This window comes from Phenylobacterium sp. J367 (assembly GCF_024699985.1).
Taxonomy (GTDB): Bacteria; Pseudomonadota; Alphaproteobacteria; order Caulobacterales; family Caulobacteraceae; genus Phenylobacterium.
The window spans coordinates 4,074,686-4,183,887 of the sequence record NZ_JAJONA010000001.1 but is presented as its reverse complement, the minus strand read 5'-3'; the positions used below and the strand labels follow the sequence as shown (position 1 = coordinate 4,183,887).

Annotated in this window: 101 protein-coding genes and 23 pseudogenes (2 of these 124 running past the window's edge); 71 read left to right on the top strand and 53 right to left on the bottom strand. The window is 70.5% G+C overall.

The genetic code is table 11. The annotated features are described in order from the left end of the window. A pseudogene (locus LRS04_RS22290) lies at window positions 1–701 on the bottom strand (class I SAM-dependent methyltransferase) (its annotated part extends 199 nt beyond the left edge of the window); the annotation flags it as partial. 150 nt (window positions 702–851) lie between these two features. Between LRS04_RS22290 and LRS04_RS28435 the strand changes: the two are divergent. From LRS04_RS28435 to LRS04_RS22265, 6 genes and pseudogenes are all read left to right on the top strand, one after another. Further along, window positions 852–1,145 carry a TetR/AcrR family transcriptional regulator gene (locus tag LRS04_RS28435; RefSeq protein ID WP_374576746.1) on the top strand — a complete coding sequence of 98 codons (294 nt, stop codon included), beginning with the start codon at window positions 852–854 and terminating at the stop codon, window positions 1,143–1,145. After that, window positions 1,028–1,486, top strand: a complete 459-nt coding sequence (locus LRS04_RS22285; RefSeq protein ID WP_257818258.1) for a TetR-like C-terminal domain-containing protein — start codon at window positions 1,028–1,030, stop codon at window positions 1,484–1,486. The genes LRS04_RS28435 and LRS04_RS22285 overlap by 118 nt, the downstream gene beginning before the upstream one ends. A 75-nt stretch (window positions 1,487–1,561) precedes the next feature. Continuing rightward, window positions 1,562–2,293 carry an ABC transporter substrate-binding protein gene (locus LRS04_RS22280; RefSeq protein ID WP_308238413.1) on the top strand — a complete coding sequence of 244 codons (732 nt, stop codon included), beginning with the start codon at window positions 1,562–1,564 and terminating at the stop codon, window positions 2,291–2,293. Next, window positions 2,290–3,277, top strand: a pseudogene (locus tag LRS04_RS22275) (FecCD family ABC transporter permease). The gene LRS04_RS22280 and the pseudogene LRS04_RS22275 overlap by 4 nt, the downstream one beginning before the upstream one ends. Next, window positions 3,274–4,035: an ABC transporter ATP-binding protein gene (locus tag LRS04_RS22270; protein ID WP_257818257.1), complete on the top strand. Its 762-nt coding sequence runs from the start codon at window positions 3,274–3,276 to the stop codon at window positions 4,033–4,035. Before LRS04_RS22275 ends, LRS04_RS22270 begins: the two are co-directional and overlap by 4 nt. Continuing rightward, a complete protein-coding gene (locus LRS04_RS22265) occupies window positions 4,032–4,400 on the top strand; it encodes a hypothetical protein (protein WP_257818256.1) in 369 nt (122 codons plus the stop codon). The genes LRS04_RS22270 and LRS04_RS22265 overlap by 4 nt, the downstream gene beginning before the upstream one ends. Before the next feature lie 4 nt (window positions 4,401–4,404). On the opposite strand, the gene LRS04_RS22260 is transcribed toward LRS04_RS22265, so the two are convergent. Then, window positions 4,405–5,613 (bottom strand): lytic transglycosylase domain-containing protein, encoded by a 1,209-nt coding sequence (locus LRS04_RS22260; RefSeq protein WP_257818255.1) that lies wholly within the window; start codon window positions 5,611–5,613, stop codon window positions 4,405–4,407. Between LRS04_RS22260 and LRS04_RS22255 the strand changes: the two genes are divergently transcribed. The 4 genes from LRS04_RS22255 to LRS04_RS22240 are packed head-to-tail and all read left to right on the top strand — an operon-like array spanning window position 5,606 to window position 8,716. Beyond that, a complete protein-coding gene (locus tag LRS04_RS22255; RefSeq protein WP_257818254.1) occupies window positions 5,606–6,676 on the top strand; it encodes a hypothetical protein in 1,071 nt (356 codons plus the stop codon). The genes LRS04_RS22260 and LRS04_RS22255 overlap by 8 nt on opposite strands. After that, on the top strand, window positions 6,634–7,518 hold the full coding sequence (dapA, locus tag LRS04_RS22250) for a 4-hydroxy-tetrahydrodipicolinate synthase (protein ID WP_257818252.1): 885 nt from the start codon (window positions 6,634–6,636) through the stop codon (window positions 7,516–7,518). The genes LRS04_RS22255 and dapA overlap by 43 nt, the downstream gene beginning before the upstream one ends. After that, window positions 7,518–7,994 (top strand): SsrA-binding protein SmpB, encoded by a 477-nt coding sequence (smpB, locus tag LRS04_RS22245; RefSeq protein ID WP_257818251.1) that lies wholly within the window; start codon window positions 7,518–7,520, stop codon window positions 7,992–7,994. The genes dapA and smpB overlap by 1 nt, the downstream gene beginning before the upstream one ends. 2 nt (window positions 7,995–7,996) lie before the next feature. After that, window positions 7,997–8,716, top strand: coding sequence for a GNAT family N-acetyltransferase (locus LRS04_RS22240; RefSeq protein WP_257818250.1), 720 nt, complete (start codon window positions 7,997–7,999; stop codon window positions 8,714–8,716). A gap of 21 nt (window positions 8,717–8,737) precedes the next feature. Here LRS04_RS22240 and LRS04_RS22235 read toward each other — a convergent pair whose 3' ends face one another. Both LRS04_RS22235 and LRS04_RS22230 read right to left on the bottom strand, forming a co-directional pair. Continuing rightward, entirely contained in the window at window positions 8,738–9,154 is a 417-nt protein-coding gene (locus tag LRS04_RS22235; RefSeq protein ID WP_257818249.1) for a GFA family protein, read from the bottom strand. Next, window positions 9,151–9,843, bottom strand: coding sequence for a GNAT family N-acetyltransferase (locus LRS04_RS22230; protein ID WP_257818248.1), 693 nt, complete (start codon window positions 9,841–9,843; stop codon window positions 9,151–9,153). Before LRS04_RS22230 ends, LRS04_RS22235 begins: the two co-directional genes overlap by 4 nt. Window positions 9,844–9,986: 143 nt before the next feature. Between LRS04_RS22230 and LRS04_RS22225 the strand changes: the two genes are divergently transcribed. Then, complete coding sequence (locus LRS04_RS22225; RefSeq protein ID WP_257818247.1) at window positions 9,987–10,778, top strand: SDR family oxidoreductase; 792 nt, start codon at window positions 9,987–9,989, stop codon at window positions 10,776–10,778. A gap of 144 nt (window positions 10,779–10,922) precedes the next feature. Here LRS04_RS22225 and LRS04_RS22220 read toward each other — a convergent pair whose 3' ends face one another. The 4 genes and pseudogenes from LRS04_RS22220 to LRS04_RS22205 all read right to left on the bottom strand — a co-directional run bounded on the left by LRS04_RS22220 (window position 10,923) and on the right by LRS04_RS22205 (window position 14,286). Continuing rightward, window positions 10,923–12,305: a M20/M25/M40 family metallo-hydrolase gene (locus tag LRS04_RS22220; protein ID WP_257818246.1), complete on the bottom strand. Its 1,383-nt coding sequence runs from the start codon at window positions 12,303–12,305 to the stop codon at window positions 10,923–10,925. 67 nt (window positions 12,306–12,372) lie between these two features. After that, entirely contained in the window at window positions 12,373–12,783 is a 411-nt protein-coding gene (locus LRS04_RS22215) for a GFA family protein (protein ID WP_257818245.1), read from the bottom strand. Between the two features lie 245 nt (window positions 12,784–13,028). Beyond that, window positions 13,029–13,623: pseudogene (locus LRS04_RS22210) on the bottom strand (uracil-DNA glycosylase). A gap of 48 nt (window positions 13,624–13,671) precedes the next feature. After that, window positions 13,672–14,286: an NYN domain-containing protein gene (locus LRS04_RS22205; RefSeq protein ID WP_257818244.1), complete on the bottom strand. Its 615-nt coding sequence runs from the start codon at window positions 14,284–14,286 to the stop codon at window positions 13,672–13,674. A 16-nt stretch (window positions 14,287–14,302) separates the two neighbouring features. Here LRS04_RS22205 and folK point away from each other — a divergent pair, with 16 nt between their 5' ends. The 9 genes and pseudogenes from folK to LRS04_RS22160 all read left to right on the top strand — a co-directional run bounded on the left by folK (window position 14,303) and on the right by LRS04_RS22160 (window position 21,441). Then, window positions 14,303–14,806 carry a 2-amino-4-hydroxy-6-hydroxymethyldihydropteridine diphosphokinase gene (folK, locus tag LRS04_RS22200; protein WP_257818243.1) on the top strand — a complete coding sequence of 168 codons (504 nt, stop codon included), beginning with the start codon at window positions 14,303–14,305 and terminating at the stop codon, window positions 14,804–14,806. Between the two features lie 78 nt (window positions 14,807–14,884). Beyond that, complete coding sequence (locus LRS04_RS22195) at window positions 14,885–15,310, top strand: YciI family protein (protein WP_257818242.1); 426 nt, start codon at window positions 14,885–14,887, stop codon at window positions 15,308–15,310. Between the two features lie 624 nt (window positions 15,311–15,934). Next, window positions 15,935–16,270, top strand: a pseudogene (locus LRS04_RS22190) (GreA/GreB family elongation factor); the annotation flags it as partial. A 195-nt stretch (window positions 16,271–16,465) separates the two neighbouring features. After that, window positions 16,466–16,825: a DNA-directed RNA polymerase subunit omega gene (gene rpoZ, locus LRS04_RS22185; RefSeq protein WP_257819223.1), complete on the top strand. Its 360-nt coding sequence runs from the start codon at window positions 16,466–16,468 to the stop codon at window positions 16,823–16,825. Continuing rightward, window positions 16,822–19,107: pseudogene (locus tag LRS04_RS22180) on the top strand (bifunctional (p)ppGpp synthetase/guanosine-3',5'-bis(diphosphate) 3'-pyrophosphohydrolase). The gene rpoZ and the pseudogene LRS04_RS22180 overlap by 4 nt, the downstream one beginning before the upstream one ends. Window positions 19,108–19,277: 170 nt before the next feature. Beyond that, window positions 19,278–19,862 carry an orotate phosphoribosyltransferase gene (pyrE, locus tag LRS04_RS22175; RefSeq protein ID WP_257818241.1) on the top strand — a complete coding sequence of 195 codons (585 nt, stop codon included), beginning with the start codon at window positions 19,278–19,280 and terminating at the stop codon, window positions 19,860–19,862. Continuing rightward, the gene (locus LRS04_RS22170) at window positions 19,859–20,629 is read left to right on the top strand and encodes a pyridoxine 5'-phosphate synthase (RefSeq protein WP_257818240.1); all 771 of its coding nucleotides are present in this window, start codon (window positions 19,859–19,861) and stop codon (window positions 20,627–20,629) included. The genes pyrE and LRS04_RS22170 overlap by 4 nt, the downstream gene beginning before the upstream one ends. Then, window positions 20,626–21,022 (top strand): annotated as a pseudogene (gene acpS, locus LRS04_RS22165) (holo-ACP synthase). The gene LRS04_RS22170 and the pseudogene acpS overlap by 4 nt, the downstream one beginning before the upstream one ends. Before the next feature lie 65 nt (window positions 21,023–21,087). Further along, window positions 21,088–21,441 carry a hypothetical protein gene (locus tag LRS04_RS22160; protein ID WP_257818239.1) on the top strand — a complete coding sequence of 118 codons (354 nt, stop codon included), beginning with the start codon at window positions 21,088–21,090 and terminating at the stop codon, window positions 21,439–21,441. Here the strand turns inward: LRS04_RS22160 and LRS04_RS22155 are convergent. After that, window positions 21,383–22,288, bottom strand: coding sequence for an EamA family transporter (locus tag LRS04_RS22155; RefSeq protein ID WP_257818238.1), 906 nt, complete (start codon window positions 22,286–22,288; stop codon window positions 21,383–21,385). The two genes, LRS04_RS22160 and LRS04_RS22155, sit on opposite strands and share 59 nt — an antisense overlap. A gap of 151 nt (window positions 22,289–22,439) precedes the next feature. Between LRS04_RS22155 and lepB (LRS04_RS22150) the strand changes: the two genes are divergently transcribed. The 5 genes and pseudogenes from lepB (LRS04_RS22150) to recO all read left to right on the top strand — a co-directional run bounded on the left by lepB (LRS04_RS22150) (window position 22,440) and on the right by recO (window position 26,654). Then, window positions 22,440–23,183, top strand: coding sequence for a signal peptidase I (gene lepB, locus LRS04_RS22150; RefSeq protein WP_257818237.1), 744 nt, complete (start codon window positions 22,440–22,442; stop codon window positions 23,181–23,183). Between the two features lie 219 nt (window positions 23,184–23,402). Beyond that, a complete protein-coding gene (lepB, locus tag LRS04_RS22145; protein ID WP_257818236.1) occupies window positions 23,403–24,176 on the top strand; it encodes a signal peptidase I in 774 nt (257 codons plus the stop codon). Continuing rightward, window positions 24,177–24,890 (top strand): annotated as a pseudogene (gene rnc, locus LRS04_RS22140) (ribonuclease III). Next, a complete protein-coding gene (era, locus tag LRS04_RS22135; RefSeq protein ID WP_257818235.1) occupies window positions 24,887–25,819 on the top strand; it encodes a GTPase Era in 933 nt (310 codons plus the stop codon). Before rnc ends, era begins: the two are co-directional and overlap by 4 nt. A 105-nt stretch (window positions 25,820–25,924) precedes the next feature. Next, a pseudogene (gene recO, locus LRS04_RS22130) lies at window positions 25,925–26,654 on the top strand (DNA repair protein RecO). Here the strand turns inward: recO and LRS04_RS22125 are convergent. The 4 genes and pseudogenes from LRS04_RS22125 to LRS04_RS22110 form a co-directional block, all read right to left on the bottom strand. Further along, window positions 26,651–27,151, bottom strand: a complete 501-nt coding sequence (locus LRS04_RS22125) for a hypothetical protein (protein ID WP_257818234.1) — start codon at window positions 27,149–27,151, stop codon at window positions 26,651–26,653. The pseudogene recO and the gene LRS04_RS22125 sit on opposite strands and share 4 nt — an antisense overlap. Further along, window positions 27,151–27,402 carry an energy transducer TonB gene (locus LRS04_RS22120; protein WP_257818233.1) on the bottom strand — a complete coding sequence of 84 codons (252 nt, stop codon included), beginning with the start codon at window positions 27,400–27,402 and terminating at the stop codon, window positions 27,151–27,153. Before LRS04_RS22120 ends, LRS04_RS22125 begins: the two co-directional genes overlap by 1 nt. A gap of 175 nt (window positions 27,403–27,577) precedes the next feature. Continuing rightward, window positions 27,578–28,307, bottom strand: a pseudogene (locus LRS04_RS22115) (M56 family metallopeptidase). Window positions 28,308–28,323: 16 nt separating this feature from the next. Further along, window positions 28,324–28,692: a BlaI/MecI/CopY family transcriptional regulator gene (locus tag LRS04_RS22110; protein WP_257818231.1), complete on the bottom strand. Its 369-nt coding sequence runs from the start codon at window positions 28,690–28,692 to the stop codon at window positions 28,324–28,326. 250 nt (window positions 28,693–28,942) lie between these two features. Here LRS04_RS22110 and LRS04_RS22105 point away from each other — a divergent pair, with 250 nt between their 5' ends. Both LRS04_RS22105 and parC read left to right on the top strand, forming a co-directional pair. Then, window positions 28,943–29,377 (top strand): hypothetical protein, encoded by a 435-nt coding sequence (locus LRS04_RS22105; protein ID WP_257818230.1) that lies wholly within the window; start codon window positions 28,943–28,945, stop codon window positions 29,375–29,377. Between the two features lie 81 nt (window positions 29,378–29,458). Then, the gene (gene parC / locus LRS04_RS22100; RefSeq protein ID WP_257818229.1) at window positions 29,459–31,732 is read left to right on the top strand and encodes a DNA topoisomerase IV subunit A; all 2,274 of its coding nucleotides are present in this window, start codon (window positions 29,459–29,461) and stop codon (window positions 31,730–31,732) included. A gap of 950 nt (window positions 31,733–32,682) precedes the next feature. Here the strand turns inward: parC and LRS04_RS22095 are convergent. Together LRS04_RS22095 and LRS04_RS28430 are read right to left on the bottom strand one after the other, a co-directional pair. Continuing rightward, window positions 32,683–33,276: an ATP-binding protein gene (locus LRS04_RS22095; RefSeq protein ID WP_257818228.1), complete on the bottom strand. Its 594-nt coding sequence runs from the start codon at window positions 33,274–33,276 to the stop codon at window positions 32,683–32,685. Between the two features lie 173 nt (window positions 33,277–33,449). Continuing rightward, window positions 33,450–33,590: pseudogene (locus tag LRS04_RS28430) on the bottom strand (hypothetical protein); the annotation flags it as partial. On the opposite strand from LRS04_RS28430, the gene LRS04_RS22090 reads away from it, so the two are divergent. Together LRS04_RS22090 and LRS04_RS22085 are read left to right on the top strand one after the other, a co-directional pair. After that, window positions 33,538–35,070, top strand: coding sequence for a metallophosphoesterase (locus LRS04_RS22090; RefSeq protein WP_257818227.1), 1,533 nt, complete (start codon window positions 33,538–33,540; stop codon window positions 35,068–35,070). The pseudogene LRS04_RS28430 and the gene LRS04_RS22090 sit on opposite strands and share 53 nt — an antisense overlap. A 330-nt stretch (window positions 35,071–35,400) precedes the next feature. Beyond that, on the top strand, window positions 35,401–36,048 hold the full coding sequence (locus tag LRS04_RS22085; RefSeq protein WP_257818226.1) for a hypothetical protein: 648 nt from the start codon (window positions 35,401–35,403) through the stop codon (window positions 36,046–36,048). A gap of 384 nt (window positions 36,049–36,432) precedes the next feature. Here the strand turns inward: LRS04_RS22085 and LRS04_RS22080 are convergent, their stop codons facing one another. The 3 genes and pseudogenes from LRS04_RS22080 to LRS04_RS28420 all read right to left on the bottom strand — a co-directional run. Continuing rightward, the gene (locus tag LRS04_RS22080) at window positions 36,433–37,080 is read right to left on the bottom strand and encodes a DUF4168 domain-containing protein (RefSeq protein ID WP_257818225.1); all 648 of its coding nucleotides are present in this window, start codon (window positions 37,078–37,080) and stop codon (window positions 36,433–36,435) included. 257 nt (window positions 37,081–37,337) lie between these two features. Continuing rightward, complete coding sequence (locus tag LRS04_RS28425) at window positions 37,338–37,898, bottom strand: DUF808 family protein (protein ID WP_374576727.1); 561 nt, start codon at window positions 37,896–37,898, stop codon at window positions 37,338–37,340. 79 nt (window positions 37,899–37,977) lie between these two features. After that, window positions 37,978–38,286, bottom strand: a pseudogene (locus LRS04_RS28420) (DUF808 family protein); the annotation flags it as partial. A gap of 149 nt (window positions 38,287–38,435) precedes the next feature. On the opposite strand from LRS04_RS28420, the gene LRS04_RS22070 reads away from it, so the two are divergent. The 4 genes from LRS04_RS22070 (at window position 38,436) to aspS (ending at window position 43,161) form a co-directional block, all read left to right on the top strand. Further along, window positions 38,436–39,110, top strand: coding sequence for a M48 family metalloprotease (locus LRS04_RS22070; protein ID WP_257818224.1), 675 nt, complete (start codon window positions 38,436–38,438; stop codon window positions 39,108–39,110). A gap of 89 nt (window positions 39,111–39,199) precedes the next feature. Further along, window positions 39,200–39,880 (top strand): hypothetical protein, encoded by a 681-nt coding sequence (locus tag LRS04_RS22065; RefSeq protein WP_257818223.1) that lies wholly within the window; start codon window positions 39,200–39,202, stop codon window positions 39,878–39,880. Window positions 39,881–39,952: 72 nt separating this feature from the next. Continuing rightward, window positions 39,953–41,299, top strand: a complete 1,347-nt coding sequence (locus LRS04_RS22060; protein ID WP_257818222.1) for a serine hydrolase — start codon at window positions 39,953–39,955, stop codon at window positions 41,297–41,299. Window positions 41,300–41,382: 83 nt separating this feature from the next. Then, window positions 41,383–43,161, top strand: a complete 1,779-nt coding sequence (gene aspS / locus LRS04_RS22055; protein WP_257818221.1) for an aspartate--tRNA ligase — start codon at window positions 41,383–41,385, stop codon at window positions 43,159–43,161. A 10-nt stretch (window positions 43,162–43,171) separates the two neighbouring features. On the opposite strand, the gene LRS04_RS22050 is transcribed toward aspS, so the two are convergent. Both LRS04_RS22050 and LRS04_RS22045 read right to left on the bottom strand, forming a co-directional pair. Beyond that, entirely contained in the window at window positions 43,172–44,188 is a 1,017-nt protein-coding gene (locus LRS04_RS22050; RefSeq protein WP_257818220.1) for a pentapeptide repeat-containing protein, read from the bottom strand. Window positions 44,189–44,274: 86 nt separating this feature from the next. Then, window positions 44,275–45,648: a hypothetical protein gene (locus LRS04_RS22045; RefSeq protein ID WP_257818219.1), complete on the bottom strand. Its 1,374-nt coding sequence runs from the start codon at window positions 45,646–45,648 to the stop codon at window positions 44,275–44,277. Between the two features lie 181 nt (window positions 45,649–45,829). Here LRS04_RS22045 and LRS04_RS22040 point away from each other — a divergent pair, with 181 nt between their 5' ends. The 3 genes and pseudogenes from LRS04_RS22040 to LRS04_RS22030 all read left to right on the top strand — a co-directional run. Continuing rightward, window positions 45,830–46,786: a hypothetical protein gene (locus tag LRS04_RS22040; RefSeq protein WP_257818218.1), complete on the top strand. Its 957-nt coding sequence runs from the start codon at window positions 45,830–45,832 to the stop codon at window positions 46,784–46,786. A 163-nt stretch (window positions 46,787–46,949) separates the two neighbouring features. Continuing rightward, window positions 46,950–47,345: pseudogene (locus LRS04_RS22035) on the top strand (NADH:ubiquinone oxidoreductase subunit NDUFA12); the annotation flags it as partial. A 15-nt stretch (window positions 47,346–47,360) separates the two neighbouring features. Beyond that, a pseudogene (locus tag LRS04_RS22030) lies at window positions 47,361–47,945 on the top strand (DUF2155 domain-containing protein); the annotation flags it as partial. Between the two features lie 249 nt (window positions 47,946–48,194). Here LRS04_RS22030 and aat read toward each other — a convergent pair. The 4 genes and pseudogenes from aat to accB form a co-directional block, all read right to left on the bottom strand. Then, window positions 48,195–48,812: pseudogene (gene aat, locus LRS04_RS22025) on the bottom strand (leucyl/phenylalanyl-tRNA--protein transferase); the annotation flags it as partial. After that, entirely contained in the window at window positions 48,809–49,621 is an 813-nt protein-coding gene (locus LRS04_RS22020) for an alpha/beta fold hydrolase (protein WP_257818217.1), read from the bottom strand. The gene LRS04_RS22020 and the pseudogene aat, both read right to left, overlap by 4 nt. A gap of 4 nt (window positions 49,622–49,625) precedes the next feature. Then, window positions 49,626–50,977, bottom strand: a pseudogene (accC, locus tag LRS04_RS22015) (acetyl-CoA carboxylase biotin carboxylase subunit). Window positions 50,978–50,981: 4 nt separating this feature from the next. Further along, window positions 50,982–51,476 (bottom strand): acetyl-CoA carboxylase biotin carboxyl carrier protein, encoded by a 495-nt coding sequence (gene accB, locus LRS04_RS22010; RefSeq protein ID WP_257818216.1) that lies wholly within the window; start codon window positions 51,474–51,476, stop codon window positions 50,982–50,984. Window positions 51,477–51,679: 203 nt separating this feature from the next. On the opposite strand from accB, the gene thiS reads away from it, so the two are divergent. From thiS to LRS04_RS21995, 3 genes are all read left to right on the top strand, one after another. Beyond that, a complete protein-coding gene (thiS, locus tag LRS04_RS22005) occupies window positions 51,680–51,880 on the top strand; it encodes a sulfur carrier protein ThiS (protein ID WP_257818215.1) in 201 nt (66 codons plus the stop codon). Between the two features lies 1 nt (window position 51,881). After that, on the top strand, window positions 51,882–52,673 hold the full coding sequence (locus LRS04_RS22000) for a thiazole synthase (RefSeq protein WP_257818214.1): 792 nt from the start codon (window positions 51,882–51,884) through the stop codon (window positions 52,671–52,673). 136 nt (window positions 52,674–52,809) lie between these two features. Next, window positions 52,810–53,472, top strand: a complete 663-nt coding sequence (locus LRS04_RS21995) for an SDR family NAD(P)-dependent oxidoreductase (protein ID WP_308238411.1) — start codon at window positions 52,810–52,812, stop codon at window positions 53,470–53,472. Here the strand turns inward: LRS04_RS21995 and LRS04_RS21990 are convergent. The 6 genes and pseudogenes from LRS04_RS21990 to LRS04_RS21970 all read right to left on the bottom strand — a co-directional run bounded on the left by LRS04_RS21990 (window position 53,469) and on the right by LRS04_RS21970 (window position 59,980). Beyond that, window positions 53,469–54,377: a hypothetical protein gene (locus tag LRS04_RS21990; protein ID WP_257818213.1), complete on the bottom strand. Its 909-nt coding sequence runs from the start codon at window positions 54,375–54,377 to the stop codon at window positions 53,469–53,471. The genes LRS04_RS21995 and LRS04_RS21990 overlap by 4 nt on opposite strands. 144 nt (window positions 54,378–54,521) lie before the next feature. Then, window positions 54,522–54,956, bottom strand: coding sequence for an FAD-dependent oxidoreductase (locus LRS04_RS21985; protein WP_257818211.1), 435 nt, complete (start codon window positions 54,954–54,956; stop codon window positions 54,522–54,524). Between the two features lie 124 nt (window positions 54,957–55,080). Continuing rightward, window positions 55,081–55,809 (bottom strand): DsbA family protein, encoded by a 729-nt coding sequence (locus LRS04_RS21980; RefSeq protein ID WP_257818210.1) that lies wholly within the window; start codon window positions 55,807–55,809, stop codon window positions 55,081–55,083. A gap of 32 nt (window positions 55,810–55,841) precedes the next feature. Further along, the gene (locus tag LRS04_RS21975) at window positions 55,842–56,999 is read right to left on the bottom strand and encodes a M48 family metalloprotease (protein WP_308238207.1); all 1,158 of its coding nucleotides are present in this window, start codon (window positions 56,997–56,999) and stop codon (window positions 55,842–55,844) included. A gap of 23 nt (window positions 57,000–57,022) precedes the next feature. Beyond that, window positions 57,023–57,184, bottom strand: a complete 162-nt coding sequence (locus tag LRS04_RS27205; protein ID WP_308238206.1) for a hypothetical protein — start codon at window positions 57,182–57,184, stop codon at window positions 57,023–57,025. A gap of 110 nt (window positions 57,185–57,294) precedes the next feature. Next, window positions 57,295–59,980, bottom strand: a pseudogene (locus tag LRS04_RS21970) (ribonuclease E/G). A 427-nt stretch (window positions 59,981–60,407) separates the two neighbouring features. Here LRS04_RS21970 and LRS04_RS21965 point away from each other — a divergent pair. The 3 genes and pseudogenes from LRS04_RS21965 to prfB all read left to right on the top strand — a co-directional run bounded on the left by LRS04_RS21965 (window position 60,408) and on the right by prfB (window position 65,271). After that, entirely contained in the window at window positions 60,408–61,595 is a 1,188-nt protein-coding gene (locus tag LRS04_RS21965) for an N-acetylmuramoyl-L-alanine amidase (RefSeq protein WP_374577289.1), read from the top strand. A 229-nt stretch (window positions 61,596–61,824) separates the two neighbouring features. After that, complete coding sequence (locus LRS04_RS21960) at window positions 61,825–64,131, top strand: penicillin-binding protein 1A (RefSeq protein WP_257818208.1); 2,307 nt, start codon at window positions 61,825–61,827, stop codon at window positions 64,129–64,131. Between the two features lie 31 nt (window positions 64,132–64,162). Continuing rightward, window positions 64,163–65,271 (top strand): annotated as a pseudogene (gene prfB, locus LRS04_RS21955) (peptide chain release factor 2). Between the two features lie 155 nt (window positions 65,272–65,426). Here prfB and LRS04_RS21950 read toward each other — a convergent pair. The 4 genes from LRS04_RS21950 to tyrS form a co-directional block, all read right to left on the bottom strand. After that, window positions 65,427–65,807, bottom strand: coding sequence for a polymer-forming cytoskeletal protein (locus tag LRS04_RS21950; RefSeq protein WP_257818207.1), 381 nt, complete (start codon window positions 65,805–65,807; stop codon window positions 65,427–65,429). Window positions 65,808–65,844: 37 nt separating this feature from the next. Next, window positions 65,845–66,999 (bottom strand): M23 family metallopeptidase, encoded by a 1,155-nt coding sequence (locus tag LRS04_RS21945; protein ID WP_257818206.1) that lies wholly within the window; start codon window positions 66,997–66,999, stop codon window positions 65,845–65,847. A 264-nt stretch (window positions 67,000–67,263) separates the two neighbouring features. Then, complete coding sequence (locus LRS04_RS21940) at window positions 67,264–67,725, bottom strand: peroxiredoxin (RefSeq protein WP_257818205.1); 462 nt, start codon at window positions 67,723–67,725, stop codon at window positions 67,264–67,266. Then, entirely contained in the window at window positions 67,722–69,044 is a 1,323-nt protein-coding gene (gene tyrS / locus LRS04_RS21935; protein WP_257818204.1) for a tyrosine--tRNA ligase, read from the bottom strand. The genes LRS04_RS21940 and tyrS overlap by 4 nt, the downstream gene beginning before the upstream one ends. 187 nt (window positions 69,045–69,231) lie before the next feature. Here tyrS and LRS04_RS21930 point away from each other — a divergent pair. The 4 genes and pseudogenes from LRS04_RS21930 to LRS04_RS27190 all read left to right on the top strand — a co-directional run bounded on the left by LRS04_RS21930 (window position 69,232) and on the right by LRS04_RS27190 (window position 71,660). Then, window positions 69,232–70,346 (top strand): annotated as a pseudogene (locus LRS04_RS21930) (anhydro-N-acetylmuramic acid kinase). A gap of 10 nt (window positions 70,347–70,356) precedes the next feature. Then, window positions 70,357–70,845 (top strand): annotated as a pseudogene (locus tag LRS04_RS27200) (M20/M25/M40 family metallo-hydrolase); the annotation flags it as partial. Between the two features lie 76 nt (window positions 70,846–70,921). After that, the gene (locus LRS04_RS27195) at window positions 70,922–71,401 is read left to right on the top strand and encodes a peptidase dimerization domain-containing protein (protein WP_308238205.1); all 480 of its coding nucleotides are present in this window, start codon (window positions 70,922–70,924) and stop codon (window positions 71,399–71,401) included. Then, window positions 71,382–71,660 (top strand): M20/M25/M40 family metallo-hydrolase, encoded by a 279-nt coding sequence (locus tag LRS04_RS27190; RefSeq protein ID WP_308238204.1) that lies wholly within the window; start codon window positions 71,382–71,384, stop codon window positions 71,658–71,660. The genes LRS04_RS27195 and LRS04_RS27190 overlap by 20 nt, the downstream gene beginning before the upstream one ends. Here the strand turns inward: LRS04_RS27190 and LRS04_RS21920 are convergent. The 3 genes from LRS04_RS21920 to efp all read right to left on the bottom strand — a co-directional run bounded on the left by LRS04_RS21920 (window position 71,623) and on the right by efp (window position 74,453). Beyond that, window positions 71,623–72,654, bottom strand: a complete 1,032-nt coding sequence (locus tag LRS04_RS21920) for a mechanosensitive ion channel family protein (protein WP_257818203.1) — start codon at window positions 72,652–72,654, stop codon at window positions 71,623–71,625. The genes LRS04_RS27190 and LRS04_RS21920 overlap by 38 nt on opposite strands. Window positions 72,655–72,691: 37 nt before the next feature. After that, the gene (locus LRS04_RS21915) at window positions 72,692–73,810 is read right to left on the bottom strand and encodes an NAD(P)/FAD-dependent oxidoreductase (RefSeq protein WP_374577287.1); all 1,119 of its coding nucleotides are present in this window, start codon (window positions 73,808–73,810) and stop codon (window positions 72,692–72,694) included. A 76-nt stretch (window positions 73,811–73,886) separates the two neighbouring features. Next, a complete protein-coding gene (gene efp / locus LRS04_RS21910) occupies window positions 73,887–74,453 on the bottom strand; it encodes an elongation factor P (protein ID WP_257818201.1) in 567 nt (188 codons plus the stop codon). Between the two features lie 136 nt (window positions 74,454–74,589). Here efp and epmA point away from each other — a divergent pair, with 136 nt between their 5' ends. The 8 genes from epmA to LRS04_RS21870 all read left to right on the top strand — a co-directional run bounded on the left by epmA (window position 74,590) and on the right by LRS04_RS21870 (window position 81,597). Beyond that, window positions 74,590–75,615: an EF-P lysine aminoacylase EpmA gene (gene epmA, locus LRS04_RS21905; RefSeq protein WP_257819221.1), complete on the top strand. Its 1,026-nt coding sequence runs from the start codon at window positions 74,590–74,592 to the stop codon at window positions 75,613–75,615. Between the two features lie 19 nt (window positions 75,616–75,634). After that, window positions 75,635–76,675 carry a lysine-2,3-aminomutase-like protein gene (locus tag LRS04_RS21900; RefSeq protein WP_257818200.1) on the top strand — a complete coding sequence of 347 codons (1,041 nt, stop codon included), beginning with the start codon at window positions 75,635–75,637 and terminating at the stop codon, window positions 76,673–76,675. Next, entirely contained in the window at window positions 76,675–77,433 is a 759-nt protein-coding gene (locus LRS04_RS21895) for a pseudouridine synthase (RefSeq protein ID WP_257818199.1), read from the top strand. Before LRS04_RS21900 ends, LRS04_RS21895 begins: the two co-directional genes overlap by 1 nt. Window positions 77,434–77,540: 107 nt before the next feature. Then, window positions 77,541–79,022: a DUF4153 domain-containing protein gene (locus LRS04_RS21890; RefSeq protein ID WP_257818198.1), complete on the top strand. Its 1,482-nt coding sequence runs from the start codon at window positions 77,541–77,543 to the stop codon at window positions 79,020–79,022. A 5-nt stretch (window positions 79,023–79,027) separates the two neighbouring features. Next, window positions 79,028–79,732 (top strand): response regulator transcription factor, encoded by a 705-nt coding sequence (locus LRS04_RS21885; RefSeq protein ID WP_257818196.1) that lies wholly within the window; start codon window positions 79,028–79,030, stop codon window positions 79,730–79,732. After that, window positions 79,729–80,454 (top strand): hypothetical protein, encoded by a 726-nt coding sequence (locus LRS04_RS21880; RefSeq protein ID WP_257818195.1) that lies wholly within the window; start codon window positions 79,729–79,731, stop codon window positions 80,452–80,454. Before LRS04_RS21885 ends, LRS04_RS21880 begins: the two co-directional genes overlap by 4 nt. Further along, window positions 80,451–81,299 carry a HAMP domain-containing sensor histidine kinase gene (locus LRS04_RS21875; protein WP_257818194.1) on the top strand — a complete coding sequence of 283 codons (849 nt, stop codon included), beginning with the start codon at window positions 80,451–80,453 and terminating at the stop codon, window positions 81,297–81,299. The genes LRS04_RS21880 and LRS04_RS21875 overlap by 4 nt, the downstream gene beginning before the upstream one ends. A gap of 82 nt (window positions 81,300–81,381) precedes the next feature. Further along, the gene (locus LRS04_RS21870) at window positions 81,382–81,597 is read left to right on the top strand and encodes a hypothetical protein (protein ID WP_257818193.1); all 216 of its coding nucleotides are present in this window, start codon (window positions 81,382–81,384) and stop codon (window positions 81,595–81,597) included. Here the strand turns inward: LRS04_RS21870 and LRS04_RS21865 are convergent. Then, window positions 81,594–81,971 carry a nuclear transport factor 2 family protein gene (locus tag LRS04_RS21865; RefSeq protein ID WP_257818192.1) on the bottom strand — a complete coding sequence of 126 codons (378 nt, stop codon included), beginning with the start codon at window positions 81,969–81,971 and terminating at the stop codon, window positions 81,594–81,596. The genes LRS04_RS21870 and LRS04_RS21865 overlap by 4 nt on opposite strands. A 2-nt stretch (window positions 81,972–81,973) precedes the next feature. After that, window positions 81,974–82,624, bottom strand: coding sequence for an alpha/beta hydrolase (locus LRS04_RS21860; protein ID WP_257818191.1), 651 nt, complete (start codon window positions 82,622–82,624; stop codon window positions 81,974–81,976). 158 nt (window positions 82,625–82,782) lie between these two features. Here LRS04_RS21860 and LRS04_RS21855 point away from each other — a divergent pair, with 158 nt between their 5' ends. From LRS04_RS21855 to LRS04_RS21810, 10 genes and pseudogenes are all read left to right on the top strand, one after another. Next, window positions 82,783–83,217: an Rrf2 family transcriptional regulator gene (locus tag LRS04_RS21855; protein ID WP_257818190.1), complete on the top strand. Its 435-nt coding sequence runs from the start codon at window positions 82,783–82,785 to the stop codon at window positions 83,215–83,217. Then, window positions 83,214–84,362: a cysteine desulfurase family protein gene (locus LRS04_RS21850; protein ID WP_257818189.1), complete on the top strand. Its 1,149-nt coding sequence runs from the start codon at window positions 83,214–83,216 to the stop codon at window positions 84,360–84,362. The genes LRS04_RS21855 and LRS04_RS21850 overlap by 4 nt, the downstream gene beginning before the upstream one ends. Continuing rightward, window positions 84,362–85,833, top strand: a pseudogene (gene sufB, locus LRS04_RS21845) (Fe-S cluster assembly protein SufB). The gene LRS04_RS21850 and the pseudogene sufB overlap by 1 nt, the downstream one beginning before the upstream one ends. Continuing rightward, window positions 85,830–86,243: a hypothetical protein gene (locus tag LRS04_RS21840; protein WP_257818188.1), complete on the top strand. Its 414-nt coding sequence runs from the start codon at window positions 85,830–85,832 to the stop codon at window positions 86,241–86,243. The pseudogene sufB and the gene LRS04_RS21840 overlap by 4 nt, the downstream one beginning before the upstream one ends. Beyond that, window positions 86,243–86,990: pseudogene (sufC, locus tag LRS04_RS21835) on the top strand (Fe-S cluster assembly ATPase SufC). Before LRS04_RS21840 ends, sufC begins: the two are co-directional and overlap by 1 nt. A gap of 154 nt (window positions 86,991–87,144) precedes the next feature. Next, the gene (gene sufD / locus LRS04_RS21830) at window positions 87,145–88,011 is read left to right on the top strand and encodes a Fe-S cluster assembly protein SufD (protein WP_308238203.1); all 867 of its coding nucleotides are present in this window, start codon (window positions 87,145–87,147) and stop codon (window positions 88,009–88,011) included. Between the two features lie 2 nt (window positions 88,012–88,013). Next, complete coding sequence (locus LRS04_RS21825) at window positions 88,014–89,228, top strand: aminotransferase class V-fold PLP-dependent enzyme (RefSeq protein WP_257818187.1); 1,215 nt, start codon at window positions 88,014–88,016, stop codon at window positions 89,226–89,228. A gap of 9 nt (window positions 89,229–89,237) precedes the next feature. Continuing rightward, a complete protein-coding gene (locus tag LRS04_RS21820; protein WP_257818186.1) occupies window positions 89,238–89,600 on the top strand; it encodes an SUF system Fe-S cluster assembly protein in 363 nt (120 codons plus the stop codon). Beyond that, the gene (locus tag LRS04_RS21815; RefSeq protein WP_257818185.1) at window positions 89,600–90,010 is read left to right on the top strand and encodes an iron-sulfur cluster assembly accessory protein; all 411 of its coding nucleotides are present in this window, start codon (window positions 89,600–89,602) and stop codon (window positions 90,008–90,010) included. Before LRS04_RS21820 ends, LRS04_RS21815 begins: the two co-directional genes overlap by 1 nt. A 55-nt stretch (window positions 90,011–90,065) precedes the next feature. After that, complete coding sequence (locus LRS04_RS21810; RefSeq protein WP_257818184.1) at window positions 90,066–90,341, top strand: 2TM domain-containing protein; 276 nt, start codon at window positions 90,066–90,068, stop codon at window positions 90,339–90,341. Here the strand turns inward: LRS04_RS21810 and LRS04_RS21805 are convergent. The 6 genes and pseudogenes from LRS04_RS21805 to LRS04_RS27185 form a co-directional block, all read right to left on the bottom strand. Continuing rightward, window positions 90,338–91,144, bottom strand: a complete 807-nt coding sequence (locus LRS04_RS21805; protein ID WP_257818183.1) for an enoyl-CoA hydratase-related protein — start codon at window positions 91,142–91,144, stop codon at window positions 90,338–90,340. The two genes, LRS04_RS21810 and LRS04_RS21805, sit on opposite strands and share 4 nt — an antisense overlap. 70 nt (window positions 91,145–91,214) lie before the next feature. Beyond that, window positions 91,215–92,267, bottom strand: a complete 1,053-nt coding sequence (locus tag LRS04_RS21800; protein ID WP_257818182.1) for a GGDEF domain-containing protein — start codon at window positions 92,265–92,267, stop codon at window positions 91,215–91,217. Window positions 92,268–92,399: 132 nt separating this feature from the next. Beyond that, on the bottom strand, window positions 92,400–94,124 hold the full coding sequence (locus tag LRS04_RS21795) for a DEAD/DEAH box helicase (protein WP_257818180.1): 1,725 nt from the start codon (window positions 94,122–94,124) through the stop codon (window positions 92,400–92,402). 257 nt (window positions 94,125–94,381) lie between these two features. Continuing rightward, window positions 94,382–96,439 (bottom strand): DNA topoisomerase IV subunit B, encoded by a 2,058-nt coding sequence (parE, locus tag LRS04_RS21790; protein ID WP_257818179.1) that lies wholly within the window; start codon window positions 96,437–96,439, stop codon window positions 94,382–94,384. 88 nt (window positions 96,440–96,527) lie between these two features. Next, window positions 96,528–97,820 (bottom strand): PDZ domain-containing protein, encoded by a 1,293-nt coding sequence (locus tag LRS04_RS21785; protein WP_308238202.1) that lies wholly within the window; start codon window positions 97,818–97,820, stop codon window positions 96,528–96,530. Between the two features lie 73 nt (window positions 97,821–97,893). Next, window positions 97,894–98,466: pseudogene (locus tag LRS04_RS27185) on the bottom strand (peptidase M61); the annotation flags it as partial. Window positions 98,467–98,527: 61 nt separating this feature from the next. On the opposite strand from LRS04_RS27185, the gene LRS04_RS21780 reads away from it, so the two are divergent. Beyond that, entirely contained in the window at window positions 98,528–98,905 is a 378-nt protein-coding gene (locus tag LRS04_RS21780; RefSeq protein WP_257818178.1) for a Kazal-type serine protease inhibitor family protein, read from the top strand. Window positions 98,906–99,053: 148 nt separating this feature from the next. Then, window positions 99,054–99,419: an endonuclease domain-containing protein gene (locus LRS04_RS21775; RefSeq protein WP_257818177.1), complete on the top strand. Its 366-nt coding sequence runs from the start codon at window positions 99,054–99,056 to the stop codon at window positions 99,417–99,419. Between the two features lie 82 nt (window positions 99,420–99,501). Here LRS04_RS21775 and glnA read toward each other — a convergent pair whose 3' ends face one another. Both glnA and LRS04_RS21765 read right to left on the bottom strand, forming a co-directional pair. Continuing rightward, window positions 99,502–100,911, bottom strand: a complete 1,410-nt coding sequence (gene glnA, locus LRS04_RS21770) for a type I glutamate--ammonia ligase (protein WP_257818176.1) — start codon at window positions 100,909–100,911, stop codon at window positions 99,502–99,504. Between the two features lie 41 nt (window positions 100,912–100,952). After that, the gene (locus tag LRS04_RS21765; RefSeq protein ID WP_257818175.1) at window positions 100,953–101,291 is read right to left on the bottom strand and encodes a P-II family nitrogen regulator; all 339 of its coding nucleotides are present in this window, start codon (window positions 101,289–101,291) and stop codon (window positions 100,953–100,955) included. A gap of 235 nt (window positions 101,292–101,526) precedes the next feature. Between LRS04_RS21765 and LRS04_RS21760 the strand changes: the two genes are divergently transcribed. The 5 genes and pseudogenes from LRS04_RS21760 (at window position 101,527) to LRS04_RS21750 (ending at window position 105,119) form a co-directional block, all read left to right on the top strand. After that, window positions 101,527–103,071, top strand: a complete 1,545-nt coding sequence (locus LRS04_RS21760; RefSeq protein WP_257818174.1) for an acetyl-CoA acetyltransferase — start codon at window positions 101,527–101,529, stop codon at window positions 103,069–103,071. Between the two features lie 7 nt (window positions 103,072–103,078). Beyond that, a complete protein-coding gene (locus LRS04_RS27180; RefSeq protein ID WP_308238201.1) occupies window positions 103,079–103,237 on the top strand; it encodes a histidine phosphatase family protein in 159 nt (52 codons plus the stop codon). Further along, window positions 103,231–103,278, top strand: a pseudogene (locus LRS04_RS28415) (hypothetical protein); the annotation flags it as partial. The gene LRS04_RS27180 and the pseudogene LRS04_RS28415, both read left to right, overlap by 7 nt. A gap of 202 nt (window positions 103,279–103,480) precedes the next feature. After that, entirely contained in the window at window positions 103,481–103,648 is a 168-nt protein-coding gene (locus LRS04_RS27170; protein ID WP_308238452.1) for a hypothetical protein, read from the top strand. A 4-nt stretch (window positions 103,649–103,652) separates the two neighbouring features. Further along, window positions 103,653–105,119 (top strand): NAD(P)H-hydrate dehydratase, encoded by a 1,467-nt coding sequence (locus LRS04_RS21750; RefSeq protein ID WP_257819220.1) that lies wholly within the window; start codon window positions 103,653–103,655, stop codon window positions 105,117–105,119. 62 nt (window positions 105,120–105,181) lie between these two features. On the opposite strand, the gene rplI is transcribed toward LRS04_RS21750, so the two are convergent. The 6 genes from rplI to LRS04_RS28410 form a co-directional block, all read right to left on the bottom strand. Continuing rightward, on the bottom strand, window positions 105,182–105,766 hold the full coding sequence (gene rplI, locus LRS04_RS21745; RefSeq protein WP_257818173.1) for a 50S ribosomal protein L9: 585 nt from the start codon (window positions 105,764–105,766) through the stop codon (window positions 105,182–105,184). Between the two features lie 14 nt (window positions 105,767–105,780). Then, window positions 105,781–105,975 carry a 30S ribosomal protein S18 gene (rpsR, locus tag LRS04_RS21740; protein WP_257818172.1) on the bottom strand — a complete coding sequence of 65 codons (195 nt, stop codon included), beginning with the start codon at window positions 105,973–105,975 and terminating at the stop codon, window positions 105,781–105,783. Window positions 105,976–106,081: 106 nt separating this feature from the next. Continuing rightward, window positions 106,082–106,444 carry a 30S ribosomal protein S6 gene (gene rpsF / locus LRS04_RS21735; RefSeq protein ID WP_257818171.1) on the bottom strand — a complete coding sequence of 121 codons (363 nt, stop codon included), beginning with the start codon at window positions 106,442–106,444 and terminating at the stop codon, window positions 106,082–106,084. Between the two features lie 313 nt (window positions 106,445–106,757). Further along, window positions 106,758–107,297: a peroxiredoxin gene (locus LRS04_RS21730; RefSeq protein ID WP_257818170.1), complete on the bottom strand. Its 540-nt coding sequence runs from the start codon at window positions 107,295–107,297 to the stop codon at window positions 106,758–106,760. Between the two features lie 67 nt (window positions 107,298–107,364). Beyond that, window positions 107,365–108,669, bottom strand: coding sequence for a calcium-binding protein (locus LRS04_RS21725; protein WP_257818168.1), 1,305 nt, complete (start codon window positions 108,667–108,669; stop codon window positions 107,365–107,367). A gap of 136 nt (window positions 108,670–108,805) precedes the next feature. Continuing rightward, window positions 108,806–109,202, bottom strand: partial view of a hypothetical protein gene (locus LRS04_RS28410; RefSeq protein ID WP_374577280.1) — the 3' portion only. It continues 95 nt past the right edge of the window; 397 of the gene's 492 nt are visible here — the last part of the coding sequence; its start codon lies beyond the right edge, outside the window — the gene reads right to left on this strand; its stop codon occupies window positions 108,806–108,808.

The following is a 109,202-nucleotide window of genomic DNA, read 5'->3' as shown; positions in this document are numbered from 1 at the left end:
GCAGAGCCCCGCCAGCTCGGGCAGGTCCTCGAACAGCCGCCAGACCTCGCCGGTCGGCCCGCGCCCGTACTTCGGGGGGTCGAGGATGATCCCCTCGTACTTCGAGCCCCGGCGCACCTCGCGGGCCACGTACTTGCGCGCATCCTCGGTGATCCAGCGGATCGGCCGGTCGGCGAGGCCGGAAAGCTCGGCGTTCTCGCGCGCCATGGCGACCGCCTTCTTCGACGCGTCCACATGGGTCACCTGGGCGCCGGCCGCAGCCATCACCAGGCTGGCGACGCCGGTGTAGCCGAACAGGTTCAGCACCCTGGGCTGCCCCGCCGCCCGCACGGCCCGGTCGAGAAAGTCCCAGTTCGCCGCCTGCTCGGGGAAGAAGGCCAGGTGGCGGAAGGCCGTGAACCGCCCCTTGAACCTCACCTCGCCCCAGCCGAGCGGCCAGGCCTCGGCCGGCGTGCCGCGGAAGCGCCAGCGGCCGGCGTCCTCGTCCTCGTTCGTCGGGTCGAAGACCGCGTCGGCCGTCTCCCAGGCCTTGGAGGGCAGGGACGGGGTCCACAGGCACTGCGGCTCGGGCCGCACGACCCTGTAGGGGCCGTAGCGCTCCAGCTTCCGCCCATTCCCGGATCCACCAGGGCATAGTCGGACCAGCCCCGGGTGCGCATGACACCGGGCGCCTCTGCCACGATGGGATCGCGCACGCTCATGGCCCGCGCCTTACGCGGTTCGCGCCGCTCCCGTCCAGTGCACGCTCCGGCGCACGAGACTTCCGTTACGGCGCCTCCGGGCGTCGCAGGCTTGTCACAACCGTCGATTTGGGGTCCGCTGCCTGAAATAAGAGTGCTGGGGGAAACGCTTTGTCTGCTGCAACCACGACGGCCCGCCGTTCCGCGCGCAAGGCCAAGGGCGACGGCCACCTGCGCCGCGCCGAAATCCTGGAGGCCGCCGAACGCATCTTCATCGCCGAAGGGTACGAGGGCGCGACCATCCGCAAGATCGCCGACGAGGTGGGGTCTCGTCGACCGCGCTCTACATGCACTTCCCGGACAAGGGCTGCATCCTGCTCGAGATCTGCGAGCGGACGCTGCGGATGCTCCTCGAGCGCAACTCGGAGATCGCCGCCAAGCCGCTCGACGCCGTGGTGCGCGTGAAGATGATGCTGGAGGCCTATATGCGCTGGGGTCTCGATCACCCCAACGCCTATCAGCTTGTCTATTCGCAGCCGCGTCCGGTATCCGCTCAGGCCTGGCCCGAGGACACGGTCGACCTATCCGTCCAATGCTACGAGATCTTCTCAGGGGTGGTCCGCGAGATCGCGGCGTCCGGGCGCTTGCGCACCGGCACGGCGGATTCGGCCGCCCAGGCGCTTTGGATGTCCTGCCATGGCGTGGTGGCCCTCCTGGCCTCGCGTCCCGGCTTCGACTGGTGCGATGCGGGCGAACTGATGCAGGTCACCCTGGACGGCCTGCTGCACGGCATCGTCGTCGACTGAAGGCGCTCACGTTCGCCCTGGTCCTCGCCGGGGCGACCTCGGCCCAGGCGGCCGGACCGCGGGTCCTGGCCTTCGATCAGTGCGCCGACCAGTACGTCCTGGCGCTCAGCCCCCCGCGCGGCCATCGTCGGCCTCTCCACCCGCGCCGACGACGCGGATTCCCTCCTGCGCGCCCGGGCCGCCGGCCTGCCGCGCCGCCGGGTCGACCTGGAATCCGCGATCGCCGTCCGCCCTCAGGTCGTCGTCCGCTACTGGGGCGGCGATCCGCGCCTGGTCGCGGCCCTGGAGGCCCGCGGGGTGCGTGTCGTCACCATCGACGAGGCCGCCGATTTCGCCGGCGTCCGCGCCAACATCCGCAAGGTGGCCCAGGCGTTGGCCCAGCCGGCCAGGGGCGAGGCCCTGGTGCGCGACATGGATGGGCGCCTCGCCCGCGCCCGGGGCGCCTGGGGCGGCGACAGCGTGCTCTACCTGACCCCCAGCGGCGTCACCGCCGGCCCCGGCACCCTGGTCGATGCGACGCTTGCGGCCGCCGGGCTGACCAACGCCGAGACCCGCCCGGGTTACCAGACCGTCTCCCTGGAGGGCCTGGCGCTCGATCCGCCGAAGCGCGTGGTGCTGGGCTTCTTCGACAGCTTCCAGGCCGCCGGCGACGCCTGGGGCCCGGGCCGCCACCGGGTCCTGAAGCGGGTGGCGCGCGAGCGCGCCGTCGCCAGCCTGCCGGGCGCGACGCTCTCCTGTCCCTTCTGGGGCGCGGCCGAGGCCGCCGAGATCCTGGCCGCCGCCGCGCCGTCGCGGGGGTCTCGTTGAGAGCCGCCGTCCTGAACCTCTCGCTCGTCGCCGGCCTGCTGGTCCTGCTCGCCGCCGGCGTCCTGCTGGGCGAGACCGCGCTGACCTCGGCGCAGCTCGCCCAGGCCTTCGCCGACCCTGCGTCCGGCCCGCACGAGGTCCTCTTCGCCATCCGCCTGCCGCGCACCGTCTGCGCCGCGGTGGTGGGCGCCGCCCTCGGCCTTTCCGGCGCGGTCCTGCAGGGGGCTGCTGCGCAATCCGCTGGCGGATCCGGGCGTGCTGGGCGTGGCCGGCGGGGCCGGGCTGGGCGCGGCCCTGGCCATCGCCTTCGGCCTCGCCGCCATTCCGGGCGGGGTGGAGGCGGCCGCGCTCGCCGCGGCGCTCGCCGTCGGCCTGCTGCTCACCGCCGTCGCGGCCCGGTTCCGGGAGCCGGAGACCCTGATCCTGTTCGGCGTGGCGCTCTCGGCCTTTACCGGGGCGCTCACCTCCCTGGTGTTCAACTTCGCCCCGTCCCCGGTGACGCTCGCCGAGGTGTTCGCCTGGCTGCTCGGCTCCGTGCAGAACCGCGACTGGGAGGACATCGGCCGCGCCCTGATCCCCATGGCCGCCGGCGTAGGGCTCTGCCTCTACGCCGCCCGGGGCCTCGTGATGCTGACGCTGGGCGAGGAGACCGCCGCGCTCTCCGGCCTGCCGATGCAGCGGCTCCGGACCGCCGCCGTGGCCGGCGCCTCGCTGCTCACCGGCGCCGCCGTCGCCGTCGCCGGCATCGTCGGCTTCGTGGGCCTGGCCGCTCCGCACCTGGTCCGGGCCGGCGTGGGCGCCGATCCCGGGAAGGCGCTCGCGCCCTCGGCGCTGGCCGGTGCGGTGCTGCTGGTCGCCGCCGACCTCGCCGCCCGGCTGATCCCCACCGACCTGGAGCTGAAGCTCGGCGTGGTCACCGCGCTGTTCGGCGGGCCGCTCTTCGCCCTGATCGCCTGGCGCGCGGCGCGGAGCTGGCGCGGATGACGCCCGTCCAGACCCTGACCGACGCCGTCGTCCATCGCGGACCGCAGACCGTCCTCGACCGGGCCTCGCTCGCCGTGCGGCCCGGCGAGCTGGTCGGCGTCGTGGGCGCCAATGGGGCCGGCAAGACCACCCTGCTGCGCGCCGCCCTCGGCCTCGCCCGCCTCGACGCCGGGACCGCGGAGCTCGCCGGCCGCGACGTCCGCCGCCTCTCCGACGCCGAGCGCGCCACGCTGGCCGCCTATTTGCCCCAGGAGCGCCGCGTGGGCTGGAACCTGCCCGCCTGGCGGGTCGCCAGCCTCGGCGCCTTCGCCCGTCCGCCGAGGGAGGCCCGCGACATGGCCTGGGCGGCGCTGGCCCGCGTGGGCCTTGTGGGCCTGGAGACCCGGGGCGTGCTCGACATGTCCGGCGGCGAGCGGGCCCGCGCGCTGCTCGCCCGCCTGCTGGTCACCGGCGCGCCCCTGCTGGTCGCCGATGAGCCCGCCGCCGGCCTCGATCCCGACGCCCAGCTCCTCGCTCTCGATCTCTTCCGCGAGGAGGCCGCACGCGGGGCAGGGGTGGTGCTCACCCTCCATGACCTCGGCCTCGCCGCCCGGGCCTGCGACCGCCTCGTGGTGCTGCATCAGGGACGCGTCGTCGCCGACGGCCCGCCACAAGCGGCCCTGTCTCCCGACGTCCTCGCCCGCGCCTTCGCCCTCGACGGCGCCTTGGCGCAGAGCGATCACGGCCTCATCCTCGCCGCGGGGAGGGCCAGGCCATGACCTTCGCGAAATGGGTGTTCACGCTGGGCGGCCTCTTCGGCCTCCTGATGATCACGCCGCTGTTCTTCCTGGAGGAGCGGATGGCCGCCATGGCCGGCGGCCCGCTGACCCACCCGGAGAACTACTACGGCTTCCTCTCGGTCACCTTCGCCTGGCAGCTCGTCTACCTGGTGATCGGCCGCAATCCCGCGCCCTACCGCCCGATCATGCTGCTGGGCGCGCTCGGCAAGGTGATGTTCGCCGGCCTCTGCTGGTGGCTGGTCGCCGAGGGCCGCCTCGACGCCCAGGTGGCGCTCATCTCCAGCTCCGACCTCGTGCTGGCGGCGCTGTTCGTGGCGGCGTGGTGGAGGACCCGGCCCGCGTGAGCCCTTACGGCGCGCTCGACGCCACCTGCGTGGTCGACGGCGGCGGATAGCCGTAGCCGCCGCGGCGCAGGTCGTTGGCGAGCGTCAGCGGCACGGCGCCGCCGTGGAGCTTGGCCCGGTAGACCTGCATGCCCTCCATCACCCGCATGACGTAGTTGCGGGTCTCCGAGAACGGGATGCACTCGATGAAGTCGAGCGGATCGGTGGCGCCGCCGCGCGGGTCGCCGCAGAAGGCGGTCCACTGGGTCGGCCGTCCGGGACCGGCGTTGTAGCCGGCCGTCGCCATCACGTAGGAGCCCGAGAATTGCGTCACGAGCTGGCCGAGGAAGCTCGACCCCAGGCGCATGTTGTACTCCGGCTCGTCCAGCATGGCGGGCGCGTAGGAGACGCCGTTCCGACGGGCCACGATCTGCGCCGTAGCCGGCATGAGCTGCATCATGCCCCGCGCCCCGACGTGCGAGCGGACCAGCGGGTCGAAGCCGCTCTCCTGCCGCGTCACGCCGAGCACCAGGGCCGGCTCCGGGCCGCCCGCCACCGAAGGCGGGGTGCGATAGGGATAGCCGCGTTCGGGCAGCAGCATGTTCCGCACCGCCGCCGCGCGGGCGACCTTCATGGAGGTGTCCTGGTCGCCGTAGCCGCGCACCGCGTCCACCAGCAGCGCCTGGTCCTCGACGGTGGGCAAGGTGTCGTCCAGCGACAGCGCGAAGGCCCGGAAGAGGTCGCGGTAGCCCTGATCGTAGAACAGGCGCATGGCCTGGACGGTGTCGCGGCCCTCGAAGCGGGCGCGGTGGGACGCCGAGAGCGCCGGGTCCTTGCCGAGCTGCAGCGACATGCCGAGCTTCTCGCCGGAGAGCTGGCCGTAGAAGGTCAGATAGTGCTCGGCGCCCTTGGCGTAGAAGCCCTGGGCGGCGTTCCAGTCGCCCTTGGCCTCGGCCGCGCGGCCCTGCCAGTAGAACGCCCGGCCCAGGGTGATCGGCGACGATCCGATCCGCTCGATGGCCGCGAAGTGCTTCGCCGCCCGGTCCGGGTCCTTGAGCTTCGACAGTGCGATCCAGCCGGCGAAGAACTCGGCGTCCGTGGCGTCCGAGCCGCTGGTCAGCCCGCTGTTGGCCGCCGCGGCGTAGGCGCCCTGGGCGTCCCCGTTGCGCATGGCCGTGAGGAGGAGACGTCGCCGTTCGCTCCAGATCAGGCTCGCCTGGTCGTCCGTGCTCACCGACTTGGGGGAAGTACGGCAGCTGCTGCGCGGCCAGGCTGTCCAGTCCGCCCTTCCGCAGGAAGCTCGCCCGCTCCACCGCCACGCCCGGGCTCTGGGCCAGGGCCGGGGGCAGGGCGTTGACCAACTGGGTGGCGTTCGCCGCGCCGGAGCGCAGGGCGATCCGCGCCATCGCCGCCTGCTGCTGGTCGGCGGGCAGCAGGGCGACCACGTCGCGGGTCGCCGGCCCCTGCGGGCCATAGAGCAGGATGTCCGCGCGGCGGACGTGGTCGTCGACCGTCAGAACGTCGCCGAACCGGGCCAGCATGCTGCGCTGGGCGTCGGCCTCGAAGCTCCTGTCGCGCCACCAGCGGCGGATCAACGCCGCGGCCTCGGCGCTCTTGCCTTCCGTGCGCCAGGCGGACGCCAGGGCGATCGCGCCCTCGGCGGTGGCGGGCTCGCGGCCAGCGAACCAGTCGACGATCTGGCGGGGGCTCTTGCCCGAGGTCTCGATCAGCTTCTCGGCGGCCTGGTTCCGGCGCGCTTCGCGCGGCCAGCCGGCCAGCTCGCGCCGGGCGTGGTCCGCCTCGTGGAAGGACAGCGCCTGGCTGTTGGCGTCGACCAGCGCCCAGGTGGCCGCCTTCCGGGCCAGCGAATCATGGATCTGGGCGATGGCCGCCCTGGCGCCGGCCACATCGGCCTTGCGGGCCGAATCGACCGCGCGGCGGAAGTTGGCGGCGTCGGCGTCGGAGAGCGGCCGGCGCACGGTCTGGTGGCTCGTCACCGGCCCGGGAGCCTCGGCCGGGGCCTGGGCGATCAGGTCGCCCAAGGGGTCTTCCCCCTGCGACTGGGCGCGGGCCAGCGTCCCCGCCAGCAGGATGACACTCGACAGCAGAAGCGCTTTACGGACCTTGGCGTGCAACTCTCGCCCCCTGACCGGAACGTGACATCGAGATTGCGGGTCGCGCCCGCAACCCGATATTGTCCGGCAAATTCTGAACGTCGCTTAACAAGCGCCTCATTCACGGCTTTTTGCAGACCATGCCCGACCCTTTGTTCCGGGGCGTCCTTCCGGCGCTTGTGACCCCGTTCCGCAACGGCGCGGTGGACGAGGACGCCTTCGTGGCGCTCGTGGAGCGCCAGATCGAGGGCGGGGTCCACGGCCTCGTGCCCGTCGGCACCACCGGCGAGACCGCGACGCTCAGCCATGAGGAGCACCGCCGCGTGGTGGAGCTCTGCGTCGAGACCGCCAGGGGCCGCGTGCCCGTGGTCGCCGGCGCCGGCTCCAACTCCACCGCCGAGGCCATCGAGCTCGTCCGGCACGCCAAGGCGATCGGCGCCGACGCGGCCCTGGTCGTGACGCCCTACTACAACCGGCCGAGCCAGGAGGGCCTCTACGCCCATTTCGCGGCGATCAACGACGCGGTCCAGCTTCCGGTGCTCGTCTACAACGTGCCCGGCCGCACCAGCGTCGACATCTCCAACGAGGTGCTCGCCCGCCTCTCGAAGCTCCCGAACATCGTGGGGATCAAGGACGCCACCGGCGACCTCGCCCGCGCCAGCCAGCAGCGCGTCCAGTGCGGCGAGGACTGGGTGATGCTCTCCGGCGACGACCCCACCGCGCTGGGCTACATGGCCCACGGCGGCCACGGCTGCATCTCGGTGACCGCCAATGTCGCGCCCGAGGCCTGCGCCAACTTCTTCAACGACTGCCTGTCCGGCCAGTGGCCGGGCGCCCTGCAGGCCCAGGACCGGCTGATCCGCCTGCACAAGGCGCTGTTCTCGGACGCCTCGCCGGCCCCCACCAAGTTCGCGCTGGCCCACCTCGGCCTCTGCGCCGAGGACTGCCGCCTGCCGATCGTGCCCGCTTCGGACGCCAGCAAGCGCGAGGTGCTGGAGGCGATGCGGGACGCGGGCGTGGTCTGATGGCCGACGCCAAGAAAGCCGCCCCGAAGACGATCGCCGAGAACCGCCGCGCCCGGTTCGACTACTTCCTTGAGGAGACCTTCGAGGCGGGCATCGCGCTCACCGGCTCCGAGGTGAAGAGCCTGCGCAACGGCAAGGCCAACATCGCCGAGAGCTATGCGGCGGTGGAGGGCGACCAGATCATGCTGGTGAACGCCGACATCCCGCCCTACGCCCAGGCCGGCCCGCACTTCAACCACGAGCCCCGCCGCCACCGGAAGCTGCTCCTCAAGCGCAAGCAGATCGACAAGCTGATCGGCGCCGTTCAGCGCGACGGCCGCACGATCATCCCGACGAAGCTCTACTGGAGCGACAAGGGCCTGGCGAAGCTCGAGGTGGCGCTCGCCAAGGGCAAGAAGGAGCACGACAAGCGCGAGACGGCCGCCGCCCGCGACTGGCAGCGCGACAAGGCCCGGCTCATGCGGGAAAAAGGCTGACCATGGACGTCGAGGCGATCGAACGCTCGACGGTCGCCGGCGTCGCCCCTGCCAAGGTCGTCGAGGTCGACGGCTGGCTGGCCCCGCTCGATTCGGGCGCCATCGGCCGCGCCAAGACCGCCGTCCCGCTGAGCCACGCCGCTGGCCCCGGCGCGATCAGCGAGATCGAGGCGGCCTACTGGACCGAGGGCCTGTCGCCGGCCTTCCGCATCGCCGACGTTCCCGGCCTGAAGGCGGTCCGCGACGCCCTGACCACCCGCGGCTACGTCGCCGCCAAGCCGACCATCGTGACGATCGGCGACGTGGAGCGCCTCGCCCGGCTCCGCGACCAGCCCGGCGAGATCGTCGCGCGGCCGGATGCGGCCTGGGGCGAGGTGTTCGTCGGCGAAGGCTTCGACGTCGAGGACGGCGCGAGCCGGGTCGCCGCGCTCAGCCGCGCGCCCGACGCCCTCTATGGCCAGGTCCGCCAGGACGGCCGGACGGTGGCCGTCGGCGTGGTCACCTTCGCCCACGGCTGGGCCGGCATCCACGGCATGCGCACCGACGCCCGCCGGCGCGGGCAGGGGTTGGCCAGCCAGGTGCTGGCCGCGCTCGGCCGGGCGATCCTCGAGCGCGGCGTCGAGAACGTCTATCTGCAGGTCGAGGAGCCGAACCCGGCCCGCTCGCTCTACCGAAAGGCCGGCTTCACCGACGCCTGGCGCTACCACTACTGGACCCGCTGAGCACCGCGGGACGACGCCCGGCTAGGCCCGGACCGGCGCCGGCTGGCCGTCGATGGCGGGGAGGGTCTCGTCGATGCAGGCCCAGCTCGGGGCCGACGCCCGCCAGATGATGCTCTGAGGCGCGCCCAGCTCCGGATCGTCCAGGGCGCCCACCCGCACCACCATCACGTCGGGCCGGCTCAGCGCTTCGCTGAAGAGCTGGGTCCCGCAGGCGGGGCAGAAGGTGCGGCGCATCTCACTGCCGCTGTCGGCGACGCTCTCGTAGCCGCGCGTCTCGCCGGTGACCTCGAACCCCTCTGTGGGGACGATGATGTTCACCGAGGCGCTGCCGCAGGCCAGGTGCTGGCACACCCGGCACCAGCAGGCGCGCGCCGCCAGGGGCTGGCGTTCGGTGCGGAACCGCACCAGGCCGCAGAGGCAGGCGCCGGTCAGGGTCATGAGGTCCTCGCGGGGATGAGCGCGGTCACCGTCACCTCGGTCCGGATCCGGAAGCCGAGGGTCTCGTAGAGGCCGATGGCCCCGGTGTTGGTCGCGTAGGCGTGCAGGAACGGCGTCTCGCCGCGGTCGAGAATCCGCCCCGCCACATGGCGCATCAGCCCGGCCGCATAGCCCTGGCCCCGATGCTCGGGCAGGGTGCAGACGCCGCTCACCTCGGTGAAGCCCTCGGGGCGCAGCCGCTCGCCGGCCATGGCGATGAGCCTGCCGTCCCGGCGCACGCCCACGAAATCGCCGAGCTGGTGGGTCCGGGCCGCGAACGGGCCGGGCTTCGTGAGTAACGCCAGCTCCAGCATTTCGGGCGCGTCCGCGTCGGCCAGCGCCTCGAACGCGAAGGCCGGTGGCCCGGCCGGCGTCAGGCGGTCGGCGACCATCTGCATGCCCTTGGCCTCGGTGATCGTCTCGGTCCCCGGCACGGGGGCGGCGCCCACCTCCATCCGCCAGGATTCGCCGTGCATCCGGACGAGCTCGGCCAGGGCCTCCAGGCTCGCCGGGCTGTCGTCCTCGGCGGCCACGAACACGCCCACGTCGGCTGCGATCCGCCGGGCCGGGCCATCGCCCAGGGCGAAGCCCGACTGCCGGCCGGAAAGCGCGGTCCAGATCGGCCGGTCGAGGGGGTGGCGGGAGCTCATCGACCCTCAGATAGCGCCAGCGTGGCCGCCGTCCAGCCTGGACGGAGATCGAAGTCCGATACACGCTTGAAAGCGCCGCCGTGGCCGCCCATCTGAGCCGGATATGATGGTCATCATATAACCAGATCGCCAGGAGCTTCCCCATGTCCAAGCCCACCGTCCTGATCACCGGCGCCTCCACGGGCATCGGGGCCACCTACGCCGACCGCTTCGCCCGCCGCGGCCACGCGCTCGTCCTCGTCGCGCGCGACGTGGCCAAGCTCGAGGCCCTCGCCGCGAAGCTCCGCGCCGAGGCCGGCGTCGCCGTCGACGTCCTGCCCGCCGACCTCACCGATCCCGCCGACGTGGCGAAGGTCGAGGCTCGCCTGGCCGACGACGCCGCGATCGGCGTCCTGATCAACAACGCCGGCGCCTCGCTGCCCGGCGCCTTCACCCAGCAGTCCGGCGCGGACGTCGCCCGGCTGGTGGCGCTGAACATCTCCGCCGTCACCGTGCTCGCCAATGCCGCCGCCCGCCGCTTCGCCGCCGAAGGGCAGGGGGCCATCGTCAATATCGGCTCGGTGGTGGGCCTCGCGCCCGAGTTCGCCATGGCCGTCTACGGCGGCTCCAAGGCCTATGTCCTGCACTTCAGCCAGGCCCTGCAGGCCGAGCTGGGCCCCAAGGGGGTCTATGTCCAGGCGGTGCTGCCCGCCGCCACCCGCACGGAGATCTGGAAAAAGTCCGGCCGCGACGCCGACCAGATCCCCGGCCTGATGGAGGTGGACGACCTCGTGGATGCCGCCCTGGTCGGCTTCGACCGCCGCGAGCCCGTCACCATCCCTCCGCTACCGGACCACGCGGCCTTCGAGGCCTTCGACAACGCCCGCAAGGCGATGCTCCCCGGCTTCGGCAACGCCAAGCCCGGCGCGCGGTATCGGGCGAACGAGCCCGCCTGACCCTTACCCGCTCATCCCGGCGAAGGCCGGGATCCAGATCCGAAAGCCCGAGGCGGCCTGGACGGGCTCGGAGCGACGGGAGCGCACGTCTGAGTCATTCCATCTGGGTCCCGGCTTTCGCCGGGATGAGCGGAATTGGAGGCCCTACTTCGCCAGGTCCTTCAGCAGGCTTTCCCAGTGGTCGAGCGCGCCGTCGATGGCGGCCACCGGCGCGCGCTCGTTCAGGCCGTGGGCGAAGTCGTCCGACGACTTCATGAACAGGCCCGCCACGCCGTAGCTCGGCACGCCCTGGGCCCGGAAGTGCATCGAATCCGTCGCCCCGGCCGACATCGACGGCACGATGGTCAGCCCCGGGTAGCGGGCGTTCACCGCCTTCTTCACCGCCGCCATCACGTCGGGGCGCAGCGGCGAAGCCGGGCTGTCGATCGCCCCGTCGCCGGTCACCCGCTCGATCTTCACCGCCGGGTCGGCGATCACGCCGGCCAGCTCCTGCCGCACGCTCTCGCTGGGCGTGCCCGGGAAGATCCGGCAGTTGATGTTCGCCGTGGCCCGCTGGGGCAGGGCGTTGGGGGCATGGCCGCCCGCCACCTGGGTCGCCACGCAGGTGGTGCGAAGCTGGCCCACATATTCCGGATCGGCGGCCAGCTCGGCGACCGCGTCCTTGTCCTCGGGGTTGGCCACATAGCGCTTCATGGCCTCGCCGGCCGCGCCATCCGTCTTGGGCGCGCTCGCCCGGAAGTAGGCGTCGGTCAGCTCCGAGCGCATCACCGGGAACGAATAGGCCCCGATCTTCTCAAGAGCCTTGGCCAGGGTGTTGATCGCATTGGTCTTTCCGGGGCGGCTGGAGTGGCCGCCGGGGTCCGTCACCGTGAGCGTGAAGTCCGCGTAGGTCTTCTCGCCGGCCTGCAGGCCATAGACCACCGGCTGGCCCTTCTCGTCGAGCAGGCCGCCGCCGCCGTCGGCGTTCAGCGCCATCTCCGCGCCCTTAAGCTCGGCGGCCAGCTTCTGGGTCGTCGCCATGGCCGTCTCCTCGTCGCCGGAGAGCGCCAGGATCACGTCGCGGCCGGGCGTCCAGCCGGCGCGCTTCAGCTTCACGAGCGTCGCCACCGCCATGGAGACGTCGAACTTGTTGTCCACCGAGCCCCGCCCATAGACGTAGCCGTTCTCGACGACGGGCGTGAACGGGTCGCGGGTCCAGTCCTCGCGCTTGGCCTCCACCACGTCCATGTGGCCGAGGATGACGATCGGCTTCTTCGTGCGGTCGCGGCCCGGATAGCGGGCGGTCATGTAGGCCGTTCCGTCCGACGGCGTGATCTTGATGTCCGCCGGGTTGAACCCCGCCTTCACCAGCCGCGCCTTGATGGCCTCGGCGTAGGCGACCGCCTGGTCCGGGTGGCCGATCACCGTGCGGAACGCCACCGCCTGCGTCAGGATCTCCAGCGCCTCGGCGTGTTCTGCGGGCGTGGGCTTGGCGGCCGCCGGAGCGGCCAGGCAGGCGAGGGCGGCGGCCACGGCCGCGGTCGACATCAGACGCAAACGGAAACTCCCCGGACTTGAATGCGCCGGGACGCTACGCCGTCAAAGCGGCGCTCCGCTAGCCCCCATAGGTCCCGGGGATCTGCTTCACCCCGTCGGCGATCTCGTACCAGGCAGGTTTGGACTGGACGTTCATGTGCAGCACCGGCCGCACTCCCGGATCGTCGTCCAGCGCCGAGGCCGCGATCGGGAAAAGCTCGTAGTCGTCGGACGGCTCGCCCAACGGCGACCCGCAGGTCCCGCAGAACGAGCGCACATGTTTCCAGGGTTCGTCCGGGACGTAGCGTCGGATCTGGTCCTCGCCGCTCACCAGGCGGAAGTCGGCCTTGCGCACCATCACCACGGCGGCGAAGGCGCCGGCCTGCTTCCGGCACCGCGTGCAGTGGCAGTAGCTCAGCGACCGGGGCGTCCCGGTGATCTCGAACCGCACCGCCCCGCAGAGGCAGCTACCCTTGATCGGCGTCGTCATGCCGGAACACTGCACGACCCCCGCTGCCAGCCCTGTGGCAGCAGCCTCTGGGCGGTGCTCCACATCACACGCTGTCATCCTGGATGCGGCGCAGCCCAAGACCGGGCCCATAGACAGCAATCTCTCCCAAATCCGCTCACCCCCGGCGAAAGCCGGGGCCCAAGCCGAGTCTGGGGCGGGCTGCTGCGTTGGACCGGCGCGCCTCAGCTTGGATCCCGGCTTTCGCCGGGAGGAGCGGAGGAGGGTCAGGCTTGTGAGATCAGCTCTCTTGCCCGCTGGAACACGTCCTCGAACATCGAGGGCGTCAGCCGCCCGGTGTTCGTGTTGAGTCGGGAGCAGTGGTAGCTGTTCAGCACCACATAGGGCCCCGCCTGGAACTCGCTTCCGTGCCCGGGGACGCCGGCCGACGCCTTCAGCCCCAGCGCCTTCAGGACATTGCGCCGCGAGACGTCGCCCAGCGTCACGATGACCTTGAGGTTCGGCAGGGCCGCGAGGCGCGACGTCAGGAACGGCCGGCAGTTGGCCTCCTCGATCGTCTCCGGCTTGTTGCCCGGCGGGGCGCAGCGCACCGCATTGGTGATCATGCAGTCGACGAGGGTCAGGTCGTCCTCGCCGTTCGGGTCATAGAAGCCGGTGGCGAAGCCCATCTTGATCAGGGTGGCGTAGAGCAGCACCCCCGGCGCCGTCGCCGGTGAACGGACGGCCGGTGCGGTTGGCCCCCTGGCGGCCGGGGGCCAGCCCCGCCACCAGCAACCGCGCACCGGGATCGCCGAAGCTCGCCACGGCGCCGTTGAACCATTCCGGATTGCCGGCCGCGTTGGCCGCCCGATAGGCCACCAGCCTCGGGCAGAGCGGGCAGTCGGGGGGCGCCTCGGGGGCGCCGCCACCTCAGATCTCGGCATCGGCTTCGGTGTCTTGGTCGCGTCCGGGCTCACGGTCGTGCGCGCGGCTCTCCTGGATGAAGCGCGGCAGGCGCGAGGGCCGGCCGATGATGTCGGCGAGGTCGGCGAGGTCCACGAAGGTGTCGGCCTGCCGGCGCAGGTCGTCCGAGGCCATGGGCGGCTGCGACTTCACGGTCGAGACCACCGTCACGCGGGCGCCCTTGCGCTGCACCGCCTCCACCAGGCAGCGGAAGTCCCCGTCGCCGGAGAACAGCACCAGGTGGTCGGCGTGGCCGGCCATCTCCATCATGTCGACGGCGATCTCCACGTCCATGTCGCCGCGCCAGCGTTTGCGCCCCTGGGCGTCGGTGTATTCGCGCGCCGACTTCGTCACCAGGCGGTAGCCGTTGTAGTCCAGCCAGTCGACGAGCGGCCGGATCGGCGAATACTCCTCCTGCTCGACCAGGGCGGTGTAGTAGTAGGCCCGCACGAGGACGCCGCGCTTGCGGAACTCCTCCAGGAGCTTGCGATAGTCGATATCGAAGCCAAGGCCCTTGGCGGCCGAGTAGAGGTTGGCTCCGTCGATGAACAGCGCCAGCCGGTCCGTGGGGTAGAAGGTCATAGAGACGAAGTTCCTGATGGTCCGGCCTGAGGATGCGGTGATCGTGGCGCTCGGCGGCAACCTGGCGGGTCGTTTCGCCTCGTCGGAGGCGCTGCTCGAAGCGGCTCTGGCGCTGTTCCCTCAGGCGGGATTGCCTGTCTTGGCGAGATCCGGCTGGTGGCGCTCCGCCGCCTGGCCCGACCCCTCTGCGCCTGAGTATCGCAACGGAATCGCGATTGTCGAGGCGGACCGGGGCCCGCAAGCGGTGCTGGAGAGCCTTTTGCGCCTCGAGGGCCTGCTGGGCCGGACGCGCGGCGTGAAAAACGCGCCCCGCACCCTCGACCTCGACCTCGTCGCCTACGGCCGCCAGGTGCTGGAGACGCCGGAGCTGACCCTGCCGCACCCGAGGGCCCACGAGCGGCTGTTCGTCATGGGCCCGCTCGCCGAGATCCTGCCGGAGTGGCGCCATCCGCTGCTGGGCAGCACAGCCCTCGACCTGGCGAAGTCCGCGACCGTGGGAACCGACGCTTGGCCCCTTTGACGAAAATGTCGGGGTGCTGAACTCTCGGGCGTCCTGGCCTTGAGGGCGCCGAGCGGGGCCCGCCAACGGGAGACGAACATGCGCTTCATGATCATCCGCAAGGCCGACGCCGACACCGAGGCCGGCATGCAGCCGAGCCGCGAGCTAGCCGAGACGATGATGGCCTACCACGAGGAGATGGGCCGCCATCTGAAGATCCTCGACGGCAACGGCCTGCACCCCAGCGCTACCGGTGTCCGGCTGCAGTGGAAGGGCGGCAAGCCGATCACCCTCGACGGCCCCTTCGCGGAGACCAAGGAGCTGCTCGCCGGCTATACTCTCGTCGAGGCCGACAGCCTGGAGCAGGTCATGGAATGGGCGCGCAGATGGCCCGCGGAGTGCGACGGCGGCGACGGCCTCGTCCTGGAGATCCGCCGGGTCTATGAGATGAGCGACTTCGAGGTGTTCGACGACGAGCTGCAGGCCAAGGCCGCCGCCGTCGGCGTGGGCGGCGCCTCCGCGTGAGCCTCGTCCAGGCGCCGCTGTGGCTGCAGGTCGCCCTCGTGGGCGAGGCCCTGGCGCTCGCCTGGCTCACCGGCCGCTTCGGCGGCCGGGGCCTCGTCTGGGGGCTCGCCGCCTGCGCCGGGGGCTGGTTCCTCCTGGCCGCCGCCGGGACCTTCCTGGTCACCCGCCTGGAAGGCTCCGGACCGGCGGGGGCAGGGAGGTCCTCGCCGGCTCCGCCCTCGCCACGCTGCGCCTCGCCCAGGCCGCCTGGCCGCTCCTGCTGGCCGGCGCCGCGGCGGGGGTTATGGGGCGCTGGGCCTGGCGGCGCCGCGCCGCCGGGATTTGACATTCCGGCGTCGCGACCACATCTTGGTTCTGCCATGTGTAGTTCGCACATCCGAAAGCGTCGAACGCATCACGCCGGTCGCCTGGTCGCAGGCCACTGAGCCCTGGTCCGTATTGCGCAAGCGCGCAGGGCCGGGGTCTACCTCTTCGGAACCTGAAATCTGATCGATAGCGGCGCGCAAATCCGCGCAGCCGCATGATGATCACTTTCCCTTTTCAACACTGATCTTCGCCGTTTCAGGCGGAGATCTCGACAAGACGCGCCCCGGCCTGGCCGGCCGGCGCGAAGGAGCTTACGCCATGTCTGTTGGCGCCCATTCCCAGAAGACCCCGCCGGTCCGCGTGACCCAGGCGGACTACGATCGCCTCGCGCCGATCGCCGAGCACTTCCACACCGAGGGCGCGGCCCTGCTGGCGCGCGAGCTCGACCGCGCCCGGGTGGTCGCCGCGCCCCGCGCCGGCGCCGCCCGCTTCGTCCGCATCGGCTCCCTCGTGGACTATCGCGACCTGCTGACCGGCCGCGGCCGCCGCGTGGAGCTGACCCTGCCGGACACGGCCGACATCGACGCCGGACGGCTCTCCGTCGCCGCGCCGGTCGGCGCGGCGCTTCTCGGCCTCTCCGAGGGCGACACCTTCGGCTGGACCGGGCGCCGGCGGCCGGCCGCACCTGATCGAGGTCCTGTGGGTCGGCGAGGCGGCCGAGGCCGCGCCCTCGATGGTGGCGTAACCGGCCGGTCCCTGGCCCGCGACGCCCCGACCCGCTATGCGGCGTTGCACAATGGCGCCCGAACCTCTATTTTCGCCGGTTCTATCCTCCCGCAAGAGATATCCATGGCTCGCGTCACCGTCGAAGACTGCATCCAAAAAGTGCCGAACCGCTTCTCGCTGGTTCTGCTGTCGGCCCATCGCGCCCGCGCCATCTCGGCCGGCTCGCAGATCCTGGTCGACCGCGACAACGACAAGAATCCGGTCGTGGCGCTTCGCGAGATCGCCGACGACGTGGTGGACGGCGACGAGCTGAAGGAAAGCGTCATCGCCTCGCTGCAGCGCGTCGACGAGCGCTCGGAAGCCGAGGAAGAGGCCGAGACCCTGGCCCTGCTGGCCGACCCGACCCACATGCAGATGAGCGAGCTCGAGCTCGTTCGCGCCCTGCAGAGCGACCGCGACGGCGGTCAGGAGGAGCGGTACTGAGCCCCGAAGGCGCAGACCCTCTCACTGCTCCCGCGGCGGTCAAACCCGCCGCCGTAACCTTGGACGCCCAGCCGCCGTCCGCCATCGGCGCGGCGGCGAAGCGCCCCAAGTTCCTCCGCCAGTTCGAGCTGATCGAGAAGGTCCGCTCCTACGACCCCACCGCCGACGAGGCGCTGCTCAACCGCGCCTACGTCTACGCCATGCGCATGCACGGCGCGCAGAAGCGGGCGTCCGGCGACCCCTACTTCGCCCACCCCATCGAGGTGGCGGGCATCCTCACCGACTACCGCCTCGACACCGAGACCATCGTCACCGCCCTCCTGCATGACGTGATCGAGGACACCCCGGTCACCCGCAAGGAGATCGAGGAGCTGTTCGGCCCCGAGATCGGCGAGCTGGTCGAGGGCGTCACCAAGCTGTCCAAGCTGGAGCTCTCCTCCGAGCATCTCCGCCAGGCGGAGAACCTCCGGAAGTTCATCCTGGCGATCTCCAAGGACGTGCGCGTCCTGCTCGTGAAGCTGGCCGACCGGCTCCACAACATGCGCACGCTCCACTTCATCAAGAGCCCCGCCAAGCGGGAGCGGATCGCGCGCGAGACCCTCGACATCTACGCTCCGCTGGCCCGCTCCATCGGCGTCCACCGCATCTGCACCGAGCTGGAGGAGCTCGCCTTCGAGCACCTCAACCCGGTGGCCCGCGACGCCATCTACCGCCGGCTCGACGTGCTGCGCCACGAGCAGGGCGGGCGCCGTCGCCATGGTCAGCCAGGGAGGTCGCCTCGCGCCTCGACACGGGCGGCATCCCGGCCCGCGTCTTCGGCCGCGAGAAGCACCCCTATTCGATCTGGCGGAAGCTCCAGAGGAAGTCGATCGGCTTCTCCCAGCTCTCCGACATCTATGCCTTCCGGGTGATCGTCGACACCGAGGAGGACTGCTATCGGGCCCTCGGCGTCATCCACCGCGCCTGGCCGTCGGTGCCCGAGCGGTTCAAGGACTTCATCTCCACGCCGAAGCGGAACAACTACCGCTCGCTCCACACCACCGTCGTCGGCCCCAAGGGCATGCGCATCGAGATGCAGATCCGCACCGAGGCCATGGACCGGGTGGCGGAGGAGGGGGTCGCCGCCCACTGGCGCTACAAGGACCAGTCCTACGGCTTCGACGTCGAGGCCCAGAAGGAGGCCGGCGGCCGCGACCCGCTGGTCAACCTGCGCCACCTCGTCCAGGTCCTGGAGCACGGCGGCGACGCCGAGGAGCTCGTCGAGCACGCCAAGCTCGAGATGTTCCTCGACCAGGTGTTCGTCTTCACGCCCAAGGGCCAGCTGGTCAGCCTGCCGCGCGGGGCCATGCCGCTCGACTTCGCCTACGCCGTCCACACCGACATCGGCGACACCGCCATCGGCTGCAAGATCAACGGCGAGCTGAAGCCGCTCAGGACCGTGCTCTCCAACGGCGACGTGGTGGAGGTGATCCCGCGGCGGCAAGCCCGTGGTGCCGCCCGACTGGCGCTCGCTCACCGTCACCGGCCGGGCCCGCTCCGCCATCCGCCGGCACATCCGCCAGACGGAGAAGGAGGAGTTCATCCGCCTCGGCCGCGCCACCGTCGACCAGACCTTCGAGAGCGCCGGCAAGAGCCGCAAGGAAGTTTCCCTCCGGCCTGCCCTCGACCGCTTCGCCGTGGCCACAGAGGACGACCTCTTCGAAGCCGTCGGCCGCGGCCGGGTCTCGCCGCCCCAGGTGCTGGAGGCGGTCTTCCCGGGGCTCAAGGCCGTCGAGCGCGAGGCGGCGTCGGCCCGCCGGCGCATCGAGGACGGCAAGGCCGCCAAGCTCTACGTCCGCGGCGGCGGGCTCACCCCCGGCGTCTCGATCCACTTCGGCGAGTGCTGCTCCCCCGTGCCCGGCGACCGCATCGTCGGCATCTTGGAGAGCGACGGCCGGGGCCTGACGGTCCACACCATCGACTGCGAGCGGCTGGAGGCCTTCGAGGACCGCGAGGAGCTGTGGCGCGACCTGCAGTGGACGCCCGAGGCCGAGCGCAACTCCATCGCCCGCGCCCGGCTCACCGCCACCGTCCGCAATGCCCCGGGCGTGCTGGGCCAGGTCTGCACCATCATCGGCGAGGCCGGCGGCAACATCGTCGGCCTGAAGATGCACCACCGGCAGTCCGACTTCTACGACGTGGACTTCGACGTCGACGTCAACGACGCGAAACACCTGACCCACATCGCCGCCGCGCTCAGGGCGAACCCGTCCGTGGAAACCGTCGACCGGGTGAAGGGGTAGCCCAATTCCTCCCCCATCGGGAGAGTGGGACCCCGAAGGGGGTGGAGGGGGTCCGCCCCGACGGTTGGTCTGACCCCCTTTAGTCAGCTTCGCTGACAGCTCCCCCGAGAGGGGAGCAACTTGGCCGCCTGATCTTCCGCCCCGCGCCAAACCCGATTATCTCCGGTGACATGAACACCGAAGACGTCCTCTCCGAGTTCCGCGCCGCCGGCGCCCTGCGCGAAGGCCATTTCATCCTGGCGTCGGGCCGGCACTCGCCGATGTTCCTGCAGAAGAACCTGGTCTTCCAGTATCCCGACCGCACGGAACGGCTCTGCAAGGCGCTGGCCGAGAAGATCGTGGCGCAGTTCGGCAAGCCGGACGTCATCGTCGCCCCCGCGGTCGGCGCGATCATCCCGGGCTACGAGGTCGCCCGCGCGCTCGGCGTGCCCTCGATCTACGTGGAGCGCGAGGACGGCCGGTTCCGCCTGCGCCGGGCGTTCACGATCGCGCCGGGCGCCAAGGTTGTGGTCGTCGAGGACGTGATCACCACCGGCGGCTCCTTCAAGGAGGCGGTCGAGCCGATCGCCGAGGCCGGCGGGGAGGTGCTCTGCTGCGCCTGCATCGTCGACCGCTCCGGCGGCCGGGCCGAGGTGGGCTTCCCGCTGGTGGCCCTGGCCACCGTCGACGTGCCGTCCTACGCGCCGGATGAGATCCCGCCGGAACTCGCCGCCCTGCCGGCCGAGGAGCCGGGGTCGAAGAGGCTGAAGAAGTGACGGCCGCGGCCTCGCTCCTCCGCCTCGGCGTCAATATCGACCACGTCGCCACGGTCCGGAACGCGCGCGGCGAGAGCTATCCCGACCCCATGCGCGCCGCCGAGGTGGCGCTGGCGGCCGGCGCCGACGGCATCACCGCCCACCTGCGCGAGGACCGCCGCCACATCTCCGACGCCGACATCGACGCGCTCGCCGTCATCTGCCGCCGCCGCGGCCGCCCGCTGAACTTCGAGTGCGCCGTGACGCCCGAGATGGAGGCCATCGCGCTCGCCCACCTGCCGCACGCCGCCTGCCTGGTGCCGGAGCGGCGGGAGGAGGTCACCACCGAGGGCGGCCTCGACGTGGTCCGCGGCCACAACAAGATCGCCCCCGTCGTCGGCCGTCTCGCCGCCGCCGGCATCCGCGTCTCCTGCTTCATCGACGCCGACCCCGCCCAGGTGGCCGCCGCGAAGTCCGTGGGCGCCCAGGTGGTCGAGCTGCACACCGGCGCCTACTGCGAGGCCGTCCGCCATCGCGACCCCCGCGCGCCCGAGCTGCTGGAGGGCCTGAAGGCGGCGGCGCGCGAGGCCGCCGCCCTGGGCCTCGAGGTCCACGCCGGCCACGGCATCGACTACGAGACGGTGAAGCCCGTCGCCGCCATCCCCGAGCTGATGGAGCTCAACATCGGCCACTTCCTGATCGGCGAGGCGATCTTCATCGGCCTCGGCCCCGCCATCCAGCGGATGCGCACCCTGATGGACGAAGCCAGATCGGTGCTCGCGGCGTGATCCTCGGCCTGGGCTCCGACCTCTCCGACATCCGCCGCATCCAGGCCAGCCTGGACCGCTTCGGCGACCGCTTCCGCTTCCGGGTGTTCACCGAGCTGGAGCGCACACGCTCCGACCGGAAGGCCGACGCCGCCGCCAGCTACGCCAAGCGCTTCGCCGCCAAGGGGCCTGCGCCAAGGCGCTCGGGACCGGCATGCGCCGCGGCGTCTTCTGGCGCGACATGGGGGTCGTCAACATGCGGTCGGGCCAGCCCACCATGGCGCTCACCGGCGGGGCCCTGAAGCGGCTGGAGGAGATCACGCCCCCGGCATGAAGGCGGTGATCCACGTCTCGCTGACCGACGACCACCCCTACGCCCAGGCCTTCGTGATCATCGAGGCCCTGCCGGCCTAGCGCCATTATTGCGCAGCTTGCCAAGAAAGTGCCGGTTCGGGCGGCATGTCGTGCTAGCTTGGCGAATGACCCAGACACGTCCCGCACCCGCCCGCCGTCCCGGCAAGACGCCCGCAGAGCGTTTCCGCTACGAAATCGAGGCCGCCGTGGCCGAGGGCGTGAAGGCCGAGGACATGCGCCTGCATCTGACGCTCGGCGACGCCAGCAAGCTGCGGCGCGACAACGCCGTCGCCGTCACCGACATCAGCTTCACCGGCGGCGTGATGCGCTACCTGGGCGTCCCCCATCGAGCAGGGCGGCGTCACCGAGAGCACGCTCACGCTCCCGGACGGCTCCACGAAGTAGTCCGAGGTCCGCGGGCTACGCCGGCTCGCCCGACATCATCATCCGCCGCTTCCAGGCCGGCCACAGGGTGTTGAGCGCCAGGCCCGCGAGCACCAGGGCCGCGGCGCCGAGCTTCCAGGGCGTCATCGATTCGCCCAGCAGCAGGGTCGACGCCCCCATGCCGAACACCGGCACCAGCAGCGACAGCGGCGCGATGGTCGCCGCCGGATAGCGGGCCAGCAGCCACGCCCAGACGGTGTAGCCGAAGATGGTGTTGCCCACCGACTGCCAGAGCACGGCGGCCCAGGCGCCGGCGTCGGCGTTCGCGATGGCGTGGGTCACCGGCTGCCAGCCCTCGAAGATGAAGGCCAGCGCGAACAGCGGCGGCGCCGAGAAGATCGACGCCCAGACCACATAGGCCAGCATGTTCACCGGCCCGGCCTGGCGGGCCACCGTGTTGCCGCCGGCCCAGCCGAGCGCCGCGGCCAGCACCAGCGCGATGCCCAGCGGCTTGGCGTCCGACGTGGCGTGGATCATCAGCGACGCGAGCCCGATGGCGGCGAGGCCCAGCGCCGCATACTGGAACCGCTGGATCCGCTCGCCGGTCAGCATCATGGCGAAGCCGATGGTGAAGAACGCCTGGATCTGCACGACCAGCGAGGCCAGCCCGGGCGAGATCCACTGGGTCATGGCGATGTAGAGCAGGCCGAACTGGCCGACGCCGATCAGCACGCCATAGGCCGCCAGGTTTCGCCACGGCACGTCCGGCTTCTTCAGGAAGAAGATCGCCGGAATGACCGCGAAGGTGAACCTGAGCGCCGCGAAGGTCAGCGGCGGCAGGTCGTCCAGCCCCCAGCGGATCACCACGAAGTTGGTGCCCCAGACCGCCACCACCGCGAGCGCGAGCAGGACGTGGAGCGGCGGCACGGCGGTACGGGTCATCGCCGCGATATGGCCACAGCCCGGCTGTTTGTCACGCCTTGCGCCGGGCCGTGCGGCCCTGTCGTATGAGCAACCTTTCACGGGCGCTTCGGCGCGGCGTGGCTTAGAGGGGTAGGGCCGGCGTTTGGCCGGCGGCCTGGAGGGACATCGCTTGAGCAAGAAGGAAACGGCCAACGAGGCCTGGGAGGTCGCCAAGACCATCTTCTGGGCGCTGGTGATCGCCCTCGTGCTCCGGGTCTTCCTGCTCCAGCCCTACACCATCCCCTCGGCCTCCATGGAGCCGAACCTCTACGAGGGCGACTACATCGTCGTCACCAAGTGGAGCTACGGCTACTCGCGCCATTCCGCCCCGCTCAGCCCGCCGCTGTTCGAGGGCCGCATCCTCGGCCAGGCGCCGGAGCGCGGCGACGTCATCGTCTTCAAGACCCCCTTGGACAACCGCACCGACCTCATCAAGCGGCTGGTCGGCCTGCCGGGCGACCGCATCCAGATCCGCGACAGCGAGCTCTGGCTGAACGGCGTGAAGGTCCCCCGCGCGGCGGTGCCCCGCACCGGCAAGGAGGACCCGCGGTCCGACGGCGCCGACCTGTTCCGCGAGACCCTGCCGGGCGGCCGCAGCTATGTGATTCAGGACTACGGTCCGGGCCAGCCGCTCGACGACACCGAGGTCTTCGTGGTCCCCGAGGGCCACTACTTCATGATGGGCGACAACCGCGACAACTCCGCCGACAGCCGGGTTCCGGCGGCGGCCGGCGGCGTCGGCTTCCTGCCCGACGAGAACCTCGTCGGCCGGGCCCGCGTCGTGCTCATCTCCTGGAAGCCGGGCGCCTCGATCCTCAAGCCCTGGACCTGGCTCAACCTCAACCTCGACCGCGTCGTGAAGCCGCTCGGCTGAGACATTCCTCCCCATCGGGGGAGGTGGCGCGAAGCGCCGGAGGGGTCCGCTTGGACGGCTGGAATGACCCCCTCCGTCTCGCCGCTCCGCGGCGATCCACCTCCCCCGATGGGGAGGAATTGCGCGGGCGCTCGGCATCCCCCCGACCTTGCCCCCGGGGCGCCCAGCGCGTAACTGCACGCCGACGCCCGTTCCGCCGGGCCTATGCCAAGGACCACCATGAGCGAGAACGTGCAGGCCGCGCAGCCGGGGAAGTCCGGCGCCGTCAACGAGGTCGTGGAGATCATCAAGACGGTCGTCTATGCGCTGGCCATCGCGCTGTTCCTGCGCGTGCTGTTCTTCCAGCCCTTCACCATCCCGTCCGGGTCGATGGAGCCGAACCTCTATACCGGCGACTACATCATCGTCTCGAAGTTCTCCTACGGCTACTCGCGCCACTCGATCCCGTTCAGCCCGCCGCTGTTCGAGGGCCGCATCCTCGGCCGCCCCGCCGAGCGCGGCGACATCGTGGTGTTCAAGCTCCCGCGCGACGGCCACACCGACTATGTGAAGCGGGTCATCGGCGTGGCGGGCGACCGCATCCAGATGCGCGAGGGCCTGCTCTACCTGAACGGCGAGCAGGTGCGTCGCGAGCCCAGGGGCACCTTCCGCGAGGCCTCGGAATTCGGCGCCGGGCGCGACGTCACCCGCTACCAGGAGACCCTGCCGGGCGGCCGCACCTACATGACCAACGACTACGGCCCGCAGTTCGACCTCGACGACACCGCGGAGTTCACCGTGCCCGAAGGCCACTACTTCATGATGGGCGACAACCGCGACAACTCCGAGGACAGCCGGGCCCCGAACGGCGGCGTCGGCTACGTCCCGGCCGACAACCTCGTGGGCCGCGCCCAGATCATCCTGCTCTCCTGGAACCCGGAGGCGTCCATCCTGAAGCCCTGGACCTGGGTGCTCGAGGCCCGGCCCAGCCGCTTCGTCCACGTGCTGAAGTAGATGAACGCGCGCGCCGCCGCCGTCGCCGAGCTCGAGCACCGCATCGGCTACGTCTTCCGTGACCGCGATCTGCTGGAGCGGGCGTTGACCCACGCCAGTGTCGGCGACGGCGCCCGGTCCGTGCGCCACAACGAGCGTCTGGAGTTCCTGGGCGACCGGGTGCTCAACCTGTGCGCCGCGGAGCGGCTGATGGCCCTCGACGCGGACGCGCGGGAAGGGGAGATGAGCCGCCTGCTGGCCTCCCTCGTGAACTACCACGCCTGCGCGCGCCGCGAAACGCTGCGGCCTGCCGGAGGCGCTGCGCATGAGCGCCTCGGCCACCAAGGTCGGCGCCCGCAAGTCCGACGCCGTGCTGGGCGACGCCTGCGAGGCCCTGATCGCTGGCCTCTACATCGATGGCGGCCTCGACACCGCGCGCGCCTTCTTCCTGAAGTTCTGGGAGGAGGAGTTCGCCAAGCTCGACGAGCCGCGGTCCAAGGACCCCAAGACCCAGCTCCAGGAGTGGGCGCAGGGCCGCGGCCTGCCGCTGCCCGCCTACGAGATCGTGTCCCGCGAGGGGCAGACCACGCCCCCTGCTTCACGGTCGCCGTGGCCGTGGAGGGCTTTCCCCCTGAGCGGGGCGAGGGCCGCTCCCGCCAGGACGCCGAAAAGGCCGCCGCCCAGCAGATGCTGCTGAAGCGGGAAGGCCCCGAACCCCAGCTAGGTGACGAATGAGCCGCGCCGGATTTGCCGCCATCATCGGCGCCCCCAATGCGGGCAAGTCGACCCTGACCAACCGACTGGTGGGCGCGAAGGTCTCCATCGTCACCCAGAAGGTGCAGACCACCCGCTTCCCGGTGCGCGGCGTCGCCATGCACGGAGACGCCCAGATCGTGCTGGTCGACACCCCCGGGATCTTCCAGCCGCGCCGCCGGCTCGACCGGGCCATGGTCCGCGCCGCCTGGGGCGGGGCGGAGGACGCCGACGCCGTCGTGCACCTGGTGGATTCCGCCGCCGAGCTCGCCGCCGCGACGCCCGAGGGCAAGCCCGCCGACCGCCGCGCCGTCCAGGATGTCGAGTCGATCGTCGAGAGCCTGAAGGCGTCGGGCCGCAAGGTGATCCTGGCGCTCAACAAGATCGACGGCGTGCCGCGCGAGAACCTGCTGGCTCTGTCGCAAAGGCTTTTCGAAACAGGCGTCTACGACGAGGTCTTCATGATTTCGGCGGCCAACGGCTCCGGCGTCGACGACCTCAAGGCCCGGCTCGCCGCCCTGATGCCGGAGGGGCCCTGGCTCTATCCGGAGGACCAGACCGCCGACCTGCCGGCCCGCCTCCTGGCCGCCGAGATCACCCGCGAGAAGGTCTACCTCCGCGTCCACGAGGAGCTGCCCTATTCGGCGGCCGTGGAGACCACCAAGTTCGAGGAGCGCAAGGACGGCGGGGTCCGCATCGAACAGACCATCTATGTCGAGCGCGACAGCCAGCGGCCGATCGTGCTGGGCAAGGGCGGCCAGACGCTCAAGTGGATCGGCCAGAAGGCCCGCGAGGAGCTCACCGTCATCCTCGACCGCCCCGTCCACCTCTTCCTGCACGTCGCCGTCGACGAGCGCTGGGCCGACAAGCGCGCCTTCTACGGCGACATGGGGCTGGATTACGACGTCTAGCTCCGCCGCGAAGCGGCGATAGATCGACCACGGACCACACGGAAGGCACGGGATCGACTCCGTGTGGTCCGTGTATTCCGTGGTTCATCTGCTACATCGGCGTTGATGGAATTCGAGGACGACGCCTTCGTGCTCTCCGCCCGCGCCCACGGCGAGTCGGGCGCGATCGTCGAGCTGCTCACCGAGCATCACGGCAAGTGGGCGGCCCATGTGGCCGGCGGGTCGTCGCGCAAGATCAAGCCGTTCCTCCAGCCGGGCGCCCAGGTGATCGTCCGCTACCGCGCCCGGGTCTCCGATCAGCTTGGCTCCGCCAGCCTGGAGCCGGTGGGCGAGGGGCCCGCCGCCCTGTTCGACGATCGCCTGGCGCTGGCCGGCCTGCAGGCCGCCGCCGCCGTCGCCGCCGGCGCCCTGCCGGAGCGCGAGCCGCACCCGGGCCTATTACGCCTTCGAGGCCCTGGCCCGCGCGCTCGTCCACCCGGACATCTGGCCCGCCGTCTTCGTCCGCTTCGAGGCGGGTCTGCTCCAGGAGCTGGGCTTCGGCCTCGACCTGTCGAAGTGCGCCGCCACCGGCGCCGTCGACGACCTTCTCTACGTGAGCCCCAGGACTGGCCGCGCCGTCTCCCGCGACGCCGGCGAGCCCTACAAGGACCGGCTGCTGGCGCTCCCGGGCTTTCTGCTGGCCTCCCAGCGCGGCCTCGACCCCGGCGACGTGAAGGCCGGCCTCGACCTCACCGCCCACTTCCTGGAAGCCTTCATCTTCAACCCCCTGAACCGCCCGATCCCGCCCGCCCGCCTGTGGCTCGTCGACCGGCTGGAGGAGGCGGGACGGCTCTAGCGCGCGGGCGGCCGCTGGGCGGTCACGCCGGCCGCCCTGAACAGCGGATCGATCCGCGCCCGCCGGTCGGCCTCGAACACCGCATTGGCCCGCGCCTTCAGGCCCGCCGTCAGCGCCTCGCGCGCCGCCTCGGCCAGCGGAAACAGCGGCGGCTCGCCGGGGCCCAGCGGCGCCTCGCCCTTCGCCGCGTCGGGCAGCTTCTCGACCTCCGGGTCCGAGCAGGCGAAGAGGCCGGTGATCGAATGCACGCAGACCTGCCGCTGCACGAAGGCCTGCAGGCTCCAGCCGTAGGTCGGCGCCGCCTCTGGCTCGGCGGCGGGCCGCGTCACCGTCACCGCGCCGGTGACGAACACCGCCTGGCGGACCAGGGCCTGCTCCACCTGGCCACCCTTCACCAGCCGCCGGGGCAGGTCCACCGACGCCACCACCTCGGAGACCTCCTCCCGGCTCAGCACGACCACGGCCGGCGGCGGCTCGGGCGTGGTTTCCGGCGGCATCATTGGCGCGGCAGACGGAACCACAGGGGAATGCGGACTTCACCCCCCTCGGTCTTCACCCCGCTCCGGCTCTCGGGCGCCATGCGAAAGCGCGGCGCCAGCCCGAGCGCGGCTTGGCCGAAGCCTTCGTCGACGGGGTCTTCATGGACGACGCTGCAATCCTGCAGCCGGCCACCGGCGTCTACGCCGCAGAGGATGGTGATTTTTCCATCCAGGCCCTGCCGCATGGCCCCCCTCGGATAACGCTTCACGAAGTCTTCTCCCGTCGGCCGCTCAATCCAGACGGGATCCTTGATGAGGTTTCGCGTCGCCCCCGAGGCCCAGGCCGCGCCGGCGCAGAGCGCGGCCAGGGCGGCGACGATCGCGATCCCCTGGCGCTTGCGCGTGCGGCCGGGCAGGGGGACTTCAGCATGACGATCCGTTCCTTCAGGGGTGCGCGCCGCCCAGCCAGTGGCAGCCGATCGGCAGCGGCTGGGTGCCGAGCTGGGTCTTCAGCAAGAGCTCGCCGTAGAGCTTGCGGGCTCCCGGATGCCGGGCGATCACCGCGGCGTCGCAGGCGAGCTCCTGGTCGACGCGGAGCGCCCGGGCCCAGGTGGACCGCCGGGTTGAACCAGCAGAGGCACTGGGCCACGGCCACCAGCGCGTTCACCGCCCCGTCGCCGGTCGACAGGTGCGCCCGCTCGTGGGCCAGGATCACCGCCCGCTCCTCGGCGTCGAACCGCGCCTCGAAGTCGGACGGGGTGACGATCCTGGGCCGGATCGCGCCGACCACCGCCGGGCCGGCGTCGGCCCGCTCGGCCCGCCAGACCCCGTCGCCCAGCGCCGTCAGCCGGCCGAGCGACTCCACGAACCTGGCCTGCCGGAGCGCTGTCCAGGCCGCGACGCCGGCCGCCCCGGCCAGCCACAGCCAGAGCCACATCTGAAGGTCGCTCGCCCCCTTCGCCGCCGCCGGGATCGCCCGGCCGGCCGCCGCGCCCACGTCCGCCACGAAGGGCAGGGTCTCCGCCGCCGGCTGGGGCATCAGCGCCGCCAGTCCGGCCAGCAGCGGCAGCGACCAGAGCTCGTAGGCCACGCGCGCGCCGAACGCCCTGCGCACCGGCCTGCGCAGCAGGAACACCAGCCCCACCGCCAGCGCCGCCACCACATTGGCCCGCATCAGGCCCGCCAGGATCTCACCGGTCATCGCCCAGCTCCGCGATCAGCGCCTTCAGCTCCGCCACGTCCTGGGCGCTGAGCTTCTTGGTCTTCGAGAAATGGCTGACCAGCGGCGCGACCCGGCCGTCGAACAGCCGGTCCACCAGCCCCTGGCTCTCCGCCGCGACCCAGGCCTCGCGGCTGACGCGCGGCGCATAGAGGTAGCGGCGGCCGTCCCGGGCGGCCTCCACGGCCTTCTTCTTCAGCAGCCGGTTGATCAGGGTCTTCACCGTCGCCTCGGTCCAGCCCTGCGGCCCGGCCACCTCGGCGGCCACGTCCTCGGCGCTCCGCGGGCTGCGCTTCCACAGCGCCTCCATCACCACGCTCTCCGCGCCGCTGATCCGCATGGACGTTTACACCCGTAATCGTTCGGCTGACGATTACGCGCGTAATCGATGCTGTCAAGCGAACCCTGTTCCGCTACAAGCGCCGCCATGGCCCGCCTCGCGAACCAGACCCGGCAACAGCAACGTCACTCCGTGGCGGTGTTCGCGCGCGTCTGAGCCTCCCGACCGGCCCGACCCCGCAGACCCCGCTCCGGCGGGGTTTTTGCTGCCTGCGGCCCCGCCGAGCCCCCAATCCCAAGGAGCTCAAACCATGCCGCCCCACCACCGTCTCACCGACGCCGACATCGCCCGCATCGGCGAGGGCGTCCGCGACCTCACCCTGCCGAAGCCCGAGTGGACCCACGCGGCGCACTTCGCCGCCGCCGTCTGGGTGATCGATCACTCGGACCTGATCCCCGAGCGCGACATGCCGGGCCTCATCCGCGCCTACAACGAAGCCACCGGCGTCGCGAACACCGACGCGTCCGGCTACCACGAGACCATCACGCTGGCCTCGATCCGCGCGGCGCGGGCCTGGCTTGAGGCCCGGCCGACGCTCACTCGGGCCGAGGCCCTGGCGCAACTGCTCGCCGGACCCTACGGCCGCTCCGACTGGCTGCTCGCCCACTGGACGAAGCCCCGCCTGTTCAGCGTCGAGGCCCGCCGCGCCTGGGTCGAGCCGGACCTCGCGCCCCTGCCGTTCTGAAGGGGGAGGGGCTTAACGGCGCATCGCCCCTCGCGCCGCGCCACGCTATGGGTGAGGGCTCAGATTCAAAGTTGATTCCCCATGCCCCTCGACGTGCCCCCGCCCGAAGACGATGCGCCCGCCGCCCCGGACGATCCGCGGATCATCCACGAGCCGCTGACCGAAGCGCTCAGCCGCCGGTACCTCGCCTATGCGCTCAGCGTCATCACCGACCGGGCCCTGCCGGACGTGCGCGACGGCCTGAAGCCCGTGCAGCGGCGCGTGCTCTACGCCATGCGCGAGATGCGGCTGAACCCGGAGGCCGCCGCCCGCAAGTGCGCCAAGGTGGTCGGCGAGGTGATGGGCGGCTACCACCCGCACGGCGACCAGTCGATCTACGACACCCTGGTCCGCATGGCCCAGGAGTTCGCCCAGCGCTATCCGCTGGTCGACGGCCAGGGCAACTTCGGCAACATCGACGGCGATAACCCCGCCGCCATGCGCTACACCGAGGCCAAGCTGACCACGGCGGCCATGCTGCTCTTGGACGGCATCGACGAGGACGCCGTCGACTTCAAGCCGACCTACGACGGCGCCGACACCGAGCCCGTGGTCCTGCCCACCGGCTTCCCCAACCTGCTCGCCAACGGCACGACCGGCATCGCGGTCGGCATGGCCACCTCGATCCCGCCGCACAACGCCGGCGAGCTGATCGACGCCTGCCTGCTGCTGCTCGACCAGCCGGACGCCTCCACCGAGGCCCTGATGACCCACGTGGCCGGGCCGGACTTCCCGACCGGCGGCGTCATCGTCGAGCCCCGCCAGTCGCTGCACGACATCTACGAGACCGGCCGCGGCGGCGTCCGCGTCCGCGCGCTCTGGGAGAAGGAGGACCTCGGCAAGGGGACCTACCAGATCGTCGTCACCCAGATCCCCTACCAGGTGAAGAAGGCCGACCTGGTCGAACAGCTCGCCGGCCTGATCGAGACCAAGAAGGCCCCGCTGCTCGGCGACGTGCGCGACGAGAGCGCCGAGGACGTGCGCCTGGTGCTCGAGCCCAAGAGCCGCAACGTCGAGCCGGAGGTGCTCATGGAGAGCCTCTTCAAGCTCTCCGACCTCGAGACCCGCTTCAGCGTCAACCTGAACGTCCTCGACGCCCGCGGCACCCCCGGCGTCATGAGCCTGAAGCAGGCCCTGCAGGCCTTCCTCGACCACCGCCGCGAGGTGCTGGTCCGCCGGGCCCGCAACCGGCTGGCCAAGATCGAGGCCCGGCTGCACATCCTCGACGGCCTGCTGATCGCCTACCTCAACCTCGACGAGGTGATCCGCATCGTCCGCTTCGAGGACGAGCCCAAGCAGAAGCTCATCGAGGCCTTCGCGCTCACCGAGATCCAGGCCGAGGCGATCCTCAACACCCGGCTGCGCCAGCTCGCCCGCCTGGAGGAGATGGAGCTCCGCCGCGAGCACGCCGAGCTCTCCGAGGAGCGCGACGGCATCCAGGCCATGCTGGCCTCCGACAAGGCCCAGTGGAAACTGGTGGGGCAGGGGCTCAAGGACACCAAGGCCCAGCTCGGCAAGCTCAACGACCGCCGCTCGATCTTCGCCGACGCGCCCCAGGTCGACGCCGAGGCCGCCATGGAGGCGATGATCGTGCGCGAGCCGATCACCGTCATCCTCTCCGAGCGCGGCTGGATCCGCGCCGCCAAGGGCCGGGTCGAGGACCCCTCCGAGCTGAAGTTCAAGGAGGGCGACCGGCTGCAGTTCCTGGTCGAGGGCCAGACCACCGACAAGCTGCTGATCTTCGCCTCCGACGGCCGGTTCTTCACGCTGCCCTGCCACAACCTGCCGGGCGCCCGCGGCCACGGCGAGCCGCTCCGCCTGATGATCGACCTCGACGACAAGGTCGGCATCCTCGACGTCTTCACCCACCGCCCCGGCGGCAAGCGGGTCATCGCCAGCCGCGACGGCTACGGCTTCATCCTGCCGGAGGACGAGGCCATCGCCTTCCGCCGGGCCGGCAAGCAGGTGCTGAACGTCGCCGGCGGGGCCGGCAAGAACCAGGCCCAGGTCTCGCTCCCGCTCGGCGACGCCGACCACCTGGCCGTCGTCGGCGACAACGGCAAGATCCTCATCTTCCCGGCCAACGAGCTCCCCGAGATGCCCAGAGGCAAGGGCGTCAAGCTGCAGACCTACCGCGAAGGCGGGCTCAAGGACGCCCTCGTCTTCAAGGCCGACGACGGCGCCGCCTGGACCACCTCCGACGGCCGGACCCGCCAGTGGCCCGAGTGGCGGGAGTGGCTGGGCCGGAGAGCCGCGGCGGGCAAGCTGGCGCCGAAGGGCTTCCCGGCGACGAAGCGGTTCCGGCCGAAGGGGTAAATTCCTCCCCCGCAGGGGGAGGGGGACCGCGAAGCGGTGGAGGGGGACCGTTCGGACTCTCCGCCCCTGGGTGCGTCGGTCACACGGCGGGCGTGAGCGCTGACAAGCACACAGTGGCGCTCAGGATCTGACAGGCAGAGGGTTCGCAATTCCCGCAGTTGAATATAGCGATGGTGTCGAAAACTCAGTGTGCATCGATATCGAATTCATCGATATACGATCCCCCACCAATATTGGCGTAGTATATGCGAGAACAACGGCGATCTAGTGCCGTGGCTCCGCTCTGAAAAACATAGGCATTCCATTTTGATCTCGCCTGACCATCAACCGTTATAGTCTCACCTGCCATCCTGTGTAGGTTAGAAGATGTCGATCGACCTGCGGATATCTGAAGCAGACTATCTATGAGCTGCCTCTGATAACGAACTTCGTTCCCCATCCAATCGGCATTGCGAATTTTGTTCCAAAACTCGTCCGAATAGCGAAGGGGTCTAAGCGTGAAGGCGTTCCAGTTTGGATCAGATCTAGCGAGATCTGCCTTCCGAATTCGTAGTGCGGCCATGAGGTGCAGTTCGCGGGTAGCTCCATCGCTCGGATCAGGAAAGACTGCGGGAGTTTCCAGTGTTGAGAGTGCTGCGGTGGGCGAGATTTCAACGATCTGGTCGAAGAACCCCGACCCGACGCCGAAACTTTGGCGATCAGGGTGCGTAAGCAGGCAGGTCTCCCGTTCGTCGCCACACACGGCGCATAGCGCCAAGCCATCTGCGAAGGCAGCTGCGAGTTCATCCTCCTCATCGGTAGGATTAGGTGCCAATTTTGCCTGCGCTCCGGCCTCGCACAGAGCCTGAGGGCAGTACGTGAATCGCCTGATTAGTCCCGGAAGCACCTCGGATAAAAATTGTCTTACATAGTACTCCGGGATTGGGGGGTCATTCCGAAAAGGGTTGTAACTACATCCGATGGTTGGCCATCAACTGCTGGGCGATGTCAGATGAAAGTACGGTGCCCATTCCTCGGATGGAAAGATCGTAGACGGGATCTTCATCGTCTTGTAGGCCGGACTCCGTCAAAAATATGGTTGCGCCGTCGATTGTCAGCTTTGATGACGTCAGTAGTGCCGATAATTCTTCACGCGCATTCGCGCGAGATCGAAATGCGACCTCCAAGGACCCATCAAAGCTTTGATCGGCTTTAAAATTTCCGCGTCGCCGATATGAATAGTCAGCATCGTTAAGTATCTCCACCAATGCGCCTTGGGCGGTCCACGCCATCTCGACCGTGCGCTCTCGCACACGTCCTCTGACGACATCTGTCCAAGACCCCAGCCGCGTGAGCTCGCCGTTAAATAACAATGGCTGGGAGGGAGCATCACGAAGCAGTCGAGCGCGGCGAAACTCGGTGCTCTGGCGGAGAAGCAACATAGATTTCAGGATTGAACTCTTGCCGCTGCTGTTGGAGCCGCAGAGAAGAGTGAGTGGGGCGAGCTCAAGTGCTCCCGTGTCTTCAAAAGAACGGAAATTCTTGAGGCGATAAGTAAGGTCCAACTCCGTCTCCCAGCGCAAATCGCGCTCGCCATCCGAAAGCCAAGTCGGAGGCCAGCAGCATTGCTACCACAAGCTAAGCTGGACTCAACGGGCGTTCCACCTAGCGCCGGCGGCCAGTACTCGGTCTCGCTTGGATCCTGAACCTCGACGACTTTGCTTTGCGGATTTACCCCTCACAACCGCGCTGCCTCCGCCCTCTCCATGACCACCTCGCTCGCGTCCTTGTCCTCTTTCAACCCCGCAAAGCTCGCGTGGCAGATCATGCCGCTCGCCGTCCACGCCTGGAACTCGGCCTGGGCGACCATCTCAGGGCGGACCCGGTGGACCTCGGCGCTGTTGGAGGGGTCGCCCGGGTCGAAGGGGCTCTTCGGCGTCCCGCACCTCCACCCCCGTTCACCGCCGGTTCAAGGCCACGCGCCCACCCTCCGCCGCATGCCCGGAGCCCCCACCGACCTCCCCACCGCCCTGCGCCGGGTCCGCGCCGATCTCGCCGAGGCCTGCGGCCCACGGCCTTCCGTCCCCGCGCCGCGCCACACCCCGGCGCAGGTCGAGATCCTGACGCCCGGGGCCCGCGCGCCGCGCCGCCGCCGCGCCGCGCGTCGCCGCCCGGACGCGCCGGCCGATACGGCGGGCCAGCTCGTCTATGCCGTCGGCGACGTCCATGGCCGCTACGACCTGCTGCTCGAGCTCCTCGCCCGCCTCTCCGCCGACAGCGCCGGCCAGGCCGCCGGGCGGCAGCCGGTCCTGGTGCTGCTCGGGGACTACATCGACCGGGGCCCCGACAGCGCCCGGGTGCTGGAGGCGCTGGTCACGCTGGAGGCGCCGGAGACCCCGGAGACCGGGGGCGGCTGGCGGGTCGTGGCGCTGAAGGGCAACCACGAGCAGGCCCTGCTGCGGTTCCTGGACGCGCCGCAGGCGGGCGGGGCCTGGCTGCGGTTCGGCGGGGCGGCCACCCTGGCCGCCTATGGCGTGGCCCCGCCGGCGGCGGACGCTACGGCCGCCGAGCTCGTCCGGGCGCGCCGCGACCTGCTAGCCGCCATGCCGGCCAGCCACCTGCGCCGGCTGCAGACCCTGGACCTCATGGCCGTCGTCGGCGACTACGCCTTCGTGCACGCGGGCGTCGCGCCCGGCGTGGCGCTTGAGGACCAGCGCGAAGCCGACCTCCTGTGGATCCGCGAGGAGTTCCTGGAGGCCGAGCGGGGCGGGGCTGGGCGCGGCGGGCCAGGGCAGGCCGGGGCCGGGCCAAGCGGCGGCTTCACCCCCTCGGGCCACGTGATCGTCCACGGCCACACCTGGACCGGCCCGCGGGTGGCGCGCACCCCGCACCGCATCGGCCTCGACACCGGCGCCCATGAGACCGGCGTGCTGAGCGCCGTGCGCCTGGCCGGGACGGCGGTGGAGGTGCTGCAGGTCGGCGCCGTGCCGCTCCCCGAGCCGGCCTGCGATCCGCCGGCCGCGTCCGCCGCCGGCGCGCCCGCGGCCTGGCGCCCCGGTCGCCCGGCCGACCGACTTCACCCGCGGCCTGGGCTACGCCTGGGCGCGCGCGGCCCCGGCCCCGGCGGCGCCGCCGCCCGGTCTCACCCCCACCACTCGAACCGCGCCACCCGCCGGAACGCCGGCCCCTCGGCGGCGCCCTCGCACACGAGCCGCCAGCAGCTCTGGGGCGCCCACCAGCGCAGGCCGCCGACGGCCAGGTCCGGGGTGACCGGCCAGCGGCCGTTGCCGGCGGCGGCGGAGAACTCGAAGGTCGGGCCGACGCCCGGCCGCTGGCCCCAGGCGACGCCGACGCCGTAGAGCCGGCGGGGCAGGTCGTCCGGCGGGGCGGCCGGCAGGCCCTCGGCGGGCTCGCGCAGATAGGCCTCGGTCACCCAGGCCACCTCGGCGTCCGAGGGAAGCCCCAGCAGCGCCCGGGTCCGCGCCCGGGCCTCCGCCACCGAGATCTCCATCGCCGCCTCCGCGCCCGACCGCGCGGGCCGAGGCCCACGCCGAGGGTCGGAAGCCTGCGCGGGGGCAGGGGGCCGTGCGCGTGATGCGGATCACGGGGGCCGTTTCGGCGAACGCCGAAGTCGAAAAAGCTTGACTCCGGGCTTGCTATGTGTTCCTGTTTTGTTCATGGCCGACGACATGCCCATCGCGCAACCGGAGCCCGGCGAGGACCGCCACACGGTGATCCTGCGCGAGCTGGCGGGCATGACGCTCAGGCTCTGCCGCGACCTGCAGAACCGGGCCCTGGAGGCCGAGAGCAGCGACGAGGCGACCCGGCTCGCCATCGCCTTCCACCGGGTCAGCCGGGGGCTGCGCCAGACCCTGGCGCTGGAGCTCAAGCTGGTCCGCTACAAGGACGGGCTGCTGCGCGAGGCGGCCGACCGCGACGCCCTGGCGCGTGCGCGCCTCGAGGCCGAGCAGGCCCGGGCCTTGGCGCCGGGCGGCGCGGTCTGGAAGCGCAAGGAGGCGGTGGCCTCCCAGGTCGAGCGGCTGATCTTCGACGAATACGACCCCACCGACTGGGACGACGGCTCCGACGACGAGGAGACCGTGGCCTACCGCCGCCACCAGTCCGCCATCGAGCGCACCTTCGACCGGTTCAGCGACTGGCTGCAGGACGCCGCGGCGCGCCCCGACTTCACCACCGCCGACCTCGACGACCTGATCGTCGAGGGCTGCGAAGCCTGCGGCGTGGACCCCGCCCGGCTCTACGACTTCGGCGAGGGCCAAGGGGCGGCGGAATCCGAGGCGGAACCCCCGCCATCCGAACCCCCCAACTCCTCCTAACCCCCCTCCGCTCATCCCGGCGAAAGCCGGGATCCATGCTGAGTCCGCAGCCGCGCTGCGCGCGGAATGAACCACAGAAAACACAGAATGACACAGAAGGCGGGCCGCCGGATGGCTTTGCGCCTCGATCGTCGTTGCGCGCCTTCCAGGCGCGCGATTCAGCCCTCACCGACCTCCGTCGGCCAGGCCCCTTCTGTGTGTTTCTGTGTGTTTCTGTGGTTCCAAAAAAAAGGGAGGGCTCGCGCCCTCCCTCCCGTCTGATCGACAGATCCCGCGACGCTTACGAGGTCGGCGGGGTCTCGGCGGCCGGGTCGGCCGCAGCCTCGGCCTCGCGCTCGGCCTTCTTCGCCTTCTTGGCCTTCTTCTCGGCCTTGGCGTCGGCGGTCACGTCGGCGGAGGCGTCGGCCGCCTCGTCGGTGGCCGCGGCGCTGGCCGCCGTGTCGGCCGCGCCGGCGGCCGGAGCCGCCTCGGCCGTGGTCGACGCATCCGCGCCGGCGTCCGCCGCGGTCGGCGGGGTGGCGGTGGCCGGAGCCGCCGCCTCAGGGGCGGTCGCGCGCCCGGGTCGCTGGCCGGCGGAGTGGCGCCCGTGGTGTCGCCCGTGGCGGCGCCGGTCGTGCTGCTGGCCGCGGCGTCGCCCGCCGCGCCGGTGGTCGCCGAGGCGCCGGTCTGGGCCGAGGCGCCCGGGGCGCCGGCGCTCGCGCTCGCCGCCATCCGCAGGTGGTCGTTCACCTTGGCGGCGAAGGTGGTGTCGGTCTTCATCCGGTCGGCGATGGCGTTGTACTGGGCCACCGTGACGCCGGAGCCCTCGACGATCGCCTTCTGGTCGCCGCCCTTGTTGGCCTGCAGTTGCACGGTCGCCTTGGCGAAGTTCATCAGGTCGGCGTCGGTGAAGGTGGTGGCGGAGGCCGTCGCGGCCGGAGCCGGGGTCGCCGGCATGGCGGCGGCCGTTGTGGCAGGCGTCTGGGCCACGGCCGCGCCGCCGGCCATCAGGGCGGCGGCGGAAACGGCGGAGAGCAGGAACTTCATGGGCATCGGGGAGGTCTCCTCATCATCGGCCGCCTCGGGTCCCTCGACGCCAGGCGGCATAAGTTGCGGGCCGGACGGCTCGCCGAAGACTCATCCGAGCCACCCCCAACGGTCACGTCCATGCCCGGCAAGTAAACTGCCGCAATGTGGCGAATGTTCGCCGAACTGGATTTTAAGATTGAAATAGAGCCTGAGCGTCAGTTCTGGCGTGGCGCGGAGATCGACAACAAGACGGTGGCGGGAAAGTTCCCAGGGCCGAAAACTTATTGATGGGCGCGGGATTTCAACTTCGCGATGAGGTGCATCACGCCGACGATGATCCCGCCGACCACCAGCCCGACCGCCGCCGAGCCGAGGGCGAAGGCCAGCCAGCCGGCCGCCGCGCCGATCCCCGGCGCCTGCTCGGCCCAGTGCCGGAAGCCCTCGACCCAGACCGGAACCGGCGTCAGGTGGAAGTGCTCCAGCCCGTGCACCAGGATGCCGCCGCCGACCCACAGCATGGCCGCGGTGCCGATCTTGGAGAGCGCGCTCATCACCACCGGCATGGCCTTGACCAGGCCGCGCCCGAAGGCGGCGGCGGGCCGCGACGACCGCCCGGCAAGGTGGAGGCCGATGTCGTCCATCTTCACGATCAGGGCGACGACGCCATAGACCGCCACCGTGATCCCCAGGGCCACCAGGGCGAGCGCGCCGGCCTGCAGGGCGATCGAGTTGTCGGCCACCTCGGCCAGGGCGATGGCCATGATCTCGGCGGAGAGGATCAGGTCGGTGCGGATGGCGCCCTTGACCTTGACCGTCTCCAGCTCGGCCGAGCTCTGGGCCAATTCCAGGGGGGTGGTCGGAGGCCTCGTGGTGGTGGAACACCGCTTCCACGATCTTCTCCACCGCCTCGAACGCGAGGTAGCCGCCGCCGAGCATCAGCAGCGGCGTCACCAGCCACGGCGCGAAGGCCGAGAGCAGCAGGGCCCCGGGCAGCAGGATGAGGAACTTGTTGAGCAGGCTGCCCCGGGCGATCTTGGCGACGATCGGCAGCTCGCGGTCGGGCGTGAAGCCCATGGCGTAGCCCGGCGTCACCGCCGTGTCGTCGACCACCACGCCCACCGCCTTGGACCCGGCCTTGCCGGCGGCGGCGCCCACGTCGTCGAGGCTGGCGGCGGCGATCTTGGCGATGCCGGCGACGTCGTCGAGCAGGGCTACGAGGCCGGACGCCATGGATCGGATCTCCTTGAGGCCGGCGCCGGCGGCGCGCGGTCCCGCTTGGTTAGGGGGAAGGCCTGACCCCGTAAAGCCGGCCTTTGCGGAACCGCCCGCCGCGAGGCAGGTTGCGGACAGTGAAGGTTGGCGATGCGGAGTGAGGCGCGATGCGACCGTTTCTGGCGTGGGCGGCGGCGATGGTGCTGGGGCTGGCGGCGGCGGCGCCGGCCGGGGCCCAGTCGGCGCGGAAATCCCCGGCCCAGCAGCAGGCGGAGCTGCTGGAGCAGCTCGGCGGCGGCTACGAGGGTCCGGTCCAGGCCTACGTCGCCCGGGTCGGCGAGCGGGTGGCGGTCCAGGCGGGCCGTCGCGACTGCGTGTTCACGGTGGTCAACACCGATGTCGTGAACGCCTTCGCGGCGCCGCCCGGCTGCTATGTCTATGTGACGCGGGGGCTGCTCGCGATCATCAACAGCGAGGACGAGCTGGCCGCCGTCCTCGGCCACGAGGTGGGCCATGTGGCGGCGAACCACTCGGGCCGGCGCCAGACGAGCTCGATCTTCACGGGCCTCGGCGCCCTCGCCGTGGGCGTGCTGACCGGCTCCGACCTCGCCGCCCAGCTCGCCGGCCAGGTCGGGCAGGCGGCAGTGCTCAGCTACTCGCGGAACCAGGAGTTCGAGGCCGACAGCCTGGGCCTGCGCTACATCGCCGGCGCCGGCTACGCGCCCGACGCGCTCGCCGACCTGCTCCGCGCCCTGCAGGCCGACGACGCGCTCGAGGCGAGGCTCGCCGGCCGCGAGCCGACCAAGGCGGCGACCCCGGTCTGGAGCCGGACCCACCCCTGACCGGCGACCGCATCACCCGCGCCGTCGACCTGGCCCGCCGCTCGGGCCCGCCCGGCGCGCCGGAGCAGGTCGAGCCCTTCCTGGAGGCGGTGGACGGCCTCGTCTATGCCGACGACCCGTCCCAGGGCTTCGTGGACGGCCGCCGCTTCGCCCATCCCGGCATGGGCATCGCCTTCGAGGCGCCGGGCGGCTTCTCGCTGACCAACAGCCCGGAGGCGGTGAAGATCCAGGGGCCGCAGGGCTCCAACCTCGCCGCCGAGTTCTCCGGCGGCCGGCTGGGTCGCGGCGGCCTGGAGGACTACGCCTACGCCGTGCTCCGGCAGGCGGCGGGCCAGACCCCTGTCCAGGCCGGCCGGCCCGAGCGGACGCGGATCAACGGGGTGGAGGCCGTGATCCTGCGCGGCTATGCGCGGACCCGCTCCGGCGGCGTCGAGCTGACGGTGGCCGCCTACTCGCCCGGCGGCGATAGCGCCTACCACTTCCTGGCGCTGGCCCCGTCCGGCCGCGCCGCCGGCCTCGACCCGCTGATCGGCTCCTTCCGCCGGCTCTCGGCCGAGGAGGCGAGGGCGCTTCGCCCCCGGCGGATCGAGGTGGTCACCGTCGGTCCGCGCGACACCGCCGAGACCCTGGCCCAGCGCATGGCCTTCGAGGACCTGCGCCGCGAGCGGTTCGAGCTGATCAACGGCCTGGCCCCGGGCCAGCCTGTCCGTCCGGGCCAGCGCGTGAAGCTGGTGACCTACGGCCGCGCCGACCGTGCGTTGCGGCCGTGAAACGCAAGTGGGCTTGCGAAGCCGGTGCGTCCGCCTAAGCTTCGCTCAAACATCCGTTCGGGGGATAACGCCATGCTTCGCCACCACCGCCTCGCGGCGGCCATGACCGCCGTTGCGCTCGCGCTCGCGCCCGTTTCCGGCGCCTGGGCCCAGGCCAAGCGGGCCGCGCCGCCCGCCGCCGCCCTGACCGTCGCCGCGACGCCGGAATCGGTCGGCTTCGACAGCCAGCGCCTGGCGAAACTCGACGCCTACATGGCCAAGGTGGTGGCCGACGGCCGGGTGGCCGGCATGACCACCTTCCTCGCGCGGCACGGCAAGGTGGTTAGCTACAAGACCTACGGCAAGAAGAGTCTCGCCACCGGCGAGCCGATGACCAAGGACACCATCTTCCGCATCTACTCCATGACCAAGCCGATCACCGGCGTGGCCATGATGATCCTGTTCGAGGAGGGCAAGTGGCGCCTCGACGACCCGGTCACGAAGTACGTGCCGGAGTTCAAGAACCTGAAGGTCGTCTCCAAGGTCGACGGCAACGGCAAGATGACGCTGGAGGACATGCGCCGCCCGCCGACCATGCGCGAGGTGATGAGCCATACCGCCGGCTTCGGCTACGGCCTGCAGGACGACCATCCCGTGGACAAGCTCTATCGGGAGAAGGGGGTGCTGGGCGCCGCCGGCCTGCAGGAGATGATCAACCGCACCGCCGAGATCCCGCTGATGTATCAGCCGGGCGCCGGCTGGTACTACTCCAGCGCCGTCGACATCCAGGGCTACATCGTCGAGAAGCTCTCCGGCCAGTCGCTCGGCCAGTTCATGCAGCAGCGGATCTTCGCGCCGCTGAAGATGCACGACACCGCCTTCTTCGTGCCGCCCGCCAAGGCCAGCCGCCTGGCCGCGGTCTACATGGGCAACCGCGAGACCGGCAGGATCGAGGAGGCGAAGCGCATCTTCGACAACGACATGCCGACCTACCTGACCCCGCCGGCCATGGAGTCGGGCGGCGGCGGCCTCGTCGGCACGACCATGGACTACGCCCGCTTCGCCCAGATGATCGCCAACAAGGGCCAGCTCGACGGCGTTCGCATCCTCTCGCCGGCGTCGGTGGAGATGATGGGCACCAACATGATCCCGAAGGACGTGCTGGTCAGCTCCAACGGCACGACCGCCAGCCGCTTCAACGAGGCCGTCGGCTTCGGCCTCGACTTCATGGTGGTCAACGATCCGCGGGTCGCCGGTAGCCTCGAAGGGAAGGGCTCCATGAGCTGGGGCGGCGCGGCAGGCACCTGGTTCTGGGTCGATCCCACCAACGACCTGATCTTCGTCGGCATGATCCAGCGCCTCGGCGGCACCGGCGGCGACGACCTCGGCTCGGCGGCGCGGACGCTCACCTACCAGGCGCTGATCCACCCGGAGAAGTGATCTCTCGCTGGGCGCATGCTTGACATCAGGGGGTCATCATGCGCCCTTCCGCGGCTCGTAAATCACCCGATTTCCCCTGAGCTATGCACGCCTACCGCACCCACACCTGCGGCGCGCTTCGCGCCGCCGATGAAGGCAAGACCGTCCGCCTGTCCGGCTGGATCCATCGCAAGCGCGACCACGGCGGCCTGATCTTCATCGACCTGCGCGACCATTACGGCCTGACCCAGCTCGTGCTGGCGCCGTCGACGCCGGGCTTCGACCTGGTCGAGCACCTGCGCGCCGAGAGCGTGATCCGCGTCGACGGCGAAGTGGTGAAGCGTTCGGCCGAGACCGTGAATCCGAACCTGCCGACCGGCGAGGTCGAGGTGAAGGTCGGCGGCGTGTCGGTGCTGTCGGAATCGGCCGAGCTGCCGCTGCCGGTGTTCGGGGAGCCTGAGTATCCGGAGGATATCCGGCTCAAGAACCGCTTCCTCGACTTGCGCCGCGAGACGCTCCACAGGAACATCGTCCTGCGTTCGAAGGTCATCCACTCGATCCGCAACCGCATGATCGGGCAGGGTTTCCTGGAGTACCAGACGCCGATCCTGACCGCCTCGTCGCCGGAAGGCGCGCGCGACTTCCTGGTGCCGTCGCGCCTGCATCCGTCGAAGTTCTACGCGCTCCCGCAGGCGCCGCAGCAGTTCAAGCAGCTGCTGATGGTCGCGGGCTTCGACCGCTACTTCCAGATCGCGCCCTGCTTCCGCGACGAGGACCTGCGCGCCGACCGCTCGCTCGAGTTCTACCAGCTCGACGTGGAGATGAGCTTCGTCACGCAGGAGGACGTCTTCGCGGCCATCGAGCCTGTGATGCACGGCGTCTTCGAGGAGTTCGCCAACGGCAAGGCGGTGACCCCTTATCCGTTCCCGCGCATCCCGTACCGGGAGGCCATCCAGAAGTACGGCTCCGACAAGCCGGACATGCGCAACCCGCTGGTGATGCAGGACGTCTCGGACCACTTCCGCGGCGGTGGCTTCGGGCTCTTCGCGCGCATCCTGGAAGAGGCCAAGAACGCGGTGTGGGCGATCCCTGCGCCGAAGGGCGGCAGCCGCGCGTTCTGCGACCGGATGAACAGCTGGGCGCAGGGCGAGGGCCAGCCGGGCCTGGGCTACATCTTCTGGTCCGAGGACCAGGGCGGCTGGGGCGGCCCGATCGCCAAGAACCTCGGCCCGGAGAAGACCGAGGCCGTCATGGGCCAGCTCGGCATGGGCCAAGGCGATGCGGCCTTCTTCGTCGCGGGCGACCCGAAGGTCTTCTACAAGTTCGCCGGCTCTGCCCGGACCAAGGTCGGCCAGGACCTGAACCTGATCGCCGAGGACCGGTTCGAGTTCGTCTGGATCGTCGACTTCCCGATGTTCGAGTGGAACGAGGAGGAGAAGCGCGTCGACTTCTCGCACAACCCGTTCTCCATGCCGCAGGGCGAGCTCGAGGCGCTGAACACCAAGGACCCCTTGGACATCCTCGCCTACCAGTACGACATCGTCTGCAACGGCTATGAGCTGTGCTCGGGCGCGATCCGGAACCACCTGCCGGAGATCATGGTCCGCGCCTTCGAGATCGCGGGCTACGGCCCGAACGTGGTCGAGGAGCAGTTCGGCGGCATGCTGAACGCCTTCCGCCACGGCGCGCCGCCGCACGGCGGCCTGGCGCCCGGCATCGACCGGATCGTCATGCTGCTGGCCGGCGAGACCGCGATCCGCGAGGTCATCGCTTTCCCGCTGAACCAGCAGGGGCAGGACCTGTTGATGAACGCCCCGTCCGAGGTGGCCGAGAAGCAGCTCAAGGAGCTGCACATCCGGCTGGCCCCGCCCATCAAGGCCTGAGGATCGACCTCTAGGGGTCGATCGCCACGATGTGGCGCGCCGCCGGCGGAGCCGGTGGGGATGGGGGCGACGGCGGCGAGGGCGGCGACGCCTTCGCCGGCTTGCGGTGCATGATGAACCGCACGCCGTGGCAGCTGCGGCCAATCAGGCCGTCGGGCAGTCTGGTTCGCGAGTCGGCGCAGGCTTCCTCGATCTGGTCCTGGTTCAGGCCGCGAGCCCGCGAGAGGTCCACGCCTCCGATCTGCGCCCGCGAGAGGTCCGCGTCCCGGAAGTCGGCCCCGTCGAAGTTCGCGCCGCTCAGCATCGAGCCGGTCAGGTCCGCTGCGCGGAACGACGCCTTCTGGAAGCGGCCAGCGCTCAGCACCGCGCCCACCAGGTCGGCATCCCGGAAGTCCGCACCCTGGGCGTCGGCCCGGGCGAAGTTGGCGCCCTGGAGGTCCGCGGACCGGAAGATCGCGCTCTGCAACACGGCGCGCCCGAAGTTTCCGCCGGTGATCTCCGCGTCCGCCAGGTTTGCACGGGTGAGGTCCGCGTCGCCGAAGGAGCCGCCGCGCATCTCCACAGCCCGCAGCACAGCGTGCTGCATCAACGCCTTGGAGAAGTTGGCGCCGGTGGCCTGGGCGTCGGAAAGGTCGGCCCGCGTCAGGTTGGCGGAGCTGAAGGCCACGCCGTCGGCCTCGGCGGCGCGGAGCTTGGCGTTCGACAGGTTCGCGCCCGAGAAGTTGGCGCCGGCCATGGACGCGTCGGAAAGGTCGGCCCGGGAGAGGTCGGCGCCGGCGAAGCTGGAGGCGTGGAAGCGGGCGTTACGCAGGTTGGCGCCCACCAGGGCCGCGCCCGAGAAGTTCGCGCCGACGATCCGCGCGCCTTCCATGTTCCGACCCGACAGCTCGCACTTCACGCAGGAGCCGCCGAAGGAGTTCACCTTGGCCACCTCCTTCTCGGCGATGAACGTCATCGCCGAGGCGGCGGCCGGCGCAACGAGAGAGGCGGCGGCGGCGGCGATCAGCAGGGACGGGAAACGGCTCATTACGCGGACAATTCCTGACCAGAACGGCTCTCATCTGAGCCTTTCACCCCAAGACCGCCACTTAATTCGCGGTAATCCTTAGAGGATTAGGTCGCGTGGTCCTCGCTGAGCCGCCCGGCCCGGGCGCCGCAGGTCTCGCAGATCATCGCCTGTCCCTTGCGGACGACGGCGATGTCGCCGCAGGCCGCGCAGACCTCGGCCGTGTCGCGGACGCCGCCACCCCTGGCCGAGGGCAGGAACACCAGGTTGTCGGGCGCCGCGCCGCGCGAGAACCCGCGGGAGATGAAGCGGGACGCCGGCTGCGGTTCGTCGGTGGGCACGGCGTCGGCCTTGCCGTGGCCGAGGCCGTCGGCGTTCAGCTCGTCGTCGCTCGCCAGGTCGTTACGCCCCAGGTACGAGACGCCCAGTTCGCGGAAGATGTAGTCGAGGATCGAGGTCGCCGACTTTACCGTGTCGTTGCCGGTCACCGGACCCGCGGGCTCGAAGCGGGTGAAGACGAAGGCGTCCACGAACTCGTCCAGCGGCACGCCGTACTGAAGGCCGATGGAGATCGCGATGGCGAAGTTGTTCATCAGCGACCGGAAGGCGGCGCCTTCCTTGTGCATGTCGATGAAGATCTCGCCGAGCTCGCCGTCGTCGTACTCGCCGGTGTGGATGTAGACCTTGTGGCCGCCGACGGCCGCCTTCTGGATGTAGCCCTTGCGGCGGTCGGGCAGCTTGCGGCGGACCCGTTCGCGCTCGACCACGCGCTCGACGATGCGCTCCTCCGCCTGTGGCGGCGGCGGAAGCTCACGGGCGACGCGCGGTTCGGCGACCGAGGGAATCTCCAGCGCCAGGTCGGCGGGCGGCGCGGCGCGGCGGACGCGGACCGGCAGCGGGCCGGCCAGCGCGGACTGAACCTCGTCCAGGGTCGCCGTCCAGGGCAGGACCGCCTCGACCACGGGCGCGGCGGCAAGCACGGGCTGCACGGCGCTCCGCATGGCTTGCACAGGCGCGGCGCCCAGGTCGGCCGCCGCGCGGAAGATCCGGCGTTGGGCGTCGGTGAGGAAGCCTGCGCCGGCCAGGGTCTCGGCGCCCAGCGAATAGGCCGCCGCCAGGGCGACCTCGTCTTCGCCGAAGCCGGCCAGCGCCAGGACGTCGAGCCGGGGATCGTCGAGCTGCTCGGCCGTGGCGCCCAGTACGTCGCGGACGAAGCCCTCGCCGACCACGGCCGGCACGAAGGCGTCCGGCAGTCGGGTGACGAAGGGCAGGGCGGCTTCCGCCGCGGCGATTTCGTGGTCTGTAAAGCCGCGGGCGGCGAGCGCCTTGTGGTCGATCCCCGGCGCTTCGGCGAGGTCGCCCGCGCCCAGCAGCACGGCGCGCGCCGCCCCGAGATCGGCCCCCAGCACGGTGAGGCCGCGCAGGACCGCGTCCGAGACCACGCGGACGGTCTCGCCATCGGCGGTCTGGGCGAGCGTCACCGGGCTGGACAGCGGGCCGGCGTCCAGGCGCCCTCCGCCGAGACGGAGCGAGAGTTCGGGGGTCGGCGAACAGCGCGAGGCCCCCTTCGAGGGCCGCGCCGGTTTCCTCCAGCGCCTTCGCGGCGGCGAGGTAGAGTTCTTTGGCGGTCTCGCGGCCTTCGGGGCTGTCGTAATCGAGGCCATGGGCGGCGAGCCAGTCGGCGAGGCCCGCGAGGCCCAGGTAGGCGGGCCCGTCGGCGGCGGCGGCCAGCGCCAGGCCGGCGAGGCGCACCACGCCCTCGAAGGCCTCGATGTCGAAGGCGTCGTCGGTCCACAGCGCCATCAGGTTGACGCCGCCCCTGAGACCTGTGGCCTGGGCGGCGGCCTGTTCGGCGGAGGCGGCGTCCGGCGCGACGACCAGGGCGCTGGTGGTCCAGGCGGCGGCGGCGAGCTCGCGGCCCAGCGCGCCCTTCATCTCGCGCTTGGAAGCGGCGACCACCAGGCGGAGGCCCTGCGCGTCCTCAGCCGGCGGCTCGCTGGTCCACAGGCTCTCGCCGGCGCGGGCCAGCGCGATCGCCTCGAGGATCATGGCGTCGTCCGCCCCGGCGCTGCGGGCGGCCTCGGCCGCGCGTGCGAGGCTGGCGTTCTTTTGAAGGTCGGCGCAGGCCTCGGCGTCGCCCTCGCAACGGAGGATGGCGTCCATCACCGCTTGGAGGCGCTCGCCGAGCGTGCGGACGGCGGCGCGGGCCGCGGCCAGCCCCCGGTGCTGGGCGCTCAGGGCGGCGAGGGCCGGGGCCAGCTGAGGCGCGCCGGCGGTAAGGGTGAGCGGCCTTGTCGCGCCCGGCGCCGAGACGATGGCGATCAGGCCGCGCGCCAGGGCGTCGGCCAAGTCGTCCCGGAACCGTCCACGGCCGCGCGCGTCCTTGACCAGTCCGCGCGCCTGGGCCTGCAGCGCCAGCGCGTCCGCATAGTGGGTGATCGCCTCAGTCACGTCCGCCTCCCCGTCCGCCCAGTCGATCCAGGCCTCGGCCTGGGCGTCGGTCCATGCGACGGGCGCCCGCGCGTCGACGACGCTGCCGGACAGCTCCAGCAGCCGGCCTTCGATTCCGGCCCGCCACGCACCTTCGCCCATCATCCGACTCCCATCGGGCGAGGGTAGGCGGGTGATTCATAAAGCGGCAATAGATGTTGCGGTCGCAGGGCCGTTCATCCCCAACATCTTGCAGATTCGAGGGCGTCGCTGCGCCGCTGGACGGTCCCCCAGGCCCCCGCCTATAGTCCGCCCGCGTCAAGCCCAGTCCGAGCAGTCGAGCCTACCCTTGTTGAACCTCCTCAAGACCATCTTCACCTGGTGGAACGGCGCCACCGCCGGCATCCATTTCACCGTGTCGCGCCGGGGCGTGCTGGTCGGGACCGACGACTTCGGCAACCGCTACTACGAAGCCAAGGACCTCAAGGACAGCTTCGACAAGAACAAGCGCCGCTGGGTGCTGTTCAACGGCTACGCCGAAGCCTCGAAGGTCCCGCCCGACTGGCATGGCTGGCTGCATCACACCTTCGCCGATCCGCCGACCACCGCGCCGCTGCCGCGCCGCGCCTGGGAGAAGGAGCACCGGCCGAACCTGACGGGCACCATCTACGCCTACCGCCCGAAGGGCTCGCTGGCCCGCGGCGGCGAGCGCCAAAAGGCCACAGGCGACTACGAGGCCTGGCGCCCCCGAATAATCGCAGCCATGCGACTCAGCCCCATCCGCCTGCGCAAGCGCGCCGCCTGGACAGCAGCCCTGACCGGCGTGGCGGCGGCGGGCCTGGTCTCGGCCCAGCCCCCGCAGCCGCCGCCGACCCAGCCGGCTGCGCCGCCGCCGGGCGTGCCGGTGACCGAGGAGGCGCCGCCGATCGACGTGCCGCCGCCGGCCCCGCTTGTTGTCCCGCCGATATCCGAGAAGGAGGTCGCGCCGGCGCCTCCGCCCAAGGCGCAGGTCGCCGAGACCGCGGTCGACAACCCCGTCCGCCGCGAGCGATACGGCGTCGCCATCCTGCAGGCGCTGGACAAGGTGACCGCCGAGACGCTGCGCTTCGAGGTGCAGGTCGGCGGGAAGCCGGTCCGCTACAAGAACCTGATCTTCACGGTGCGCGCCTGCGAGCGATCGGCGCCGGACGAGCCCGTCGAGGACTCGATCGCCTATCTGACGGTGGATTCACAGCCGAGGCCCGAGCGGGGCAAGCCGACGCCGCCGGCCCGCCAGGTGTTCCGCGGCTGGATGTATGCCTCCTCGCCGGGCCTGAACCCGCTGCAGCACCCGGGCTATGACGCCTGGCTGATCAGCTGCAGGGCCGTGGCGCCGGCCACGCCCCCCGCGGGGGCGGCCCGACCCGCCGCCGCCGCGGCCCCGCCCGTGAAGGCGGCGCCTGCTCCTGCGCCCGCCGCCAAGGCGTCGCCCGGCGCGGCCGCGCCAGGCGCTAAGACCGCCGCCGCCCGTGCCCAAGTCGGCCTCGCCCGCAGCTGCGCCGGCCCCAGCGCCCAAGGCCGCCGCCCCGGCGCCGAAGGCTGCTCCGCCGCCCGCACCCGCGCCCGCGGAAGAGCCCATAACGTAGAAGTCGCCGTCGGCCGCCAGGGCGCGGTCGAGCCGGCGCAGGTATTCCCGGCGTGGGATTTCCTCGGCCCCGAACTGGCCGAGATGCTCGGTCATGAACTGGGCGTCGAGCAGGCGGTAGCCGCCGGCGATCAGCCGGGCGGCGAGGTGCACGAGGGCGACCTTCGAAGCGTCCCGCGCCCGGCTGAACATGCTTTCCCCGAAGAACGCGCCTTTCAGCGAGACTCCGTAGAGCCCGCCCACCAGCTCGCCGTCGCGCCAGCACTCGACGCTGTGCGCCGCGCCCTGTTCGTGGAGCGCCAGGTAGAGCCGCTCGATCGGGTGGTTGATCCAGGTCTCCAGACGGCCGGGCTTGGACTCCGCGCAGGCCTCGACGACGGCGTGGAATGCGGTGTCGATGCGCACCTCGAAGGGATCGGCGCGGACGGTGCGGGCCAGGCGCTTAGGAATGTGGAAGCGGTCTAACGGCAGCACGCCCCGGCGCTCGGGATCGATCAGGAACACCCGCAGGTCGTCGCGGGCGTCGGCCATCGGGAAGACGCCGCGCGCGTAGCAGGCGAGCAGGTCGCGGGGTCCGAAGCCGCTGCTCATGGGTCGTTGGCGCCGATGAACTCCACCAAGGCTTCCTTGTAGGCCGGATCGGCCAGGGCTGTCGCGTGTCCGCGGCCCTTCAGGACCACGAGCCGGAAGTCGGGGAGGGTGCGCGCCATCAGGGAGGTGAAGCGGTTCGGCGTGTCGTACTCGCCGACGACCGCCAGCACGGGAAAGGTGACCTTGCGGAGATCGAGGGGCGGGGTGGTTGGCGGCTGGGCCCGTCGGCCCTGCTCCATGGCGCGCAGCGCGTCGGGGCTGCGCTCGACCCAGAGCCGGCGGGCGCCGGCGGGCGGATCCTCGTCGCGGCCCCGGACATCCTTCGCCATCGCGGCGGCGTCGCGGGTCCGGTCGGGCTCCAGCAGGCCCGACCCGCCGAAGGTGGCGGTGAGGATGCGGTCGGGCGCGATCGCCAGCAGCGGGGCGAGCATCTCCCCGCCCATGGAATAGCCCGCCACGTGCGCCTTCCGGACGTCGAGCTGGTCCATGATCTCCAGCACGTCCTGCGGGAAGCGGTCGGAGGCGTAGCGGCGCGGGTCGAGCGAGCGCTGGCTCTTCCCCTGGCCGCGGAAGTCGGGCGCGATCACCCGGTGGTTCGCCGCCAGCGCCTGCAGGATGCCGGTCGTGACGTAGTTGGATTCCGCCGTGCCCGTGCTGCCGTGCAGCAGGATGACGGCCGGCCCCGAGCCGGCCTCCAGGTAGTGGATGCGCGTGCCGTCCGAGACGGTGAGGAAACGCGAGGCGGGGCCTTGCGCCTCCGCCCCGCCGGCGAAGGCCAGGACCAGCAGCAAGACCACCAGCCCGCGCATGGCGTCAGCCCTGGGCCTGCGCCTTCATCCAGTTCTCGAGCCAGTGGATGTTGTAGTCCCCGGCGATGATGTCCGGGTTGCCCATCAGCTCCTGGAACAGCGGGATATTGGTGTCGATGCCGGCCACCACGACCTCGTTCAGGCAGCGGCAGAGGCGCGCGATGCACTCCTCCCGGTCGCGGCCATGGACGATCAGCTTGCCGATCAGGCTGTCGTAGTAAGGCGGGATCGAATAGCCGGCGTAGAGCGCGCTATCCATGCGCACGCCGAGCCCGCCGGGCGCGTGGAAGTCCGTGACCAGGCCGGGCGAGGGGGCGAAGGTCTTCGGGTTCTCGGCGTTGATCCGGCACTCGATGGCGTGGCCTTCGAACACCACCTCGTCCTGCTTGAACGACAGCGGCAGGCCCGCGGCGATGCGGATCTGCTCGCGGACCAGGTCGATGCCGGTGATCGCCTCGGTGACCGGATGCTCGACCTGCAGGCGGGTGTTCATCTCGATGAAGAAGAACTCGCCGTCCTCGTACAGGAACTCGATGGTGCCGACGCCCAGGTAGCCGATGGCGCGGACGGCATCGACCACCACCTTGCCGATCTTGGCGCGGGCGGCGGCGTCGATGACCGGGGAGGGGGGCCTCTTCCAGCACCTTCTGGTGGCGGCGCTGCAGGGAGCAGTCGCGCTCGCCCAGGTGGACGACGTTGCCATGGCTGTCGGCGACCACCTGCAACTCGATGTGGCGGGGCCGTTGGAGGTAGCGCTCCATGTAGACCGCGTCGTCGCCGAACGCCGCCTTGGCTTCCGAGCGGGCGGTGCCGACCGCCTCTGCCAGGTCGGCCTCGGTCTTGGCCACCTTCATGCCGCGACCGCCGCCGCCGGCGGCGGCCTTGATCAGCACGGGGAAGCCGATCTCCTTCGCCGCGGCGAAGGCCTCTTCCTCGGTGGCCACGCCGCCGTCGGAGCCCGGGACCACGGGGATGCCGGCGTCCTTCACCGTCTGCTTGGCGGTGATCTTGTCGCCCATGATCCGGATGTGCTCCGGCTTCGGCCCGATGAAGGTGAAGCCGTGGGCGTTCACGATCTCGGCGAAGCGGGCGTTCTCCGACAGGAAGCCGTAGCCCGGATGGATCGCCTGGGCGCCGGTGATCTCGGCGGCGGCGATGATCGAGGGGATGTTCAGGTAGCTCTTCGCCGCAGGCGCCGGGCCGATGCAGACGCTCTCGTCGGCGAGCCGCACCCACATGGCGCCCGGAGTCGGCTTCCGAGTGCACGGCGACGGTGGAGATGCCCATCTCCTTGCACGCCCGGTGGACACGGAGCGCGATCTCGCCGCGGTTGGCGATCAGGATCTTGTCGAACATCGGGCTAACCGATGACCGCGAGCGGTTCACCGAACTCCACGGGCTGGCCGTCGCCGACCAGGATCTCCACCACCTTGCCGGCTTTCGGCGCCGGGATCGGGTTCATGGTCTTCATGGCCTCGACGATCATCAGGGTCTGGCCGGCCGTGACCGTGTCGCCGACCTTGATGAACGGCTCGGCGCCGGGCTGCGGGGCCATGTAGACGGTGCCGACCATCGGCGACTTCACGGCGTCGCCGCTCACCGGCTTCGCGGACGCGGCTTCGGCGGCCGGAGCCTGGACGGGAGCGGGCGCAGCTGCGGCCGGGGCGGCCGCGACCGGCGCGTGCGCGGCGGCATAGGCCACGGGGGCGGCGGTCAGGGTCTTGGCGACGCGGATCTTCAGCTCGCCGTGCTCGACCTCGATCTCGCTCAGGCCGGTGTCCGTCAGGATGTCGGCCAGTTTGCGCACCAGGCGCGCGTCGAACGGATCGGCGGGAGCCTTGGGACTGCTAGCCATCGAGTGTTCCTTGTTGTTGGGCGGCGGAGGCGTCATCGGGCGTTTGAAGAACGCAAATCTCCGGGCCGCGGTCCCCATCGGCATTGGCGTTGGGGCCGCTCAGCACATAGATCGGTCTCGACATTGGGCTCCGCCGTCGATTCCGGCGTCTTGTAACGGGCGGGGCGCCGGGTCACAAGCAGGCCGTCTGGAGGCATGAACGCATGAACCTGATCCTCAACGGCGAAACCCGCGCCTTCCAGGGCGTGAGCGACGTCGCGGGTCTGGTGGCGAGCCTGGGCCTGGACGCCCGCAAGGTGGCGGTGGAGCGGAACCTGGAGATCGTGCCCAGGTCGGCCTACGCCGGGACCTTGCTGGCTGACGGCGACCGGATCGAGATCGTGCATTTTATCGGAGGCGGCTGACATGGATGGGTCTGCGCACAGGGGCGAGGACACCTGGATGGTCGCGGGGCGCACCTTCCGCTCGCGCCTGATTGTCGGCACCGGCAAGTACAAGGACTACGCCCAGAACGCGGCGGCCGCCGAAGCGGCGGGGGCCGAGATCGTCACCGTGGCGCTTCGCCGGGTGAATCTCTCCGACCCGAGCCAGCCGATGCTGGTCGACCATGTAAAGCCGGACCGCTTCACCTTCCTGCCCAACACCGCGGGCTGCTTCACCGGCGAGGACGCCGTCCGCACCCTGCGCCTGGCCCGCGAGGCCGGGGGCTGGGACCTGGTGAAGCTGGAGGTGCTGTCCAACACCAAGCATCTGCTCCCGGACATGGAGGAGACGCTCCGGGCCCTGAAGCTGCTCGTCGCCGACGGCTTCCAGGTGATGGTCTACTGCTCGGACGATCCCGTGTACGCCCAGAAGCTGGAGGAGGCGGGCGCCGCGGCGATCATGCCGGCCGCCGCCCCGATCGGCTCGGGCCGGGGCATCCAGAACTTCCTCAATCTCGGCCTGATCATCGAGCAGTCGAAGGTGCCGGTGCTGGTGGACGCCGGCGTCGGCACGGCGTCGGACGCGGTGCTGGCCATGGAGATCGGCTGCGACGCGGTGCTGATGAACACCGCCATCGCCGAGGCCAAGGATCCCATCCGCATGGCGGTCGCCATGAAGCATGCCGTGGTGGCCGGACGGGAGGCCTATCTTGCCGGACGTATGGGAAAGCGGATGTACGCTGACGCTTCCTCTCCTCTGTCCGGACTGATCTGAGGCATGGCCAGCGAGCGCAAGTCGATCTTCATCACTGGGGCCGCCTCGGGCATGGGCCGCGAAACCGCGCGCCTGTTCGCCGCCAAGGGCTGGTTCGTCGGCGCCCTATGACGTCAACGAGGGCGGGCTCAAGGACCTGCAGGCCGAGCTCGGCAATCAAAACTGTCTTATTCGCCAGCTGGACGTCACCGACCGGGCCGACTACCGCGCCGCCCTGGACGCCTTCGCGCCGGCGGCCGGCGGGCGGCTCGACATCCTCTACAACAACGCCGGCATCGGCCGGGGCGGGCCCTTCGACCAGCAACCCTGGGAGGACATCGTCGCGGTCGTCCAGGTCAACCTGATGGGCGTGCTGATCGGCATCTACGAGGCGGTGCCGCTCCTGAAGGCGACGCCCGGCTCCATGTGCTTCACCACCTCATCGTCGTCCGCCACCTTCGGCATGCCGGGGATCGCGGTCTATTCGGCGACCAAGCACGCCGTGAAGGGGCTGACCGAGGCCCTGTCGGTGGAGTTCAAGGCCTACGGGATCAAGGTCGCCGACGTCCTGCCCGGCCTGATCGACACGCCGATCCTGCCGCCGGGCCGCCGAAGCCGCGCCGAAGGAAGGCATGTGGCGGGCCATGCCGCCATCTTCGGTCGCCGAGGTCGTGTGGGAGGCCTACCAATCCGACAAGCTCCACTGGTACGTGCCGGAGGAGATCGCGGAGATGGACAAGATGGGTACGCTCGCGCCCGAAGCCATGCGCGAGCAGCTCGCCCAGAGCTCGCTCTTCATGAAGCGCGACTAGGGCCCTAGGCCGCCTTCAGCCGCTCGACGTCCGCATCGGGCGACAGGCCCAGGCGCTCCAGCATCTCGCGACGCTCCGGCCCGCCGGTCGGGCGATAGGCCTCGGCGTTGGCCTTACGTCCCCGCGCCCAGTAGCCGAGGATCTTGGCAAGGTTGCCGGGCCGCTTCAGCCAGGCCTGCGGGTGCTCCAGCATGTGGAAGCCGCGCAGGAAGGCGCGCATCAGGTCGGGGTCGGACCGGATGGCGATGGCCACCCCGTCGTCCAGGAAGCTCTTGGTGATCCTCTGGCGCAGGTTGAGCCGTGCACCCGGCGTCAGCGCCCGCCGGGCCCGGCGCATGGCCGTGCGGTCGGCGTCGCGCATGACCAGGTAGTAGGGCTTCAGCTCGGCGGTGGCCCTGGCCTGGTATCGCACGAGGCGCTCGGCGGGATCGGGCGTGGCGTCCAGCGCCTCGCGGAGCGCGGTGGCGCCCACGGCGGCGAACGAGCAGCCGCGGCCGTAGAGCGGGTTGGTCCGGGCCAGGCTGTCGCCCACCGCGAAGAAGCCGAGCACCGCGGCGCGGCCGCCCGGCGTGAAGTCGGTCCAGCGGCTGAGGAGATCGCCCATGCCGAACACCCGGCTCATGGGCTCGGTGCGCTCGGGGTCGATCCAGGGCTCGACGCCGGGCAGGGCGCGGCAGATGGCGTCGAAGACCTCGGGCTTCACGATCGCCCGGCGCAGCTCCTCCTCCACGTCCGGCAGGCAGAGCGTGATCGAGAAGCAGCCGTTGTCGCCGGGAAAGACCCCGAACTTCAGGTAGTCGAGGTCGCCGGTCGCCGGCGTCTTGCCGCGCGGCGGTTCCTCCTGGCCTGGCCGCAGACGGTAGTGGCGGGTGAAGTAGAGGACCCCGGAATCCTCCACCTCCTGCGGGATCACGGGCGCCGGCGGCGACGAGCGCTTCACAAAGGCCGGACGTCCGGCCGGCGGCGTCTACGACGACGTCGCCCGAGAGCTCGGTTCCGTCCTCCAGCCGCACGCCGGTCACCCGCGGAGGCGCGCCGGGCTCGACGACCAGGTCCTTCACGAAGGTCTCCCCCGCAGGCTCACGTTCGGCAGGCGCTCAACGTAGCGGCGGATGACCAGCTCCAGGGTCGTTCGCCGGCTGGTGAGGATGACGAGGTCGCGGTCGATGGGCGCGGGCCTGTAGGTCCGCTTGTGAACCGACGTCAGTCCATCCTCGAAGGGCAGCTCGCGGCAGCCCTCGGCCAACAGGTCGGCCAGCAGGGCCGGGTGCTGATCGCGGATCAGGTTGCGCAGGCGGGCGAGGAAGGCGTGGCTGTGGCGCAGCTGGCCGACCCCGCGGCGGGTCCAGTCGGCGAAGGCGGCGTCAGCGCCGCCCGGCGGCGGGCCGGCGTCGCGCTCCAGGAGGATGACCTCGCGCCCCGACGGCGCGAGCGCCAGCGCCGTCCAGAGGCCGGCCATGCCCGCCCCGATCACCAGCACCTTCTCGGCCATGTGCCCTCCCAAGCGACGCGGGCGGAGTCTCGATCCCTGACGTAACGGCGGTCAAGGAAAGGCGGGCGTCAGCTTGAAGTGGCCGCCGGATCAAGCGTCCGAGGCGCGCCCAACATCAGGGCAATCAAGCGGGCCGTTTCAGGTCGCCGGCCCGGGCCGAGATGATCGCGGCCTTCAGCGCATTGACGTCGGCGCCGGGGATCATGGTGTCGCCGACAATGAAGGCCGGCGTGCCCTGGATGCCGAGTGCGCGCGCCAGCGCCTGGGTGTCGGCGATGTGCTTGGCGATGGCCGGGCTCTCGGCGGCGGCGCGGGCCTGGGCGGGATCGATGCCGACGTCGCGAAGGTGGCGGTCGAGAGCCGCCTCGGTGAGGCCGTTGTCGGCCATCCAGCGGCCGTAGACATCCAGAGCCTTGGCCTTGACGGGCGCGGTCAGGGCGAGCCTGGCGGCGGTGTCCGACACCTCGCCGAAGATCGGCAGTTCCTTGAAGACGAACCGGACGTCCGGGTTCTCGGCGATCAGTTGGGTGATCTCCGGAGCCACGACCTTACAGTAGCTGCAGCGGTAGTCGTAGAACTCGACCACGGTGATCTTGCCGCCAGGGTTGGCCACGAAGTCGCGCGGGTCGCGCTCGAGCGCCGCGCGGTTCTTGTCGATCGCCGCGGTGGAGGCCTTCAGCGCCTCCGCCTGCTTCTTCTCGTTGAGCTTCATCGCCACCTCCTCGAGCACCTCGGGGTGTTCGAGGAGATAGGCGCGCACCTTCTGGCCGAAGGCGTCGTCGGGCTTCTGCTCGCAGGCGGACAGCGCGAGGGCGGAGACGAGCGCGACGCTCGCGAGGGCAGGGCGGATCATGGCGTCCAGATAGGCGTTGCGGGCCGGCGGGGCTAGCGCATCTGTCCGTTGGCGATCGAGCCTTCACGGGCGAGGTCCCGCAGGTCGCGCCGGTCGGGGTTGGACGCCAGGACGATGTCCGTGGCGCGCCGCCATTGGGGAGAGGACTTGTCCAGCATCTCCCGGGCGCGCATGGCGAAGATCCGGGCGTTCCGCATGTCGCCGATGTTGTAGTTGTATTCGGCGGTCGCAAGGCGGGCGAGGCCGTCGTGCCCCTGCTTGTCGTAGGCCGCGGCCAGCAGCCGCCAGGCGACGGCGTTGTCCTCCTCGCGGGCGAGCGCCCGTTTCAGTTCGGCGACGCCTTCCTCGACCTTGGCCTTGTCGTCCAGGGCGATGAGCGTCTGGGCGAGGTTGACGCGCAGCAGCGGGGCTTCCGGCTTCAGCTCCACCGACCGGCGCTGCGGCGCCTCGGCCTCGACCTGGCGGCCGAACTCGAACAGCACCTGGCCCTTCAGCTCCCAGAGGTAGGGATTGTCAGGCTGTTCCTGCAGCAGGGCGTCGATCATCCGGAGCGCCTTGTCGGGCTCCTTCATCTGATAATAGGCGATCGCCCGGGCGTAGCGCGCCGGATAGCTCCTGTCGCTCTCGGCGTATTTGGTGATGGCCACCTGGGGGTTGAGGAAGCCCTCGAGCTTGGCCTTCATCACCGCGTGTTCGGCGATCGCCTCGGGACTGTCGACCTCGTTGTAGTGCGACAGGGACTCGGTTCGGCGGCGCAGGGCCTCGATCCGATCCGAAGAGAGCGGGTGGCTGCGGAAGTAGGCGTACCGGCGGCCCTCGCTGAAGACCTCCTGGTAGCGGAAGTTGTCGAAGAAGTCGGCCAGGCCCTTGCCCGACAGGCCCGCCTTCTCCAGCAGGGTGGCGCCGGCCTGGTCGGCGCGGCTCTCCTGCTCGCGGCTGTAGCCCAGGGCGCCGAGGGTGCCGAAATAGCTGGCCGAGCCCGCGAGGCCCGCAGCGGCTTCCGGCGAGCCGGCGAGGGCCGCCAGGACGCCCAGGCCCATCGTCAGCAGGAACGGGGTCATGCCGGCGCGGGTCATGTCGCCGGAGCGCGCGCTGTGGCCGGCGGCAAGGTGGCCCACCTCGTGGCCGATGACGCCCTGCAGCTCGTTGGGGGTCTTCGATTCGAGGATCAGCCCGGTGTAGACGCCCATCGTCCTGGGCGCCGCGAAGGCGTTCAGCTCTTGGAGCCGATCAACAGGATGTTGATCGTCTTCGGGTCGACGCCGGCGGCCTCGAAGATCGGGGCGGAATCCCTGCGCAGGATCTCTTCGATCTCGGTGTCGCGGATCAGGGACAGGCCCTCGTCCTGCGCCAATGCCGGCGCCGGACGGCTCACCAGGCCTGCCGCCACCATCAAGGCCAAGGCGACGCGGGAAACCGACCGGGTAAGGGAGACCATTCGCAAAGTCCTACAACGCCCCTTGTCCCCGGTCGGAATCTAACGCGTCAGCCCCGCCGCCACCAGCCTTTGCGCGGCGCAGCGGGCGGTGCGGAGATTTCCGCCGCATCCGGCTCGCGCGGGGCGGGCGGGGGAGGCGGCGGAGGCGCGACCGGCTCGGCGGCTCGGACGACCGCCGGGGTCTCGACCACCGGGGCCTCGACCGGCGCGGCCGCCTCGGCGGGCGCTTCCTCGACCTTCTTGCGGCTGCGCGTGCGGCGGGCCGGCTTGGCGGGCTCGGCTTCGGCCGCCACGGGCTCAGGCTCCGGCGCCGGTTCGGCCTCCACGACGGGCTCGCTCACCACGGCCTCGGCGACCGGGGCTTCCGCCTCCACCTCCGCCTTGCCGCGGCCACGCGCCCGGCGCGCTCGCTTCGGCTTGTCCTCGACGGCCGGCAGTTCGACCCAGATGTCGTCCTCGCCGGAGGCCCGGGCGGCGACGGCGGGAGCCGGCGCGGCGGCCTCGGCGGCGATCGCCGGGGCAGGCGCCGGGTCGTTGGCGGGGGCCGGAGCCGGCGCCTGAGCCTGAGCGCGGCGCAGGTCCTCGGACGGATCGTACCAGACGAACGGATCGTCGCCGTAGGGCACCCAGGGACGCGTCCAGGAGAAGGCGTCCTGCGGCCGGCTGTCGTCGCGCATCCGGCGGCCGCCACGGCGGCCACGGCGGCGGCGGCGGCCTCCGTGGCCGTCCTCCTCGTCATCGTTGGCTTCCGGACGCGGCTGGACGTCACGGGCCTCGCGCGGCTGAGCCTCACGGGCCTCGCGCGGGTCGCGTTCGTCGCCACGGCGTCCGCGTCGACGGCGGCGGCGACCACGGCGGCCTTCGCCATCCTCGCCGCGTTCCCCGTCCTCTTCACGCGCGCGGCGCTGCGGGGCGGCGGCCTCGGCCTCGCCGGCGTCGTCTTCGTCCTCTTCCTCTTCGTCTTCTTCCTCGTCCTCGAACGCCTCGTCGTCGAAGTCGTCCGCGACGGGTTCGTAGGCCTGGACGGGCGCCGGGACGAGCGCCGCGGCGTGGTCGGGCCGGGTCTCGCTGGCGGTGCGTTCGATGCCGTGGTCAGCGTGCGCCATGTCGTCGTCGATGACGACGGTGACGAAGAGGCCGAACGCCTGCTGGAGGCGGGCCAGATGGCCGCGCTTCTCGTTCAGGATGTAGAGGCCGACGGCGCGCGGCACGGTGAGGCAGGCCTCGCCGCCGCCCTTCAGCGCCTCGATCTCCAGCGCACGCAGCGCGGCCAGCGCGCTCGATTCGACCGAGCGGACGCGGCCGGTGCCGGCGCAATGCTCGCAGACGTGGGTCGTGCCCTCCAGCACCCCGGTGCGGCGGCGCTGGCGCGAGATCTCCATCAGGCCGAAGGCGCTGATCTTGCCCATCTGGACCCGCGCGCGGTCGTCCTTCAGGCAATCCTTCAGCTTCTTCTCGACCGCCCGATTGTTCTTCGACTCATCCATGTCGATGAAGTCGATGACGATCAGGCCGGCGAGGTCGCGCAGGCGGAGCTGCCGGGCGGCTTCCTCGGCCGCCTCGAGGTTGGTCTTCAGCGCCGTGGCCTCGATGTTCCGCTCGCGGGTGGAGCGGCCGGAGTTCACGTCGATGGCGACCAGGGCTTCGGTCTGGTTGATCACCAGATAGCCGCCCGAGCGCAGGGGAACGACCGGCGTGTAGATCTGGCTGAGGTGGTCCTCGATCCGGTACTTGACGAACAGCGGCGTCGGCTCGCGGTAGAGCTGAACCTTCTTCGCCTGGCTGGGCATCAGCATGCGCATGAAGTCGCGCGCTTCCTTGAAGGCGGCGTCGCCCTCGACGAACACGCCGTCGATGTCCTTGTCGTAGAGGTCGCGGATCGCCCGCTTCACGAGGTCCTCTTCCTCGTAGATCAGGGCCGGCGCGATGGAGTGCAGCGTCGTCTCGCGGATGTTCTCCCAGAGGCGCAGCAGGTAGTCGTAGTCGCGCTTGAGCTCGGCCTTCGTGCGCTTGGCGCCCGCCGTGCGCACGATCAGGCCCATGCCCTGCGGCACGTCCAGGCTCTGCACCACGCCCTTCAGGCGCTTGCGGTCAGTGGCGGTGGTGATCTTGCGCGAGATGCCGCCGCCGCGGGCGGTGTTCGGCATCAGGACGCCGTAGCGGCCGGCGAGCGACAGGTAGGTGGTGAGCGCCGCGCCCTTGTTGCCGCGCTCTTCCTTGACGACCTGGACCAGCATGATCTGCCGGCGGCGGATCACTTCCTGGATCTTGTACTTCCGCATCAGCCGGCGGCGACGGCGCGCCAGCTCTTCCTCCATGACGTCGTCGTCGTCCTCGGAGCCGACGACGGTCTCGCCCTCGTCGCCGTCCTCACCCTCGTCGGAGGAGTCCTCGGCGTCGGCGGCGCGGCGGCGGCCGCGGACGGGACGTTCGTCCTCATCGTCTTCCTCGGCCTCTTCGCGCAGCAGGGCTTCGCGGTCGGCGACCGGGATCTGGTAGTAGTCGGGGTGGATCTCGTTGAAGGCCAGGGAAGCCATGGCGATTGCCGCCATACTCGATGAAGGCCGCCTGCAGCGACGGCTCAACGCGCGTCACCTTGGCGAGATAGATGTTCCCTCTGAGCTGCTTTCGGTTCTGGCTCTCGAAATCGAACTCTTCAACGCGGTTCCCGTCGACGACGACCACACGCGTCTCTTCCGCGTGCGCTGCGTCGATCAGCATATTCTTGGGCATTAAGTGGATCTCCACGGCGCGCGGAGCGCAGCCGGTGCATGGGATGGACGCGCGCGCCGCCCGGGAAGACGCCGTGATCGGCGTCTCGGGGGCCTTGTGGCCGGTATCGGCGTGAGCTGCGCAGCCCATCAGGTGTGTTCCCAGGCGCGCCTTGAGAGCGCGGATCGGATGATGCGTCGTCACCGAGTTACGGTCGAAGCCGACGCGGGCTTGAGGTCGCGCGTCCGGGTCCTGTCCTGGGCGGACAGGCGCCGCTGCGGCGCGCGGGGCGGACTGTAGCAACAGCGGACCCCAAAAGGAAAGCTGATCCGCAGGGTGGCCGAGCGAAAGGTCTGGTTAACCCTTTGTGCACCCGCCCCGCGTCTATATGGCGCTTCATTCCGGTTTTCGAAGTCCTTAGGCTGGGCGTGGCAAAATGCTGACGCGTATGGGGCAGGGTTTGTGGAGGCATAAGGGCTGGACCGTCCTCGGTACGGCCGTCGCCGTCCTGTGCGTGGCGGGCGCCGCCGTCGGCCACGCCGCCATCGCCTCGGCCGACCTCCTGAAGGTGCGCCTGGGCGGGGACAGCCAGCAGACCCGGATCGTCATCGACCTCGACCGCTCGGCCAGCGCCAAGCTGGTGTCCGACGGCGCCGCGGATCGTCGCGTCACCGTCGTGCTGCCCGGCGTCACCGCCGCGCCGGGCCTGCAGGGCGCGGGCCATGGCCTGGTGCAGACCTGGATGGTCGATCAGACCGCGGGCGGCGCCCGCCTGCAGATGGACCTTTCGGCCGACGCGAAGGTGAAGCGGCGCTTCCTGCTGCCCCCGGCCGACGGCGTCGAACATTACCGCTACGTCGTCGACATCGCGCCGGCCTCGGTGTCGGAGGTGCGTCTCGCCAAGGCCGACGCCCCCAAGCTGCGCACCAAGCTGCTGCCGGTGAAGGCCGAGCTCAGCCTGAAGAAGGTCGTGGTGATCGACGCCGGCCACGGCGGCCACGATCCCGGCGCGCAGGGCCAGCAGGGCCACGAGAAGGACATCAACCTCGAAGCCGCCAAGGCGCTGAGGGCCCGGCTCGAGAAGAGTGGCCGCTACAAGGTCATCATGACCCGCGAGACCGACACCTATGTGGGCCTCGCCAGCCGCGTCAGGATCGCCCAGCGGGCCGACGCCGACCTGTTCATCTCCCTGCACGCCGATTCCGGGCCCGAGCCCTACCTGCGCGGCGCCAGCGTCTACACGCTCTCCGACAAGGCCAGCTCCCGCTCGGCCCAGTTCGTCAGCCGCGACGACTGGTTCATGAAGGCGAGCCTCACGGGCGACCGTGGCGTCAGCGATATCCTGCTCGACCTCACCCAGCGGGCGACCCGGAACCGCTCGGCGGCCTTCGCCGAGACCCTCGTCTCGAACATCGAGGGCCGCTCGCCCATGCTCCGCCGGAGCCATCGCGACGCCGGCTTCATGGTGCTGCTCGCGCCCGACGTACCGGCCGTCCTCCTGGAGATGGGCTTCATCTCCAACCCGGAGGACGAACAGCTCCTGCGCGACCCCGCCCGGCGCAATATCCTGATCGGCGCGGTCGGCGACGCCATCGACGACTACTTCAACCAGTCCACCCGGCTTGCGGCGCGCTGACGCGACGGCCTGTGGAGCCGTTGGCGCCCGCCCCGACGCACGCTAGACGGATGCCGGAAGGGGCCTCGAAGCGCCCTGGAGGCATCACGCGTTGTATCCCCCCAAACGAGGGCCGCCGAACCGAGGCCTATCGAGCGCTGGGTCGCGATCGCCGGCATCGTGGTGCTGAGCGCCATCGCGGTGGCGGGGATTCGCCGCCGCCATCTGGGCGGCCTGGCTGTTTCACGACATGCCCGACGCGGCCGACCTGGCGGACTACCACCCGCCGACCGCCACGCGCGCCTACGCCTGGGACGGCACCCTGATCGGCGAGTTCTCCCGCGAGCGGCGGATCTACGTGCCGTACGACGCCATCCCGCCGAGGCTCGCCCAGGCGTTCCTGGCGGCCGAGGACCACAACTTCTTCAAGCACGGCGGCGTCGACGTCTCCGGCTTCGGCCGCGCCATGGCCCGCAACGTGCTGAACGTCGCGCAAGGGCGGCGGCTGGAGGGCGGCTCGACCATCACCCAGCAGGTGGCCAAGAACATCCTCCTGACCAACGACCAGACCATCGGCCGCAAGCTGAAGGAGGCGATCCTCGCCGGTCGCCTGGAGCAGACCCTCTCCAAGGAGCGGATTCTCGAGCTCTATCTGAACGAGATCTGGCTGGGCTACCGCTCCTACGGAGTGGGCGCGGCGGCCTACAACTATTTCGGCAAGTCGATCTCGGAGCTGTCGATCGCCGAGGCGGCCTACCTCGCGGCCGTGCCCAAGGGTCCGGACAACTACCATCCGATCCGCCGCAAGCAGCAGGCCCTGGACCGCCGCAACCGGGTCATCGACCAGATGGCCGGCCACGGCTGGATCACCCGCGACGAGGCCATCGCCGCCAAGGCGGAGGACCTGAAGGTCCAGGCCGAGCCGACGCGCGCCAAGTACCGCGACGCCGACTACTTCGTGGAGGAGGTCCGCCGCCGGGGCCTCAACACGCTCGGCGAGAAGCTGACCGAGGGCGGCTACTACATGCGCACCACGCTGGACCCGCGGCTGCAGAGCGCCGCGCGCCTGGCGCTGATGCAGGGGCTGGAGAACTACGATCGCCGCCACGGGTGGCGCGGCGCGTGGGGCAATGTCACGACCCTGACCGGCTGGCAGGACGCCGCCAAGGAGAAGGCCCGGCCCGCCGAGCGCCGTAGCTGGCTGCAGGCGGTGGTGACCTCCGTGGCCGGCGGGACCGTCCAGGTGCAGACCATCGACGGCAAGACGGGCGCGCTCGCCGGCGAGGACGTGGCCTGGGCCCGTCGCGGCAAGGGCATCGGCGTCGGCGACCTGGTGTTCGTCGCCCCCAACGAGGACGGCGCGCCGGGCTTCCGGCTGAAGCAGGTGCCGATCGTCAACGGCGCCCTCGTCGCCATGGAGCCGCACTCCGGGCGGGTGCTGGCGATGGTCGGCGGCTACTCCTTCTCGCTGTCGAGCTTCAACCGTGCGACGCAGGCCATGCGCCAGCCGGGTTCGGCCATCAAGCCGATCGTCTATGCCGCGGCCCTGGAGAGCGGCTACACCCCGGCCAGCGTCGTGATGGACGCCCCGATCACCCTCGCCGGGGCCGGCGGCCAGGCCTGGACGCCCGAGAACTACGAGAAGAAGTATTACGGTCCGCTGCAGCTGCGGAAGGGCCTGGAGCTGTCGCGGAACGCCATGACCGTGCGCCTCGCCCAGAGCGTCGGGATGGTGAAGATCTCCGGCCTCGCCGAGCGGCTGGGCATCACCAAGAAGATGGACCGGGTGCTGGCCATGGCGCTGGGCTCGGGCGAGACCACCGTCTTCAAGATGGCGGGCGCCTATTCGTCCTTCGTCAACGGCGGCCGTCGGGTCGAGCCTCACCTGATCGAGCTCGTTCAGGATCGTGAGGGCAAGGTCATCTACCGCAACGACGGCCGCGACTGCCCGCGCTGCGACGCCGGCTTCTCGGGCGCGGAAAGCCCGCGCATCCCGCCGACCGGGGCGCAGGTGATGGACCCCATCACCGCCTACCAGATCACCTCCATGCTGCAGGGCGTGGTCCAGCGCGGGACCGCCGCCTCCGCCTCGTCGCTGGGCTATCCGCTCGGCGGCAAGACGGGGACGACCAACGACTACCGCTCGGCCTGGTTCATGGGCTTCTCGCCCGACCTCGTGGTCGGCATCTACGTGGGCTTCGACGACAACCGCAGCCTCGGCGACGGTGAGACCGGGTCCCAGTCGGCGGTGCCGATCTTCATCGACTTCATGAAGGTGGCGCTCGAGGGTGTGGAGAAGAAGGAATTCAAGGCTCCGAAGAACGCCAAGTTCGCCATGGTCCGCGGCATCCGCGAGGCCTTCCGGCCGGGCACCGAGCCGCGCATCGCCGTCGCGCCGGTGGGCGAGAGCGGGCCGCTCGCCGGGCCGCAGCCCTATAGCCAGGTCTGGAAGAACGGCGTCACAGGGGCCCAGCGCCGCCACTGCCGTCGCGCCGCCGCCCCCGCCGCCGAAGCGCGACGACACCGACGGCTTGTTCTGATCCGCGGCGCGGGCTAATCCCCGCGCTCCCTTTTTCCGGAGTTCTCCCATGAGAGCGGATGTCGAGGCCGCGAAGGCCGACATCGAGCAGTCGATCGAACTGCTCAGGAGGCGTCTTTGACTGGGAGCCTGCGCTCCGTAAGCTCGACGAGCTGAACGCCCGGGTCGAGGACCCGACACTCTGGGACAATCCTGAGAAGGCCCAGGCGGTGAGCCGCGAACGCTCCCGGCTGGCCGCCCAGGTCGAGGCCGTACAGGCGCTCGAGCGGGATCTCACCGACGCGCTCGGCTATGCCGAGCTGGCCGACGAGGAGGGCGACGAGGCCAGCCTCGAGGAGGCCCGCGCCCAGCTCAAGGCCATCAAGGAGCGCGCCGCGCGCCGAGCTCGAGGCCCTGCTGTCTGGCGAGGCCGACGGCAACGACGCCTATGTGGAGATCAACTCCGGCGCCGGGGGCACCGAGTCCAACGACTGGGCCGGCATGCTGCTGCGCATGTACACGCGCTGGGCCAACGCCCACGGCATGGAGGTGGAGTTCCTCGAGGAGACGCCGGGCGAACAGGCCGGCATCAAGTCCGTCACCCTGCAGGTGAAGGGGACCAACGCCTACGGCTGGCTGAAGACCGAGGGCGGCGTCCACCGGCTGGTGCGCATCAGCCCCTATGATTCGGCCGCGCGTCGCCACACCTCGTTCGCGTCGGTCTGGGTCTATCCGGTGGTCGATGACAACATCGAGATCGAGATCAACCCGTCCGACGTCCGCACCGACACCTACCGGGCCTCCGGTGCGGGCGGTCAGCACGTCAACAAGACGGATTCGGCCGTGCGCCTGACCCACATCCCGACCGGCATCGTCGTCGCCTGCCAGAACCAGCGATCGCAGCACCAGAACCGCGACCAGGCCTGGAAGCAGCTCAAGGCCCGCCTCTACGAGGCCGAGCTGGAGAAGCGGGAGGCGGCGCAGCAGGCGCTCGAGGACCAGAAGACCGACATCGGCTGGGGCCACCAGATCCGCAGCTACGTCCTGCAGCCGTACCAGATGGTGAAGGACCTCAGGACCGACGTGGAGACGTCCGACACCCAGGGCGTGCTCGACGGCGACCTCGACGCCTTCATGGGCGCCTCGCTCGCCCAGCGCGTCGGCGCGACCCGGGAGTAGCCTCAATCCCTCCCCTTCAGGGGAGGGACAGCACGCGAAGCGGGCAGGGTGGGGAAGTCGTGTCCAAGCGGTGAGGTCGGGCCTGGCCCAAACACCCCCACCCGGCGGCGCTTCGCGCCGTCCACCCTCCCCTGAAGGGGAGGGATGATCGAAAACTACTCCGCCGCTTCCATGGCGGCCGGGGCTTCCAGGGCGGCCATGGCCGGGGCAGGGGCCTCGAAGCGGAGGCTGCGGCCCTCGAAGCGGGCGCCGGCGTCGATGGCGAGCTGGGTGTGGATGACGTCGCCGATCACCTGGGCCGAGGCGTGCAGGCGCACCGTCTGGGCGACGATCGAACCGGTCACCCGGCCGCGGATGTCCACGGCCTCGGCCTCGATGGCGCCTTCCACCTGGCCGCTCTCGCCGATGGTCAGGCGTCCGACCCGCAGGTCGCCGCGCACGGTCCCGTCGAGCTGCACGTCGCCGTCGCTGGCCAGGTCGCCGTTCACCGTCACGTTCTCGGCGATCAGCGAGGCGGCGATCGCCTTGCGGGCCACAGGCGCCTCGGGCGCCTCGGGACGGGCGGAACTGGACTTAGCCGGCTTGGAGAACATACGCGCCTGCCTTGAGGAAACGGTCGGGGTTCTGGGCGCGGCCGTTGACCCACACCTCGTAGTGCAGGTGCGTGCCGGTGGAGCGCCCGGTGGAGCCCATGCCGCCGATCCGCTGGCCGACGCCGACCGGCTGGCCGACCCGGACGCCGATCGCCTGCAGGTGGGCGTAGCGGGTCTTCAGGCCGCGGCCGTGGTCGATCTCGACCGTGTTGCCGTAGCCGGAGCGCACGCCGGTGAACGAGACCACGCCTGGCCCGGTGGCGTAGATCGGGGTCATGTGGGCCCCCGAGAAGTCGAGGCCGGAGTGGAAGGCCGGGCGGCGTGTGAAGGGGTCGAAGCGGACGCCGAAGCGGCTGGTCTGCGGCGTGCCGGCGGTCGGCCGGGCCAGCGGCAGCTTCTCCACCGCGGCGGTCAGGGCCCGGGCTTCGGACAGGTCGGTGGCGGCGTGCTGGACGCGCTGGGCGAAGCTCTCGTCCACGTCGAGCACGGCGGCGAGCGCGCGGGGGTCCTTGGACTCGATCAACGGCCCGCCCAGCGACCCGCCCTTCGGCATGTAGGCGGCGGGCGTCAGGCCGGCGAGGCGGAAGGCCAGGCGCACGCGGTCGGCGCGGCTCTTGGCGAAGGTGTCGGCGGCGTCGAGCAGCTGTTCCTGGCTGATCCGCACCATCTCGACCCGGCGGGCGGGCGGCGCGTCCTGGGCCGACAGCGCTCGGGTGATGGCCGGCGTCAGGGCCTCGGCGGCGCCCGGCGCGCCCTTCATGTCGGTGAGCAGCAGGGCGAGCGCCGCGTGCCGCTTCTCGATGGTCGTGGCGATGTCGTCCGTCGAGCCCGAGGAGGCGTTGAGCTGGGCGACGGCGGAGTTCAGCCGGGCCTGGCGGTCGGCGATCCAGCGCTCGTACTTGGCCTGGGTGCGGGCGATCTCGCGGTCGGCGGCGGAGGCCGAGAACACGTTCACGAGCATGGCGGCAGTGGAGACGCCCATCCACAGCGCGGCGCCGGCGACGATGCCGGCGGCGGCCATCTGCTTGCGGGCGGTGAGGACGAACGCCTTCATCTCGCCGCCGGAGCGGACGTACAGGTGACGTTCCGGAAACAGGTCTTCGAGCGAACGACGAAGTCGCGCCAGCCGTTGCATGTTTCCGCTAAGTCCCCAGCCCCATGGAACGCTGGAGATATGCGACCAGAATTTTTCGGCGCGCAAGGCGAAATGGCGTCGCAAACCGACGCAATACCGCAAGCTCGAATTGTTTGCGGCAGAGGTTAACGCAGCCTGAATGGCGATCAGGCATTCCGCAATCGCGGTCTCGCCTCTCGGCGAACAAAGCTCCGCGCCGCGGCAAAGCTGCAACACGGGGATTTCCCGGAGGCTGGCGCGGGTGCGCCCCTGCGACCTCGGGTCTCAGAGCGCCTTCACGGCGTCCAGCACCTGCTGCGCGTGGTTGGCCACCTTCACCTTGCGCCAGATCCTGCGGATCACCCCGTCCTTGATCAGGAAGGTGGAGCGGTCGATGCCCATGTACTGCCGGCCATAGAGGCTTTTCTCGACCCAGGAGCCGTAGCGCGCGATCACCTCGCCATCGGGGTCGGCGCCCAGGCGGACGGCGAGGTCGTACTTGCGGGCGAAGCTCTCGTGCTTTTTCACGCTGTCCTTGGAGACGCCGAGCACTGTCGCGCCGGCCTCGGCGAACTCGGGGGCGAGGGCGGAGAAGTCCTGCGCCTCCTTGGTGCAGCCGGGCGTGTCGTCCTTCGGATAGAAGTAGAGCACCAGGGCCTTGTCGGCGAAGTCGGAGAGGCCCACCGGCCCCTCCGCGGTCTCGAGTCTGAAGTCCGGCGCTTTCGCGCCTTCCGTGATCTCGCTCATGTGGGCCTCACCAGGACGATCTTCTTCTTGCCGGCCGCCAGCTTGACGACGCCGTCCGCGACGTCGCCGGTCGTGACGACGCGGTTGGCGTCGGCCTCCGCCTTGTCGTTGACCCGCAGCCCCCCGCCCTGGGCCAGGCGACGCGCCTCGCCCTTGGAGCCGGCCAGGCCGGCGGCGACCATCAGGTCGGCGAGCTGCACGCCCGCCTCGAGGTCCCCCGCCGGGATCTCATGGGTCGGCAGGTCGGCCGAGAGCCCGCCCTGCTCGAACGCCGCCTGCGCCGCGGCGGCCGCCCTGGCGGCTTCCTCGGCGCCGTGCAGCATGCGGGTGGCCTCGTTCGCCAGCACCTTCTTCGCCTCGTTGATGCCGGCGCCCTCCAGGGCCTCCAGCCGGGCGATCTCCTCCAGCGGAAGGTCGGTGAACAGGCGCAGGAAGCGGCCCACGTCGGCGTCCTCGGTGTTCCGCCAGAACTGCCAGTAATCGTAGGGGCTGCGCATGTCGGCGTTCAGCCAGACCGCGCCCGACATGGTCTTGCCCATCTTCTGGCCGGACGCCGTGGAGAGCAGCGGCGTGGTCAGGCCGAAGGCGGGCTTCTGGTCGACGCGGCGGATCAGCTCGACGCCGTTCAGGATGTTCCCCCACTGGTCGGAGCCGCCCATCTGCAGGACGCAGTTGCGGGTCCGGTTGAGCTCCAGGAAGTCCACCGACTGCATCAGCATGTAGTTGAACTCGAGGAAGGTCATCGGCTGCTCGCGTTCGAGCCTCAGCTTCACGGAGTCGAACGCCAGCATCCGGTTGATCGTGAAGTGCACGCCGTAGTCGCGCAGGAACTGGACGTAGCCGAACTTCGACAGCCACTCGTCGTTGTCGACCATCACCGCGTCGGTGGGGCCGTCTCCGAACGCCAGGAACTTGGCGAAGACGGTCTTGATCGAGGCGATGTTGGCCTGGATGTCGGCTTCGCTGAGCAGCTTGCGGGCCTCGTCCTTGCCCGTGGGGTCGCCCACCTTGGTCGTGCCGCCGCCCATCAGGACGATGGGCTTGTGACCGGCCTGCTGGAGCCGGCGCAGCATCATGATCTGGATCAGGCTGCCGACGTGCAGGCTGGGCGCCGTGGCGTCGAAGCCGATGTAGGCCGCGATGGTCCCGGCGGCCGCCGCCTCGTCCAGCTCCTCCGGATGGGTGATCTGGTGGATGTAGCCGCGCGCCTGCAGGGTCTTCAGGAACTCGGACTTGAAGGCGGGGTCGGACATCGCGGGATTCTCGGGACTTCGGTGGCCGGGCTCTAGCACGGGCGCATCGGCGATTTCGAGGGACATGGCGGCTCCTTGGAGGTTTCAGGAGGCCGGCGTCCGTGGATCTGATCGGGGAGGGGCGCCGGCCGGAGGGGCAGGCGCGCGGGATCCGTCGCCTGCTAGAGGGGCAGGCGGTAATAGCGGCCGAAGAGGGCGCGGCGTCCGATCATGGCGGCTAGCTACGTCGCGCGGCTCGTGGCAGTCAAGCCGCATGCGCGTGCTGGGATTCATGACCGGGACCTCCCTCGATGCCGTCGACATGGCGGTGCTGGAGACCGATGGCGAGGCGATCCAGGCGTTCGGTCCGGCCGGCGAGCGGAAGCTCAGCGAACCGGTCCGCGACCTCATGCTGGAAGCGACCCGCCAGGCCCTGCAGTGGGAACGGGGAACGCCGGAGCCGGCGATCTTCGCCGAGGCGGCGCGCGCCGGCGCCGAGGAGCATCTGGCCGCCGCCGAGGCGTTCCTGGCCGCCAACGGCCTCGCCTGGTCCGATATCGACCTGATCGGCGCGCACGGCCAGACGGTGCTGCACGAACGCCCGACGCCCGAGCGGATCGGCCGGACGGTCCAGCTCCTGGACGCCCAGTGGCTGGCCGACGGGGCGGGCGTGCCGGTGGCCTACGACTTCCGCACCGCCGATGTGGCGGCCGGCGGGGAAGGGCGCCGCTGGCCCCGATCTATCACCTGGCCCGGGCCGCCGCGTCCGGCCTCACCGCGCCGCTGGCGGTGCTCAACATCGGCGGCGTCGCCAACATCACCTTCTGGACCGGCGGTGACGAGATCGCGGCCTTCGACACCGGTCCCGGCAACGGGATGATCGACCTCCTCGTCCAGGAGCGGGGCGCCGGGCGCTTCGACGACAAGGGCCGCTACGCCAGCGTCGGCAAGGCCCAGGACGCGGTGCTCCGCGCCCTGCTGGCCCATCCCTATTTCCAGGCGCCGCCGCCCAAGTCCCTGGACCGCTACGACTTCTCGCTGGAGCCCCTGGCGCAGGTCGAGCTCGAGGATGCGGCGGCCACGCTCGTGGCCTTCACCGCCGAGAGCGTGCGGCTGGCGTTCGACCTGATGGGGGCGACCCCCAGGGAAATCGTCGTGACCGGCGGCGGGCGGCACAATCCCGAGATCATGAAGGCGCTGGCCGAGCGGCTGCCCTGCGAGGTGAAGACCGCCGAGGACCACGGCTGGCGCGGCGACGCCATCGAGGCGGAGGCCTTCGCCTATCTGGCGGCCCGCACCGCGCGGGGCCTGCCGATCTCGTTCCCGAAGACCACGGGCGTTCCGCGGCCGATGACCGGCGGCCGGATCGTTCAGCCGAACAAGCAGTGAGGGGGTTCTGATGCGTAAGGTTCTTCTGGCGGCGACCGCCGCGATCGCCGTCTCCGCCGCCGCGCCCGCGCTGGCGCAGGCCAATGGGCCGATGCCCTATGACGGCGCGGTGTTCGACAAGGCCAAGGCGCTGCAGCCGAAGGTCGTCGCCTGGCGGCGCGACATCCACCAGAACCCCGAGCTGGGCAACCGCGAGGTCCGCACCTCGAAGCTGGTGGCCGACCACCTCCGCAGGCTCGGCTTCGAGGTGAAGACCGGTGTCGCCAAGACGGGCGTGGTCGGCGTCCTGAAGGGCGGCAAGCCCGGCAAGGTGGTGGCGCTACGGGCCGACATGGACGCCCTGCCGGTGGCCGAGCAGACCGGTCTGCCCTACGCCTCGAAGGTGACGGCCGAGTACAACGGCCAGACCGTGCCGGTGATGCACGCCTGCGGCCACGACGCCCACGTGGCGATCCTGATGGGCGCGGCCGAGCTGCTGGCCTCCATGAAGGCCGAGATCCCCGGAACGGTGGTGCTGATCTTCCAGCCCGCGGAGGAGGGCGCCCCCCAACGGCGAGGAAGGCGGCGCCAAGGTGATGGTCGAGCAGGGCGTGCTGGAGAGCCCCAAGGTCGACGCCATTTTCGGCCTGCACGTGGTGCCGGGCCCGGTGGGCTCGCTGCTGTGGCGGCCGGGGCCCATGATGGCCGCGTCCGACAGGTACGAGATCAAGCTCAAGGGCAAGCAGACCCACGGCGCCCAGCCCTGGTCGGGCATCGACATGGCCTCGCTGACCGCCGACATCGTCACCGCCTTCAACCAGATCGCCGCCCGGCAGGTGAACGTCGCCAAGTCGCCGACGGTGCTGACGATCGGCACCATCCACGGCGGCCTGCGCTACAACATCATCCCGGAAGACCTGGAGATGGCCGGCACGCTGCGCACCTTCGATCCCGAGATGCGCAAGGACGTCATGGCCCGCGCCGAGAAGGCGGTGGCCTCGATCTCGGAGGCGCTATGGCGCGAAGGCGCAGTTCAAGTGGGGCACACCCAATCCGGTGACCAACAACCACCGTGAGCTCACCGCCCGGATGAAGCCGACGCTGGCCCGCGCCGCCGGCGGCAAGATCCAGGACGACATCGACTACATCACCGGCGCCGAGGACTTCTCGTACTACCAGCTCAAGGTGCCGGGCCTGTTCTACGACCTCGGCATCGGCAATCCGCCGGGCGTGAACCACTCGCCGTTCTTCACGATCGACGAGTCGGCCATGGAGGTGGGCGTTCGCGCCCAGGCGCTCACGGCGCTGGATTTCCTGTCCGCCGCGGCTCCATGAGCGGCTCGTCCGGCGGCGGCAGCGGCCGGGCGAGATCCTCCGCCGCGTCGTTGGTCGTCGCCTGGGCGGCCGACGTGGCCGGCGTGCGAGGGCTGCGCGCGTGCTCGAGCCGCAGGGCGTCGAGCGCCGCGTCGCCCTCCTGGCCGAACAGGCTGCGCAGGCGCAGGTCCATCTGGGCGTAGGGGATCTCCACGCCGGCGCACTCCAGCGCGTCGGCGATGGCCCAGGTGTAGGCCGCGTGCATCGCCGCGGGCCGCTTCACGGCGTCCAGCGTCGGCCAGACCAGCAGCTCGAACTCCAGTCCATGCTCGCCGAAGCCGGTCAGCCAGACCTGGCTGCGCTCCGTCTCCGTCTCGGGCAGGGTGAAATGCACCGACCGCGCGGCCTCCAGCACGAGGCGCCGCACCTGCTCGCGGTCCACGCCATAGGCCACGCGGAACGGGATGTGGATGCGCCGGCTGCGGTTGTTCAGGGTCCAGTTCACGACCTGGCCCTCGATGAATTTCGAGTTCGGCACCACGAGGTCGACGTTGTCGTTCGTACGGATGCGGACCGCGCGGGGTCCGATCTCTTGGACGAGGCCGCGCTTGCCGTCCTCCAGCTCCACATAGTCGCCGACGTTCAGGACGCGGTCGAAGATCAGCACCAGGCCGGAGACGAACTCCTTGACGATGCCCTGCAGGCCGAGACCGACGCCCACGCCGAGCGCGCCGGCGAAGACCGCAACCGACGACAGGTTGATGCCGATCGCCGTCACGCCGATGACCACGGCCGCGATCACCACGCCGTAGGTCGTCAGCTTCTCGACGATATAGAGCGCAGCCTTGCCGTGGCGGGCCCGCCCGCGGAGGCGCTCGATGCCCAGCCGCGCCACGCGCGCCGCCAGGAAGCCGATCAGTATGATGGCGAGTCCGGTGACGACTCCGCCCAGGGTCACGGGCCTGCGGCCGATGGCGAACAGCACGACGCCCTGCAGGTCTTCGATGTTGCCCATCGGCCCGCGAACGCCTCCCGCCAAGCTGTCGTTCCGGTCAGACCGCCTGGCCGGCGCACCAGCCGCTGGCCCAGGCCCATTGGAAATTGTAGCCGCCGAGCCAGCCGGTGACGTCCACGGCCTCGCCGATGAAGTGCAGGCCGGGGACGGCCTTGGCCGCCATGGTCCGGCTGTCGAGCCCGTCCGTATCGACGCCGCCGAGCGTGACCTCAGCCGTGCGATAGCCCTCCGATCCTACGGGCTTCACCCGCCAGCGGTTCACGGCGTCCGCGACGCGCCGCAGGGTCCTGTCGGAGGCGTCGGCCACGTTGCCGGGGATGTCGCCGGCGATGTGGGCCGCCAGCCGCTGGGGCAGGAACCGGGAGAGCACGGTGGCGACGGCCTGTTTCCCATGGCTCGTCCGCGCCTTGCGCAGCTCTTCGAAGACGTCGGCGCCGGGCGCCATGTCCACCTCGATCTCCTGGCCCTCGCGCCAGTAGGACGAGATCTGCAGGATCGCGGGCCCTGAGATGCCACGGTGGGTGAACAGCATCGCCTCCTCGAACAGCGTTTTGCCCGAGGCCACCCGCACGTCGGTCGCCACGCCGGCCAGCGGCTTCAGCGGCTCCAGCAGCGAGACGTCGAAGGTGAGCGGGACGAGCGCCGGCCGGGTCTCGGTGACCGCCAGGCCGAACTGCCGGGCCACGTCATAGGCGAAGCCGGTGGCGCCCATCTTCGGGATCGACTTGCCGCCGGTGGCGATCACCAGCGCGGCGCATTCCAGGGCGCCGTTCAGGCGGAAGCCCGCCTCGGTCTTCTCGATGCGGTCGACGGTGGTGTTGAGGCGAAGCGTGACCCCGGCGGCGGCCATGTCGGCCAGGAGGCCCTGGATGATCTCCTTCGCCGAACCGTCGCAGAAGAGTTGCCCAAGCGTCTTCTCGTGCCAGGCGATGCCATGGCGCTCGACCCAGCCAATGAAATCCGCCGGCCGGTAGCGCCTGAGCGCCGAGACCGCGAACTTCGGGTTCTGTGACAGGAAGTTCGCCGGCCCGGCGTGGATGTTGGTGAAGTTGCAGCGCCCGCCGCCGGAGATGCGGATCTTCTCGCCCGGCGCGGAGGCATGGTCGAGCAGGAGCACGCGCCGGCCGCGCTTGCCGGCCTCGATGGCGCAGAACATGCCGGCGGCGCCCGCGCCGACGACGATGACGTCGAACTGTTCGCGGGCGCTCACATCAGCGCTCCCTTCCCGGGAGTTAGTCCTTGGCGCGTTCCTGGTAGGAGCCGTCCTCGGTCAGGACGACGATCTTGGTGCCGACCGTGATGTACGGCGGGACCATGGTCTTCAGGCCGTTCGAGAGGATCGCCGGCTTGTAGGACGAGGACGCCGTCTGGCCCTTCACCGAAGGCTCGGTCTCGACAACCTCGAAGGTCGCCAGGCGCGGCAGGTCGATGGCGATCGGCACGCCGTCGTGGGTCGAGAGCGACACCGTGCAGCCGTCGGTCAGGTAAGGCGCGCTGTCGCCGATCACGTCCGCGGAGGCCACGAGCTGGTCGTAGTTGTCCGGGTTCATGAAGTGGAAGCCCTCGCCGTCCTGGTAGAGGAACTGGTAGGGGCGGTCGTCCACCACGGCCCGCTCCACCGTCTCGGTGGTGCGGTAGCGCTCGGAGATCTTCACGCCGTCGGAGATACGGCGCATGTCGAGCTGGGTTACCGGCGTGCCCTTGCCCGGGTGGATGTTCTGGGCGCTCAGCACGACGTAGAGCTTGCCTTCCAGATCGACGACGTTGCCCTTGCGGAGCGAGCTGGCGATGACCTTCACGGGGTGTCCTTGAGAGTGCGGCGGAGTGGGCAGGGCGGGCCTGCGCGATTCCGATGTTCGAAATGTTGTCGCGCCCCTATAGCGACCTGCGCCGAAATCTCCAGCCCCACGCCGGGTCGCACCCTTGTCTGATCCAATGCCCTCGCCCTGGTGGTCCCCCGATCGGCACGCCGACCGGCGGCCGTTCCTGCTGGCCCGCAACGCTGTCACCCGGGCCACGCGCCGCTGGTTCGAGGACCGCGGATTCACCGAGGTCGAGGCCGCCGCGCTCGCGACCTCCCCGGGCAACGAGGCCCACCTGCACGCCTTCGCCACCGAGGCCCTGACCACGGCGGGGGAGGGCTCGACCCTCTACCTGCACACCTCGCCGGAGTTCGCGGCCAAGAAGCTGCTGGCGGCGGGCGAGAGCCGGATCTTCAACCTCGGCAAGGTCTGGCGGAACCGCGAGCGCGGCCCGCTGCATCACCCTGAGTTCACCATGCTGGAGTGGTATCGGGCGGGCGAGGCCTACGAGGTCCTGATGGATGACTGCGCGGCCCTGCTGGCGCTCGCCTGCGAGACGGCGGGGACGAAGGCGCTCACCTGGAGGGGCCGGGAGGCCGATCCCAGCGCCGCGCCGGAGCGGCTGACCGTCGCCGAGGCCTTCGACCGTTACGCGGGCGTCGATCTGCTGGCCTCCATCGCCGCGGACGGCTCGACCGACCGTGACACGCTGGCCGCACAGTCTCCGGTCCGGGTCGCCGACGACGACACCTGGGCCGACGTGTTCAGCAAGATCATCGTCGAGAAGGTCGAGCCGGAGCTCGGCTTCGGCCGCCCGACGATCCTCTACGAATATCCGACCGCCGAGGCGGCGCTGGCCAGGCCCGCCGGCCGCGACCCCCGCGTCGCCGAGCGGTTCGAGCTCTATGCCTGCGGCGTCGAGCTGGCCAACTGCTTCGGCGAACTGACCGACCCCGCCGAGCAGCGCCGCCGCTTCGAGGCGGAGATGGCCGAGAAGGCGCGGGTCTATGGCGAGCGCTATCCCGTGGACGAGGATTTCCTGGACGCGCTGGCCGTCATGCCCGAGGCCAGCGGCGCGGCCCTGGGCTTCGACCGCCTCGTCATGCTGGCCACCCGCGCGGCCCGGATCGAGCAGGTTCTCTGGACGCCGGTCCCCTGAGCGGCCATATGCGCGGCCGATGACGGCGCTGCGCACCCTTCGACGCCTGCCCGAGCTGGTGGAGGCCGGCCTGGTCGACGCCGCATGCCTGCCCGCCCTCGAGCGCGTGGCGGCCCAGTATGCCGTGGCCATCACCCCGGCCATGGCCGACCTCGTCGACGCCGCCGATCCTGACGACCCGATCGCCCGCCAGTTCACGCCGAGCGAGGCCGAACTCGTCTGCCTCCCGGAGGAGGACGCCGATCCGATCGGCGACGACGCGCACAGCCCGGTCGAGGGGATCGTCCACCGCTATCCCGACCGCCTGCTGTTGAAGGTGAACCACAACTGCGCGGTCTACTGCCGGTTCTGCTTCCGCCGCGAGATGGTCGGCCCCGAGGGCCTGCGGCCCCTGACGCCCGAGGCCCTCGACGCCGCCTTCGCCTACATCGCGGAACACCCCGAGGTCTGGGAGGTGATCGTCACCGGCGGCGACCCCTTCGTCCTCTCGCCCCGGCGCCTCGCCGACCTGATGCGCCGCCTGGACGCCATCGACCATGTGAAGGTCGTCCGGTTCCACACCCGCGTCCCCGCCGTGGAGCCCGAGACCGTCACCGACGATCTGGTCGCCGCCCTCAAGAGTTCCTCCAAGGCCGTCTACGTGGCCCTCCACGCCAACCACGCCCGCGAGCTGACCCCTGCCGCCCGCGTCGCCTGCGCGAAGCTGGTCGACGCCGGCGTCCCGATGCTGGGGCAGACCGTCCTCCTGAAGGGCGTCAACGACGACCCCGAAAGCCTGACGGCCCTGATGCGCGCCTTCGTGGAGACCCGGATCAAGCCCTACTACCTCCACCACGGCGACCTCGCGCCCGGCACCTCCCACCTGCGGACCTCGATCGAGGACGGCCAGGCCTTGATGAAGGCGATGCGCGGCACGGTCTCGGGCCTCTGCCAGCCGACCTATGTCCTCGACATCCCCGGCGGCCACGGCAAGGCTCCGGTGGGCCCGGCCTTCCTCGTGGACGGCGCGGTCGAGGACTTCAAGGGCCGCCGCCACCCCTATCCGCCGAAGGCCCGCTGATGGCCTGGACCGGGCGCTACGACGGCGAGGAGCCGCAGCGGGTCAACAAGTGGCTCGGCCAGAGCGGCGTGTGCTCCCGCCGGGAGGCCGAGGGCCTGATCGCCGAGGGCCGCGTCTCCATCGACGGCCAGACCATCACCGACGCCGGCCACAAGATCCTGCCGGGCCAGACCCTGACGCTCGCCGACGCGGCCGGCGGGACGGGGCCGCTCAGCGTCGTCCTGCACAAGCCCATGGGCTATGTCTCGGCCCAGCCGGAGCAGGGGCAGATTCCCGCCGTCCGCCTGCTCACCGAGGAAGCTTTAGTGGGCGAGAGCCCGGCGATCCCCGACCGCGACACGCGGCTCGCCTCGCTCGGCCGCCTCGACATGGACAGCCGCGGCCTGCTGATCCTCTCGGAGGACGGGGTGCTCGCCAAGGCGATCATCGGGCCGGAGAGCGACCTCGAGAAGGAATATCTGGTCAAGGTCACCGGCAAGATCACGCCCGAGAAGGTGAAGCTCCTCTGCCACGGCCTGACGATGGACGGCCGCGCCCTGAAGCCCGCCAAGGTCACCCATCTGGGCGGCCAGGAATTGCGCTTCATCCTGAAGGAAGGCCGCAACCGCCAGATCCGCCGGATGTGCGAGCTGGTGGGCATGCACGTCATGGATCTCGTCCGCATCCGGATCGGGACCCTGAACCTGGGCGACCTGCCGGAGGGCCGCTGGCGGGCGCTGACCAGCGCCGAGCGCGCCGCCCTGATCGGCAAGTCCTGAGCCTGCACGACATCTGCACATGAGCGGGTCGGGCGGTGCACCCGCCATCCGGCGCAGGTCCACCGCGGCGGCCTAGACCTTCCGGCGTACCCACCGGGAGCGCCGCCATGTCCGTCCGCAGTCCGAGCTTCTGGATCAAGGTCGTCCTGGCCGCAGGCCTGGTGGCGCTCGCCGACCCGTTGTTCGACGCCGGGCATGTCGGACTCCCCCTCGGCGTCTTCGCGCTGGCCTGGTGCGCGGCGCTGGCGGTGGCGACGCCGGCCGTGCTGCGGAACCGCATCGGTCAGGCCGCCCTCGGCCTCGCGGTCCTGCTGGCCGCGCTTCAGCTCGAGCGGCCGACGCTGATCGGCTGGCTGATGTTTGGCCTGGTGCTGGGCGTCGCGGCGCTCTCGCCGCGGGCCGGCCGCGGCGAGGACGCCTGGCGCTGGACCCAGCGGCTGCTTTTCCAGGGATTTGCGGGCCTCGCGGGGCCGCTGCTGGACGTCCGCCGGCTCGCCGATCCCAAGATTCAGGCCCGTGGGCCACGGTTCCGGTCGGCGGTCGGGGTGGTGGTGCTGCCCGTCGTCGGCGGCCTCGCGTTCCTGGCGCTCTTCGCCTCGGCCAATCCGCTGATCGAGCGCTGGCTGCCTTCGCTGCGCCTGCCGGCGATCGAACTGCCACAGGTGATCTTCTGGGGCGTGGTCGCGCTCGCGGTCTGGGGAATCCTGCGCCCACGGTTCCTGCGCAAGCCGCGGCCGCTGGCCGAGGCCGTGGGCGACCTCGACCTGCCCGGCGTCTCGCCGCTGTCGATCACGCTCTCCCTCGTGGTCTTCAACGCCGTCTTCGCCCTGCAGAACGGGCTGGACCTCGCCTTCCTGTGGAGCGGCGCGCCGCTGCCGGCTGGGATGAGCCACGCCGAGTACGCCCATCGCAGCGCCTATCCGCTGGTGGCCACGGCCCTGCTGGCCGGGCTTTTCGTCCTGGTGTTCCTCCGGCCGGGCTCGCCGACCGGGGAATCGAAGCTGGTCCGCCGCCTGGTGGTGCTCTGGGTGGCCCAGAACCTCCTGCTGGTGGCGTCCACGGCGCTGCGCACCATCGCCTACGTCGAGGCCTATTCGCTGACCGTGCTCCGGATCGCAGCCCTGCTCTGGATGGGCCTGGTCGCCGTCGGCCTGGCGCTGATCTGCTGGCGTCTTCTGGCCCGCAAGAGCGCCAGCTGGCTGGTCAACGCCAACGTGCTCGCCGCCGGGCTGGTGCTGGGGGCGTGCAGCGTCGTCGATCTCAGCGCCGTCGCCGCTCACTGGAACGTCCGTCACGCCCGCGAGCTGGGCGGGCCGGGGGCGCCGCTCGATGTGGGCTACCTCGCCGGCCTGGACGACGCCGCCCTGGTCGCGCTGACCGAACTCAAGGCCCGCCCATTGCCGGCGGACCTGCGGACCGAGGTCGACCGGCTGCACGCCGATCAGCTCCACCGCCTCCTGCGGCGCCAGGAGGACTGGCGCACCTGGACCTGGCGCGGGGCGCGGCGCCTGGCGCGCATCGAGGCCCTGCAACCCCGCCCGACGCTGCCCCTGGCCCCGTTGACGGCGCCCCCGCAACCGAGAACATGAGCGTGATGTCCCAGACCGTCCTCGTCGTCGACGACGACCCCCATATCCGCCAGCTCCTCGCCTTCGCCCTCGAGAAGGCGGGCCTGGCCACGCGCGAGGCCGAGGACGGGGAGGCGGCGCTCAGCGCCATCGCCGAGGTCCCGCCGGACCTGGTGGTGCTCGACATCAACATGCCGAAGCTCAACGGCCTCGACGTCTGCCGGAAGATCCGCGCCCAGGGCGACCTGCCGATCCTCTTCCTGTCCTCCCGCGACGACGAGATCGACCGGGTGCTCGGCATCGAGCTCGGCGGCGACGACTATGTCGTGAAGCCGTTCAGCCCGCGGGAAGTGGTGGCCCGGGTGCAGGCGATCCTCAGGCGGGCAAGGGGGCCGGCGCTCCGCGTCGAGACGGCCGGCCTGATGACCCACGGCCGCCTGACCCTCGATCCCGAGAGCTGGACGGCCCGCTGGGGCGCCGAGGAAGCGCCGCTGACCGTCACCGAGTTCACGATCCTGCGGACCCTGATGGGCGCGCCCAGCCGCGTCTTCACGCGCGACGCGATCATCGACCGGCTGCACGGCCCGGGCTTCGCGATCACCGACCGGACCATCGACAGCCATGTCCGCAACCTGCGGGGCAAGTTCGCGACGCTGGGCGGCCACGACGTGATTGAGACCCGGGCCGGCGTCGGCTACCGGCTGGGCGCCTGCCTCGGCCAGGCGGCGTGAGCCTGAAGGGTTTCGTCGCCCGTCACTGGCCGCCGCTCCGCCTGCGGGCGATCCTGTTCGCGGTGCTGCTGACGGTGGCGGCGCTGCCCGGCGTCGCGGCGCTCTCGCTGCGGGTCTACGAGAACACCCTGGTCCGTCAGACGGAAGCCGAGCTGGTGGCGCAGGGCGCCGCCCTGGCGGCGGCGGCGGCGGCCCAGTGGCCCGGCGTCCCGCGCGAGGGCCGCCCGTTCAACCGCCGGGCGCCCGACTACTACGTACCGGAGCGGACCACCATCGACCTGACCAACTCGCCCGTGCTGCCGGAGCGGCCACGGCCGGCCGTCACCCGGCGCAAGGCCGAGGTGGACGCGCTCACTGTCGCGTACCGGATGGACCCGGTGATCGAGCGGACCACGCGCACCACCCTGGCCTCGGTCCTGCTGCTCGACCGCAGCGGCATCATCGTGCGGGGCCGCGGCTACGGCCGCGAGCTTTCAAGCCTCCCCGAGGTCCGCGACGCGCTCGCGGGCCAGCCGCGCACGGTCTTTCGCCGGAACGGCGACTATCAGGCGACCTCGCCCTTCGAGTTCCTCAGCCGCGCCTCGTCGCTGCGCCTGCACCACGCCCGGCCCGTCGTGGCGAACGGCGAGGTGGTGGGCGTTCTGCTGCTCTCGCGTTCCCCCGGGCGCTGTTCCGCGGGCTCTACGAGGACCGGGGCAAGATCCTGCTGGGCACCGGGGTGATCTTCGGCCTGCTGGTGCTGATGGCCGGGCTGGTGTCGCGGGGCGTGACGCGGCCGATCGAACAGCTCAGCGCCGCCTCGCGGGCCGTGGCGGCGGGCGGCGGCGACATCCCGCCCACGCCGGCCACCGCCGCCGTGGAGATCCGCCAGCTCTACGAGGACTTCCGGGCCATGGCCGAGCGGATCGAGCGCCGGAGCGGCTATCTTCGCGACTTCGCCGCCGCCGTCAGCCACGAGTTCAAGACGCCGCTGGCCGGGATCGGCGGGGCCGTGGAGCTGCTGCAGGACCATCTGGAGACCATGAGCCCGGAGGAGCGGCAGCGCTTCCTCGGCAATATCGCCGCCGACGCCGACCGCCTCTCGCAGCTCGTCGGCCGTCTCCTCGACCTCGCCCGGGCGGACATGGCGACGCCGGAAGCGGGCGTCGCGGTCTCGGTGGAGCCTGCCGTGCGCCGCGCCGCGGATGGCCAGGCGGCGGAGGGCTTCCGGGTGGACGTGGACCGGCTGGACGCCATCCCGCCGGTCGCCGTGCCGGCGGCGACCATCGAGACCGTCCTCACCGTCCTGTTGCAGAACGCCAGGCAGGCCGGCGCCTCCACGGCCCGGGTCGCCGCGGAGGCGAGCGCCGTCGAGCTGGTCCTCAGCGTCACCGACGATGGCCCGGGCGTACCGGCCGCCGACCGCGAGCGTCTGTTCGAGCCCTTCTTCACGAGCCGCAGGGCCGAGGGCGGGACGGGGCTCGGCCTTTCCATCGCCCGCTCGTTGCTGGCGGCGAGCCATGCCCGGCTGGAGCTCGTGCGATCACCGACCGGCGCGCGCTTCGAGATGGCCCTGCCGCTCGCCTGACCTGCACGGAACCTCCTCAGGCTCCGCCATCGCCTCTGCGCCGGCGCGGACGAGGGTGCCTCCAGACCAAGGAGGACGCGTCATGGATCGGGCCGGGCACGAAGTGCAGTACGGGATCGCCAGCGGCTACCGGATCGCGGTGCTGGAGCGGGGCGACGCCTGGCTCTGGCGGCTGACCACGCCGGCGGGCCGTGACGCGGGCGGCTTCGCCCCCGACGAGGGCAGCGCCAAGCGCTGCGCCGCGTTCGCGGCCTATACCTTGGCGGCGCTGGAGCGGGCGGCGGCGCGGACCGTCTAGCCGGCGAGCGTGACGAAGAGCTCACTCTCGATCACCCACTGGCCGGTCTGTTTCCGCCAGGCAGCCATGTAGGCGCCCGACATCTCGCCGGACTTCCAGTGCGCGACCCAGCGGCCGGTCTCGGCCGCCCGGTCGCCCGCGGCGTCGAGTTCGACCGTCTCCGGCGTCCGGACATAGTCGACGAAGTCGGGATCGCGGAACTGGCCGGCGAAGGCCTCGATGATCTGGTCGGCGCCCAGAATCAGCCCGCCGTCGCCGGCGATCAGCCGCGCGTCGGCCGCGAAGAACGGCTTCAGGCGCGCCGCCTCGTGGGCGGCGATCAGCTTGTTGGTCAGGCGCCGGCGCGCGCGGATCGCGTCGTCCGGCGCCGTCATGGTCAGGCCGGTTCGGCCGCCAGGCGCTTGTCGAGGTAGTCGCCGACCCGACGCTCAACGTCCGGCAGGTTCTCCATCCAGAAGTGGCTCGCGCCCTCGACCACGTCGTAGTCGATGACGATCCCCTTCTGGGTCCGCAGCTTCGAGACCACGCGCTCCACCTCGACCGGCGGCACCACGGTGTCGTTGCCGCCATGCAGGATCAGGCCCGAGGCCGGGCAGGGGGCCAGGAAGCTGAAGTCGTAGGCGTTGGTCGGCGGCGACACCGAGATGAAGCCGTCGGTCTCCGGACGGCGCATCAGGAGCTGCATGCCCACCCAGGCGCCGAAGGAGTAGCCGGCGACCCAGCACTGGGAGGCGGCCGGATTGGTCGACTGCAGCCAGTCGAGCGCGGTCGCCGCGTCGGCCAGCTCGCCGATTCCTGAGTCGAACTCGCCCTGCGAGCGGCCCACGCCGCGGAAGTTGAACCGCAGCACCGAGAAGCCGCGCTTCATGAACAGGTGGAAGAGCTGAACGGTCACCGGATTGTTCATCTGGCCGCCCGCTTTGGGATGCGGGTGCAGGATGAGGGCGACCGGCGCGGTCTCGCTCTTGCCCTGCGTGTAACGGCCTTCGATCCGCCCGGCCGCACCGGTCAGAACCACCTCTGGCATAGAATTCCTCTTCCAAGCCCAGAATACTTGACTGCTGCGCTGGGTCTTCCTAAGTCCAGCCCATCCTGGCCGGACTGGGCTGAAGGCCCGCGCGCAAGGCGGCGGCTTGTAGCACAGGCGAGCCGGGATGCGCGCGAAAACTGCATTGGGTCAACGCCATGCGTCTCTCCACCAAAGGCCGCTACGCCGTGATGGCGATGGCGGACCTTGCGCGACGCCAGACCGACGCCGAGCGCGCCGTGGCGCTCGCCGACATCGCCGCCCGCCAGGAGATCTCGCTCTCCTACCTGGAGCAGCTGTTCGCCCGGCTCCGCCGCAAGGGTCTGGTGAAGAGCGCCCGGGGTCCCGGCGGCGGCTACCGTCTGGCCCGCACCGCCGACGAGACCACCATCGCCGAGATCGTCCACGCGGTGGACGAGCCGCTGCGCGCCACCCGCTGCGCCGAATCCAAGGGCTGCATGCTGAAGGGCGAGCGCTGCCTGACCCACGACCTCTGGGAAGACCTCGGCCAGCAGATCGAGACCTATCTCGCCTCCGTCAGCCTCGCCGACGTCGTCGGCGGCCGCCTCGGGGACCGCAAGCAAGCCGCATGACCCGCGCCGTCTACCTCGACTGCAACGCCACCGTGCCGGTCCGCCCCGAGGCGGCCGCTGCGATCGCGCGCGCGCTCGAGGCCGGCGGCAATCCGAGCTCCGTCCATGCCGTGGGCCGCGCCGCCCGCGCGACGGTGGAAAACGCCCGCGCCGCGGTGGCCGACCTGATCGCCGCCCCGCCGCAGACGGTGGTGTTCACCTCCGGCGGCACCGAGGCCAATGCGCTCGCCGTCGAGAGCGCCGTGGCGGTCGGCGCGCGGCGCCTGATCGTCAGCGCCATCGAACACGACAGCGTCCTGGAGGCCGCAAAGGCGTCCGGCGCCGCGGTCGAGGTGCTGCCGGTGACCTCCGACGGCGTCGCCGACCTCGGCTGGCTGGCCGAGCGCCTGTTCCGCTGGGACGCCGCGGACGGCAAGCCGTTCGTCGCCCTGATGCTGGCCAACAACGAGACCGGCGTGATCCAGCCGGTGAAGGCCGCGTCCGAGATCGTCCGCGCCGCCGACGGCTGGCTGCACGTCGACGCCATCCAGGCGGCCGGCAAGATGGTCATCGACAGCCGCGGCATCGGCGTCGACACCCTGACCGTCTCGGCCCACAAGATCGGCGGCCCGCAGGGCGCCGGCGCGCTGACCTTCGGGCCGCGCGCCACCCTCTCGCGCCGCCTGCACGGCGGCGGCCAGGAGCGCGGCCGCCGGGCCGGCACCGAAAACGTCCCCGGCATCGCTGGCTTCGGCGCGGCGGCGAAGCTCGCCAACACCCGCGAACTGGCGCCCCAGGCCGCCTGGCGCGACGCGGTCGCCGCGAAGCTGAAGGCGCAGGGCTGCGTGATCATGGGCGAGGGCGCCGAGCGCCTGCCGCAGACGCTCTGCTTCGCCACGCCCGGCTATGCGTCCGAGCTGCAGGTCATGGCGCTGGACCTCGCCGGGGTCATGGTCAGCGCCGGATCGGCCTGCTCCTCGGGCAAGGTCAAGGCGAGCCACGTCCTCTCCGCCATGGGGCAGGGCGAGCTCGCATCGTGCGCCCTCCGCGTCAGCGGGGGCTGGAATACATCCGAGGCCGACTGGAACAGGTTCTTCGAGGCCTGGTCCGAAGCCCATTCGCGGCATGCGGCGCGCCGTGCGCCCGCCGCCGCAGGAGTTGCGTAATGGCCGCCGTCAAACAGACCGTCGAACACGTCCAGAGCCTGGAGAAGTACAAGCACGGCTTCGTCACGGACATCGAGCAGGAATACGCGCCCAAGGGCCTCTCCGCCGACATCGTGCGCTTCATCTCGGCCAAGAAGGACGAGCCGGAGTGGATGCTGGCCTGGCGCCCTGGAAGCCTTCGAGCGCTGGCTGGCGCTGGAGGAGCCGACCTGGGCCAAGGTGAGCTTCCCGCGCATCGACTACCAGGACAGCTACTACTACGCCGCGCCGAAGACGAAGGAGGGGCCCAAGAGCCTCGACGAGGTCGATCCCGAGCTGCTGGAGACCTACAAGAAGCTCGGCATCCCGCTCCGCGAGCAGGAGGTGCTGGCCGGCGTCCAGGGCGCGCCGAAGTACGCCGTCGACGCGGTCTTCGACAGCGTCAGCGTGGTCACCACCTTCAAGAAGGAGCTGGCCGAGGCCGGCGTGATCTTCTGCTCGATGAGCGAGGCGATCCGCGACCACGGCGACCTGGTGCGCCAGTACCTGGGCACGGTGGTGCCGGTTTCCGACAACTACTTCGCCTGCCTGAACTCGGCAGTCTTCTCGGACGGCAGCTTCGTCTATGTGCCGCCGGGCGTCCGCTGCCCGATGGAGCTCTCCACCTATTTCCGCATCAATGCGGCGGAGAGCGGCCAGTTCGAGCGGACCCTGATCATCGCCGACAAGGGCGCCTACGTGTCCTACCTGGAGGGCTGCACGGGCGCCTCAGCGCGACGAGAACCAGCTCCACGCCGCGGTGGTCGAACTGGTGGCCCTCGACGACGCCGAGATCAAATACTCCACCGTCCAGAACTGGTACCCGGGCGACCCCGAGACCGGGAAGGGCGGCATCTTCAACTTCGTGACCAAGCGCGCCGACTGCCGCGGCGACCGCTCGAAGGTCAGCTGGACCCAGGTCGAGACCGGCTCCTCGGTCACCTGGAAGTACCCCTCGTGCGTGCTCCGCGGGAACGAGAGCGTCGGCGAGTTCTACTCGATCGCCATCACCAACGGCCGCCAGCAGGCCGACACCGGCACCAAGATGATTCACCTGGGGGCCAACACCCGCTCGCGGATCATCTCGAAGGGCATCAGCGCCGGCCGGTCGTCCAACACCTACCGCGGCCTGGTCTCGGCGCACCCGAAGGCCAAGGGCGCGCGAAACTTCACCCAGTGCGACAGCCTGCTCATCGGCAAGCACTGCGCCGCCCACACCGTGCCCTACATCGAGGCGCGCAACGGCCAGGCGAAGTTCGAGCACGAGGCGACGACCACGCGCCTTTCCGAGGACCAGCTGTTCTACGCCATGCAGCGCGGGCTCTCCCAGGAGGAGGCGGTGCAGCTGCTGGTGAACGGCTTCGTGAAGGACGTGCTGCAGGAGCTGCCCATGGAGTTCGCCGTGGAGGCGCAGAAGCTGGTGGCGATCTCGCTGGAAGGGAGCGTGGGGTGACGTCGAAGACCAAGAGCAGCGCCGAAAAGCCCGGCCTGAACCTGAAGGACGCCTTCGAGGTCGAGTACGCCCGGCGCGAGCTGGAGCGGCGCGCCCGGGACGAGGCCGAGCGCCGCCAGCAGGAAGCCGATCTCGCCAATGCGGAGACGCTGCTGAACGCGCTGTCGAGCGACCCGGCCTTCCTGGCCGAACGCGGCCTGACCGTCGACCGCCGCCGCTACACGGTGTCGATCGACCACGACAATTTCCGGATCGCCGCCTACTGGGAAGCCGGCAAGGGCAGCGTGACGGCGTCGGACAAGCGCACGGCCCTCCCGGGCTCGGCCGCGCCCCGCAAGCAAGAGACCGTGGAGAGCGTCGAGGACGCGCTCCGGGTCATGGCCCAATACCTGGTGGACGAGACCCGTTGATGCTTTCCGTTTCCAACCTGCGCGCCGAAGTCGAGGGCAAGGAGATCCTGAAGGGGCTCTCCCTGGAGGTCCCGGCCGGCGAGGTCCACGCCATCATGGGGCCGAACGGCGCGGGCAAGTCGACCCTGTCCTACGTCCTGACGGGCCGCGAGGGCTACGAGGTGACCGGCGGCGCCGCCACCCTCGACGGCGAGGACCTGCTGTCGCTGGCGCCCTACGAGCGCGCGGCGAAGGGCGTGTTCCTGTCGTTCCAGTACCCGCTGGAGATCCCGGGCGTGCCGGCGCTGACCTTCATCCGCACGGCGCTGAACGCCCAGCGCAAGGCGCGCGGCGAGGCGGAGATCACGGCGCCCGAGTTCCTGAAGCTCGCCCGGGCCAAGGCCGCCGACCTGAAGATCGACTTCGACATGCTCAAGCGCGCCCCTCAACGTCGGCTTTTCCGGCGGTGAGAAGAAGCGGATGGAAATCCTTCAAATGGCGATGCTTTCGCCGCGCTTCCTGATCCTCGACGAAACCGATTCCGGGCTCGACATCGACGCGCTGCGGATCGTCGCCGACGGGGTGAACGCGCTCCGCTCGCCGGACCGTGGGATGCTGGTGATCACCCACTACCAGCGCCTGCTCGACTACATCAAACCCGACAAGGTGCATGTCCTGGCGGGCGGCCGCATCGTGGAGACCGGCGGCCCGGAGCTGGCGCTGCAGCTCGAGGCCGAAGGCTACGACAAGTACGCGAGGGCCGCTTGAGCCTCGCCCTCGCCATCCGGACGCGTGACGTCGGCGAGCTGCCTGGGAAGCGTCAGGAGGACTGGCGCTGGACCGACCTGCGCGGCCTGATCCGCGTCCTCCCGGAGCCGTCGCAGCCCCTCGCGGGGAGCTCGGTGCGGGTCCGTTCGACGCCTTGGCCGACGAGGTTCTGGTGATCGCGAACGGCGCTGCGGCGCCGGTGATCGCAGTGGGTGCGGGCGAGAGCCGCGCCATCGCCCTGCGCGTCGTCTCCCGCGGCGACGGCGCCCATGCCGCCGCCGTGCGGATCACCGTGGCCGAGGGCGGCCGCCTGGAGCTGTTCGAGAGCTATGAAGGGCAGGGGAGCTACCTCGCCCAGACCTCGCTCGTCCTCGAGCTGGCCGCTGGCGCGGCCGTGGAACGCCTGGTCCTCGCCGAGGAGGACCCCGAGGGCGTGGCGGTCAGCGATGCGGAGGTCCGTCTGTCGGCCGACGCCAGCTTCGGCCAGACGGTCCTCGTCTCGGGCGCGCGCCGCCAGCGGATCGAGACGCGCGTCGGCCATCCGGGCGGACATGCCCAGCTTCGCCTCGACGGCGCCTATCTGCTCTCCGGCAAGCGCCACGCCGACATCACCACGGTGGTCACCCACCAGGGCGTCGACGGAGTCACCGGGCAACTTACCAAGGGCGTGGTCCGCGACCAGGCCCGCGGCGTCTTCCAGGGCCGCATCGTCGTCGCCGAAGGCGCCGACCGCACCGACGCGCGCATGGGCCACCACGCGCTGATCCTCTCCGACCGCGCCGAGGTCGACGCCAAGCCGGAGCTGGAGATCTACGCCGACGACGTGTCCTGCGCGCACGGCAACACGGTCGGCGCTCTGGACGAGGACGCCCTGTTCTACGCCGAGCAGCGCGGCATCCCGGCCGACGAGGCCAAAGCCCTGCTGACCGAGGCCTTCGTGGGCGAGGTCGCCGACCGGATCGGCCACGACGGCGCTCGCGAGATCGTCCGCGCCTGGCTCGCCGAACGGCTGAGGGGATGACCATGGCCTTTGACGCCGAGGCGATCCGCGCCGACTTCCCGATCCTCAGCCGCCAGGTGCACGGCAAGCCGCTGGTCTATCTGGACAGCGCCGCGTCGGCCCAGAAGCCGCGGGCGGTGATCGAGGCCATGAGCCGGGCGATGGAATATTCCTACGCCAACGTCCACCGCGGCCTGCACACGCTCGCCAACGAGACCACCGACGCCTACGAGGCGGCCCGCCGCAAGGCCGCCGCCTTCATCGGCGCGGCAGAGACCGAGGTCGTCTTCACCAAGGGCGGGACCGAAGCCATCAACCTGGTGGCCGCGGGCATCGGGGCCAGCCTGCAGGCCGGCGACGAGATCGTGGTCTCCGAGATGGAGCACCACGCCAACATCGTCCCCTGGCACTTCCTGCGGGAGCGCAAGGGCGTCGTGCTGAAGTGGGCCCGGGTCACCGATCGCGGCGACCTTGACCTGGAGCACTTCCAGAGCCTGCTGGGCCCGAAGACGAAGGTCGTGGCGCTCAGCCACATGTCCAATGTGCTGGGGACCATCAACCCGGCCCAGGACCTCGCCCGCATGGCCCATGAGGTGGGGGCGATCGTCCTCTTCGACGGCTGCCAGTCCATCGTCCACAAGCCGATCGACGTGAAGGCCATCGACGCCGACTTCTACGTCTTCTCCGGCCACAAGCTCTATGGCCCCACCGGCATCGGCATCCTCTACGGCAAGGCCGAGCGCCTGGCGGCGCTTCCGCCCTATCAAGGGGGCGGCGAGATGATCGGCACGGTGTCCCAGGACGAGATCACCTACGCCGACCCGCCGCACCGCTTCGAGGCCGGCACGCCGCCGATCCTCGAGGCCATCGGCCTCGGCGCGGCCATCGACTGGCTCTCGGGCCTCGACCGCATCGCCATCGCCGCCCACGAGAAGGCGCTCTACGACCGCGTCCGCGAAGGTCTTGCGGGCGCCAACTGGCTGCGCGTGATCGGCGACACGCCGGAGAAGGGCGCGATCCTCTCGTTCACCGTCGACGGCGCCCACGCCCACGACGTGGCCCAGATTCTCGACCGCTACGGGGTGGCGGTGCGCGCTGGCACCCACTGCGCGGAGCCGCTGATGAAACGTTTCGGGGTGACGTCGAGCGCGCGCGCTTCCTTCGCCCTATATAACACCGAGGACGAGGCCGACGCCTTCGTCCAGGCGCTTACCAAGGCTCAGGCCTTTTTCGCTTAAGTGATGGATATGGACGACGCCGCACCCGTCGAGACGCAAACGACCGCTCCCTTGTCCCAGGCGGAGCTGAACGTGCTGACCGACCAACTGATCGAGAAGCTCAAGACGGTGTTCGATCCGGAGATCCCGGTCGACATCTACGAGCTCGGCCTGATCTACAAGGTCGACGTTTCCGACGACAAGGACGTGGCCATCGACATGACCCTGACCGCCCCGGGCTGCCCTGTGGCCGGGGAGATGCCGGGCTGGGTCGAGGACGCGGTGAGGGAGATCCCCGAGATCCGCTCCTGCAAGGTCGAGCTGGTGTTCGATCCGCCGTGGGATCCCTCGCGGATGTCCGACGAGGCCAAGCTCCAGCTGAACATGTTCTGATGGAAACCCTCGGCGTCACCCCCAGCCGCGCGTCAGGCGCCCCCCGGCCGAAGGTCGTCACCCTGAGCGATCGGGCGGCCGAACGCGTCCGCGAGATCATGGCCCAACCCAGGAAAGATGGGGCCGAGCGGCCCTACATCGGCCTGCGGGTCGGCGTGAAGAACGGCGGCTGCGCCGGACAGGAGTACGTCCTGGAATACGCCGAGTCCGCCGACCCGCTGGACGAGGTGGTCGAGGACAAGGGCGTCACCATCCTGGTGGAGCCCAAGGCGGTGCTGTTCCTGATCGGCACCGAGATCGACTACGAGGTCACCAAGCTCTCGGCCAAGTTCGTGTTCCGCAACCCGAACGAGACCGATGCCTGTGGCTGTGGCGAGAGCGTCACCATCGAGCCGGCCACCGGCCTCTGAGCCTAGGTTCGTCCGCCGACCCGCGTTATGCTCGCTCCCGACCGGGGAGGGACCTATGACCGACGCCGACTCAGAGCTTCGCCGCCAGGCCGAACGGCGGGCGGACATGAAGCTGGCCTTCCGTAGCCACCTGACAGCCTATATGATCGTCAACGCCGGCCTGTTCGCCATCGACTGGGTGACGTCGCCGGGGATCGACTGGGCCTTCTGGCCGGCGATCGGCTGGGGCATCGGCCTCGCAGCCCACGCGGCGGCCACCTTCGGCTACCTCGGCGACAGCCGTGAGCGCCTGGTGGAGAAGGAACTCGAACGCCTCAAGGCGAGGCGCTAGCTACTTCCCCTTGAACTCGGCGGGACGCTTCTGGAGGAAGGCCATGACGCCTTCGCGCGCGTCCTCGGTTCGGCCGGCCGCCCCCCTGCGCATAGGCCTCGGCCTCCAGCTGCAGGTGCCAGTCGGCGTCCAGGCCCTCCCACACGAGGTTGCGAGTCAGGCCGAGCGAGGCGGGACCGTCGGCCAGCGCGCGGGCATAGCCCATGGCCGCGTCCATGAGTTCGGCGTCCGGAACGCACTTGTTGATCAGGCCCCAGTCGAGGCGCGGTCTTGGCGGGCAGCTTCTCGCCCAGGAGCATCAGCTCCATCGCCCGAGCCTTGCCGAGGTAGCGCGGCAGCAGCCACGTCGCCCCGCCGTCCGGAACCAGGCCGATGCGGCGGAAGGCCAGCAGGAAGTAGGCGCTTTCCGACGCCACGATCAGGTCGCCCATCAGGGCCAGGGACACGCCGACGCCCGCCGCCACGCCGTTCACCGCGCTGATCAGCGGTTTCGGCGACTTCCGGACCGCCGAGACGAAGGGGTTGTAGGTGCGAAGCAGGGAATCGTTGGGGCCGTTCGGGTTCGGCGCCGAGCCGGCCCTGCCGCCGCTGAGGTTCGCGCCCGAGCAGAAGCCGCGTCCTTCCCCGGTGATGATGATCGAACGGACCTTGTCGCCGTAGGCGAAGTCCTCGAAGGCCGCGAGCAGGTCGCCCATCAGGTCGAGGCCCGCGGCGTTCAGGGTGCCCGGATCGGACAGCGTGATCACGCCCACGCGATCCTCGATGGAGGTCTTCACCTTCGCGGCGGCCTGCGTCCCGTCCATGTCTTCCTCCCTCGAGCTCTTGGGCCCGATAGAAGGAAAGATACCCCGGCGTCAGGCTAGAGAAAAAGCGTCAGGCCGCCTTGGCCACCGGGTCGGCGGCCGTCGTGCGGTTGCGGCCGCCGCGCTTGGAGGCATAGAGCGCGGCGTCCGCCCGCTCCACGAGACCGGCCGTGGTCTCGCCGGGCCCGCGCTCCGCAAAGCCAGCCGAAACCGTGATCGCGCCGAGGTCCTCGTTGGTCGAGCGTCGCTTCAGCACGCGGGAGGAGACCTCCTCGCGGATGTCCTCCAGCACCGCCCGGGCCGTCTCGCCGGTCTCGCCCGGGAAGATCAGCGCGAACTCCTCGCCGCCATAGCGGGCGGCGATGCGCGGCGAGCGGCCGGCGCGGCCGATCACCGAGGCGACGTAGCGGATCACCTGGTCGCCGGTCTGGTGGCCCCAGGTGTCGTTGAAGCTCTTGAAATGGTCGATGTCGAGGACGGCGAGCGTCAGCGTCTGGCCCGAGGCCTCGGCCTCGGAGCAGGCCTTCTCGAGCGCCTCGTCGAACGCCTTGCGGTTGGCGAGGTGGGTCAGGCCGTCGGTGAGCGCGTCGCGGCGCACCAGCTCGAGGTGTTCCTTCAGCCGCCCGACCTCGGCGGTCGTGTCGGCGAGCTGCGTCTCCAGGGTGCGGTTCTCGCGCTGGACCCGGCGGGTGGCGCTGGTCAGCGTCTCCACCATCTCCTTGATACCGGAGGTGTCCTCGTTCTCCAGCGACTTGGAGGCGGTGGCGAGCTGCTGGCCATAGGCTTCGCTGGTCTCGCGGGCGCTCTCGATGGCGCGGGAGACGCTGTCCAGTTCCTGGGCGAGCGCGTCGCCGGCGTCCAGGATCTCGCCGTTCAGCTTGGCCTTGGGCAGGTACTTGGCGGCGAGCTGCTCGCCCACCGCATCGGTGAACGCCTCGCCGGCCTCCAGCATCTGGTCGATCTCGGCGGCCAGGGGGCCGTCCTTATGCGCCACATAGTGGATCCAGACCTCGAAGTTGCCCGGAGTCGGCCAGACCCTGTGCTGCTCCATGGCCGCGATCGCCCGGCGGGCGATCGCGTAGGCCGTAGGGGCCCTCAGGAGGGTTTCGACGTCGGACGACATGGGCTCCAGATCCAACCCGGGGACGCAGCGCACGCATCCACCGGCGGGACTGAGCCTAATGAAAAGGCGCCAAACGACCGGTTAAGGCGGGTCGTTAACTTCCCTTAGGGCCGCTGCCTTTCAAGCCCGACCTCAGTCGTCCGCCGGCGGCGGGGCGGCGCTGCGCGTCAGGAAGGCCGGCACGTCGGCGCCGAAGCCCACGACGCGCTCGCCGTCGCCACGGTCGCGGCCCCGGTCCCGATCCCGCTCCCGATCGCGCCGATCGTCACGACGGTCGCCGCCACGCTCCGCGCGCGGGCCGCGGTCGCGGTCCGGGCGATCGCGGAGGGGACGGTCCCGGTCTCCCTGGCTCTGTTCCGGGCGATCGCGTTCGATGCGCTCGCGATCCTGCCGAGCCTCGCGCTCGGTCCGCTCACGGTCGGCCTTCTCCCGTTCGGAGCGCTCGCGGCGCGGGCGTTCCTCGCGGGCCGGAGCCGGGGCCGGAGCGGCCTCGGCGACGGCGGGCGTCTCGGCCGGCTTGCGGCTGCGGCTGCGGCGCGGCGCCTCGGCCTCGGCGCCTTCGGCCGGCGCGGTCTGCTGCACCGGATCCATCGCGGCGCGCTCGCCGTGGTCCTTGACGATGCGCGGGCGGCGGTCCCGGTCCCGATCCCGATCCCGGCCGCCGCGCTCGCGGCCGCCCTTGCGGTCGCCGCGGCCGGCGCGGGGTTCGTCCTTCAGGCTTGCCCAGTCGAGGTCGAGGGTGAGCTCCTGCGGCGTCTTGCCGATCAGCTTGATGACCTTGTCGATGTTCTTCGCATCGGCCGGGGTCACCAGCATGAAGGCCTCGCCCGTACGGCCCGCGCGGCCGGTCCGGCCGATGCGGTGGACGTAGTCGTCGGCGTGGTGCGGCACGTCGTAGTTGAACACATGGCCGACGGCCGGGATGTCCAGGCCACGCGCGGCCACGTCGGACGCGACCAGCAGCTTCAGCTCGCCCTTGCGGAAGCTTTCCAGCGTGCGCATCCGCGTCTGCTGGTCGAGGTCCCCGTGGATCGGGGCGGCGTCGAAGCCGTGGGTCTTCAGCGACTTGGCGACGATGTCGACTTCCGACTTGCGGTTGCAGAACACGATGCCGTTCACCACCTCGCCCCGCTCGATCAGCGCGCGCAGCGCCGTCCGCTTCGCCTTCGGGTCGGAGACCGGCAGCTTGGCCATGTACTGGGTAATGGTCTCGGCGGTCGTCGCGGGCCGCGAGGCCTCGATCCGCACGGGGTCGTGCAGGAACTGCTTCGTCAGCCGGGTGATCTCCGGCGGCATGGTGGCCGAGAAGAACAGCGTCTGCTTCTTGGCCGGGGTCAGCTTGAAGATGCGCTCGAGGTCGGGGATGAAGCCCATGTCGAGCATCCGGTCGGCCTCGTCGACGACCATGATCTGGACGCCGGTCATCAGCAGCTTGCCGCGCTCGAAGTGGTCGAGCAGGCGGCCGGGCGTTGCGATCAGCACGTCGACGCCGCGGTCGAGCTTCTGCTCCTGGTCGGAGAAGGAGACACCGCCGATCAAGAGCGCCCAGGAGAGCTTCTGGCCCTTGGCGTACTTCTCGAAGGAGGCGGCGACCTGGTCGGCCAGCTCGCGGGTGGGGGCGATGACCAGGGCGCGCGGCATGCGCGCCTTGGAGCGGCCGGCCTTCAGCCGGTCGATCATCGGAAGGGTGAAGGCGGCGGTCTTGCCGGTGCCGGTCTGGGCGATGCCCAGGACGTCACGCCCCTGCAGGGCGACGGGAATAGCCTCGGCCTGGATCGGTGTTGCGGTGGTGTAGCCTGTGTCGGCGACGGCCTGAAGGGTCGCAGGCGAGAGGCCTAGTTCGGAAAATTCGGTCATCTGTTACGAATATAGCGGCGGCCCGGCCGATCCCTGTGAGAGACGAAGGCTGGCGTACCGCGGCGGCGCGAGCGGAGATCGACGCGCGCGCGGAAGATACGGGCAGCAACGCTCAAGTCAACGCACGTGGGCCCCGGGCGTTCAGAACGGCCCGCCGGAGGGGCGCTCAGGCCCGTCGTACGGGCTATTAAGCGTCGGGCCCGGCCCCAGGGCGTCCAGCCACGGCGTCGAGCCCGGCTCGATCCCTGAACCCGCCGTCAGACGTCCAGGTCGGCGGCGGCGAACTCGGCGTTCTCCTGGATGAAGCGGAAGCGGAGTTCCGGCTTCCGGCCCATCAGGGCTTCCACGAGGCTTTCCACGCTTTCCTCGGCGCGGGGCAGGGTGACCTTGGCCAGGATCCGCTTCGACGGATCCATGGTGGTCTCCTTCAGCTGGGCCGGCATCATCTCGCCCAGGCCCTTGAACCGGCTGATGTCCGGCTTCTTCCCCTTGAACTCCGTGGCCAGCAGCTCGTCGCGGTGGGCGTCGTCTCTCGCGTAGAGCGACTTCGCGCCGTGACTGATCCGGTAGAGCGGCGGCAGGGCCAGGTAGAGGCGGCCGGCGCGGATCATGTCCGGCATGGTCCGGTAGAAGAAGGTGATCAGGAGGCTCGCGATGTGGGCGCCGTCCACGTCGGCGTCCGTCATGATGATGATCCGCTCGTAGCGGAGGTCCTCTTCCTTGAACTTCGACCCGCCCTGGGCGCCCAGCGCCAGCATCAGGTCGGCCAGCTCCTTGTTGCCGCCCAGCTTGTCCAGCGAGGCCGAGGCGACGTTCAGGATCTTGCCGCGCAGAGGCAGGATCGCCTGGGTGCGGCGGTCGCGGGCCTGCTTGGCCGAGCCGCCGGCGCTGTCGCCCTCGACCAGGAAGAGTTCGGTGCCGTCGGTGGCCTGACCCGAGCAGTCGGCGAGCTTGCCGGGCAGGCGGAGCTTGCGGGTGGCCGACGCGCGGGCGACCTCCTTGTCGCGGCGGCGCTTCAGGCGTTCTTCCGCCCGTTCGATGACGAACTGAAGCAGCGCGCTCGCCGACTTCGGCTGGGCGGTCAGCCAGTGGTCGAACGGGTCGGCGATGGCCTTCTCGACCAGCCGCTGGGCTTCGGACGAGGAGAGCTTCTCCTTGGTCTGGCCCTGGAACTCCGGGTCGCGGATGAAGACGCTGACGAGCGCGCCCGCCTGGGCGACCACGTCCTCGGCGGTGAGCAGGCCGCCGCGCTTCTCGCCGGTCAGTTCGGCGTACTGCTTGAGACCGCGGGTCAGGGCCGCGCGCAGGCCCGCCTCGTGGGTGCCGCCCTCCGGCGTCGGCACGGTGTTGCAGTAGGACTGCATGAAGCCGTCGGCCTCGCCGAAGCCGGCCGGCGTCCAGGTCACCGCCCACTCGACCTTGCCGGCCTCGCCCTGCCGCTCGTAGCGGCCGGCGAAGGGCTCGGGCGTCACCGTCTCGATGGTCTTCACCCGCTCGGCCAGGAAGTCGGCCAGGCCGTTCGGGAAGCGGAACACCGCCTCGGCGGGCGTCTGGTCGTGAATCCGCGAGGGATCGCACTTCCAGCGGATCTCGACGCCGCCGAACAGATAGGCCTTGGACCTGGCCATCCGGTAGAGGCGGGCCGGCTTGAAGGCGACGCCCTCGCCGAAGATCACCGGATCGGGCGTGAAGGCGATCTGGGTGCCCTTCTTCCGCGTGGGCCCCAGCTTCTCGATAGGGCCGATCGGCTTGCCGCGCGTGAAGGCCTGGCGCCACTCGAAGCCGTCCTTCCAGGCGGTGACCTCGACGCGTTCCGAGAGCGCGTTGACCACCGAGACGCCGACGCCGTGCAGGCCGCCGGAGGTTTCATAGGCCTTGCCCGAGAATTTCCCGCCCGAGTGGAGGACGGTCATGATCACTTCGAGCGCCGACTTGCCCGGGTGCTTCGGGTGCGGGTCGACCGGAATGCCGCGGCCGTCATCCTTGACGGTGAGCTGGCCCTCGGCGTCGAGGCTGACCTCGATCACCTTGGCGTGGCCGGCCACCGCCTCGTCCATGGCGTTGTCGAGGACCTCGGCGAACAGGTGGTGCAGGGCCCGCTCGTCGGTGCCGCCGATGTACATGCCCGGCCGCTTGCGGACCGGCTCCAGGCCTTCCAGGACCTCGATGTCCTTGGCCGAGTAGCTGGACGGCTTGCCGCCGACCACGGCCGGGTCGGGCCGCGGCTCATGGCTCTCCGCCAGCGGCGCAGCCGGCACAGGGTTCAGCGCGTCGTCGTTGAAGAGGTCGAAAGGCTGGGCGGCGGACTTGGACATGACTCGACGACGTTAGGGGGATTCTGAGCGGGTATGAATCGCCCAGCGCCCGAAGGCAATGCGGCGGGACGCGCCCCGCCGCTCACACCTACTTCGAGGGTGCGTAGATGGCGGAAAGCCGGTCCGGCGCGCCCTCGATCCGCTCCAGGCGCGGGTACCTGAGGCCGCCGCGGTAATCGATCGCCACCGTCCGGTAATGGTCGCCGTCCTTGACGATCAGGCTGATCGGCTGGCCGGCCTTGGCGGCGGTGATCGCTTCCTTGAAGCGCTCGGTGTCGTAGGCGATGCCATTCACGGCGATGATCTTGTCGCTGTTCGTCAGGCCCGCCTTGAAGGCCGGTCCGTTCCACAGCACGCCGGTGATCGTCGCCTCGCGGTTCAGGGTCATGCCGACGGAGTAGGTGAGGTCGACCATCTTCCGGGAGGCCTCGTTGTCCTTCCAGAACTCGGTCGGCGTCTCGGTGTAGATCAGCCGGTAGCCGCCGCGGGTGATGCCGTCGAGCGGGGGCTCCGGGGCCACCTCGCGCAGGCGCTTCGTCAGGAATCCCGACCAGTCGTGGGGCACGACCTTGTTCAGGCCGGCGACCACGTCCTCGAAGGTGTAGGTGACCGGCGTCCAGGAGCCGTCGTTGATGCCAAAGAAGGCCCGGGCGAAGTCGTCGAGCGACTTCCTGCCGCCGGTCTTCTCGCGGATGAGGGTGTCGGCGTCGAGCCAGACGAGCTGGCCTTCCGAATAGTAGTCCTCGCTGCGCTGCCAGGTCGTCCACGGGATCGGCCGGCGGCCGGCGATGGTCGGGTCGTGGCCGGTGTCCTCCACCGAGCGCCACTCGCGGCCCGGCCGGCCGGTGGAATAGGTGGCCGCGGTCATGGCGAGCGCGTCGAGCGTCTGCTGCTTGGTGACCAGGCCCGACCGGACGCCCAGGACGTAGCCCCAGTACTGGTCCTGACCCTCATAGACCCACAGCAGGTTGCCGCGCATGGGCACGTTGTAGTTCGGCGTCCAGAGCTCGGCGGGCCGCCTGAACTTGCCGTCCCAGGAGTGGTTGTACTCGTGGGGCAGGAGGTTGCGGGCCGGCGCATTCTTCGACCACTCGGTGAAGTACCCCGGGACGGTGCCGTTCTCCGACGAGCGGTGGTGCTCCAGTCCGATGCCGCCCATGCGCTCGGTGAGCGCCAGCAGGAACTCGTAGCGGTCGAAGTGGCGTGCGCCATAGAGCCGGTCGGCCTGCCGGACCAGCTCGCGGTGCTTCTCGATCTGCTCGTCCGTGGCGGCCAGGAGCTCGGGCCGGTCGGCCACGACGTTCAGGCGCACCGGCGACTTGCCGGAGGTGTCGAGGTCGTAGCGCTTGAAGTGACGGCCCGCGAACATCGGCGAGTCCATCAGGGTCTCGAAGTCCGTCCGCTTGAAACGGACCCAGCCGTCCCCCCTCGCTGGCCGTGTCCAGCGCCACCCCATAGCCCCAGCCGCTCGGCAGCTTGATCGCCGCGTCGATCGGGATGCGCCGGGCGAAATATCCGGCCGGGTACATGGCCAGCGAGATCCACTGGGCGTTCAGCATCTCCGGGGTCATCACCACCCGTCCCTGCTCGGGGGCGGTGGGCGAGACGTACTGCCACTCAAGGTCGAGGGTCGTCGTCCCCGCCGGCGGGGTCACGTGGAAGGCGAAGACCTGCACCGGGTCGCGGGTCCAGGGCACGACCTGGCCGTTCGCCCGGACCACCAGGCCGGCCACGTTGAAGATCGCGTTGCGCGGCGAGTGCCCGCCGGGAACCCACTGAGGGTAGAGCAGGGTGACGGGACCGGAGCCCGCCAGCGGGATCTGCTGGCGGATGCGGAAGATGCGGCGCTCCAGGTCGGTGGCGTCCACCTCCAGCTTCAGGGCGCCCGGATAGGCCACGTCGCGCGGCGCGGCGATCTCCGGCGGAAGGGCCGCGGGCTGCGGGCCGGGGGAGGGTTGGGCGGTGGCCGGCAGGGCGACGGCGAGGGCGAGGGCGGCGGAAAGCGCGGTGCGGCTTACAAAGGTCATGCGTTGGGTTGTAGTGCGGGGCCGCCGCGCCCGGCAATCTTCAGCCGCAGGAGGAGACCGAATGCCTTTCCGCGCCGCCGTGATCGCCCTATTCGCCGCGGGCCTCGCCGTCGCCGGCTGCCAGCAGAGCGCCGCCGAGGCGCAGCCCGGTCCCGCGCCGCCGCCCGTGGCCCAGGGTCCCGACCGCGCGGCGGCCACCGGCGGCATGTGCGGCGGGATCGCCGGCTTCACCTGCACCGACCCGAACGACTGGTGCAAACACCCGACCGGGCAGTGCCGTGTGACGGACGGCGCGGGCGTGTGCACGCCGAAGACGCAGATCTGCACCCGCGAGTACAGGCCCGTCTGCGGCTGCGACGGCAAGACCTACGGCAACGCCTGCACCGCCGCCGCGGCCGGCGTCAGCGTGGACCACGAAGGCGAGTGCAAGGCGGCCTGATGTTCTTGTAATGTTCCTGCTGGGCGGTAAGCTTGCCGTTCCTTTTTCCTCCCCCGTTCACGGGGGAGGTGTCGCCCGCCGAAGAGCGGGTCGACGGAGGGGGCGAGGACCGCATGAGAGCCAAGATCATCACGCTGAAGCGCGCGGGGTGCTCCGGTCGGCCATGACCGAACCGGAGGTGATGCTGTGGAGCCGGTTGCGAAAGCGGAATCCGGTGTGGCCGGTCTTCCGTCGGCAGCACGCAATCGGACCCTACATCTTGGATTTCTACTGCCCCGCCGCGGCGTTGGCGGTGGAGGTCGATGGCGCGGGCCACGGAGAGGGCGCCCAGATCGCGCACGATGAGCGCCGCGATGCGTGGCTCGGACGGCGGGGAATCACCGTTTACCGGGTCTGGGCGTCGTCGGTATTTCAAGATGTGGACGAGGTTGCGGACCAGGCGCGGCATCTGGCGGATGAATTGATCGCCGGTCGCGGCGTCCGCCCCCTCCGTCAACCGCTCTTCGGCGGCTGACACCTCCCCCGTTCACGGGGAGGAACAAAAAGGCCCGCGGATCACTCCGCGGGCCCTCACAATCTGCTGAAGGATCAGCCGACTAGCACTTGAAGTACATGTCGAATTCCACCGGGTGCGGGTGGAGCTGGAGGCGCATGACCTCTTCCATCTTCAGCTCGATGTAGCTGTCGATGAAGTCGTCGTCGAAGACGCCGCCCTTCTTGAGGAAGGCGCGGTCCTTGTCGAGCGCCTCGAGGGCTTCGCGCAGGGACCCGCAGACTTCCGGGATCTTCTTCTGCTCGCGGGGCGGCAGGTCGTAGAGGTTCTTGTCGGCCGGGGCGCCCGGATCGATCTTGTTCTCGATCCCGTCGAGGCCGGCCATCAGCAGGGCCGTGAAGGTCAGGTAGGGGTTGCCCATCGGGTCCGGGAAGCGGGCTTCGATGCGCTTGCCCTTGGGCGAATCCACGTGCGGGATGCGGATCGAGGCCGAGCGGTTGCGGGCCGAGTAGGCCAGCTTCACCGGGGCTTCGTAGCCGGGCACCAGGCGCTTGTAGGAATTGGTGGTCGAGTTCGAGAAGGCGTTGATCGCCTTCGCGTGCTTGATGATCCCGCCGATGTACCAGAGGCAGAGGTCCGACAGGCCGGCGTACTTGTCGCCCGCGAACAGCGGCTTGCCGTTGCCCCAGATCGACTGGTGGACGTGCATGCCCGAGCCGTTGTCGGCGAACATCGGCTTGGCCATGAAGGTCGCCGTCTTGCCGTAGGCGTGGGCCACGTTGTGGATCACGTACTTATAGAGCTGCAGGCGGTCCGCCATGGTGATCATGGTGTCGAACTTCAGGCCGAGCTCGTGCTGGGCCGGAGCCACCTCGTGGTGGTGCTTCTCGGGCTGCATGCCGAGTTCGCCCATGACCGCCAGCATCTCGCCGCGCAGGTCCTGGCCGCTGTCGACCGGATTGACCGGAAAATAGCCGCCCTTCGGGCCGGGCCGGTGGCCCATGTTGCCTTCCGGATAGGACTTGCCCGAGCTGACCGGCAGCTCGCTGGAGTCGTAGGCGTAGAAGGTGTTGTGGGGCGCGGTGTCCCAGCGCACGTCGTCGAACACGAAGAACTCGGCCTCCGGGCCGAAGTAGACCGTGTCGCCGATGCCGGACGCCTTCACATAGTTCAGCGCCGCCTTGGCGATCGACCGCGGATCGCGGTTGTAGGGGGTGTTGGTGTCCGGGTTCACGATGTCGCAGAACAGCGCCAGCGTGGTCTGCTGGTAGAACGGGTCGATGATCGCCGTGTCCAGGTCGGGGCGCAGCTTCATGTCGGACTCGTTGATCGCCTTCCAGCCGGCGATGGACGAGCCGTCGAACATCGTGCCGTCGGTGAGGAAATCCTCATCCACCAGGGCGATGTCGAAGGTCACGTGCTGCATCTTCCCGCGCACGTCGGTGAAGCGCACGTCGACGTACTTGACGTCCTTTTCCTTGATCTCGTTCAGGATGTCCTTGGCGGAAGCCATAGCAATTATCCCCTTGGTTGGTCCGGTCTCGATGGTGGGTGTTAGACGGCCGCGGGCCCGGTCTCGCCGGTGCGGATGCGCATGACGTCGATGACGTCGGAGACGAAGATCTTGCCGTCGCCGATCCGGCCCGTGCGGGCGGCCGTGGCGATGGCTTCGAGCGCGCGGTCGAGCTGGTCGTCGGCGACCACGACCTCGATCTTGATCTTGGGCAGGAAGTCCACGACGTACTCCGCGCCGCGGTAGAGCTCGGTCTGGCCCTTCTGGCGGCCGTAGCCCTTGGCCTCGATCACCGTCATGCCCTGGACGCCCAGTTCCTGCAGGGCCTCCTTCACTTCGTCGAGCTTGAACGGCTTGATGATGGCTTCGATCTTTTTCATGACCCCGGCTTGCGACTGCAAATGCGCCGCCCCGGCGCTTGGCCGGGAACCAGCACGGCGGATGCCGACGCCACAAGCCGGGTCCGTTGCCTGACGTCGCGGCCACCTGCGAAAATGACCGAGCGCTCAAAAAACAGGCGCCCATGGATCAAAAAACGATCAGGTCGGAAATCGCCTTGTGGGGCGTCCTTCCGGCCCTAGGATCACGGGCAGTAGCGTCGGGAGGCGGCTCGAAATGTCGGAAAACACCCCAGTTCTGATCGGGGCGGGCCAATTCACGTACCGCGGCGATCCGGGCGATTCACCATCCCCGACCGCATTGCTGAAGATTGCGGCGGATCGCGCCGCCCTCGACGCCGGGATCGGCGCGGCCGGTCTGGCCGCCGTCGACGCCCTGGCCGTGGTCGGCTACACGATCGACAGCCCGGGCTCGAAGCGGGGCATGATCCCGCACTCCACGAACCCGCCGCTGAGCCTCGCGAGACAGCTCGGCGCCGCCCCGCGCTGGAGCGTCTATTCCGAGATGGGCGGCAACACGCCCCAGTACCTGATCAACACGCTGGCGGCGCGCATCGCCAGGGGCGAGGCCGACCTGGCGCTCGCCGTCGGCTGCGAGTTCCTGGGCTCGGCGATGAAGCGGATGGGGAAGGGACTTCCGTTCGCCGACTGGCAGGCCGACGAGGACGAAAGCCTGCCTGCGCCCGAGCGGATCGGCGATCCGCGGGCCGGCAGCACGGCCTATGAGATCCGGCACGGGCTCTCCCGGCCGATCAACATCTATCCCCTGTTCGAGAACGCCCTTCGCGCCCGCGACGGCCGCTCGCTGGACGACCACCAGCGGCGGATGGGCGAGCTCTTCGCGCGGTTCTCGAAGGTGGCGGCGAAGAACCCCGAGGCCTGGTTCCAGACCGAGCGGCAGGCCGACGAGCTGGTGACGGTCTCCGACAGGAACCGGATGATCGGCTACCCCTATCCGAAGCTGCTGAATGCGATCATGGAGGTCGACCAGTCCGCCGCGGTGATCCTGGCGAGCGAGAGGAAGGCCCGGGAGCTCGGCGTGCCGGAGGACCAGTGGGTGTACCTGCACGGTTGCGCCGACGCCGCCGACCTCTGGCACCCCACCGACCGCCAGGATTTCCACTCCAGCCCGGCCATGGTCCGGACCGGGCAGAAGGCCTTCGAGATGGCGGGCATCGGCATCGACCAGGTGGACCTGATCGACCTCTATTCCTGCTTCCCGGTGGCGGTGGAGATCGGTGCGGAGGCGCTGGGCCTCTCGCTCGACGATCCGCGCGGCCTCACGGTCACCGGCGGGCTGCCCTATGCCGGCGGCCCCGGGAACAACTACGTCATGCACTCGGTCGCGGTGATGCTGCAGAAGCTGCGGGCCCGGCCCGGAGCCTATGGCCTGATCACCGGCAACGGCTGGTACCTCACCAAGCAGTCCACCGGGATCTATTCGACGAAGCGGCCCGACAGGCCGTTCGAGCGCGAGGATCCCAAGGTCCTGCAGGCCGAGATCGACGCCCTGCCGCATCCCGAGGTCACGGAAACGCCAAGCGGCCGCGCTACGGTCGAGACCTACACCGTCGTCCACAAGCGGGAGGGACCGTTCCTGGGCATCGTGGTGGGGCGCGACGAGGCCGGTCGCCGGTTCTGCGCCAACACCCCGGCCGATCCCGCCTTCCTCGCCGCCTTCGAGGCCCAGGAGCAGGTGGGGCGCCCGGGCACGGTCGGCCCCGCGCCGGACGGCCAGACCAACCTGTTCACACCCGATTGAGTCCCCGATGCCGCGTCTCTACCTGATCCGCCACGGAAAACCGGCCTCCACCTGGGGCGGCGCCGACGATGATCCCGGCCTGGACGACGCCGGACGCGCGCAGGCCGAGGCCGCCCGCGACTGGCTGCTGGGCCTGCCGGCGGGGAGCGGCCCGAGCGGGTGGTGAGCTCGCCGCTGCGCCGCTGCCGGGAGACCGCGGCGCCGACGGCGGAGGCGCTCGGCGTGGCCCTCGAAATCGATCCTCAGGTTGGCGAGATCCCGACGCCCAAGGCTCTGGACGCCGCCGCCCGCCCGGATTGGCTGCGGCAGGCGTTCCAGGGCGCCTGGGCCGATATCGAGGGCGACCTGGATTACGACGCCTGGGCGCCGGGACATCGTCGCCGCCCTGCGCGCTCGCGGGGACACGGCGGTGTTCTCGCACTACGTGGCCATCAACGCCGTGGTCTCCGCGCTCGCGGGCGACCCGCGCGTGCTGCACTTCCGGCCGGACCACACCTCGATCACCGTGCTGGAAACCGACGGAGAGCGCTTGACCTTGGTGGCCAAGGGGCGCGAAGCCACGACGGGAGTTCTCTAGCGGCATCAGGAGCAGGGCTTGGCGGCGCGGCAGATCCCTCACGGTTTCCGAGACCGCCGCCGCCGACAGGGCCGCCATCGCCGCCGGGACGCCCGGGACGGTGCTCATGGAGCGCGCGGGGACCGCCGTCGCCGACGCCATCTGCGCCCGCTTCGATCCCTGTCCCACCGTCGTCTTCTGCGGACCCGGCAACAATGGCGGTGACGGCTATGTGGTCGCCCGCCTGCTGAGAGACCGCGGCTGGGACGTCTGGGTCGAGCAGCTCGCGGAGCCCGCCAGCGACGACGCCCGGGCGATGGCGGCGCTCTGGCACGGCCTGACCGCGCCGGTGGGCGAGGGTCGGGACCGGGCGGAGCTCTTCGTGGACGCCATATTCGGCGCGGGCCTGACCCGGCCGCTGGACGGGGAGGCCGCCCGCCTCGCCCGCGTGTCCCAGCGGCTGCGCGACCGGTTCGTGGCCGTGGACCTGCCGAGCGGCATCGCCGGGGACACGGCCCAGCCGCTCGGGGAGCCGGCCTTCTGCGCATCGCTCACCGTCACCTTCCACGCGCGCAAGCCGGCGCATGTGCTGGAACCCGGCCGCGGCCATTGCGGCGAGGTGGTGGTGGCGGACATCGGCCTCGGCGAGACCGAGACGCGGCTCTTCGAGAACGGGCCGGAGCTCTGGGCCGACCGCATCCCGTGGCCCGACAGCACCTCCCACAAGCACGCGCGCGGCCGGATGATCGTGGTCAGCGGCGACGCCTGGAGCACGGGCGCGGCCCGGCTCGCGGCGCGGGCGGGCCTTAGGATCGGTTCGGGCCTCGTCACCATCCTGTCGCCCCCGGAGGCGCTGGCCTCGAACGCGGCGCACCTGGAGGCCGTGATGCTCCGCCCCGTGGAGACCGAGGTGGAGCTGGAACAGGCCGCCGCGGCCGTCGACGCCGCGGTCATCGGGCCGGCCGCCGGCGTGACGGACTCAACCCTCCTGAACGTTCTGGCGCTGGCGCGCACAGGCGCGGCCCTGGTGCTGGACGCCGACGCCATCACCGTGTTCCGCGAGGACCCGGAGGAGCTGTTCTCGGTCTTGGACCGGGACGACGTGCTGACGCCGCACCCCGGCGAGTTCGAGCGTCTGTTCCCAGGCCTCCTGGCCGCCTCGCCCGAACGGATCGCCGCCGCCCGGCGGGCGGCCGAGCGGGCCGGGGCGGTGGTGCTGCTGAAGGGCGCCGATACGGTGGTCGCCGCGCCCGACGGCCGGGCGGCGGTCAACCTGAACGGCTCGCCGTGGCTGGCCACCGCCGGATCCGGCGATGTGCTGGCGGGCTATATCGGAGGGCTGATCGCCCAGGGGATGGAAAGCTTCGAGGCGGCCTGTGCCGCCGCCTGGATTCACGCCGCGGCGGCCGAGCTGCACGGGCCGGGCCTGATCTCCGAGGACCTGCCGGGCCTGACCCCCCGGGTCCTGCGCCGGCTCTACGAGGAGCGCTGAAAACGAAAACGGCGCGGAGGTCGCCCTCCGCGCCGCAATCTGAAGCGGAATGCTCCGAAGCCTTAGGCCTCGGCGTAGTCGCCTTCGTGCTGGCCAGCGCCGCCTTCGAGAAGGTCGGCGGCAGCCTGCTCGGCGGCCTCGCGCTCTTCTTCGAACTGCGAGCTGATCACGTTCTCGCCACGGGCTTGGCGCTCGGCCTCGTCCTGGCTGCGCGCGATGTTCAGGGTGACGGTGACCGTCACTTCCGAGTGCAGGCGCACCTTCACTTCGTGCAGGCCGAGCGTCTTGATCGGCTTGTCCAGCACGACCATCGAACGTTCGATCTTGCCGCCTTCGGCGTTCACGGCGTCGGCCACGTCGCGGCCGGCCACCGAGCCGTAGAGCTGGCCGGATTCGCCGGCCTGGCGGATCATCACGTAGGACGTGCCGTCGAGCTTCTCACCGGCGGTCCCGGCGGCTTCCTTGGCCTTCGCGTTGCGGGCCTCGATCTCGCTGCGCTGGGCTTCGAAGACCTTGAGGTTCGCGGCGTTGGCGCGCAGCGCCTTCTGACGCGGGAGGAGGAAGTTGCGGGCGTAGCCGTCCTTGACGGTGACGACGTCGCCGAGCGTGCCCCAGCCTTCCACGCGTTCGAGCAGGATGACTTTCATGTGCGTTGTCTCCCTTACTTCACGACGTAGGGGAGGAGCGCCAGGAAGCGGGCGCGCTTGATGGCCTTGGCCAGCTCACGCTGCTTCTTGGCGGACACCGCGGTGATCCGCGACGGCACGATCTTGCCGCGCTCGGAAACGTAGCGCTGCAGGAGCTTGACGTCCTTGTAGTCGATCTTCGGGGCGTTGGCGCCGGAGAACGGGCACACCTTGCGGCGGCGGAAGAACGGACGGCGCTGGCCGCCCGGCGGCGCCGGCGGCCAGAGCGGCCGGGGCCGTGGAGGTTTCTTCGGACATTGAGAGAGCCTCCCTTTCTTAGAATTGCGGGGCGTCGTCGCGGCGTTCGCGGTCGCGATCGCGGCGGGCGAGGATCGGGGAGAGCTCCAGGTCCAGCTCGTCCACGCGCACGGTCATGTAGCGCAGGACGTCTTCGTTGATCGAAAGCTGGCGCTCCATCTCCTTCACGGCGTCGGCCGGGGCGTCGATGGCGAGCAGGGAGTAGTGACCCTTGCGGTTCTTCTTGATCCGGTAGGTCAGGTTGCGGAGACCCCAGTACTCGATCTTCGCGACGTTGCCGCCGCCTTGCTCGATGAGGGCCTTGAGGGTGTCATTCAGGGCTTCGGCCTGTTGCGGCGAGATATCCTGCCGCGAAATGACCACGTGTTCGTAGAGGGCCATGTTTTCCTTCTTCCGGCGTGGAAGGCGGCGCGTCCGGCGGCGGAAGGTCCGCCGGAAACGATGGCTCTCGCGCGGCGGCCGGGAGTTTCCCGGCCCATTCGCGTTCCGCGTGAGACCGCATTCCGTGAAGAGGCGGGCAAATAAGGGAAAAGCACCTCGGCGGCAAGGCTTTTCGCCTTGCGCGCCGGCCCGCGGCGACCGAGGCTGCGGCGAGGGAGGGCCCATGCGCCGCAACCGGATGATCGCCACGGTTCTCTCGGTGGGACTGGGTGTCCTGCTCTACTACGCTTTCAAGGCGCTGTTCGGCTGACGCCTAGCGCTTGCCCTTCAGCGTGTTGACGGTGGCGAGCGTCTCGCTGACGTGCTGGGTCGGGTCCATCTTCGAATAGGCGTGGACCACCTTGCCGTCCTTGCTGATCACGTAGGAGGTCCGGTCGGACCAGTCCGGCTTGGCGGCGAGCACGGCGTCGTACTGCTTGGCGATCTTGGCGCCCGGATCGGCGGCCACCGGGAACTTGCCCGAGCACTTGTCGCTGTCGGCCGAGATCTGCTGCAGCTTGTCCAGGTTGCCGGCGGTCACCCCGATCACCGTCGCGCCGGCGGCGGTGAACTGCGGCATGGCGTCCGCGAACATCTTCGCTTCGAGATTGCAGCCCTTGGTATCCGCGGCGGGGAAGAAATAGAGCACGACCGGCCCCTTCTTCCGCGCCTGGGCGAGCGAGAAGGTCAGCGGCTTGCCGGCCTGGAAGCCAGGAGCCGTGAAGTCCGGCGCGGCGTCGCCGGCCTTCAGGGCGGCGAGGGCCGGCGTGGCGGCGAACGCCCCGAGGGCGGCGAAGAGGGCTAGGCGTTTCATGGCGGTCTCCCGAGGGCGTCTGCGCGTGTCCCGCCGAGGTTAGCCGCAGGACCCCGCCGAGGCGAGCCTAGAAGAACAGGAAGTTGTCGGCGTCGAGCGCCGAGAGCTTCACGTTCTGCAGCGTGAGCACATGGTTGGTGTCATAGGTGATCACCACGTGGGCCCCGGCCTGCACGGCGTGGGCTTTCAATTCGTCGAAGCTGCCGAACATGGCCGGCGACATCTGGATCACCTCGTTCTTGGCGTCGAAATCGGTGATGGTGTCGCGGCCGAAGTCGACGCCGAAGACGAACCGGTCCGGACTGGCGCCGCCCTTCAGGACATCGTCGCCAGCGCCGCCGGCCAGGGTGTCCGTTCCGTTCCCGCCGTCGAGGACATCGGCGCCCGCGCCGCCGTCGAGGCTGTCGGAGCCGTTGCCGCCGATGAGCTTGTCCTTGCCGTCGCCGCCCATCAGCACATCCGTGCCGTTGGCGCCGTCGAGCGTGTCGGCCCCGCCGAGGCCGAGCGTGTCGCCGCTGTTGCCGCCCCAGATCTTCTCGCCCCGGCTGGTGCCCACGAGCGTCTGCGGGTGGTTGCCGCCGCGGATGTCGGGGCCGACGCCCACAGGGTTCAGGGTCACCGTCACCGTCTCGGTGTCGGAATAGTCAGCGCCGTCGAAGGCGCGATATTCGAATGACACGGTCCGCGCCGTCGTCAGGTCGGCGTCGCCAGCCAGGGGCTGGACGTAGAAGCGGCCGTCCGCATCGACGACCACGCCGGCCGGCAGCGTCCCCACGGCCGAGTAGATCAGCGCCTGGCCGTCGGCGTCGGTGGCGACGAGTTGGCCGGTGAACAACTCGCCGGCCGTGACGGCGCCGGTGAAGGCCTGGGCGTCCGGTGCCGTGTTGAGGTTGAGCACCAGATTGTCGAAGGCGCCCCAGCCGGTGCCGCCCACGACGAACCAGCGCAGTTGCGTCAGGCCCGAGCCGAACTCGACGGGAAGGGCGATGGTCTGGAACCCGTCGATCGCGTCGGTCGTCGGGGCCTGGAAGGTGACGACGTTGCCGTCCGCCTTCACCCCTGGAAGTAGAAGTCGACCTGCGAGGTGCCGGTGATCGGCGTCGTGCCGTCGAAGCCGCCGAAGCTGAACCCATTGATGTCGATCGAGACCGCGCCGAAGGCCTCCGGCCGCCGGCTTCAGCACGACCGTGTCGGAGGCGTACTGGTTGATCAGATAGCCGCCGGTGCCGAGGTCGGTGATCTGGGCGCGGTTCCAGAAGGCGTCGGGATATCCCTGGTTCTGGGTCACCTCGGTCGAGAAGTTGAATCCCTGCTCGCCATAGGTCTGGAAAAGACCCGTTGGGACGTTCTCGAACTGGATCGTGATCGACATAGGCTGACCCCCGCGAAGTTCGTGAAACTATCGACCGCGTTGCGTCGGTTCAATTGAGTTCTGACGGGCGTGATTATTAATTGCGTCGAATATCGCAGCCCTGGGTGGAGTTAAGTTGCTGGCGCAACCGCCTCCGTCAGCCGAAGATGAAGTCCTCGGAGTTCAGGCTCTTCAGGCTGACGCCGACGAGCGTCAGGCTGCTGCCGTCGTCCGCCGTGATGACGACGCCGTACCAGGTCTGCCTGGCGTGATCCATGAGGTCCTCGTAGCTGCCGAACACCGAGGGCGAGATCTTGATGGTGTCGCCGGCTTCCCACTCCCAACGGTAGCCGGAGCGGTCCCAGTAGTGGTTGTCGTGGTCGTCGTCGCGCCAGTAGCGGCAGTCGCCGCGATCGTCGTCGTTCTTGCGGTGGCGATCGTAGCGCCCGTCCTTCTCCCAGTGACCCGAGTTGAAATCGAGGATCACGTCGTTGCCGAAGCCATTGCCGAAGACGAACTGGTCGTTGTCGCTGCCGCCCGTGAGGGTGTCGGCG

What these genes read in the sequence shown, in the direction of transcription:
- LRS04_RS22285 (WP_257818258.1), top strand. Translation starts at nt 1,028, where the DNA reads ATGCACTTCCCGGACAAGGGCTGCATCCTGCTCGAGATCTGCGAGCGG.
- LRS04_RS22270 (WP_257818257.1), top strand. Translation starts at nt 3,274, where the DNA reads ATGACGCCCGTCCAGACCCTGACCGACGCCGTCGTCCATCGCGGACCG.
- LRS04_RS22265 (WP_257818256.1), top strand. Translation starts at nt 4,032, where the DNA reads ATGACCTTCGCGAAATGGGTGTTCACGCTGGGCGGCCTCTTCGGCCTC.
- dapA (WP_257818252.1), top strand. Translation starts at nt 6,634, where the DNA reads ATGCCCGACCCTTTGTTCCGGGGCGTCCTTCCGGCGCTTGTGACCCCG.
- smpB (WP_257818251.1), top strand. Translation starts at nt 7,518, where the DNA reads ATGGCCGACGCCAAGAAAGCCGCCCCGAAGACGATCGCCGAGAACCGC.
- LRS04_RS22240 (WP_257818250.1), top strand. Translation starts at nt 7,997, where the DNA reads ATGGACGTCGAGGCGATCGAACGCTCGACGGTCGCCGGCGTCGCCCCT.
- LRS04_RS22235 (WP_257818249.1), bottom strand. Translation starts at nt 9,154, where the DNA reads ATGACCCTGACCGGCGCCTGCCTCTGCGGCCTGGTGCGGTTCCGCACC.
- LRS04_RS22230 (WP_257818248.1), bottom strand. Translation starts at nt 9,843, where the DNA reads ATGAGCTCCCGCCACCCCCTCGACCGGCCGATCTGGACCGCGCTTTCC.
- LRS04_RS22225 (WP_257818247.1), top strand. Translation starts at nt 9,987, where the DNA reads ATGTCCAAGCCCACCGTCCTGATCACCGGCGCCTCCACGGGCATCGGG.
- LRS04_RS22220 (WP_257818246.1), bottom strand. Translation starts at nt 12,305, where the DNA reads ATGTCGACCGCGGCCGTGGCCGCCGCCCTCGCCTGCCTGGCCGCTCCG.
- LRS04_RS22215 (WP_257818245.1), bottom strand. Translation starts at nt 12,783, where the DNA reads ATGACGACGCCGATCAAGGGTAGCTGCCTCTGCGGGGCGGTGCGGTTC.
- LRS04_RS22205 (WP_257818244.1), bottom strand. Translation starts at nt 14,286, where the DNA reads ATGACCTTCTACCCCACGGACCGGCTGGCGCTGTTCATCGACGGAGCC.
- folK (WP_257818243.1), top strand. Translation starts at nt 14,303, where the DNA reads ATGGTCCGGCCTGAGGATGCGGTGATCGTGGCGCTCGGCGGCAACCTG.
- LRS04_RS22195 (WP_257818242.1), top strand. Translation starts at nt 14,885, where the DNA reads ATGCGCTTCATGATCATCCGCAAGGCCGACGCCGACACCGAGGCCGGC.
- rpoZ (WP_257819223.1), top strand. Translation starts at nt 16,466, where the DNA reads ATGGCTCGCGTCACCGTCGAAGACTGCATCCAAAAAGTGCCGAACCGC.
- pyrE (WP_257818241.1), top strand. Translation starts at nt 19,278, where the DNA reads ATGAACACCGAAGACGTCCTCTCCGAGTTCCGCGCCGCCGGCGCCCTG.
- LRS04_RS22160 (WP_257818239.1), top strand. Translation starts at nt 21,088, where the DNA reads ATGACCCAGACACGTCCCGCACCCGCCCGCCGTCCCGGCAAGACGCCC.
- LRS04_RS22155 (WP_257818238.1), bottom strand. Translation starts at nt 22,288, where the DNA reads ATGACCCGTACCGCCGTGCCGCCGCTCCACGTCCTGCTCGCGCTCGCG.
- lepB (WP_257818236.1), top strand. Translation starts at nt 23,403, where the DNA reads ATGAGCGAGAACGTGCAGGCCGCGCAGCCGGGGAAGTCCGGCGCCGTC.
- era (WP_257818235.1), top strand. Translation starts at nt 24,887, where the DNA reads ATGAGCCGCGCCGGATTTGCCGCCATCATCGGCGCCCCCAATGCGGGC.
- LRS04_RS22125 (WP_257818234.1), bottom strand. Translation starts at nt 27,151, where the DNA reads ATGCCGCCGGAAACCACGCCCGAGCCGCCGCCGGCCGTGGTCGTGCTG.
- LRS04_RS22110 (WP_257818231.1), bottom strand. Translation starts at nt 28,692, where the DNA reads ATGCGGATCAGCGGCGCGGAGAGCGTGGTGATGGAGGCGCTGTGGAAG.
- LRS04_RS22105 (WP_257818230.1), top strand. Translation starts at nt 28,943, where the DNA reads ATGCCGCCCCACCACCGTCTCACCGACGCCGACATCGCCCGCATCGGC.
- parC (WP_257818229.1), top strand. Translation starts at nt 29,459, where the DNA reads ATGCCCCTCGACGTGCCCCCGCCCGAAGACGATGCGCCCGCCGCCCCG.
- LRS04_RS22090 (WP_257818227.1), top strand. Translation starts at nt 33,538, where the DNA reads ATGCCGCTCGCCGTCCACGCCTGGAACTCGGCCTGGGCGACCATCTCA.
- LRS04_RS22085 (WP_257818226.1), top strand. Translation starts at nt 35,401, where the DNA reads ATGCCCATCGCGCAACCGGAGCCCGGCGAGGACCGCCACACGGTGATC.
- LRS04_RS22080 (WP_257818225.1), bottom strand. Translation starts at nt 37,080, where the DNA reads ATGCCCATGAAGTTCCTGCTCTCCGCCGTTTCCGCCGCCGCCCTGATG.
- LRS04_RS22070 (WP_257818224.1), top strand. Translation starts at nt 38,436, where the DNA reads ATGCGACCGTTTCTGGCGTGGGCGGCGGCGATGGTGCTGGGGCTGGCG.
- LRS04_RS22060 (WP_257818222.1), top strand. Translation starts at nt 39,953, where the DNA reads ATGCTTCGCCACCACCGCCTCGCGGCGGCCATGACCGCCGTTGCGCTC.
- aspS (WP_257818221.1), top strand. Translation starts at nt 41,383, where the DNA reads ATGCACGCCTACCGCACCCACACCTGCGGCGCGCTTCGCGCCGCCGAT.
- LRS04_RS22050 (WP_257818220.1), bottom strand. Translation starts at nt 44,188, where the DNA reads ATGAGCCGTTTCCCGTCCCTGCTGATCGCCGCCGCCGCCGCCTCTCTC.
- LRS04_RS22040 (WP_257818218.1), top strand. Translation starts at nt 45,830, where the DNA reads ATGGGCGGCGAGCCAGTCGGCGAGGCCCGCGAGGCCCAGGTAGGCGGG.
- LRS04_RS22020 (WP_257818217.1), bottom strand. Translation starts at nt 49,621, where the DNA reads ATGCGCGGGCTGGTGGTCTTGCTGCTGGTCCTGGCCTTCGCCGGCGGG.
- accB (WP_257818216.1), bottom strand. Translation starts at nt 51,476, where the DNA reads ATGGCTAGCAGTCCCAAGGCTCCCGCCGATCCGTTCGACGCGCGCCTG.
- thiS (WP_257818215.1), top strand. Translation starts at nt 51,680, where the DNA reads ATGAACCTGATCCTCAACGGCGAAACCCGCGCCTTCCAGGGCGTGAGC.
- LRS04_RS22000 (WP_257818214.1), top strand. Translation starts at nt 51,882, where the DNA reads ATGGATGGGTCTGCGCACAGGGGCGAGGACACCTGGATGGTCGCGGGG.
- LRS04_RS21985 (WP_257818211.1), bottom strand. Translation starts at nt 54,956, where the DNA reads ATGGCCGAGAAGGTGCTGGTGATCGGGGCGGGCATGGCCGGCCTCTGG.
- LRS04_RS21980 (WP_257818210.1), bottom strand. Translation starts at nt 55,809, where the DNA reads ATGATCCGCCCTGCCCTCGCGAGCGTCGCGCTCGTCTCCGCCCTCGCG.
- LRS04_RS21975 (WP_308238207.1), bottom strand. Translation starts at nt 56,999, where the DNA reads ATGGGCGTCTACACCGGGCTGATCCTCGAATCGAAGACCCCCAACGAG.
- LRS04_RS21965 (WP_374577289.1), top strand. Translation starts at nt 60,408, where the DNA reads ATGGGGCAGGGTTTGTGGAGGCATAAGGGCTGGACCGTCCTCGGTACG.
- LRS04_RS21960 (WP_257818208.1), top strand. Translation starts at nt 61,825, where the DNA reads ATGCCCGACGCGGCCGACCTGGCGGACTACCACCCGCCGACCGCCACG.
- LRS04_RS21945 (WP_257818206.1), bottom strand. Translation starts at nt 66,999, where the DNA reads ATGCAACGGCTGGCGCGACTTCGTCGTTCGCTCGAAGACCTGTTTCCG.
- LRS04_RS21940 (WP_257818205.1), bottom strand. Translation starts at nt 67,725, where the DNA reads ATGAGCGAGATCACGGAAGGCGCGAAAGCGCCGGACTTCAGACTCGAG.
- tyrS (WP_257818204.1), bottom strand. Translation starts at nt 69,044, where the DNA reads ATGTCCCTCGAAATCGCCGATGCGCCCGTGCTAGAGCCCGGCCACCGA.
- LRS04_RS27195 (WP_308238205.1), top strand. Translation starts at nt 70,922, where the DNA reads ATGGTCGAGCAGGGCGTGCTGGAGAGCCCCAAGGTCGACGCCATTTTC.
- LRS04_RS21920 (WP_257818203.1), bottom strand. Translation starts at nt 72,654, where the DNA reads ATGGGCAACATCGAAGACCTGCAGGGCGTCGTGCTGTTCGCCATCGGC.
- LRS04_RS21915 (WP_374577287.1), bottom strand. Translation starts at nt 73,810, where the DNA reads ATGTTCTGCGCCATCGAGGCCGGCAAGCGCGGCCGGCGCGTGCTCCTG.
- epmA (WP_257819221.1), top strand. Translation starts at nt 74,590, where the DNA reads ATGCCCTCGCCCTGGTGGTCCCCCGATCGGCACGCCGACCGGCGGCCG.
- LRS04_RS21900 (WP_257818200.1), top strand. Translation starts at nt 75,635, where the DNA reads ATGACGGCGCTGCGCACCCTTCGACGCCTGCCCGAGCTGGTGGAGGCC.
- LRS04_RS21895 (WP_257818199.1), top strand. Translation starts at nt 76,675, where the DNA reads ATGGCCTGGACCGGGCGCTACGACGGCGAGGAGCCGCAGCGGGTCAAC.
- LRS04_RS21890 (WP_257818198.1), top strand. Translation starts at nt 77,541, where the DNA reads ATGTCCGTCCGCAGTCCGAGCTTCTGGATCAAGGTCGTCCTGGCCGCA.
- LRS04_RS21885 (WP_257818196.1), top strand. Translation starts at nt 79,028, where the DNA reads ATGTCCCAGACCGTCCTCGTCGTCGACGACGACCCCCATATCCGCCAG.
- LRS04_RS21870 (WP_257818193.1), top strand. Translation starts at nt 81,382, where the DNA reads ATGGATCGGGCCGGGCACGAAGTGCAGTACGGGATCGCCAGCGGCTAC.
- LRS04_RS21865 (WP_257818192.1), bottom strand. Translation starts at nt 81,971, where the DNA reads ATGACGGCGCCGGACGACGCGATCCGCGCGCGCCGGCGCCTGACCAAC.
- LRS04_RS21860 (WP_257818191.1), bottom strand. Translation starts at nt 82,624, where the DNA reads ATGCCAGAGGTGGTTCTGACCGGTGCGGCCGGGCGGATCGAAGGCCGT.
- LRS04_RS21855 (WP_257818190.1), top strand. Translation starts at nt 82,783, where the DNA reads ATGCGTCTCTCCACCAAAGGCCGCTACGCCGTGATGGCGATGGCGGAC.
- LRS04_RS21850 (WP_257818189.1), top strand. Translation starts at nt 83,214, where the DNA reads ATGACCCGCGCCGTCTACCTCGACTGCAACGCCACCGTGCCGGTCCGC.
- LRS04_RS21825 (WP_257818187.1), top strand. Translation starts at nt 88,014, where the DNA reads ATGGCCTTTGACGCCGAGGCGATCCGCGCCGACTTCCCGATCCTCAGC.
- LRS04_RS21820 (WP_257818186.1), top strand. Translation starts at nt 89,238, where the DNA reads ATGGACGACGCCGCACCCGTCGAGACGCAAACGACCGCTCCCTTGTCC.
- LRS04_RS21815 (WP_257818185.1), top strand. Translation starts at nt 89,600, where the DNA reads ATGGAAACCCTCGGCGTCACCCCCAGCCGCGCGTCAGGCGCCCCCCGG.
- LRS04_RS21810 (WP_257818184.1), top strand. Translation starts at nt 90,066, where the DNA reads ATGACCGACGCCGACTCAGAGCTTCGCCGCCAGGCCGAACGGCGGGCG.
- LRS04_RS21805 (WP_257818183.1), bottom strand. Translation starts at nt 91,144, where the DNA reads ATGGACGGGACGCAGGCCGCCGCGAAGGTGAAGACCTCCATCGAGGAT.
- LRS04_RS21800 (WP_257818182.1), bottom strand. Translation starts at nt 92,267, where the DNA reads ATGTCGTCCGACGTCGAAACCCTCCTGAGGGCCCCTACGGCCTACGCG.
- LRS04_RS21795 (WP_257818180.1), bottom strand. Translation starts at nt 94,124, where the DNA reads ATGACCGAATTTTCCGAACTAGGCCTCTCGCCTGCGACCCTTCAGGCC.
- parE (WP_257818179.1), bottom strand. Translation starts at nt 96,439, where the DNA reads ATGTCCAAGTCCGCCGCCCAGCCTTTCGACCTCTTCAACGACGACGCG.
- LRS04_RS21785 (WP_308238202.1), bottom strand. Translation starts at nt 97,820, where the DNA reads ATGGACTCGCCGATGTTCGCGGGCCGTCACTTCAAGCGCTACGACCTC.
- LRS04_RS21780 (WP_257818178.1), top strand. Translation starts at nt 98,528, where the DNA reads ATGCCTTTCCGCGCCGCCGTGATCGCCCTATTCGCCGCGGGCCTCGCC.
- glnA (WP_257818176.1), bottom strand. Translation starts at nt 100,911, where the DNA reads ATGGCTTCCGCCAAGGACATCCTGAACGAGATCAAGGAAAAGGACGTC.
- LRS04_RS21765 (WP_257818175.1), bottom strand. Translation starts at nt 101,291, where the DNA reads ATGAAAAAGATCGAAGCCATCATCAAGCCGTTCAAGCTCGACGAAGTG.
- LRS04_RS21760 (WP_257818174.1), top strand. Translation starts at nt 101,527, where the DNA reads ATGTCGGAAAACACCCCAGTTCTGATCGGGGCGGGCCAATTCACGTAC.
- LRS04_RS27180 (WP_308238201.1), top strand. Translation starts at nt 103,079, where the DNA reads ATGCCGCGTCTCTACCTGATCCGCCACGGAAAACCGGCCTCCACCTGG.
- rplI (WP_257818173.1), bottom strand. Translation starts at nt 105,766, where the DNA reads ATGAAAGTCATCCTGCTCGAACGCGTGGAAGGCTGGGGCACGCTCGGC.
- rpsF (WP_257818171.1), bottom strand. Translation starts at nt 106,444, where the DNA reads ATGGCCCTCTACGAACACGTGGTCATTTCGCGGCAGGATATCTCGCCG.
- LRS04_RS21730 (WP_257818170.1), bottom strand. Translation starts at nt 107,297, where the DNA reads ATGAAACGCCTAGCCCTCTTCGCCGCCCTCGGGGCGTTCGCCGCCACG.
- LRS04_RS21725 (WP_257818168.1), bottom strand. Translation starts at nt 108,669, where the DNA reads ATGTCGATCACGATCCAGTTCGAGAACGTCCCAACGGGTCTTTTCCAG.